Raw genomic sequence first — 97542 nt, 5'->3', positions numbered from 1 at the left:
CATGCTGTTCCACTGCCTCCAGACCGGTCACACCTACAACGAAACGATCGCTTTCCCACAAGCCCCAGCGGAGGTCCAAGCAGCGGCGGCTTGACGCTTATCCGCGTGGGATGTCTTGTCACCGCGCAGGACCATCTGTCCCGGGTAGTTGTGGTGAGGCCGGTAGCCGAGAACGGCGTTCAGTTCGGAGTACGGGATGTCCGCCTCGATCAGGTCCAGCAGGGTGTAGACGGTGTGCCAGCTGGGACCGCCCGGCTCCGGAGGCCATAGAAGATCGGCCAGTTCGGCGTTGCGGAAGATCACCCCGACCTCGGCCACCGCCCGCACCCGGCCCTGCCCGGTGAAGAACACGACGTCGCCGGGCACGACGTCACGCATCTTCGTGTCATGCGTGGGCACCGCGCCCCATAAGCGGGCCATGCCGTCCGGGTGGACGGTCTGCAGCCGGGCGCGCTGCTCGGCACTCAGCACGTGGACGTACTTGTCGTCGGTGAAGGTCACGGGCTGGTCGACGGTGTCGGCCCAGTGGCGACGTGTCGCTGAACTCCCATAGGACGGGGATATAAGAACGCGCACGGAAGCGCTTCCTCCGGTTCAAGGTGTGGAGGGCGGGCACGAACCGCCCTGGAACAGGGGAAGCCTGGCACAGCCGTGCAGTCTGCCGCGTGCGGAGTTGCCACGGTCCTGCAACGCACTTCGCTCCCGTGACCGGTGCGGTCACGGGAGCGAAGTGCGGAAGCGTCAGCCGGCGCCGCGCGTCAGCGGATTTCGGTGATTTCCGGGCCGCGTTCGAGGCGTTCGACGCCGCCGCCGAAGCGGGAGGTTTCCGCGGGCTCCTGCTGGACGCCGTCGGGGACCATCTGGGCGTCGTCGGGGAGCTTGAGGACGATCGGGTCGCGGGGGGCCATGGGGGCCTCGCCGCGGACGACCACGGTGTCCTTGAAGATGTGCTCCAGGATGCCGGCCGCCTCGGGCTGGACCGCGCCCTGGCCGGAGATGACGCCGCGCAGGAACCAGCGCGGGCCGTCGACGCCGACGAAGCGCACGACCTGGACGCCGTTGGTGCCGTCCGGGAGCTGTACGGGGACCTGCGCGCGCAGTTCCCAGCCCAGCGGGCCCTCGACCTCGTCGACGACGCCGCCCTGCTGGGTGATCCCGGCGCCGATCTCCTCGCGGACCTCGCCCCAGATGCCCTCCTTCTTGGGCGCGGCGAACGCCTGGAGCTGCACGGCGCTGTCCTGGAGGACCACGGTCGCCGCGACGATCGCGTCGCCCGCGACCTCCACCCGCAGCTCCATGCCCTCGACGCCGGGCACGAACATGCCGCCCAGGTCCACCCGGCCCTCGGCGGCGTCCGTGACCTCGGAGAGGTCCCAGGGGCCGTCGGGACGGGGAGCCGGGGGCAGGTTCACCCGCCGCTCCTCCTCGCCGGACCCGGCACCCTCGTCCGCAAAGGTCTCGTCCGAGGCCGTCTCGTCGGCGGCTTCCGCTGCGGGGACCGACTCTGCGGGAGCCTCGTTCTTCTTGCGACGACCGAACACGTCACTGTCCTTCCCGGTCGGCACCGACCGATGCGTATCCATTCCCACCCGTGGAGCCGTCCACCGCCGCATGACCGCCGGTGGAACCGAATCCCCCCTCGGCCCGCGCCGAGCCGGGAAGTTCCGCCACCTCGTGGAAGCGCACCTTCTCGACCTGCTGGACGACCAGTTGGGCGATCCGGTCGAACCTCTCGAACCGCACGCTCTCGCGCGGGTCCAGATTGACCACGATCACCTTGATTTCCCCACGGTACCCGGCATCCACCGTCCCGGGGGCATTCACCAGCGCCACTCCGCACCGGGCGGCCAGGCCCGAGCGGGGGTGCACGAACGCCGCGTACCCGTCGGGCAGGGCGACGGACACTCCGGTGGGGAGCACCGTCCGCTCCCCCGGCGCGAGTTCCGCCGCCTCGGTGGTCACCAGGTCGGCACCCGCGTCACCGGGATGCCCGTAAGCGGGAATCGGCACCTCCGGGTCCAGACGCCGGATCAGCACATCCACCGGATTGCGTACCTGACTCACGGGTTCACCTCAAAAGCACGAGCTCGTCTGACCTGGTCCGGATCGGCCATCGCGGCCTGGATCTCGGCCGGCCTTCCGTTGTCGATGAAGTGGTCGACCTTGACCTCGACGAAGACGGCGTCGGCGCGCACCGCGATCGGGCCTTCGGGGCCGCCGATGCGGCCCACCGCCGTCGAGTAGATCTTCCGGCCGTGGACGGCGGTTATCTCCGCGTCCAGGTGCAGCACCGTGCCGACCGGCACGGGCCGCAGGAAGTCGGTCTCCAGGCGGCCGGTCACGGCGATCACCCGGAGCAGCCAGTTCAGCGAGCCCAACGTCTCGTCCAGGGCGGTGGCCAGCACCCCGCCGTGCGCGAGGCCGGGCGCGCCCTGGTGGGCCTCCTTGACCGTGAACTCGGCGGTCACCCGTACGCCGTCCTCGGCACGGGCCTGGAGCTGCAGGCCGTGGGCCTGTGCCGCGCCGCAGCCGAAGCAGTGGTCGTAGTGCGCGCCGAGGAGTTCTCGGGGCGCGGGGGCGTCGGGGTGCCGCACCGGGGCGACGGCGTCGGCCGGTGGCGTCAGCCGCGTCGGGGCCTTGTCGGTTCCACTCACGAGTGCAGACCCTACCCGCGCGCGTAACCGGCCCGCGCCGCCGTGCCAAGCTGGAGCCATGCAGTCGTACGAAGAACGCCTCACCGCGCCCCGCTCCTGGTGGGTGATCGCCGGCCTGATCGGCGTGGCCTGCGCCCTGATGCTGCTGCCGCTGGGCACGCTGCCGATGCTCGGCGGGCTGATCGGCGGCGCGGCGCTGTCCGCGGTGGCGGTCAGCTCGTACGGCTCGGTACGGATCCGCGTCGTGGGCGACTCGCTGATCGCGGGCGACGCCCGGATCCCGGTGGCGGCGCTGGGCGAGGCCCGGGCGCTGGACCCGGAGGAGGCGCTGGCGTGGCGTACGCACAAGGCGGACACGCGCGCCTTCATGCTGCTGCGCAGCTACATCCGCACCGCTGTGCGGGTGGAGATCACGGACCCGGCGGACCCGACTCCGTACGCATACCTCTCGACCCGTGAGCCGGAGCGCCTGGTGGCCGCGCTGGCGGCCGTACGGGCCTGAACCGACCCCGTGGGGGCTGCGGGGCCGGGCAGGGCGCCGTCGGGCGGCTCAGGGGCCTTCCCGGGGGCGCGGTGCCGCGTCCCGATGAAGGCCGGAGTGCCTCGGTGGGGCTTCAGTGGTTTCGCAGCCGGTTGCGGCAGTCCTCCGCGGCGACCGAACGACGCTCCGGCGGGTCTCAGCGGCCCTTCACGATGGCCGTACGACACTCCCGGCGGGGCCTCAGCGATCGTCCTCCGGCGGCAGGGCCGGCGTCGTGGTGTCCGGCATCGTCTCGGCGTGCGGCAGGGCGTCCCACGGCACCTGTCTGGCGCGCAGGTCCTTGCGGATCTTGTCCGCGAGCTTCTTGGTGTCCCGCCGGTTCATCACCGCGCCGACCGCGGCGCCGACCATGAACGGTGTCAGGTTCGGCAGGTTGCGCAGCGTGCGCTTCATGATCTGCTGGCGCAGTTCGCGCTTCATCTGGCCGCCCAGCGCCGCGTTGACCGTGGTGGGCTTGGTGACGTCGATACCGCGTTCCTCGGTCCAGGACGTCAGATAGGCGGTGGCGCGCTGTCTGAGGGTGCCCGGGGGACGCAGGCCGTAGACCTCGTGGAGCTCGGCGATGAGTTTGATCTCCACGGAGGCCACGCCGACGATCTCGGCGGCCAGCTCGGCCGGCATGGCGGGCGGTACCGGCAGCATCGCCGCCGCGCCCACCCCCGCGCCGACGGTGGCGGTGCCCCGTGTGGCACCGGAGACCAGCTTGTCGGCCAGTTCCTCGGGGGTCAGGCCGGGGAACTGCCGGCGCAACGTCGCCAGATCACGGACCGGGATCCGCGGGGCGTTGTCGATGATGCGCTCGGCGACCGTCGTCAGGCCCTTGCGTGCGCCGTCGCGGCCTTTCCTGGTGCCGCGGCCCACGGCCGCCGCGAGCGAGGCCGCACGGCCTCGCTCCTCCACTGCACCGGTCCTCCGCTCCGCGGGCAGGGCGGTCGGGTCGGCGGGCACGGGCGCGTTTTCGTCGCGTGATCGTGCGCCGGCCGCCGGGCCTTTCTCGCCCTTGCGTCCCTTACGGAACGGGTTCACGCCTGCCACGGCGTCGACCGATCCTCAGGCCGCGCAGTCGCGGCAGATCGGCTGGCCGTTCTTGTCCTCGGCGGCCAGCTGGCTGCGGTGGTGGACCAGGAAGCAGCTCATGCACGTGAACTCGTCCTGCTGCTTGGGCAGCACCCGGACGGCGAGTTCTTCGTTGGAAAGGTCGGCGCCGGGCAGTTCCAGGCCCTCGGCCTGCTCGAACTCGTCGACGTCGACGGCCGAGGCGGACTTGTCGTTCCGCCGCGACTTCAGTTCTTCGATGCTGTCCTCGTTGAGGTCGTCATCTGTCTTGCGTGGGGTGTCGTAATCCGTAGCCATGTCGCTCTCCCCCTCTGGGTGTCTGCGGTGTCTCCAGCGCACGTAACGCGTGAGAGGCCGGACTTGTGCCCGACCTGAGGCGGAGATTTTGCCTCACATCAAGGTCTGTTACTCAATCGACACCCAACCGCACCCCTGAAGAGGTGATCGGTTTGGATGGCGATCAGGACCGTACACGGTCCGAATGTCGCACCTCGCGCACGCCATCACGTGTACTTCCCGTGATCAAGGCCCCTGGAAACCCGGATTTTCCCGGCCTTCCGCCGACCGTTCCGATCACGGAGAGTGGGTGGCTCGAATCTCGCGCCTGTGAGGGATCACACACGGACGGACCGTCGGGCGGAGCGTAGGAATTCAGCGCAAAGCGAACTCGGCGAAGGATCCATGGCCGCCCGCCGTCACGTCAAGCCGGGGTGGCCGGCGTGCGGAGGGCGACCAAGAGTGCCAAGAGGTGGGGTCCCGGGTCAAAAAGGACAGCCTGGCGGGTGGGGAGCCGTGGCACGGGTCCCGGCCCCGCACGCGGCTCCCCGCCCGCCTGCGGCCCTCACAGCGGCAGGACGACCCGCATCTCCAGTCCGCCGCCCTCGCGGGGCGTCGCCGTGATGCTGCCGTCGTGCGCGCGCACCACGGACCGCACGATGGACAGGCCGAGGCCGACGCCCTTGTCGCTGCCGGTGCGTTCCGTCCGCAGGCGCCGGAACGGCTCGAAGAGGTTCTCCACCTCGTAGGCCGGGACGGCCGGGCCGGTGTTGGAGACCACCAGCACCGCACAGCCCGGCTGCGGCTCGGTGATCACCTCGACCCATCCGTCCCGGGGGACGTTGTAGCGCACCGCGTTCTGCACGAGGTTGAGCGCGATGCGCTCCAGCAGGACGCCGTTGCCCTGGACGAACGCCTGCCGGCGCACGCCGCGGATCTCCACACCCTTGGCCTGCGCCTCGGCACGGGCCTGGTCGACGGCCTGCGAGGCCACCTCGGCCAGATCCACCGGCTTCTTGTCCACGATCTTGTTCTCGCTGCGGGCCAGCAGCAGCAGACCCTCGACGAGCTGCTCACTGCGCTCGTTGGTCGCCAGCAGCGTCTTGCCCAGCTGCGCCAGCTCCGGCGAGGCGTCCGGGTCGGCGAGCTGGACCTCCAGCAGCGTCCGGTTGATCGCCAGCGGCGTGCGCAGCTCGTGCGAGGCGTTGGCGACGAAACGGCGCTGCGACTCGAAGGCCCGGTCCAGCCGGTCCAGCATCTCGTCGAAGGTGTCCGCCAGCTCCTTGAGCTCGTCGTCCGGACCGCCCAGCTCGATCCGGCGGTGCAGGTCCGAGCCCGCCACCCGCTGCGCGGTACGGGTGATCCGGCCCAGCGGCGACAGGACCCGGCCCGCCATCGCGTACCCGAAGGCGAACGCGACGACGGTCAGGCCCAGCAGCGCCAGCAGCGAACGGTTGAGCAGGGTGTTCAGTGCCTGCGCCCGCTGGTGCTGGAGGCAGCTCTGGATCGCCTGGGTGAAGATCTCCCCGGAGGACTGGCTGGGCAGGTCGCAGACGTTGCTGGTGGCGGCGAAGTTGCCCCGGAGGATCTTGACGGGCAGCTCGCTGCCTTCCTGGAGCGCGTTGGCGGCCAGCATGTAGATGATCGTGAGCAGCACGATGCCGGCCATCAGGAACATGCCGCCGTACAGCAGCGTGAGCCGTATCCGGATGGTGGGGCGCAGCCAGGGGAAGGGCCGGGCGTTGACCGGTTTGGGATCCCAGGTGGGCATGGGCGGGGTGACGGGCGGCGGGGTGGGCGCCTTGGACGAAGCGGGCATCGGCGTCAGATCCGGTAGCCGGAACCCGGCACCGTGACGATCACCGCGGGCTCGCCCAGCTTGCGGCGCAGGGTCATGACCGTGACCCGCACGACGTTGGTGAAGGGGTCGGTGTTCTCGTCCCACGCCTTCTCCAGCAACTGCTCGGCCGAGACGACCGTGCCCTCGCTGCGCATCAGGACCTCCAGCACCGCGAACTCCTTCGGCGCGAGCTGGACCTCCTTGCCGTCGCGGAAGACCTCGCGGCGGTTCGGGTCCAGCTTGATGCCGGCCCGCTCCAGGACGGGCGGCAGGGCGACCGTCGTACGGCGTCCCAGAGCCCGTACCCGGGCGGTCAGCTCGGTGAAGGCGAAGGGTTTGGGCAGGTAGTCGTCGGCGCCGATCTCCAGGCCCTCGACACGGTCGCTGACGTCGCCGGAGGCGGTCAGCATCAGGACACGGGTGGGCATCCCCAGCTCGACGATCTTGCGGCAGACGTCGTCGCCGTGCACCAGCGGGAGGTCCCGGTCCAGCACGACCACGTCGTAGTCGTTGATCTCGATGCGTTCCAGGGCGGCCGCGCCGTCGTACACCACGTCGACGGCCATGGCCTCCCGGCGCAGCCCGGTGGCCACCGCATCGGCGAGCAGCTGCTCGTCCTCGACGACGAGAACACGCACGTCGCAAATCCTTCCTCACGGCCCTGGATGTTCCGGGGCACGGCAAACTCGGAGCCCCTCCATCCTGCCCCGAACGGCTGTAAACCGGCAGTAAGAGGGGTGGATGGCGGCCTGCGCCCCGTTCCGCGCGGTGCCGGGCGGGCGGGCCGGGGGCCTCGGACGGGTGGTCCGCAAGGGCCGGGTGGGTGGGCCACAGGGGCCGGGCCGGGCCGCGACGGGCCCCGGAACGGTGCCGTCCGGGCCGTTTTCGAATTCCCGTGCCGCTTGAGGTTTCCGTGAGGTTGCCCATGGGGAGGACGTCTGCACACCCGCGATCACGCCCTGTACGGCGCCATGCCGCTCTCTGATCCATTCGCAGGGGCCACGCCGTGATCGCCCCGCCCGTCGGCACACCCCCGTGCCACCGACCCACGACGAGGGGGCGCACCATGGACGCGTTCACCGCAGGAATTCTGCAGCGCATACGGAACACCGAAGCCGACCTGGACCGGGCCCGCGAGTCGGGCGACGACTTCCTCGTCGAGGTGGAACAGGCCGAGCTGGAGGATCTGCAGCGCCTTGCTTCCGAGCACGGCGTGCAGGTCACCGCAGCCAGCGCCTGACCTCTCCCGGCCGCGTACGACGGCAGCGCCCCGGACCCGCACAGGGTCCGGGGCGCTGTCGCGTTCCCGTCGGGCGGCGGGCGTCCGGCCGGGTGTCGGCACAGAGGCTCAGTCGTGCCAGGCGCCCAGCTCCTCCAGCAGGGGCTGGAGGGTCCCGAACACATCCGGCGAGGCGGCCACGACCAGGTCGTTCGAGGCAGGCTCGCCGGGGCGGCCGCCGGTCCGTGCGCCGGCCTCGCGGGCGATCAGGGCGCCGGCCGCCATGTCCCACGGGTTCAGTCCGCGCTCGTAGTAACCGTCGAGCCGGCCGCAGGCCACGTCGCACAGGTCGATCGCGGCCGAGCCGCCGCGCCGGATGTCGCGGACCTGCGGCAGCAGGGTGCGCAGCACCTCGGCCTGGGCGGCCCGGCGCTCGCCGATGTAGGCGAAGCCCGTACCGATCAGGGCCTGGGACAGCGGCGGTGCGGGACGGCAGCGCACCGGCTCCCCGTTGCGGAACGCGCCGCCGCCCAGGACGGCGTGGTACGTCTCGCCGCGCACCGGCGCCGCGACGACGCCGACGACGGCCTCGCCGTCCCGCTCGGCGGCGATGGACACGGCCCAGGAGGGCAGTCCGTACAGGTAGTTGACCGTGCCGTCGACCGGGTCGATGACCCAGCGCACCCCGCTGCTGCCCGCGACGCTGGCGCCCTCCTCGCCCAGGAAGCCGTCGTCGGGACGGTGCTCGGCGAGGAAGCCGGTGATCAGCTTCTCGCTGGCGATGTCCATCTCGGTGACGACGTCGATGGGGCTGGTCTTCGTGGCGGCGACGCCGAGGTCGGCGGGGCGGCCGTCGCGCAGCAGCTCACCGGCGCGCCGGGCGGCCTCCAGGGCGAGGCCGAGAAGTTCGTCCTGCAGCGGATCGGACACGGTGCTCCTTGCTCGTACGGGCGGCCGCTCGGGACCGCCCCGCGGGGCGGCGCGGCGCCGCCGTCTGTCGTCCCGGTACGGCTCCGGGTCTGCCGCTGGGCCCTCGGCTCCGGGACCTGCCGCTGGGCCCGCGGGCTCCGGGGGCTACCCCCGGGCCTCCGCCACCGGGCCCGTCCAGTCAGCGCCCGCGGCGGCCGGGCGCGGGGCGCGGGCCGGGCAGCAGCCGACCGGGCACAGGTCGTGGCTCGGCCCCAGCTCGCCGAGGGCGCAGCGGGCCGGTGCGCGGCCCTGCTCGGCGGCGGCGCGCTCCAGGAGCAGGTCGCGGACGGCCGCGGCGAAGCGCGGGTCGGCGCCGACGGTGGCGGAGCGGGCGACCGGCAGGCCCAGTTCGGCGGCCTTGGCGGTGGCTTCGGTGTCGAGGTCGTACTTGACCTCCATGTGGTCCGAGACGAAGCCGATCGGCGCCATGACGACCGCGGGAACGCCCGCGCCGTGCGCCTCTTCGAGGTGGTCGCAGATGTCCGGCTCCAGCCAGGGGATGTGCGGGGCACCGCTGCGGGACTGGTAGACCAGCCGCCACGGGTGGTCGACGCCGGTCTCCTCGCGGACCGCGTCGGCGATCACCCGGGCCACGTCCAGGTGCTGGGCGACGTACGCGCCGCCCTCGCCGTTGCCGGTGTGGTCCTCCGGGCGGCCGGAGGTGTCGGCCGCCGCGGTCGGGATGGAGTGGGTGGTGAACGCGATGTGGGCGCCGTCGCGTACGCCGGCGGGCAGCTCGGCGAGGGAGGCGAGCACGCCGTCGACCATCGGGCGGACGAAGCCGGGGTGGTTGAAGTAGTGCCGGAGCTTGTCCACCCGCGGTACCTCCAGGCCGTCGGCCCGGAGGGTGGCCAGCGCGTCGGCGAGGTTCTCGCGGTACTGCCGGCAGCCGGAGTACGAGGCGTAGGCGCTCGTGGCCAGGACGGCGATACGGCGGTGACCGTCGCGGACCATCTCGCGCAGGGTGTCGGTCAGGTAGGGGGCCCAGTTGCGATTGCCCCAGTAGACCGGCAGGTCCAGGCCGTGTTCGGCGAAGTCCTTGCGCAGCGCGTCCAGCAGCTCACGGTTATGCGCGTTGATCGGGCTGACGCCGCCGAACAGGAAGTAGTGCTGCCCGACCTCCTTCAGCCGCTCGCGGGGGATGCCGCGGCCACGGGTGACGTTCTCCAGGAAGGGGACGACGTCGTCCGGGCCTTCGGGGCCGCCGAAGGACAGCAGCAGCAGGGCGTCGTAGGGACCGGGGATCCCCCCGGCGGTCGGAAGGGGCGGATCGCACTGTTCGGGCATGTCTTCGATCCTGCCACCAGCCACTGACAGGCGGAAAACCGGAGGCGGCCACCAGGGCAGCGCGCGTAAGCTGTCTCGGCCTCAGACATGCCTTACCGACTCCCGGACCTCCCGGGCATCGGCTCTTGACCGGCGGAGCTCCCCCATGCCAAGCCCGTACCGCGCGCTCTTCGACACGCCCGGCACCAAGTCGTTCACGGCCGCCGGTTTCCTGGGCCGTATGACGCTGTCGATGACCAGCATCGGCATCGTCACCATGGTCTCCCTGCTGACCGGCAGGTACGGCCTGGCGGGCGCCCTGGCGGCAACCGTCGCGCTGGCCTCGGCGGTGCTCAGCCCGCAGGTCTCCCGGCTGGTGGACCGGCACGGCCAGCGCCAGGTGCTGCGTCCGGTGACCCTGATCTCGGCGGCGGCGATCGCGGGCCTGCTGGTGAGCGCGCAGCAAGACTGGCCGGACTGGACGCTGTTCGTCTTCACGGCCTGCGCGGGCTGCGTGCCGAGCGTCGGCTCGATGGTGCGGGCCCGCTGGGCGGCCGTCCACCACAGCTCGCCGCGCCTGCTGCACACCGCCTACTCCTGGGAGTCGATCGTCGACGAGGCGTGCTTCATCGTCGGACCGATCCTCTCCATCGGCCTGTGCACCTCGTGGTTCCCCGAGGCGGGCCCGCTGCTGGCGACGGTCTTCCTGGTGGCGGGGGTCTTCTGGCTGACGGCGCAGCGGGCGACCGAGCCGCCGCCGCATCCGCGCGAACACCTCGCCAAGGGCTCGGCGTTGCGCTCGCGCGGCCTTCAGGTGCTGGTGGTGACGTTCGTGGCGACCGGCGCGATCTTCGGTGCGACCGACGTGGTGACGCTGGCGTTCGCCGAGGAGCAGGGCCACCAGGGCGCCGCCAGCCTGGTGCTGGCGTCCTACGCGCTCGGGTCGTGCGCCGCCGGCGTGGTCTTCGGGATGATCCATTTCAAGGGTCCGGCCGCCCGCCGGTGGCTGGTGGGCGTGTGTGCGATGGCCGTGAGTATGATCCCGCTCCAACTGGTCGGGAACCTGCCGTTGCTGGCCGTGGCGCTCTTCTTCGCGGGCCTGTCCATCGCGCCGACGATGGTGACCACCATGGCCCTCGTCGAGCAGCACGTACCGCGCGCGAATCTGACCGAGGGCATGACCTGGACCAGCACCGGGCTCGCGGTCGGGGTGGCGTTCGGCTCGTCGGCCGCCGGATGGGTGGTGGACGCGGCCGGAGCCGGGCGCGGCTACCTGGTGCCGACCGTGGCGGGGGCGCTCGCGGCGGCGGTGGCGTTCCTCGGATACCGCCGGCTGCGGCCGGCGCCGCAGCGGGAGGGGACGGGCGCAGATGGCCGAGGCACAGCGGACGACCGGCAGGAACATGACAGCGGTACGGACGGGAGCGGCCCGCACGGTCCGGGCGATACGGGGGGCCAGGCCCCGGCCCGCCTGGCGTAACTGGGCGGGCACCGTCGCCGTGGAGCCGGCCCGGAGCGTCTCGCCGGCCTCCACCGGCGAACTGGCCGCGGCGGTCCGCGCGGCGGCCGCCGACGGGCTCACGGTCAAGGCGGCCGGCACCGGCCACTCCTTCACCGCGGTCGCCGCCACCGACGGGGTGCTCGTCCGTCCCGAGCGCCTGACCGGCATACGGGCGGTGGACCGCGCCGCCGGCACCGTGACCGTGGCGGCCGGCACCACGCTCCAGCAGCTCAACCGCGCCCTCGCCGCGCACGGCCTGTCGCTGGCCAACATGGGCGACATCATGGAGCAGACGGTCTCCGGCGCGGCGAGCACCGGCACCCACGGCACCGGCCGCGACTCGGCCTCCATAGCCGCCCAGATCACCGCGCTCGAACTGGTCACCGCCGACGGCTCGGTGCTCACGTGCTCCGCCACCGAGAACCCGGAGGTCTTCGCGGCGGCCCGGGTGGGCCTGGGCGCGCTGGGCGTGATCAGCGCCGTCACCTTCGCCGTGGAGCCGCAGTTCTGGCTGTCGGCCCGCGAGGAGCCGATGGCGTTCGACCGGGTGACGGCCGAGTTCGACCAGCTCGTCGCCGAGAACGAGCACTTCGAGTTCTACTGGTTCCCGCACACCGGCAACTGCAGCACCAAGCGCAACAACCGCAGCCAGGGCCCCGCCGCCCCGCTCGGCCGGGTCAGCGGCTGGGTCGACGACGAACTGCTCTCCAACGGGCTCTTCCGCGCCGCGTGCGCCGTCGGCCGGGCGGTGCCCGCCACCGTCCCGGGGATCTCCCGGCTCTCCAGCCGCGCGCTGTCGGCCCGTACGTACACCGACATCCCGTACAAGGTCTTCACCAGCCCGCGCCGGGTGCACTTCGTGGAGATGGAGTACGCGCTGCCGCGGGCGGCCGCCGTCGAGGCGCTGCGCGAGCTGCGGGCGCTGGTGGAGCGCTCGGACTTCCGGGTGAGCTTCCCGGTGGAGGTGCGGACCGCGCCGGCCGACGACATCCCGCTGTCCACCGCCTCCGGGCGGGACACCGCCTACCTCGCCGTACACATGTACCGGGGGACGCCGTACCGGGCGTACTTCACGGCGGCCGAACGGATCATGACGGCGCACGGCGGCCGGCCGCACTGGGGGAAGCTGCACAGCCGCGACGCCGCGTACCTCTCCGGCGTCTACCCGCAATTCGGCGCGTTCACCGCCCTGCGCGACCGGCTGGACCCGCAGCGCCTGTTCACCAACGCCTACCTGCGGCGCGTGCTGGGCGAGTGAGGCCGGGCAGGGCCGGCCGGACCGCCCGGACGGCTGAAACGCTCATTCGGCCCAACGTCCCGCAGGGATGAACGCCCCGAAGGGCCCGCGGGCCCGGCAGCGGAACGGCCCGGACCCGGCGCACTGCCGGGTCCGGGCCGGTTCGGTCACCGCCCGCGCGGGACGGCCCCGTCCGTTCTCCCGCCGAAAGGCATTCGGTCCTCGCGACGGACGGAAATTCCGCTCCGGTTAAGGGGATTCGGTCCCCGGGCGGGACGGCATTACGTCCCGCCCGGGCGCGGATTTCCGTCCCGCGTTCACGAGGATTTCGGGTCGGGAGCCTGCTGTCCGCCGGGCTCCTGCTTGTTCCGGTCGCCGGAATCGCCCGGGGAGTCGTCACCGCCCTTGCCGGTGTCGCCCCCGGTGCTGCCGCCGGACTTCGACGGCTGCGGGCTCGGCGGCGGCGTCGGCTTGCCGCTCCGGCTCGCGTCCGGGCTCGGCGTCGGCGTGGACGGCTTGCCCGTGCTGCCGGTGTCGCCGTCGCCGGTGCCGGTGGAGCCGCTGGGACCGGGCGACGGCGTGCCGCCCGTCGAGCCGTCACCGTGGGAGGTGCCGGGTGACGGTCGGTCCGTGGCGGGCGGGGCCTTCGGCTCGGACTTGTGCCCGTTGCCCCCGAAGACGTTGCCCACCGAGGTGCCCGGGCCGCCCGCCGCGTCCTTCCCGGTGAGCAGCTCGACGCAGGTGACGGCCCCCATCGACAGTACGAAGACCGCCAGCGCGGCCAGCGCCGGCCGCTTCCAGCCGCGCAGGCGGGTGCCGTACGTGGCGGTGCTGACCTCGTCGGCCCGCTGCGGCACCGCGGTGGCGCCGGCCGGCGGGTGACCGGGCCTGGCCTGCCCCAGCGCCATGGTCCGGTCGTCGAGGCGCGGCACCAGCTGCGTCTTGTCGGCGGCTCCGGCGTCCGCCCCGGAGGCCCGCGCCGGATCGGCCTGCGGCAGCAGCCGCGTACGGTCGGTGTCCGGGTCCCCGGCCTGCGGCAGCAGTTGCGTACGGTCGGTGTCGCCGGCCCGGCCCTCGTCCTTGGCCGCGACGGACGTGATCTCGTCCTCCGCGCCCTGCCGGTCGAAGGTGGGCAGCACCATGCCGGTGCCCGGCCCGGCGCCCGGTGTTCTGCGGGAGACCGAGGACCGGCGCGGCTTCGGCCGGGTGCCGACCGTGGCGACTTCCTTGAGCTGCTCGCCGGTCCGCCGGAAGAGGTGCTGGAAGACCGAGCCACCGGTCGTGGCCACGACACTCACCACACCCGCGCCGATGATGGTCCCGTACACGCCGAGCTTCCCGGCGAGAAAGGCGGCGACGGCGGCCGCCAGGGCACTGCCCGCGACCTGAGGAACGCTCAGGTCGAGCCGTTTCTCCTTGTTTTTCGTGTCGGTATCGCTTTTGTTGTCCATCTCCAGCCTTTGATCGCCCCTTCGATCCATCTTGCACGGACAAGTGACCTATGGGCGAAGCCGGTAGTTCCGATTCTGCGGATTCTGTGAACCTCGCCACCCGTCACACCGTGTAGAGAGATCGACAAGGCGACCAACTCCCTTGGCGTACGAGAACTTGGGCGGCGCGGCGGTCCACCTCCGTGGCCCGAATGGAGTACTGTGGCGAGCCCTGGCCCCGGAATCCCGTCCGGCTGCCCGGATACACGGGAGGGGGCCGGAAGGTGGCACTCACCCCCGGGTGCCGCCACCGGACACGGGTGACTGGGAGCAGGAACAGGACATGGTCACTGAGCGTTGCGAACTGGTAACCGTGTCATAACGGCGTTTCTGGGCCAAGCCTCGACACGCCGGGTAACTCGGCAATGTTGTGGCAGGCTGCACCCGGGCAGGCCACACTCGACTAGCGGAAGCAGCGACGCACGTGACGTCGGCAGGCACCACCCGGGAGGTCCCCATGCCCGAACTGCGTGTCGTGGCCGTCTCCAACGACGGCACACGGCTGGTGCTCAAAGCTGCGGACAGCACCGAGTACACGCTTCCGATCGACGAGCGGCTGCGCGCCGCGGTCCGCAACGACCGCGCGCGGCTCGGCCAGATCGAGATCGAGGTCGAGAGCCACCTGCGCCCGCGGGACATCCAGGCGCGTATAAGAGCAGGTGCCTCCGCCGAAGAGGTCGCCCAGCTCGCCGGCATCCCGGTCGACCGGGTGCGCCGCTTCGAGGGCCCGGTGCTCGCCGAGCGCGCCTTCATGGCCGAGCGGGCCCGCAAGACGCCCGTACGCCGCCCCGGGGAGAACACCGGCCCGCAGCTCGGCGAGGCCGTCGCGGAGCGGCTGCTGCTGCGCGGCGCCGACAAGGACTCCGTGCAGTGGGACTCCTGGCGGCGCGACGACGGCACCTGGGAAGTCCTGCTGGTCTACCGCGTCGCGGCCGAGCCGCACTCGGCGAGCTGGACCTACGACCCGCCGCGGCGGCTGGTCCAGGCCGTCGACGACGAGGCGCGGGCGCTGATCGGCGAGACCGACAACACCCCGGAGCCCAGCTTCCCGTTCGTACCGCGGATCGCGCGGCTGCCGCGCGACCGGCCGCTGGACCGCGCCCTGGACCGCCAGACGTCCCAGGACCGGGACCGGGACCGTGCGGGCGGCGAGGACGACGAGCCGGCGCGGGCCGAGAGCGCTTCCGGCGAGCGGGAGCGCGACTCCCTCACCAGCCTCCTGGAAGCGGTGCCGAGCTTCCGTGGCGACATGGTCGTCCCCGAGCCGGTGAAGACACCCGTTCAGGAGGAGTCCGCCGAGGACGAGGAGCTGGAGGAACCGGCCGCTCCGGCGGCGAGCGCGGGCGCGGGCTCGGCCTACGCCGACGTGCTCATGCCACGGGCGGTGGCCGGTCACCGGGACCGCCTCACGGGCACGACCGACCGCCAGGCCGAGGCCGACGGCGTACGGCCCGGGCGGCGCGCCGCCGTACCGAGCTGGGACGAGATCGTCTTCGGGACGCGGCGCAAGAAACCGGAGTAGCGGGAGACGTACGGTCGGCGGCCCGGCGACGAGGACGCCGTCGTCGGCCACCCCGTACGCCCGCCCGTCACCCCGTACGCTCGGCCGCGCCCGTTACCCCCTCGGCCGCCGGCCCGTACACCCGCCCGTCGTCACGAACGGGCGTACGGAACGTTTTCGGCCAGGCGGTGTCAGTCCGCCCCGGGTGTCAGCCCGCCTCCGCGCCGGTGGCCACCGGCCGCGCCGGGTCGCCCGACCACTCGCTCCAGGAGCCCACGTACAGCGCCGCCGGCACCCCCGCGATCGCGAGGGCCAGCACCTCCTGAGCCGCGGAGACACCCGAACCGCAGTAGACACCGACCTCGGCGTCGGCGGTGGCCCCGAGGGCCGTGAAGCGCGCGGCCAGCTCGGCGGGCGGCAGGAACGTGCCGTCGGCGGCGAGGTTCTCCGTCGTCGGCGCGGACAGCGCGCCCGGGATGTGCCCGGCGACCCGGTCGATGGGCTCCACCTCGCCGCGGTAGCGCTCCCCGGCCCGCGCGTCCAGCAGGACGCCCCGCCGGGCCAGCGCCGCGGCCTCGTCCGCCGTCAGCAGCGGCAGCGCGCCGGGCGTCGCGGTGAAGTCGCCGGGCGCCGGGGACGGCACCTCGGTGCTCAGGGCGCCCCCGGACGCGGTCCAGGCGGCCAGGCCGCCGTCCAGGACCCGCACCGAGGGGTGGCCGGTGTAGCGCAGCAGCCACCAGGTACGGGCCGCTGACCAGCCTTGCCCGCCGTCGTACACCACGACCGGCCGGTCCGCCGAGACCCCGGCCCGGCGCATCGTCCCGGCGAAGGCGTCGAGGTCCGGGAGGGGATGGCGGCCGGCCGGTCCCGCGGGACCGGCGAGTTCGCCGTCCATGTCCACGTAGACGGCGCCGGGCACGTGCCCCGCCTCGTACTCGGGGCGGCCGGGCGGGCCGCCGAGCCGGTAGCGGACATCGAGGAGGACCGGCGGGGTCCCCGAGGCCAGAGCGTCCGCCAGTCCGGCGGCGGTGATGAGGGCATTCATGGGGCTCATCCTCGCGCAGGAGGGGCCCGGCGCTGAAGGTGCCGGGCTCCTGCGGATCTTCCCCGGGGTCTACGGAGGTTCTCCGGGGGTTTACGGGGCCTCTCCGGGGCTTACGGGGGCTTCTCCGGCGGCTCACCTCGTGCGTCCCCGAACGGCAACGTCGCCGAAACGGGTGCGAAACATCAAATCGGGCATTCTCCCATGGGAACGCGCCGAAGACGGCGCGGCCGGGGCGCGCAGCGGATGAGGGGGTGCGAGCATCTGCACGGGACGGCGCACTCGCGCCCGGTCCCCGCACGGCCACCACCCCGATGGTCCGAGGAGAGAGTGACGATGACGACCGAGGCAACGACTCGGCGGACGCCCGGCGCGCCTTGCTGGGTGAGTCTCATGGTGCACGACCTGGCCACGACGGAGCAGTTCTACAGTGCGCTGTTCGGCTGGGAGTTCAAACCGGGACCGCAGCACTTCGGTCCGTACGTCCGGGCGTATCTCCACGGGCGGGAGGTGGCCGGTATCGGGGAACTGGCGCCCGACCGCCAGCTGCGGGTCGCCTGGACGACCTATCTGGCGAGTGACGACGCGGACGCGGCGGCCGAGCAGATCCGCGGCTGCGGCGGCACGGTCGCCGTCGGGCCGCTGGACGCGGACGACGAGGCGGGCCGGATGGCGATCGCCTCGGACCCGCAGGGTTCGGTCTTCGGGCTGTGGCAGGGCAAGGAGATGGTGGGCGCGGCGCTGGTCGGCGTGCCCGGGGCGCCGGTGTGGAACGAGCTGGTGACCCGGGAGACGGGGGTGACCGCCTTCTACGAAGCGGTGTTCGGGTACGAGACCCGGCCGGAGGAAGCGGTTCCCGACTACCTGACGCTGCATCTGAAGGGGCGGCCGGTGGCGGGCGTGCACGGCGTCGGCGACGCGCTGCCGCGGGAGTTGGGGCCGCACTGGGTGACGTACTTCGCCGTCTCGGACACCGATGCGGCGGTCCGGCGGGTGGCGGAACTGGGCGGCCAGGAGGTGCGGGCGGCCCAGGACACCGCGTACGGGCGCGTGGCGACGGTCGCCGATCCCGAGGGGGCCGTGTTCGCGGTGCTCCAGCAGCCGGGCTGAGCGGGCGGCCGGAGGGCGCGCGACCGGGCGCGCGGTGCTGAGCGCGGCGCCGTACCGGCGCCGCGCGCCCTTCGCTTCCGTGGCCGGGGCTACTCGACGCTGTACACCGGCAGGACGTCCGGAGACAGCGCCGCCGCGTGGGCGGAGGCCGAGGTCTGGCGGCGCCGGTGATGGCGGCGGCACAGCACCTCGTAGCCGACCTCGGCCGGGGCGCTGTGGACGTCGCCGATGACGACCTGCGCACCCTCGACGACCATCTGGCCGTCGAGGGTGCGGGCGTTGTGCGTGGCGCGGGCGCCGCACCAGCACAGGGCCTCGACCTGGAGGACCTCTACGCGGTCGGCCAGTTCGACCAGGCGCTGCGAGCCGGGGAAGAGCTTGCTGCGGAAGTCGGTGCTGATGCCGAAGGCGAAGACGTCCAGTTCCAGGTCGTCGACGACGCGCGCGAGCTGGTCGATCTGGTCCGGGGCGAGGAACTGCGCCTCGTCGGCGATGACGTAGTCCACCCGGCCGCCGGAGCTCAGGGCGGCGACGATGTGGGCGTAGAAGTCCATCTCGTCCGTCGCCTCGACGGCCTCGGTGACCAGCCCGAGGCGGGAGGAGAGCTTGCCGCGGCCCGCCCGGTCGTCGCGTGTGTAGATCATTCCTTGCAGGCCGCGGGCCGAGCGGTTGTGCTCGATCTGCAGAGCGAGGGTGCTCTTTCCGCAGTCCATCGTTCCGGAGAAGAACACCAGCTCGGGCATGGGAGAACGCGGGCCTTTCGGGCTCGTGGCGAGTGGGGACGGTCGGGAGCGCACGTGGGGGCGGGCTCACCGGGCGGCGGGGCGGGCAGGACAGGGCGTGCGGGGAAGGGCGTGCGGGGCCGTGCTCAGGCGCACGACCCGGGTACGGGGCTCAGGTGCGGACTTCGAGGAGCGGTACGAGCTGTTCGGCCGGCGTCATCGAGCCGTGCATCCCGACCATCGCGGACTCGCGCGGCTCCGTCTCGCTCGCCACGATCACCATGTCGGCGTGCGCGGCGACGACGACGTCACCAATGCGGGCCCGGACCCGGTCGTCGACCCGGGGGCCGAACCACCCGGCGGCGACGGCCTCGTCACGGCCCGCCACCCACATATGTTCCCCGACCACCTCGCGCCATACCGCGAGCACGTCACCGGCCGCGCCGGGGTGCGCGTACAGATGCCGCGCACGCCCCTCGCCACCCAGCAGCCGCACGCCGGCGCGCAGTTCCCAGTCCTCGTCGAAATCGATGCGGTGGTCCGGGCCGAACGGAATGTCGATCATGCCGTGGTCGGCGGTGACGTACAGGGCGCTGCGCGGCGGCAGTTGCTCGGCGAGGCGCTGGGCGAGGCGGTCGACGTACATCAGCTGGCCGCGCCAGGCGTCGGAGTCGACGCCGTAGCGGTGCCCGGCGCCGTCCACCTCGGCGTAGTACGTGTAAACCAGCGAGCGGTCACCGGCGGCGAGCTGCTCGGCCGCCAGGTCCATGCGCTCCTCGCCGGAGAGCCGGCCGTGGAACGTGCCGCCGCTGAGCGCGATCTCGGTGAGCGGGGTGCGTTCGAAGGTCGGCGCGGAGACCTGGCAGGTGTGGATGCCGGCGGCGTGCGCCTGCCGGAAGACGGTCGGGTACGGCTGCCAGGCGTACGGGTCGGTCCACGGGTACCAGCGGAGCTGGTTCATCAGCTCGCCGGTGTCCGGGTTGAGGCAGGTGTAGCCGGCCAGGCCGTGCTCGCCCGGCGGCAGCCCGGTGCCGACGGAGGCCAGCGAGGCGGCGGTGGTGGCCGGGAAGCCGGCGGTGATCGGACGGCCGGTGCGGTTGAACGAGCTGTCCAGCAGGGACGTCAGGAACGGCGCCTCGTCCGGGTGGGCGCGCAGCAGCTCCCAGCCGAGGCCGTCGACGAGGAAGACACAGACGCGGTCGGCGGGATCCAGCCGCATGCCCGGCGCGCCCGCCTGCCCCGTACCGGGCAGGGTCAGGCCCTGGCCCGCGGTGACGGTGGGCAGCAGGTCGGCGAGCGAGCCGGTGCCGTAGCGGGGCACCGGCGCGCCGGCCAGGTCGAGGGGTTCCGGTTCCGGCCAGGCGGGGGCGGCGTACGCCATCAGCGGGTGGTGGCCGCGGTGGCTTCGGACAGGGCCTGCGCGAAGGCGAGGGTCTGCCGCACGGTGTCCGGGCCGTCGCCGGCCTCGCTGACCCGCAGCGACAGGTCGTCGGCCGTCGACGAGCCCGTGTAGCCGTGATCGGCTTCGCAGTTGGGGTCGCCGCAGGTGGCAGGCTCCAGGTCCAGGCGGGCGACCGCACCCCAGCCGATGGTCAGGACGACCTCGCGGGGCAGCCGGCCCGGAGTGTACGACTCGGGGTTGGCGACCACCCGGCTGAGGACGACGGAGGAGATCCGGCCCAGCTTCACGGACTCGGTCGAGGTCGTCGCGTACGGCGACGGGGAGGTGTCGTCGGCGGACTGCTCGTCGGTGTGGCTGACGATGAAGCGGGTGCCCGTCAGAACCAGGACCGTCACATGGCGGCGGACCTCGTTGGCGTCGAAGGTCGTCTCCTGGTGGACCAAGTACGACACCACCGGCTCGCCGCCGACCGCGGCCTGCACCGCCTCGGCCACCAGGGCCGGGTAATAGCCGCTGCGCTCGATCGCCGCGCGCAGCCCTTGGGTCGTCGTACCGGTCTTAGCCATGCGGCCATCTTACGGGGCGTACCGGCCGGGGCGGGTCCGAGAGGCCGCGTCCGGGCCCGGGACCCCCGGCAGGGGTTTCCGTACCGGCGCTCAGTAGGCGGGCATCCGGCGCGGGCCCAGGTCGGTGGTGGCCGGCGGGCGGGCCAGGCGGACCGTGGCGTCCAGCACGGCCAGGCCGTGCGCGGCGACGACGACCGGCTCCAGGTCGACGCCGACGACCTCGGGGTGGTCGTCGACCAGCCGGGAGACCCGCAGCAGCAGGTCCTCCAGGGCGGCGGTGTCCACGGGCTGGCTGCCGCGCCAGCCGAACAGCAGCGGAGCCGTGCGGATGGACCGTATCTGTTCGGCGACGTCGCGGTCGGTCGCGGGGATGAGGCGGTGCGCCGTGTCGCCGAGCAGTTGGGAAGGGGCGCCGGCCAGGCCGAAGGACAGGACGGCGCCGGCGGCCGGGTCGATGGCGGCGCGGACGACCGTGTCGACGCCGCGCGGCACCATCGGCTGGACGACCGGGCGCAGCTCCTCGGGCTTGCCGAGGAAGTCGGTCAGCTCGGCGTAGGCGCGGCGCAGCTCCGCCTCGCCGGTCAGGTCGAGGCGGACGCCGCCGAGGTCGGGGCGGTGCCGCAGGTGCGGTGCGGTGGTCTTCAGGGCGACCGGGTAGCCCAGGCGGGCGGCGGCCCGTACGGCGGTGTCCGGGTCGGGGGCCGGATGGGCCGGGCGCACGGGGATGCCGTACCGGGCCAGCAGGGCGTGGGCGTCCTCGGCCGGCAGGGGGACGGAGCGGGTGATGTCGGCGTGCCGGGACAGTTCGTCGAGCAGCCGGTCGATGTCGGCGCCGGCGGCGGCCTCCTCGATGTCCTCGTACTCGGGCACCCGGCCCGGGTCGGCGGCGTCCCGGCGCCATTTCGCGTAGCGCACCGCCTGGGCGAGCGACCGGACGGCGCGCTCGGCGGCGGGGAAGGCGGGGATGAGGGGAGCAGTCGGAGGGCTGGGGGACGCGCTGCCGTCCGGGGTGCCGGAGGGGGCCGTCGCGGGGGCCTGTGGGGCTTCGGTGGCGTCCTCGGGGGGCGCGGGGGCGTGCGGGCGGGTCGAGGCGCCGCCGGGAGACGGCGAGGCGTCGTGGGAGGGCTGCGGGACGTTCCGGGACGGCGTCAGGGCATCGCCGGACGGCGGCGGGGCCGCCAGCGCGTCGGCGAGGGCGTCCATGGCCAGGTGTACGACGGTGACCGGCTTGGCGGGCGCGGCGGACGAGGCCGCTTCGCGCAGCGCCGCGGCGAGGTCCGCGCCCTCGCCCGGGGAGGCCACGCCCTCCTCCCCCACCCAGGGAATGGCCGTGACGACGACGGCGTCGCAGAGCCCGTTGGCCAGGGCGGCGGACAGCGCCGTACGGAAGTCCTCGGGGGTGGCCGCGGCGGCGAGGACGTGCGGACGCAGCGGGCGCAGTCCTTCGGTGAGGCAGGCGTCGTACGTCAGCAGGGCCAGGGACTCGCTGTTGCCCAGAATGGCGACGCGCGGGCCGTCCGGCAGCGGCTGGGAGGCGAGCAGCAGCCCGGCGTCGATCAGCTCGGTGACCGTGTCGACCCGGATCACGCCGGCCTGGCGCATCAGGGCGGAGACCGTGCTGTCGGGGATGCGGACCGTGGGGACGGTGTGGCCGAGCGGCGCGGTGCCGGTGTGGCGGGCGCCCTTGGCGACGACGACGGGCTTGACGGCGGCCGTACGGCGGGCGAGCCGCATGAATTTGCGCGGGTCGCCGATGGACTCCAGGTAGAGGATCGCGACGTCGGTGGCGGGGTCGTCGTACCAGTACTGGAGCAGGTCGTTGCCGGAGAGGTCGGCGCGGTTGCCGGCCGACAGGAAGGTGGAGATACCGGCGATCGAGCCGTCGCCGGGGCCGCGCCGGTGCAGGCCGCTGAGCAGGGCGATGCCGATCGCACCGGACTGTGTGAACAGGCCGATGCGCCCGGCGCCGGGCATCTGGGGGGCGAGCGAGGCGTTCAGCCGGACGTCCGGCGCGGTGTTGACCAGGCCGAAGGCGTTCGGCCCGATCAGCCGCATGCCGTACGAGCGGGCCTGGCGCAGCAGGGCGCGCTGCCGCTCGCGCCCCTCGGGGCCGGACTCGGCGTACCCGGAGGAGAGGATCACCAGGCCGCGTACGCCGTGCTCGCCGCAGTCGCGGACCACGTCGGGGACCTGGGCGGCGGGGACGGCGAGCACCGCGAGATCCACGGGCTCGGGGATCTCGGGCACCGAGCGGTGACCCGGCACCCCTTCGGGGTCGAGGAGGGCGCCGCCCTCGGGGAAGGCGTGGTTGACCGCGTACACCCGGCCCGGATAGCCGGAGTCGAGGAGATTGCGCAGGACGGAGCGGCCGACGCCGCCGGGGGCGCGGCCGGTGCCGATGACGGCGACCGAGCCGGGCGCCAGCAGGCGCTGCACGGAACGGGCCTCGGCGCGCTGCTCGCGGCCGCGCATGACGGCCATGGACTGCTCGGTGGGCTCCAGGTCGAACTCCAGGCGCACCACGCCGTCTTCGAAGGTGCGCTGCTGGGTGTACCCGGCGTCCGTGAAGACCTTGATCATTTTGGTGTTGGCGGGCAGCACCTCGGCCGCGAACCGACGGATGCCGCGCTCCCGGGCGACCGCGGCGATGTGCTCCAGGAGGGCGGAGGCCACCCCGCGGCCCTGGTGGGCGTCCTGCACCAGGAAGGCGACCTCGGCCTGGTCGGCGCCCGGTTCCTTGGCGGGGCGGCCACGGTCGTCGATGCGGTCGTAGCGGACCGTGGCGATGAACTCGCCGCCCACGGTGGCGGCCAGGCCCACCCGGTCGACGTAGTCGTGATGGGTGAAGCGGTGCACGTCGCGGTCGGACAGGCGCGGGTAGGGCGCGAAGAAGCGGTAGTACTTCGACTCGTCCGAGACCTGTTCGTAGAACGAGACCAGGCGCTGCGCGTCGTCGGGGGCGATGGGACGGATGCGCGCGGTGCCGCCGTCGCGCAGCACGACATCGGCTTCCCAGTGGGCCGGGTAGACGCTGTCCGACGGGCTCTGCATGGGGGACAGCGTACGACCCGCCACCGACAACCGGCTCGGTGTGCGGGCCCGTGCGGGCCGGGGCAGGCTGGGCCGGGGCGGTCGGTCCCGGACGGAGGGGGCCGGGCGGGTCCGGGCGGTGGGCCCGGTCGGCGGGTCCGGACGGTGGGCGGGTCCGGACGGTGGGCAGGTCCGGACGGTGGGCAGGTCCAGACGGTGGGCCCGGAGGTCCCGGACGGCGTGGTCCCGGATGGCGGACGGTACGGGCGTACGCCGACGACCCGCCGGTAGCGTGCCTCCGGCCTGCGAAAAGCGCCGCCTACGGCGCCGCCGCGGGCTGCCGGAGCACTCCCGGCGACATGAGACACTGGTCTAGACAACCGTTACGACTTGAAGGGCAACACCATGGCTGAGCGCCGCGTCAATGTCGGTTGGGCCGAGGGTCTGCACGCCCGCCCCGCCTCGATCTTCGTCCGTGCGGCCACCGCCGCCGGGGTTCCCGTGACGATCGCGAAGGCCGACGGCAACCCGGTCAACGCGGCCTCCATGCTGGCCGTGCTGGGCCTGGGCGCCCAGGGTGGCGAGGAGATCGTGCTGGCCTCCGACGCCGAGGGCGCCGACGCCGCGCTCGACCGCCTCGCGAAGCTGGTCGCCGAGGGCCTTGAGGAGCTCCCGGAGACCGTCTGAACCGCTTCGCGGGTCACTGTGTTCGCGGCTCCGCCGCGGTAGCCGGGTCACCGGCGCCGGGGCGGGGCCGTTTTTCGTGCGGTGCCGTACGCCGCGACCGGCAGGCGGCGACCGGGAAAATTCGCGCGCCATCGCTCCAGGGCATGCCATCACTAAGGGATACGCCGAGCAATCCCCCTCCGCGTCGCCATCCCGATCCCTCTGGGGTTCTTCCGCTCCCCCTGCGCACCCCTCGCGGCAATCAACCCGCACCTGACGGGATTCCCGCTTTCCCGCGCTTTTCGCAGCCCGCAGCGCCGCATCGAAACCCGCGCCATTCCTCCGGCGAAATCCCCTACCGCTTGTATACGGCCCGCACGTTAATTCCGTTCGCGCGCCGTGTTTACGGGCTGTTTCGAACTCCTCACCGTCGGCCCGGGGACCACCGGACGCAGCCGGTACGCCGGGCGCGAGCGCTCGATGTGCGCCGCCATCAGGGCGCGGGCCCGCTCGGCGTCCCCGCGGCTCACCGCGTCCAGCACCGCCCCGTGCTCCTCCCAGGAGCGCTCGTCGCGGGCCGGGAGGTCGACCACGTACATCCAGTCGATCTTGCGTCGTACCTGGGTGAGCAGCGCCGCCAGGCCCGTGCTGCCGGATGCCTGGGCGAGCGTCTCGTGGAACCAGCCGTCGAGTTGGCGCAGCTCGGCGCGGTGACCGTGCCGGGTCCGCTCACGGCCCAGCCGCACGACGCCGCGCAGCACCTTGAGATGGGCCGCGGTGCGGCGGGTGGCGGCGCGGGCGGCGCCGAGCGGCTCCAGCAGCGCCCGGATGTCCAGGGCGTCGGCCGCTTCCCGTTCGGTCGGCTCGGCCACGCAGGCACCCGCGTGGTGCCGGATGACGACGAAGCCCTCCGACTGCAACGTACGCAACGCCTCTCGCACGGGAACGCGGGAGACCCCGTAACGACCGGCCAGCATTTCCTCGATCAGGCGGCTGCCCGGCGGGAGAACGCCGGATACGATGTCGCCGCGGATCGCCGTGCACACCACGTGCGCGGAAAGGGGACCTCGCATCGCCTGCGCCTCCACCGTAATCCGCTGGGAACTTCCGGAATTGCCGCCGGGCGGCGACTTTCGAGTGACTCTATGCGACAGGAACCGGATATCCGACGGCCATGGCACATTCATGGATATTTTTTGGCCAGGTGCCGCGCAGGCGGAAACGCAGATGCCCCGGCCACGAGGGCCGGGGCATCGTACGGGGGACGGGTGCGACGGGAGTGACGAGCGGGACGGATGTCCGTCAGACGTTCACGCCGTGCGAGCGCAGGTAGGCGACCGGGTCCATGTCCGAGCCGTACTCCGCCGAGGTGCGGGCCTCGAAGTGCAGGTGCGCGCCGGTGGTGTTGCCGGTGTTGCCCGACAGGGCGATCTGCTGGCCCGGGGTGACGGTCTGGCCGACCGAGACGTTGATCGACGACAGATGGCCGTACTGGGTGTAGGTGCCGTCGTTCATCTTGATGACGACGTTGTTCCCGTACGCGCCGCCCCAGCCGGCCTCGACAACGGTGCCCGAGCCGACGGCGTGGACGGTGGTGCCGGAGGAGGCGTGGAAGTCGATGCCGGTGTGGCTGCCGGAGGACCACAGGCCGCTGGACGCCTTGTAGCTGGTGGAGACGTAGGAACCGTCGACGGGCGCGACGTACATGAGCAGGCGCTTGCGCTCGGCCTCGCGGGCGGCGCGCTCCTTGGCCTCGCGCTCCTTCTTGGCCTCGGCCTCGGCCTGGCGCTTGGCCTCCTCGGCCTGCTTGCGCGCCTCGGCCTCGGCCTTGGCCTGCGCGGCGGCGGCCTCGGCGGCCTCCTGCTGCGCGTCGGCCTGCGCCTCGATCTGCTCGGCGAGCTCGTCACCGAGGACGACGGCGTGGTGGAGGCCGGTGTCGTGGTTGCTCGCGTCGTCCGGGTTGCCGGCCGCCAGGGCCGGGGAGGCGACGGAGGCGATGACGCCGGACGCGGCGAGCGTGGCTATGCCGGCGAGGTTACGGGTCGTCCGCGCGCTGCGGCTCGGACCACGGTGCTTCCCGGTGGCACGGGTGAACGCCATGGGCTGGCTGTGTCCTTTCCTTCCCTCTCGCCTACCGGGTTAGCTGACGGGTTCGGAGCAGGAAGGTCTCCTACGGGCACCTCCGGGAAGGCGTCCGATTCACCCCAGGGGACATGGGTCCCCGGCTCCCCTGGCTCGCGCCGTACGGGGACTCGGCGATGACTGTCCGTGCCGCGGTTGCGGCGGCGATCCTGCGGACAGCCGGATCGACGCTAAACGCGGCAACTTTCAATCGGCAAACAGAACCCCGATTTTGTGCCGTACGCCACACGGGCACCCTGCAACTACCCCCAACAATTGGGACATAAAGAAGATCCAGTGGCGCCTGCGCACCACTGGATCCCCTATGTGACCGTTCGTCACACGCCCGGGTCACGGGCCGCCAGCCACCGCCGGCCCTCACCGGCAGCCGTCGGCCACCACCGGACGGAGGCTGTCCGCCCCGCGCCGAAGACGTGCCGGTGTGACGCGTCGGCGTGACGTGCCGAAGTGACGTGCGGCGTGACGTGCCGGTGACGCTCCTCAGCCCTTGACGACCGTCACCTCTCCGATGCCGAGCGCCTTGACGGGCTCCTCGATCTCGGCGGCGTCACCCACCAGGACCGTCACCAGCCGGTCGACCGGGAAGGCGTTGACGGCCGCGGCGGTCGCCTCGACCGTGCCGGTCCGCGCCAGCCGCTCGTACAGCCGGGCCTGGTAGTCGTCCGGAAGCTGCTGCTCGACCTGGTCCGCGAGGGTGCCTGCGACGGCCGCCGCGGTCTCGTACTTCAGCGGCGCGACCCCGACGAGGTTCTGTACGGCCACGTCGCGCTCGGCGTCCGTCAGGCCCTCCGCCGCGAGGGTGCGCAGCACCTTCCAGAGGTCGTCCAGCGCCGGACCGGTGGAGGCGGTGTCCACCGAGCCGCTGATGGCGAGCATCGCGGCGCCGTCGCCGTCGGCCGAGGAGCGCAGCACCTGCCCGAAGGAACGCACCCCGTAGGTGTAGCCCTTCTCCTCGCGCAGCACCCGGTCCAGGCGGGAGGTGAGGGTGCCGCCCAGGCAGTACGTGCCGAGCACCTGCGCGGGCCAGACGCGGTCGTGCCGGTCGGCGCCGATCCGGCCGATCAGCAGCTGGGTCTGGACGGCGCCGGGGCGGTCGACGATCACGACACGGCCGGTGTCGTCGGCGGTGATCGGGCTGGCCTTCACCGGTTCGGCGGGCGACCCCGTCCAGGCGCCGAGGGTCTCCGTGAGGGCCGCGTCCAGGTCGACGCCGGTGAAGTCGCCGACGACGACGGCGGTGGCCGTGGCGGGGCGTACATGTGCCTCGTAGAAGGCGCGCACGGCCGCCGCGTCGATCCGGGTGACGGTCTCCTCGGTGCCCTGGCGCGGCCGCGACATCCGGGAGTCGGCCGGGAACAGCTCCTTGGACAGGGCCATCGCGGCGCGCCGGGCCGGGTTGGCCAGCTCGTGCGGGATCTCGTCGAGGCGGTTGTGCACCAGGCGCTCGACCTCGCCGTCCGGGAAGGCGGGGGCGCGCAGGGCGTCGGCGAGCAGGCCGAGGGCCTTGTCCAGCCGGGAGGCCGGGACCTCCAGGGACACCCGGACGCCGGGGTGGTCGGCGTGCGCGTCCAGAGTGGCGCCGCAGCGCTCCAGCTCGGCGGCGAACTCCTCGGCGTCGTGTTTGTCGGTGCCCTCGGACAGGGCGCGCGCCATGATCGTGGCGACGCCGTCCAGGCCCGCCGGCTCGGCCTCCAGGGGCGCGACGATGTCGACCTCGACGGCGACGACCTGCTGGCCGGGGCGGTGGCTGCGCAGGACCGTGAGGCCGTTGGGGAGCTGTCCGCGCTCGGGGGCCGGGAAGGCCCACGGCTTGGGGTCGCCGCCGGCCGGCTGCGGGTGGAAGGTCATCGTGCTGCTGACGGCGTCACTCACTGGGCCGCCTCCTCGTCGTTGTCCTCGGCGGCGGTCGGCTCGGTCGGCTCGTACACGAGCACCGCGCGGTTGTCGGGGCGCAGCCGGGCCTTGGCGACCTCCTGCACCTCCTGCGGGGTGATCTCCAGGACGCGCCGCACGGCGGTCAGGGCGAGCTGCGGGTCGCCGAACAGGACCGCGAACCGGCACAGTTCGTCGGCGCGCCCGGCGGCCGTGGCGAGGCGGTCCAGCCACTCACGCTCCAGCTGGGCCTGCGCGCGCTCCATCTCCTCGGGGCTCGGCCCCTCGTCCGCGAAGCGGGCCAGCTCCTCGTCCACGGCCCTCTCGATCTCCGGCACCTCGACGCCGCCGGAGGTCTTCACGTCCAGCCAGCCCAGCGAGGGGGCGCCGGCCAGCCGGAGCAGGCCGAAGCCCGCCGCCACGGCCGTACGGTCACGGCGCACCAGGCGGTTGTACAGCCGCGAGGACTCGCCGCCGCCGAGCACCGTCAGCGCCAGGTCGGCCGCGTCGGCCTCACGGGTGCCGTCGTGCGGCAGGCGGTAGGCGGCCATCAGGGCACGGGAGGGCACGTCCTCCTCGACGACCTCGCGCAGCTCCTTGCCGATGACCTCCGGGAGGGAGCCGTCACGCGGCGGCTGCTTGCCCTCGTGGCCGGGGATGGAGCCGAAGTACTTCTCCACCCAGGCGAGGGTCTGCTCGGGGTCGATGTCGCCGACGATCGACAGCACCGCGTTGTTGGGCGCGTAGTACGTACGGAAGAAGGCCCGCGCGTCCTCCAGGGAGGCGGCGTCCAGGTCGGCCATCGAACCGATGGGCGTGTGGTGGTACGGGTGTCCCTCCGGATAGGCCATGGCCGTCAGCTTCTCGAAGGCCGTGCCGTAGGGGACGTTGTCGTAGCGCTGCCGGCGCTCGTTCTTGACGACGTCGCGCTGGTTCTCCAGGGACTCCTCGTCGAGCGCCGTCAGCAGGGAGCCCATGCGGTCGGCCTCCAGCCACAGCGCGAGCTCCAGCTGGTGGGCGGGCATGGTCTCGAAGTAGTTGGTGCGCTCGAAGCTGGTGGTGCCGTTGAGGGAGCCGCCGGCGCCCTGGACCAGTTCGAAGTGACCGTTGCCCGAGACCTGGGCGGAGCCCTGGAACATGAGGTGCTCGAAGAGGTGGGCCAGGCCCGTACGCCCCTTGACCTCGTGGCGCGAGCCGACGTCGTACCAGAGGCAGACCGCGGCGACCGGGGTCAGGTGGTCTTCGGAGAGCACCACACGCAGGCCGTTGGCCAGCCGGTGCTCGGTCGCTGTCAGGCCGCCGGAGCCGGCTTGTTCTGTGGCCGTGTGACCCATGGGCATGTACGTCCCTTCGATCCGCTTGCGAGAAAGTTCTGTCACTGTATGCAAGCGTGCCGAGCTATGGCGAAGTTCCCGGCCGGGCTGCCTCGTACGAGCGGACTTCGCGGTGACCTCGTCCGGGGCCCTGGGGAGGGTCGCGGTCGGCGTTGTCAGTGGGGCGGGCCACAATGGTCCGCGAAAGACCCGAACGTTGATCCCGCATCGGCAAGCAGCAGGACGCAAGCGAAGGAGCCGCAGCCGCGATGGCCCGCCGTAGCACGAAGACCCCGCCGCCGGACGACTTCGAGGAGAGGATCCTCGACATCGACGTCGTCGACGAGATGCAGGGCTCCTTCCTTGAGTACGCGTACTCGGTCATCTACTCCCGCGCCCTCCCGGACGCCCGCGACGGCCTCAAGCCCGTACACCGCCGCATTCTCTACCAGATGAACGAGATGGGGCTGCGCCCCGAGCGCAGCTACGTCAAGTGCGCCCGCGTCGTCGGCGAGGTGATGGGTAAGCTCCACCCGCACGGCGACGCCTCCATCTACGACGCCCTGGTGCGGATGGCGCAGCCCTTCTCCATGCGGCTGCCGCTGGTGGACGGCCACGGCAACTTCGGCTCGCTCGGCAACGACGACCCGCCCGCCGCCATGCGGTACACCGAGTGCAAGATGGCCTCGGCGACCTCCCTGATGACGGAGTCCATCGACGAGGACACGGTCGACTTCGCACCGAACTACGACGGCCAGGAGCAGGAGCCGGTCGCCCTGCCGGCCGCCTACCCGAACCTCCTCGTCAACGGCGCGTCCGGCATCGCGGTCGGCATGGCGACGAACATGCCGCCGCACAACCTCGGCGAGGTCATCGCCGCCGCCCGCCACCTCATCAAGCACCCGAACGCCGACCTCGACACGCTGATGAAGTACGTGCCGGGCCCCGACCTGCCGACCGGCGGCCGGATCGTGGGCCTGGGCGGCATCCGCGACGCGTACGAGTCGGGACGCGGCACCTTCAAGATCCGCGCCACGGTAGCGGTGGAGAACGTCACCGCCCGCCGCAAGGGTCTGGTCGTCACCGAACTGCCGTTCGCGGTCGGCCCCGAGAAGGTCATCTCCAAGATCAAGGACCTGGTGGGCGCGAAGAAGCTCCAGGGCATCGCGGACGTCAAGGACCTCACCGACCGCGAGCACGGCCTGCGCCTGGTCATCGAGATCAAGAACGGCTTCAACCCGGAGGCCGTCCTGGAGCAGCTCTACAAGCTCACGGCCATGGAGGAGTCCTTCGGCATCAACAACGTCGCGCTGGTGGACGGCCAGCCGCTGACGCTGGGCCTCAAGGAGCTGCTGGAGGTCTACGTCGACCACCGCTTCGACGTGGTGCGCCGGCGCAGCGAATTCCGCCGCACCAAGAAGCGCGACCGCCTCCATCTGGTCGAGGGCCTGCTCACGGCCCTGATCGACATCGACGAGGTGATCCGCCTCATCCGCTCCAGCGAGAACAGCGCACAGGCCAAGGAGCGGCTGATGGACCGCTTCGCGCTGAGCGACATCCAGACGCAGTACATCCTCGACACCCCGCTGCGCCGCCTGACCAAGTTCGACCGGATCGAGCTGGAGTCGGAGCGCGACAAGCTCAAGGCGGAGATCGAGGAGCTGACCAAGATCCTCGAATCGGACGCCGAGCTGCGCAAGCTGGTCTCCGGCGAGCTGGCCGCGGTGGCCAAGAAGTACGGCACGGAGCGGCGCACCGTCCTGCTGGAGTCGGCGGGCGCCCCGGTGGCCGCGATGCCGCTGGAGGTCGCCGACGACCCGTGCCGGGTACTGCTGTCCTCCACGGGCCTGCTGGCCCGTACGGCCAACGGCGAGGTCAATTTCGACGCGGAGGCCAAGCGCGTCAAGCACGACGTCATCGTCTCCGCGGTGCCGGCCACCACGCGCGGCGAGGTGGGCGCGGTGACGTCCACCGGCCGGCTGCTGCGGCTCCAGGTGGTCGACCTGCCGCAGCTCCCCGACACGATCGCGGCACCGACCCTGTCCGGAGGCGCGCCGGTCGCGGAATTCCTCAGCCTCCAGGACGGTGAGGAACTGATCTGCCTGATGACGCTGGACGAGTCCTCGCCGGGCCTGGCCCTCGGCACCCAGCAGGGCATCGTCAAGCGCGTGGTGCCGGACTATCCGTCCCACAAGGAGGAGTTGGAGGTCATCACCCTCAAGGAGGGCGACCGCGTCGTGGGCGCCGCCGAGCTGCGCACGGGCGAGGAGGACCTGGTCTTCATCACCGACGAGGCACAGCTGCTGCGCTATCCGGCGGGGCAGGTACGGCCGCAGGGGCGGCCCGCGGGCGGCATGGCAGGCGTCAAGCTGGGCCCGGACGCGAAGGTCATCTTCTTCTCGGCCGTCGACCCGGCCGCCGACGCCATGGTCTTCACCGTCTCCGGCTCGCACGGCACGCTCGACGACTCGGTGTCCACGGCCAAGCTCACCCCCTTCGACCAGTACCCGCGCAAGGGCCGGGCGACCGGCGGTGTGCGCTGCCAGCGGTTCCTGAAGGGCGAGGACTGCCTCTCCCTGGCCTGGGCCGGCGCCGCGCCGGTGCGGGCGGCCAACGCCAAGGGCGTCCCGGTCGACCTGCCGGAGCCGGACCCGCGCCGGGACGGCTCGGGCGTACCGCTGACGAAGCCGGTCAGCGCGCTGGCCGGACCGGTGTAGCGACGGGCGCGGTTCCGCGTCGAGAACGGTGACGACGGATGACGACGCCCCCGGGGCGGCTGCGGCCGGGCCGGGGGCGTTGCTGTATCCGTCGGGCCCTCGTGTCCGTCGGGGCCGTCGGGGCCGTTTACGGGGCTCGGTGTCCGGAAGGGGCCCGGGCGGCCGGCTACCGGTCGCCGGGCTCCCCCGGCTGACCCGGCTCCTGCTGCTCCGGGTCCAGCCGCTCCGACTCCTGTCGCTGCCACTCCTGCGGACCGGCGAAGTCGTCGGGCTGACCGGGCTCACCGTTGGACGGTACGTACCGGAGCACGCCCCACATGCTGTTCACATCGGCGCGTCCCGGACCCGTCTCCCGGCAGTCGGTCAGCTCCTTGCGCACCGCCGCCGTGTCGATCCCGCTGCCGATCAGGACGAGCTGGGTGCGACGCTCCTCGTCCGGCTGCCACGGCGACGGATAGAAGCGCAGAAAGTCACCGACCGCGTGCACGGCGAACTTCTGGCGGTTCTCCGGTACGTCGAAGTGGACGAACCCCTTGATCCGGTAGAGACCTGCGGGCCTGCTGTCCAGGAAGGCCATGAGCCGGCGCGGGTTCATCGGCTGGTCCGACTCGAACGCGACACTCTCGTACGCGGCGTGCAGGTGCTGCCGGTGCCCGTGGCCGCGGCACTCCGGCCCGTGCTCACCGCACGCATCCTCCTCGAAGGCCCCTTCCCCGCCCGCTTCGGCCTCCGCCTCCGCCTCCGCTTCCTCTCGGAACAGGTCCTCGAAGGAAAGCTGACGGACCGCCTCGTCGTCCGCGTCCCGCGGCTTGCGGTCGAAGAACAGCTCCGGGTCGATCCGTCCGTACGTGGCGGGCACGACCGGTGTCCCCGGACTCAGCTCGGCGAGGGTCGCCAGCAGCGAGCGTTGCTCCGCCTCTCCGATCCGGTCGGCCTTGTTCAGGACCACCAGGTCGGCGATGGCCACATGCCGGTCGATCTCCGGGTGCCGGGCCCGGGTGGCGTCGAACTCCGCCGCGTCGACGACCTCGGCCAGCCCGCCGTAGACGATCCGGTCGTTCTCGCTGGCCAGGACCATGCGGATGAGTTCCTGCGGCTCGGCCAGACCGCTCGCCTCGATGACGATGACGTCGATACGGGCCGACGGCCGGGCCAGGCGTTCCAGGTACTCGTCCAGCTCACTGGTGTCGACGGCGCAGCACAGACAGCCGTTGCCCAGCGAAACCATCGAGTCGACCTGCCCGGCCACCGTCATGGCGTCGATCTCGATGCTGCCGAAGTCGTTGACGACCGCTCCGACGCGGCTGCCGCCGCTGCGGCCCAGCAGATGGTTGAGCAGGGTGGTCTTGCCGGAACCGAGGAATCCGGCGAGCACGATGACCGGGATCTGTCGCGGGGCCTGCGGGGCCAAGGGGGCGCCTCCATCGTCGTACATCGGTGCGGCGGCGCGCCGTCGGTCCGGCACGCCGTCAGTTCAGCGCGGCGGGCACCGGCTGCGGCGGGGGCGGACCGACATAGCGGGCCGCCGGGCGGATGATCTTCGAGTCGTCCGCCTGCTCCAGGATATTGGCGCTCCACCCGACCACCCGGGCCGCACAGAAGGTGGGAGTGAACATCTCACGCGGCAGACCGCACAGCTCCATCACCACACCCGCGTAGAACTCGACGTTGGTGTGCAGATCCCGGCCGGGCTTGAGCTCGGCGAGCAGCGCCTCGACCCGCTCCTCCACCTGCACCGCGAAGTCCACGAGCGGCCCGCCGAACCCCCGGGCGACCTCGCGCAGCATCCGCGAACGCGGGTCCTCGGTGCGGTAGACCGGGTGCCCGAATCCCATGATCCGCTCCCCCGAGCGGACCCGTTCGCGGATCCAGGCGTCGATACGGTCAGGACTGCCGATGGCATCGAGAGAGTCCAGCGCCCGGCTGGGTGCGCCGCCGTGCAGCGGCCCGGAGAGCGCGCCGACCGCGCCCGCCAGGCAGGCCGCGAGATCCGCACCCGTGGAGGCGATGACCCGGGCGGTGAACGTCGACGCGTTGAACCCGTGGTCGACGGTGGAGATCAGATACCGCTCGATGGCACCGGTACGCGCGGGGTCGGGCTCCTCGCCGGTGAGCATGTACAGGTAGTTGGCGGCGTACGGGAGGTCGTCCCGCGGCTCGACCGGTTCCAGGCCGCGGCCGATACGGTGCAGCGCGGTGAGCACGGTGGGCACCGCGGCGCATGCGGCGAGCGCGTCAGCACCACGCTGCCGGGCGTCGATGTCGTAGAGAGGCTGGAAGTCCGCTGCCGCACCGAGCAGGGAGAGCGCGGTACGCAGTCCGGCAAGCGGGCCGCTGCGGGCGCTGGCACGGGCGATGCCGGGCAGTGCGTCCCGTACGGCGTCGGGCAGGTGACGCAGCGCCACGGTCTCCGCCTCGAAGGCGGCGCGCTGCTCCGCGTCCGGCAGGTACCCGCGGAGCATCAGGTGCCAGACGTCCTCGAAGGTGCGGCTCTGCGCGAGCTCCACGGCGGAGTACTGGCGGTAGTGGTAAAAGCCTTCCCCGCCCCGTACGTCCCCCAGCTCGGTCTCGGTGACGATCACTCCCGCAAGCCCGCGGGGCGCGTCGAACGTCGCATCGGCCTCGGCAATCGGCATGACGGTCCTCCCTGTCTCTCCTGGGCGTTCCCCATTGACTTGACTGTCCATTCTGGACTGGATGGCTGTCAATATTGATTGAATCAACACAGGCCCATGATCAATCGCTATGGTGGAGGACATGGCGGACCAGGGAACGGATGAGGGGCGGGACGTTGTGGGTGACGGGGGTGGCGGCCGGACCAATGAGGGCGATCTCGATGTCGGCGGTAGTGGCAAGACCGGCGGGGTCGATCTCGGTGCCTGCGGTGGCGGGATCGACGGAGACGATCTCGGCGGGGTCCATGGCGGCGGGGGCGACGGGGGCGAACTCGGTGTCGGCGGTGGTGGCAAGGTCGGCGGGGGCGATGCCGACGACGGCGGGCGCGAACTGGGTGCAGGCGATGGCGGCCGCCAGACCAGCGGGGGCAGTGCCGACGGCGACGGCGACCTCGACGGCGACGGCGACGGCGACGGGCGCGAACTCGGTGCACGTGATGGCGGGGTCGGCGGGGTCGGCGGTGACAACGGAGGCTTCGGCGACGACACCGGCACCGGGCGTGGCAACGGCGACAGCGTCGCTGGCGCCGACAGCGACGCTGTCGGCGCCAGCGGACCCGATGGACCTGATGGAGCCGATGGAGCCGATGGAGCCAGTAAAGGTATCTGCGCAGCCGGCGGTGGTTTCGGCAGCGGAGGGGACGTAGACGGTCCCGATGGCGGTGTCGGCAGCACCGGAGATATCGATGGCGAGCGGCGGCTGACCACCAGGGAAGCGGCCGACCGGCTCGGCGTGAAGCCGGAGACGATCTACGCCTACGTCAGCCGCGGCCAGCTGACCAGCCGACGCGCACCCGGCGGCCGGGGGAGCACCTTCGACATCGGGGAAGTGGACGCCCTCGCCCGCCGCGGCGGGCGCCGCGAGCCGTCCGCCGGCAGCGGCGACTTGGCACTCCGTACCGGCATCACCCTCATCGACGCGGACCGCTGCTACTTCCGCGGCGTGGACACGACGGAACTGGCCGACCGCTACGGCTACGAAGAGGTCGCCGAGTGGCTCTGGACCGGCGTACTGCGCCCCGGTGTTCACTTCACCGCCCCGGAGGAAGCCCTCTCGGCCGCCCGGCGGGCCGTCGACGCACTGCCCGCCCACAGCAGCTCGATGGACCGGCTGCGCGTCGCAGTGGTGGCGGCTGCCTCCGCCGACCCGCTGCGATTCGACCTGTCCAAGGACGCCGTCCTGGGCACGGCGCGCGCCCTCATTCCCGTACTCGTCGACGCACTGCCCCGCCTGCAAAGTGGAACGGACCGCACCTCCTCCCCGATCGTCCGCCGCCTGTGGTCACGCCTCACCGCACAGCGGCCCGACGAGGCGTCACTGCGCGTCCTGGCAGCGGCACTCGTCCTCCTCATCGACCACGACCTCGCCGCCTCCACGTTGGCCGCGCGCGTGGCCGCCTCCGCGCGGGCCCACCCGTACACCGTCGTCTCGGCCGGCTTCGGCGCCCTGGACGGCCCGCTGCACGGCGCCGCGAGCAGCCTCACCCACCGCATGCTCCAAGAGGTGCTGGAACGGGGCAGCGCGGCGGCCGTGGTGGCGGACCACCTGCGCGCCGGACGCCGGGTACCTGGCCTCGGCCACCGCATCTACCAGGGCGAAGACCCGCGCGCACGTACCCTGTTCCGCCTCCTGGAGGACGTACCCCAGGCCGCCCCGGCGCTGCGGGCCGCACGCGAGGTGGCCGCCACGACCGCCCGCCACACCGCCCTGCACGCCAACGTCGACCTCGCCCTGGGCGTACTGACCGTCACGGCCAACATGACCCCCGAAGCCGGCGAAACCGTCTTCGCGGTGGCCCGGACCGCCGGCTGGATCGCCCACGCCCTGGAGGAGTACGAGGAACCCCCCATGCGCCTGCGCCCCAGCGGTCACTACGCCGGCCCACGCCCACCCCAGCCCCTACCGTGATCCAAACCGCCCCCCCCCGGGCAGCACAGCACCCCAACCCCCCAAGCCCACCCCAAGATATGCCGCCCCCGCCCCCTAGCCCTAGGCCACCACCCCACCCCTCACGGGGGGCCTCCCCTCCCCTCCCCCCTCCCGCCCGCCCCTCACCACCCCCACCACACACCAAGCGCCACCCCACTCACGTGATGCAGCACTCGCACCCCCACCACACCCCCTTCCACGCACCCCACACCACGTACCTCACGCCACGCGCCCCACACCACGCCTCGCACCTCACATCGCTCGTACTCCGCACCACTCGCACCCTGCACCGCTCGCAATGCCACTTCTCACACACACGTCGCCCATGTCACGCACCACACGATTCGCACCGCTTACGTCACGCTTCACACGCCCCACGCACTGCCCGCGCGACCCACTACTCAGCCCTACGCACCGCCTCGTTCGCTTTACGCACTACTCGCACCACCCGCCTCTCGCACCGCTTACGCAACCCAACACGCAGCACCCGCTCCACGCACCACGCCACTCACCTCACGCGCTGCTCTCATCGCGCCACCCCAACCTCACCGTTCACACCACGTCGCACCGCTTTCACCGAACCGCTCGCGTCACCTCGCTCATGTCACGCCGCCCACTCCCTCACAGTCGAACCTCCATCCCCCAACTCTCTGAACTGCCGATCCCCGCACCCACCAGTCCCCCTGTTCTCCTGTCCTCCGAGCCCAAGTATCAAGTTCCAAGCCCCAATCGCCCGGGCCCTGAACATCGACGGCGGCCCAACGCGAACGACCGCACGGTCGTCCCCACAGGCGCCCCCTCGGCGAAGTCGCCCACATCCTCTTCCCCAACGCGGCCCGTCCCCCTCCACATTCGCCTCTGAATCCATGCGTTGTCGGTCCCCGATGCCTGCGGTTTCGGTTCGGGATTCCGGTCGCGCCGCGGCAGGTTAGGGTTACCTATGTGAGCACGTGCGCAACCGCTTCCCGCGATGCCGCCGAGCCTGTCGCGGGCACCTCCGCCACCGCCCGGACCTGGCTGCTCGTCGAGCAGACCGGCCCCTGGGGCACCGAGGCACTGTCCGAGAGCCACCTCGATCCCCGCATCGGCCGAGCCTTGGAAGCGGCGGCGGACACCACGGGCGTACGCGTGGCCCTCGTCCGCCGACCGGGCCGGCACGCGGACTGTCACGGAACTCCCGCCCGCAGGGCTTTCCTCGCCCACACCGCACCCAGCCGCCCCTGGATCCGGACCACCTCCGTCACCGACCCGGAAACCCTGCTGCACCTCGACTTCGCCCGGTTGGGTGCGGGTGAGCACGGTGGGCTCTGGGAGCCGTATGACGGTGAACCGCTGGTCTTCGTCTGCACCAACGGCAAGCGTGACCGCTGTTGCGCCCTCCTCGGGCGTCCGCTGGCCTCCGAACTCGCCGACAGCGGCGCCGAGGCGTGGGAAGTCACCCACATCGGCGGTCACCGCTTCTCCCCCACCCTCTTCATCCTCCCCTACGGCTACGCCTACGGGCGGGCTTCCGCTCCGCTGGTCAAGGAGGCCGTGGCGTCGGCCCGGGACGGTCGGATCCTGCTGGACCACTGCCGTGGCCGCTCGGCTTGGGAGCGCCCGGCACAGGCCGCCGACCTCGCCGTGCGCGAGCTGATACGCGAGGACCGGGCGGACGCGATCGACATCGTGCGCAGTGAGTCTGCGCCGCCTCCTGTCGGCGGCGGGAATGGCACGAACGAGACGACGGAAAGCCGTAGCGACAGGGACCTCACCGCCACGGCCCCGGCATCGCCGACGACCGCCCGCCACGACTCCCCTGCCCCCACCTGGGTCGTCACCGTCGCGCACCGCGACGGCCGGTCCTGGCTGGTCACCGTCCAGCAGCGCGCCGACGGCACCCTCGCACCGGTCAGCTGCGGCTCTCCGCTCGGCAGGCCCGCCCGCATGGCCGTACTCTCCGTACGCCCTCTCAGCTGATCCAGCCGCTGGACCGCGTCCCCCGCGCCCTTCGCCCCCTTGGCACCCTCCGCATCCCCCACTTCCTCCGCACCTATCGCATCTTCCGCGGCGCCTGCCGACAGCACCTGCCATCTTCGCCTTCAAGACACTCATGACGCCCCCTGAATCCTGTGAGTTCTTCGAACCTCTTGAATCTGTTGAACCTCTTCCGGCCGCCCCTGCCCCTCCGCCACTGGAGGGTGACAGTAACTCTCTGTGACTCCTTGAGATAACCACGCGCGGGAATCTCGCGAAAGCCCTGTGGATAACCCCCCTCGCCGCTTGTTCACTTGTCCACAGGCCCCGCAGCCGCCCAGCCCCAACCTGACTACCGATCCGCTCCCCACCCCACTTACTGTTCGTTCGTATGAGCGAACAGGCCGAGGGCAGCGCGCAGCCGCATACGGACCGGCCCGCCGGCAGCGGGCTGCGTGTCGTGCCGTCGATGCTGCGTACCGTGCGGTCGGCGCTGCGTCTGCGCGTCGGCTGGCCACGCCGCGTCTTCGCGCAGGTGCTGCTGATGCAGTTGGCCATCGCCGCCGGTGTCACGGCGCTCGCCACCGGTCTCTTCCTCGCTCCGCTCGGCGCGCAGCTCGACGACCAGGCGATGCGCCGGGCCTTGGCCATTGCCCAGACCACCGCCGCCGAATCGCGTCTCGACGACGCGCTGGAAAGCTCCCGTCCCGGCCGCCGCGGCCCCGTCCAGAACGAGGCGGAGCGCATCCGCCGTGCCACCGGGGCGGAGTACGTCGTGGTCATGGATACGCACGGGGTGCGCTGGTCGCACACCGATCCGGACGAGATCGGGCGGCATGTCTCCACCGACCCCAGTGGCGTTCTGGCGGGCCGCGAGGTCATGCAGATCGACGAGGGCACCCTGGGCCGCTCCGCGCGCGGGAAGGTGCCGCTGCGGGACGAGGAGGGAAAGATCGTCGGCGCCGTCTCGGTCGGCATCGCGTACGAGAGCGTGCAGCAGCGGCTGCTGAGTACCGTGCCGCAACTGCTCGCCTATGCGGGCGGGGCACTCGCCGTCGGCGCGCTGGCCGCCTACCTGGTCGCCCGACGCCTCCAGCGCCGTACCCATGACCTGGCCTTCTCCGACATCTCCGCCCTGCTCACGGAGCGCGAGGCGATGCTGCACGGCATCCGGGAGGGCTTCGTCGCGCTGGACGCGCACGGTCGCATCCGGCTGCTGAACGACGAGGCGCAGCGCCTGCTGGACCTGCGTTCCGAGGACACCGGTCGGCCCTTGGCGGAGGCGCTGCCACCCGGCCGTACCGCGGAAGTGCTCTCCGGCCGGGTGAGCGGCGCCGACCTGCTGACCGTCAGCGGACAGCGTGTCCTGGTGGCCAACCGGATGCCGACCGACGACGGAGGGGCCGTGGTGACCTTGCGCGACCGCACCGAGCTGGAGCGGCTGGGCCGTGAACTGGACGGCACCCGTGGGCTGATCGACGCGCTGCGCGCCCAGGACCACGAGCACGCCAACCGCCTCCACACACTGCTGGGCCTCCTCGAACTGGGGCTGCACGAGGAGGCCGTGGAGTTCGTGACCCAGGCGGTGGGCGTGCACCGGGCGACGGCCGAGCAGGTCACCGAGCGGGTGCACGATCCGTTGCTGGCGTCCCTTCTGGTCGGCAAGGCGACGGTCGCCACCGAACGCGGCGTCTCATTGAGCATCGCGCCCGGCAGCCACCTGCCGGACCGCGTGGTGGACCCGCACAGCCTGGTCACTGTCCTGGGCAACCTGATCGACAACGCCCTGGACGCCACGGCCGGAGCTCCCGGGGCATGCGTCGAGGTCGAAGTGCGCGCCGAGGGCCGTACCGCGGTCGTCCGGGTCCGTGACAACGGTCCCGGAGTGCCGGAGGCTCGGCGCACGGAAATCTTCACCGAGGGCTGGACGACCAAGGAACCTCCTGCACACGGACAGCGCGGTATCGGCCTCCCGCTCGTACGCCGCCTGGCCGAACGGTACGGGGGGACCGCCAGGGTGGCCGAGAGTCCCGGCGGGGGCGCGGAGTTCACCGTCACGCTCCCCGACGCGCTGTCCGACGCGCTCTCGGAGGAGGCGCCGGACGGTGGCGCCGAGGTGGAAGCGGACGAGAGGGATACGCGAGCCCCGGATGGCCGCACACCCGAGGGCAGCGGCGCCGATGGCGGCTCAAGAGGCGCGCGGTGATCGACGTACTGGTCGTGGACGACGACATACGGGTCGCCCAGATCAACGCCGCGTATGTCGCGAAGGTTCCGGGTTTCCGCGTCAGCCGCCTCGCCCACTCCGCCACCGAAGCCCTGGACGCCCTGGAGACCGCCTCCGTCGATCTCGTCCTGCTGGACCACTACCTGCCCGACGGGACCGGCCTCCAGCTCGTCGCGCGGCTGCGGCAGCGCGGTCTGCAGACCGACGTGATCATGGTGACCGCGGCGCGTGACATCGCTACCGTCCAGGCGGCCATGCGTCACGGGGCGCTGCAGTACCTGGTCAAGCCGTTCACGTTCGCCGGGCTCCGGTCCAAGCTGGAGGGTTACGCGGCCCTGCACCGCACCTTCGAGGGCGGTGGCCAGGCCGAACAGTCCGAAGTCGACCGGCTCTTCGGGGCGCTGGGTTCTGTGAACGCCGGCCCCGCGGAGCTGCCCAAGGGGCATTCGACGGCCACCGCCGACCGGGTCCGGTCCGTCCTGCGCACGGCGGACGCGCCGCTGTCCGCCCAGGAAGTGGCCCGGCAGGCGGGCCTGAGCCGGCAGACCGCGCAGCGGTACCTCAAGCTTCTCGAACGGGCCGGACGGGTCCGCCTCAGTCTCCGGTACGGGGAGACCGGCCGCCCCGAACACCGTTACGTCTGGGTCTGACGGCCAGGCACCGTTCTCCAGAAGCTCGCTTCATCCCATCAGGTGATGGACGAGCCGGGCGGTTGTGCGAGACCGTGCCGGTAGGCGTAGTGGATCGCCTGGGCCCGGTCCCGCAGCCCGGCCTTGGCGAAGAGGTTGTTGATGTGGGTCTTCACGGTCGCATTCGAGACGTGCAGCGACCGGGCGATCTCCGGGTTGGAGAGTCCCTCGGCGACCAGCCTCAGCACCTCCGTCTCACGCGCGGTCAGTCCGTCCGGCGGCTCGGCCGACGCTGCCGGGACGGCCGTCCGTACGGGCTCCGCGAACCGCTCCAGCAGCCGCCGCTGCACCTTCGGCGACAACCCGGCCGCACCCGACAGCACATCCTCGACGGCCCGGACGATCTCGTCACCGTCCGCGTCCTTCGTCAGGTAGCCCCGGGCGCCGGCCTCCAGCGCGGGGAAGAGGTGGTCGTCGTCCGCGTAGGTCGTCAGGACGACGACTTCGGTGCCCGGGTGCTCCGTCCGGATCCTCCGGGTGGCCTCGACACCGTCGCAGCGGGGCATCCGAAGGTCCATCAGCACGACGTCCGGGGCCAGTTCGGCGGTGAGCCGTACCGCCTCCTCACCGTCCCCGGCCGAGCCCACGACCTCAATGCCCGGCAGCAGCCCCAGCAGCATCACGATGCCCTCACGCACCACCGTCTGGTCGTCGGCGACCACGACCCGCGCCGTCATACCGGCACCCTCAACCGCACCACGTAACCCTCCTCGGCGGGACCGGAGTCCAGCGTTCCACCGAGGAGTTCGGCGCGCTCCCGCATCCCCAGCAGACCGTACCCGGAACCGGACGAACCGAGATCGTCGAGGGTCCCCGGTCCGCCACCGCGGAGTTCCCTGCGCGCGGCGGAATTCCGCACCTCCAGTTCCACTTCGGCCTCCGCATAGGTGAGCCGTACGGTCACCCGCGCGCCCGGAGCGTGCTTCCGTACGTTCGTGAGCGCCTCCTGCGCCACCCTGCGCAGCGCGAGGCCGGCTTCGGGCGACAGCTCTCGCCGCTCCCCCGTCACCTCCAGGCGGGCGTTCTCAGCGGCGGTCAGGTGGCGCAGGAAGTCCTCCACCCCGGCGCCATCTCACCGCGCAGCGCCGACAGGGCCTGACGCGTGCCGTCCAGGCCCTCCCTGGCCATGCCGCGCGCCGCCACGACCCGCTCCAGGATCTGCTGCCGGTCCGCCTCCAGGTCACCGCTGCGCTGGATCAGCAGCCGCGCCGCCTCCAAGTGCACAAGTTGCGCGCTCAGACTGTGCGCGAGTACGTCGTGGACTTCACGGGCGATGCGTCCGCGCTCGGCCAGCGCGGCCGTCTCCGCCTCGGCCTTACGGGCGGCTCGCTCCTGGGTCAGCAGCCGCTGCGCGTTGCCCCGCGCCTCGGAGTCCAGCCGTACGACGTACCCGGCCAGTCCGAGCCCGATGACGGTCGCCGTGATCGACAGCCAGCCGTCCGGGCTGCGCGAGGCGTACGCCGCCAGGGAGGCGACCATGCACGGCACCGCCACCGCCAGCGGCAGCCGCCCCATCGAGACGATGGCGCTCGCGCCCCACACCACGGTGGCCGGCACCCTCGCGCCTTCCATGTGGAACCAGAACGCGCCGGTCTCCAGAAGCGCCAGCAGCCCGAGCGCCGGCCACAGCCGGTGCTCCAGCGTCGTACGGAAGAACCCCCACAGGAGCAGGAGGCAGACCGCGACCGCGGCCAGCCCCAGCACCGCTCCCGTGTCGCGGAACGCCTGGTCCGCCAGGGCGCTCCACAGCAGACCGGCCATGATCACGGTGCGGATGGCCCTGCCGATCCACACCCGGGTCCGGCTCGAAGCCTGGCGGGAGAGCGCTTCCCGCGAGGGCCAGCCCGTCCAGAAACTCAGCGGCACAAACGATCCTTCCGGCACGGTGCTCCCGGGGCTGGGCCGCCGGCACGTACGGCCGGGACGCGGGACCGCGGTCTCAGCCACCGGCAGCAACACGGTACGTCGGCCGGAGCTGCTGGGCACGCCACATCAGGGTGCCTGTACGGGCGAGCAGCGTGGCGGCCACGGACAGCATCGTGGCCTGAGTGCCCAGGTGGACCCCCACCAGCACCGCGACCCCGTACAGGCCGAACCGCAGCCCCGCCCCGAGGGCCCAGGCCACGGCGGTGACCACGCGGCCGGCGGACCAGACCTGCCCGTCCGCGTCCGTCCAGATCCCCGTGGTCCAGGCCCAGGCGGCGCCGGTGAGCAGGCCGAGGACCACGCCGACGGCCAGGAGGGCGGCCGATCCGGTGGGGTGCGCGCTGTCGATCAGGCCCGGTTCGCGGACCGCCAGGAAGCCGAGGACGGCGGGCAGCAGCCACCAGCTCCTGCCCTCCGACGTCAGCCGCTGCGGCTTGAACTGCCGCACGACCACCAGCGTGATGACCGCGACGATGACGAGAACGTTGAGCAAGTCGCTCATGACCTGGGCCTCCGGGGTACGGGAACAACAACCGCCCCGACGCTACGGAGCGGACCCCGCCGACCGGATCGGCGTGCGGGTGGGCTCCGGGTGGAAAACGCGGCGGGCGCCTCTCCACCCGTGGGTGGAGAGGCGCCCGTACCGGCGCATGCAGGGGCTTCACGCGCCCCCACGGCGGCTCGTCACGTGTCGATGCGCGAGAGGTCCAGCGTGGCGGCGGAGCTGGTGATGAATTCCCGGCGCGGGGCGACCTCGTTGCCCATGAGCAGGTCGAAGGCCTTCTCGGCGGCCTCCAGGTCGCTGATGTTGATCCGGCGCAGGGTGCGGTGGCGGGGGTCCATGGTGGTCTCCGCGAGCTGGTCGGCGTCCATCTCGCCCAGACCCTTGTAGCGCTGGATGCTGTCCTTGTAACGGACGTTCTTGCGCTGCAGTTCCAGCAAGGTCTGGCGCAGCTCGTTGTCCGAATACGTGTAGATGTACTTGTCCTGGCCCTTCTTGGGCTGGGTCAGCTCGACCCGGTGCAGCGGCGGCACGGCCGAGAAGACCCGCCCCTGCTCGACCATCGGACGCATGTAGCGCTGGAAGAGCGTCAGCAGCAGGCACCGGATGTGCGCGCCGTCGACATCGGCGTCCGCGAGGAAGATGACCTTGCCGTAACGGGCCGCGTCGATGTCGAAGGTACGGCCGGAACCCGCTCCTATGACCTGGATGATCGCGCCGCACTCGGCGTTCTTGAGCATGTCCGAGACCGACGACTTCTGGACATTGAGAATCTTGCCGCGGATCGGCAGCAGCGCCTGGAACTCGGAGTTGCGCGCCAGCTTGGCGGTGCCCAGTGCCGAGTCGCCCTCGACGATGAACAGCTCGCTGCGCTCGACGTCGTCACTGCGGCAGTCGGCCAGCTTCGCGGGCAGCGACGAGGACTCCAGAGCCGTCTTGCGGCGCTGTGCCTCCTTGTGCTGGCGGGCCGCGATGCGGGTACGGGCCGCCGCGACGATCTTGTCGAGGACGGCTCGGGCCTGCTGCTTGGCGTCCCGCTTCGTGGAGGTCAGGAACGCCTTGAGCTCCTTGGCGACGACCTGCGCGACGATCCGGGAGGCGGCCGAGGTGCCCAGCACCTCCTTGGTCTGGCCCTCGAACTGGGGCTCCGCGAGCCGTACGGTGACGACCGCGGTGAGCCCCTCCATGGCGTCGTCCTTGACGACGTCGTCCTCGGCGACGCGCAGGAGCTTGGCCGACCGCAGCACCTCGTTGACGGTCTTGGCCACGGACCGTTCAAAACCGGACACGTGCGTGCCGCCCTTGGGGGTGGCGATGATGTTGACGAAGGACCGGACGGTGGCGTCGTAGCCGGTGCCCCAGCGCAGCGCCACATCGACGCCCAGCTCCCGGGTCACCTCGGTGGGGGTCATGTGGCCGCGGTCGTCCAGGACCGGCACGGTCTCCTTGAACGTTCCCTGCCCGGACAGCCGCAACACGTCACAGACGGCCTTGTCCTGCGCCAGGTACTCGCAGAACTCGCTGATACCGCCGTCGTACCGGAAGGTTTCCTCCGTCGGGCCCTCGCTCTCGACGCCGCGCTCGTCCCGTACGACGAGGGTCAGGCCGGGCACCAGGAAGGCCGTCTGGCGCGCTCGCGCGTGCAGCGTCTCCAGGGAGAGCTTGGCGTCCTTGAGGAAGATCTGCCGGTCGGCCCAGTAGCGCACTCGCGTACCGGTCCGGGTCTTGGGGATGCGCTTGCCCTTGAGCAGGCCGTTGGCCGGATCGAAGGGGGCGTCGGGGCCGGACTCGGTGAAGATGCCGGGCACGCCGCGGCGGAAGCTGATCGAGTGGGTCTTGCTGTTGCGGTCCACCTCGACGTCCAGCCGGGCGGAGAGCGCGTTGACGACCGAGGCGCCGACGCCGTGCAGACCGCCGGAGGCCGCGTACGAGCCGCCGCCGAACTTGCCGCCGGCGTGCAGCTTGGTCATCACGACCTCGACGCCGCTCAGGCCGGTCTTGGGCTCCACGTCGACCGGGATGCCGCGGCCGTTGTCCCGGACCTCCACCGAGCCGTCGCCGTGGAGGACGACGTCGATACGATCGCAGTAGCCGCCCAGTGCCTCGTCGACGGAGTTGTCGATGATCTCCCAGAGGCAGTGCATCAGGCCGCGGCTGTCCGTCGAGCCGATGTACATGCCCGGACGCTTGCGGACGGCCTCCAGTCCCTCCAGGACGAGCAGATGCCGCGCGGTGTAGTTGGACCCGTCCCGGTCAGCCCCGGTCAGCACGGCGGTGGACGGCACGGACATCTCGGCGGTCACGCGGTTCGCTCCTCGCTGAATTACTGGCGGTCCGCATTCCGCGGACCCGGTCGTGGCGGTGTCGCCGGTGAGAGCGTACCGAGGCCCGGTAGAGCCGATGTGACGCCACCCGTGACGGTGTCCATGGTAGTAGACTTTCGTTCAGGTGTTCGATCCCTCGTTGGAGTGAGAGCGCGGTGCCGCGCACATCACGTTCCCTTCGAGGCATGAACCATTTAGGCTCCGGGCACGTCCTCTTGAACAACCGGCAAGCCAGCCGGGAGGACAAAAGCCCAGCAACCAACGTGAATCAGACCACCACGCAATACGGCTCATTCGCCGCCACCCGGCAACACCCGGCCCCCTTGGAAAAAAAATTTTCAGGGAATAGGCACGAGCGGGAACGTTTTCGGCCTGGTTGGATGTTGACCCTGGTACGACAGCTCGTCGAGCTAGAGAAGAGGCGACGTGACTACTGTTCTGACCCCCGCGAGCCCGCTGACGGCCGCTGACCGCTGCGACCGCTGCGGCGCCCAGGCATACCTGCGCGTCGTCCTGATGTCCGGCGGCGAACTGCTCTTCTGCGCCCACCATGGCCGCAAGTTCGAGCCAGAACTCAAGAAGATCGCCGCGGAAATACAGGACGAGACGGAGCGGCTGACCGCCCCTCCCGCGTCTGCTTCCGATGAGGAACGCTGACACATCGCATCCGACGACGAGCGAGCAGCGGCCTAGGGCCGTGCGGCGGGCGGCCCCCCGGCACCACCGGGGGGCCGCCCGCACTCGTCAGCTCCCGCACCGGGACCGCCGTCGGCGCGCAGTGCCGACGCGACCACGACGGCTGCGCCGTCAAGCGCCCCTCGCGGCGCCCTGAGGCCCTGCCGCCACACGCGTGGCACCGTGGCCGGGATGCCCGCTCCACGGCCCTCAGCCGGCCCCGTGGGCGGTTACGTGCTTGATCATCGCTGAGATGCGGGTATAGACGCCCGGCTTGCCCACCTTCCCGCAGCCCGTCCCCCAGGACACCAGCCCCACCAGACGCCCCCGCGCCACCAGCGGCCCCCCGCTGTCGCCCTGGCAGGCGTCCCGGCCGCCGCTCGGCACCCCCGCGCACAGCATGGAACCGGACAGATACCTACCGTCCGCATTGCCCGGATACGCTCTGCTACAGGCCGCGTTCGAAAACATTTGGACCTGCGCCGAGCGGAGCGTGGACGCGTACGAGCCGTTGCCGGTGGTGTCGCCCCAGCCGTACACGTTCGCCTTCGTGCCCGCCTTGTACGCGGGGTCACCGGCCTTGGCCATCGGGAGCGCCCGCCCCTTCGGCATCTGCTTTCCGAGCGTGAGGACGGCGATGTCACCGGCGTTGCTGTAGCTGTCGTACGTCGGGTTCACCCAGACCCGCCGCGGCACCAGCTCCTCCCCGCCCCTGCCCCGCATGTCCTCGCGCCCCACGATGATCCGCAGGTCCCTGACCTGCTGCCACTCCACGCCCAGTACCGCGCGGCTCAGGCAGTGCGCCGCCGTGACCACCGTCGCGCGGCCGACCAGCACACCGCCGCAGAACTGCCCCGACCGGTCGGCGCCGAACCGGGAGCGGGAAGCGATGGCGACCATCCACGGGTTGTCGGAGACCTTCACCTGCCGACCGCCCACGACCGCCGCGTCCGCCTGCGCGGTGACCGGTACGGCGAGAACCAGGACGAGGGCCCCGAGGGCGGCCCGGACATAGCCACGCATACACGCTCTCCTGACTGTGCGGAAGTGTTCGCACACCCAGGGTGAGTCAGTTGGGCGCATCACGCACCCGGACACACCGCGGGCCCGGCCCCCACCGAGGGGGACCGGGCCCGCAATGCACTCGTACGGCCGTCCGGAGTGACCGCTTCCGGATCAGTCCAGGTAGTCGCGGAGCACCTGCGAGCGCGACGGGTGACGCAGCTTCGACATCGTCTTGGACTCGATCTGGCGGATCCGCTCACGCGTGACGCCGTAGACCTTGCCGATCTCGTCCAGCGTCTTGGGCTGGCCGTCGGTGAGACCGAAGCGCATGGAGACCACGCCCGCCTCACGCTCGCTGAGCGTGTCCAGGACCGAGTGCAGCTGCTCCTGCAGCAGCGTGAAGCTAACCGCGTCGGCCGGCACGACCGCCTCGGAGTCCTCGATCAGGTCACCGAACTCGCTGTCGCCGTCCTCGCCCAGCGGGGTGTGCAGCGAGATCGGCTCACGGCCGTACTTCTGGACCTCGATGACCTTCTCGGGGGTCATGTCCAGTTCCTTGGCCAGCTCCTCCGGGGTGGGCTCGCGGCCCAGGTCCTGGAGCATCTGGCGCTGCACACGGGCCAGCTTGTTGATGACCTCGACCATGTGGACGGGGATACGGATCGTCCGGGCCTGGTCGGCCATGGCGCGGGTGATCGCCTGGCGGATCCACCACGTCGCGTACGTGGAGAACTTGTAACCCTTCGTGTAGTCGAACTTCTCGACCGCACGGATCAGACCGAGGTTGCCCTCCTGGATCAGGTCCAGGAAGAGCATGCCGCGGCCGGTGTAGCGCTTGGCCAGCGAGACCACCAGACGGAGGTTGGCCTCCAGCAGGTGGTTCTTGGCGCGGCGGCCGTCCTCGGCGATGATCTCCAGCTCGCGCTTGAGCTTCGGCGCCAGCTTGTCGGAGTTGGCCAGCTTGTCCTCGGCGAACAGGCCCGCCTCGATGCGCTTGGCGAGTTCGACCTCCTGCTCGGCGTTGAGCAGCGGGACCTTGCCGATCTGCTTGAGGTAGTCCTTGACCGGGTCGGCGGTGGCGCCGGCCGCGGCGACCTGCTGCGCGGGGGCGTCGTCCTCGTCGTCGTCGGACAGCACGAACCCGGCGTTCTCGGCACCCTCGGGCACCTCGGCCGCGGCCTCGCCCTTGCCGGCCGGCGCCGCCTCCTCGATCGGCTCGTCGTCGAGGAGCTCGTCGACGTCCTTCTTGGCGGCGGTCTTCTTCGCCACGGTCTTCTTGGCGGCGGTCTTCTTCGCGACCGTCTTCTTCGCGGCGGCCTTCTTGGCCACCGCCTTCTTCTCGGGCCCGCCCTCGGCCTCGCCGTACGACACGTCACCCATCGGGGTGGCCGCGGTGGTGGCCTTCTTAGCCGTGGCCGTCTTGGCCGCGACGGTCTTGGTGGCGGTGCGCTTCGCCGGACTCTTCGCTGCGACGCTCTTGCGGGTGCGCTTGGGCGCCTCTGCGGCACTGACCATCAGCGTCACACCCTCCTCGTCGAGGATCTGGTTGAGGCTGCGCAGAACGTTCTTCCACTGGGTTGGCGGAATCTGGTCAGCCTCGAAGGCCCGACGCACGTCATCGCCGGCGATCTGCCCATCAGCCTTTCCCCGCTCGATGAGCGCCATCACTGACTCGGACTCGGCGATCTCCGGCGGGAGCGTACGGGATGTGCTGGCCGACACGAACAACCTCTCGGAACGATGGAAACGGCTTCCGACCCCGTCCACGGTGGATCGGAGCCGACGACCGTCGGCGGGGATGGGCCGACGGCGCAGGGGAAGCCGGGGAGTTGAACAGCGCCGAAAACGCCGCTCGCATTCCCTCCTCGGCTATCACCTCTTAAGTCATCGCGCCTCCCCGGCGAGCGTTACGCCCAATCTGCGTGGCCCGAGTCACACCGCATAACGAGACATTCCCCCCTCTACGGTGCGCAATCCTCCCAAGCAAACGCCGGGCCCGGATGATGCTCCCGGGCCCGGCGGCCTGACGTACAGCGGCCCGCGCCGGCCGCTCGCTGGCGACGGCGCACTGTCGTGGGTCCCACGCCCACGTCCGTGCGCTCCGCCGGCGTCCGCACGCCCTGTGCGCCCCCATGCACTCCGTGCGCCTGGCGTCCGCCCCTCGCGCCCCGGGTGGCCCGCACGTTCCCCGGCGGGCCGTCCCGTGCTCCGGCGGTCCGTCCCGTACGGACGCGCCTCCCGCTCGCGTACGGGTACGCGCCTCTCGGCCGGGCTACCCGGTCGGTACGGGCCTCCCCGGGTGAGCGGGGATCTTCGGCGGCGCCGGCCCCTCAGTGCTCGCGGGGCGGCGGGACGGTGTGATCCCCGGCACCGCCGGCGCCCTGGCCGCCGGTCTCGCCGTGGGTGGTCAGCAGGGCGCGCATCGCGGACTCGGCGCCCGCCGCGTCACCGGCGCCGATCGCGTCGACGATCCGCATGTGCTGGCCCACGGTCTTCTCCGCGGGCCGCTCACAGCCACCGGACGGGCCGCCCGAGACGTGCAGGGCGGAGGAGACGATGCCGGAGAGGTGCTCCAGCATCCGGTTCCCGGCGAGCTGGAGCAGCAGGGTGTGGAACTCGGCGTCGGCGCGGCCGAAGGTCAGCGCGTCACCCTGGGCAGCGGCGTGGCCCATGATCTCGCCCATGTCGGCGAGGCGCTGCTGGATATCGTCGCGACCGTGGCCGGCGGCGAGCCGGGCGGCGAGGGGTTCGATGGTCCAGCGCAGCTCGGACAGTTCACGACGCTGGTCGTCGCGCTGCGGGCCGTACGCCCGCCACTCGATGATGTCCGGGTCGAGCAGGTTCCAGTCGCTGACCGGACGCACCCGGGTGCCCACGTTCGGGCGGGCGCTGACCAGGCCCTTGGCCTCCAGGACGCGCAGCGACTCACGGACCACGGTGCGGGAGACCTCGAAGCGCTGGCCGATCTCCTCGGGGACGAGCGGGCGGTCCGCCCCGAGATCGCCGGAGACGATCATCTGGCCGAGCTGCTGGACGAGTTGGCCGTGCAGCCCGCGCCCGCGGTTGCCCGCCGCGCGGCGGCCGGCCCGGGCCATGTCCGCCTCGGGCCCGTCCCAGACGGGCGGCACGCGGTCGGCCCGCTCGGCGCCCGGAGCGTGGGCGACACCGCCGGCGCCGGGTGCTCCCGCGGCGGCGTAGGAGTAGCGGTCAAGCTCGCCCGGGCCGGTGAGGCCGGCGTCGGCGGGGCGAGCCGCGGTCATCATGGTGTGCGCAAGGGTACTCACGCATCATTTGTCGGCGACGCCCCCGGACCCCTTGAGGTCTTTGGTGAAAAGCACACGAAAGGGTGATCGCCCATCATTCCCCAATTGACGCTTTATCGGAAAGAAAGGTGCTCCCCACGGGACGGCCCGGCCACTGTCGCGCCAACACCGCACGAAAGCGGCCCGTGAAGGTCAGCGGGCCCTCCTCCGCAGCGCAGTCAGGGCGTAAGCGAGGGCCAGCGCGGCGAGCGACAACGACAGCGCTCCGCCCACTGGTTGGGCCGCCAGTCGCAGCGCCACCTCGACAGCCTGGTCGAACCCGGACGGCCACTGCACCAGCGCCGCCGAGCGCAGCCGAGCGGGGACTCCCACCAGGGACCGGGCCGCCGGAGCGGCCAACGCACGCTGTACGAGCGGCAGCACGAGCACCGGTACGGCCAGGACCACGGCCAGCCCCGTCGCAGTGGACCGGAAGACACCGGCCGCCAGCACACCCGCCCAGGCGCAACCGACCAGGAGGGCCGTCCAACTGGCGGCCAGCACCTTCGCATCGTTCCCGGGCGGCAGGCCCGCGGAACCGAACAGGCCGTACACCGCCAGGCCGTCGAGCAGCAGCGTACCCATCGCGAGCAACGCCGCCGCGCCACCGCTGACCAGCAGCTTGGCCGCGAGCAGGCCGAGGCGGCGGGGCACCGTGCCCTGTTCGGGAGCGAGCGCCGGATAGCGGAACTCCTGGCCGAAGGAGAGCGCCCCGATCAGCCCGGCCGCGAGCGCCACCGGAGGGAACGGAAGTTGACGCGGCCAACCGGTGAGCACATGCACCCGGGAAGCGTCCCCGGCACGGGCCAGCACCAACGCGAAGATCAAAGCCACCGCCAGCGCCAACACGATCACCAGGGGACCGGCGGGGTCGGTCGCGGCGCGGCGGAGTTCGTACCGCAACGGCCATTCCGGGCCACGGCCCGACAGCCGCAGGCTGACGAGCTTCCGGGCCGCGCCTTCCGGCGAAGCCGGGGCGGGGCCGGGAGAGCCTGGGGCAAGGGAGGCGCGGAGGGGTTTGAAGGTGGAGGTGGAGGAGGTGCGAGATGGTGGTGAGGCGGGGAGGGGCGAGACGTTCGGGTGGGGCAGGGCGGGTGACGGAAGTACGTACGTGGAGGGCGTCGCGTCGTCCGAGCCGGATGGCGGGGCGGGGGCGGAGGTCGAGACAGAGGCGGGGGCAGGGGCAGGGGCGGCAGCGACGGTGCATGCGGCTGGCGCCGCGTGCGTCCCGGGGTGCCCGGGGGCTGTGGGGCCGGCGGGAGCCCTGAGAGTCGCGGTAGCCTCCGCAGGTCCAGCGGCACCATGCGCCTCAGCGACATCGGGGGCTGCTCCTCCCGGGGCCGCAGCGGCAGGAGCAGCCGGAGACTGTGCGGCAGGGCGCTGCGCGGCCGGGTTCTGCGCAGCCGCATTCTCTGCGGCGGGACTCGTGGCCGCCGGTACGGCGCGGTTCCGGGCGCGGCCGTCGGCGCGATGGAGCGGGGTGACGGGTCCGGTGTCTCCCACCTCGTCGGCGAGCCGGTGCACGAGAATGCCGTGCCGGAACGCCGTGTCGCCCACAGCGGCGCAGCTACTGCCGTAGACGGCGATACGGCTCCCGCTCTCCCGTACGACTTCGACCGCGCGGCCCGCCTGCGGCTCCGCCCCCGGGCGCGCACGCTGCGCCTCGTCGACGAGCAGTGACGCGAGCCGGTCGGCGTGCGGAGAACGGACCACGACACGCGGACGCAGCCGGGTCCGGGCGAAGTCGGTAACCGTCTGGTCCGCGACCAGCCTGCCCTCCTCGACGGTGACCACCCGGTGGCCGAGCCGGGCGGCCGCCCGTGCGTCGCTGGAGGTGACCAGTACGGCACCGCCCTGTGCCGCATAGCCCTGCAGCAAGCCGTGCAGCCACGCCGCCTCGCGCGGGGACACGTCTCGGGAGGGCTCGTCGAGGAGGAGGGTGTGCGGGTCGCCGAGGAGCGCGGCGGCCAGGCCGAGCCTGCGGTCCATGCCCCGCGAGAAGGCGCCGAGTTTTTCGTCGGCCAGGCCGCTGAGGCCGACGACGTCCAGGACGTCGTCGGCCCGGGATGCCGGAACTCCCGCGGCGGCGCTGAGCATCCGCAGGTGCCCTCGTGCCGTACGGCCGGGATGACCGGGGACGTCCCCGAGGACCACGCCGATCTCGCGGGCCGGGTTCGGCACGCGGTGCAGCGGACGGCCGCGGAAGAGTGCGACGCCACGGCCGCTCTCCAACTGGAGCATGAGGCGCAGCGCGGTGGTCTTGCCGGCTCCCTCGTCGCCGAGCAGGACGGTGATCCGGCCGGCGGGGGCCTCGAAGCTGAGGTCGTCGACGGCGGGGCGCCGCCCCTGGCGGGAGCCGCCGGTCAGCCCGATGGCCTGGATCATCGTGCCCCCCACGGGGTGCGGGACCTCACGGGAGCGGCGGGGAGGAGGTGGGGACTCACCCGGCCACGGTAACCCCGCCTGTCCGTTTTGTCGGTAATGCGCCCCAATTGGTGCCCACGCGTGTCACGTTCTGCCGCCAACGGCGCCGCGTGGCAGGGCCACCCGTCCTTCCCGCCACCGAACGGCCGTCACCCGCCCCGTCGCTCAGACCTCCGGACGCAGCATCGGCGGGTTGAGCAGGGTCGCACCGCCGGCTCGGAACAGCTGTGCCGGGCGGCCTCCCTGACGGGTCGTCGTCCCTCCGGTCGGTACGAGGAAGCCTGGTGTGCCGGTGACCTTGCGGTGGAAGTTCCGGGGGTCCAGGGCCACGCCCCACACCGCCTCGTACACCCTGCGCAGCTCCCCGACGGTGAACTCCTGCGGGCAGAACGCGGTGGCGAGCGAGGAGTACTCGATCTTCGAGCGGGCCCGCTCCACCCCGTCCGCAAGGATCCGGGCATGATCGAAAGCGAGAGGTGCGGACTGCTCGCCCTCGCGGCCCAGGCCGCCGTCCTGGTCGAGGAGTGTGTCGACCGGGGCCCAGCGCGCACTGTGGGCGTCGCCGCCCGCCGTCGGCGCGGGCAGGTCCGGCGCGAGCACCAGGTGGGCGACGCTGACCACCCGCATACGGGGATCACGCTTGGGATCGCCGTACGTGGCGAGCTGTTCCAGGTGCGCGCCGTAGGGCGGCGGCGGGCCCGCCGGGCAGTGGGCGTGCAGCCCGGTCTCCTCGGCCAGCTCCCGGGCAGCGGCGCCCTCCAGGTCCTCGTCGCTCCGCACGAACCCGCCCGGCAGGGCCCAGCGCCCCTGGAACGGCGGCTCACCACGCCGCACGGCCAGCGCGCACAGCGCGTGCCTGCGCACGGTGAGCACGACCAGGTCGACGGTAACGGCGAACGGGGGGAAGGCCGACGGGTCGTAGGGAGACATGGCGCGATCATAGTCGTCCGCCTGACGATAATCAGGCCCTGACGCATCTCACGCCCCCAGTTGCAAGCCATTCGCGGCCTCCTCGACCAGACCGAGGCCGAGTCTGCTGATCCGTACGGCGAACGGCTGCCCGGCGATGCTGAGCCCGGTGAACTGCATGGCGCCGAGCGGCGCGCTGCCGACCGGGCGGACCGCCACGGTCCCCGCCGGGACGTCTGGGCGCACCCCGGCCAGAGCGGTCAGGGCGTGCACCGCGCCCGCGGCGGCCACGGCGGCCGGCCGGCAGGCAGCGGGGTGCGGCACCGGGGCGCCGTCACGGGTGCGCTGCTCACCCGCGTACATCTCCGGCAGCCGGTAGCCGAAGCTCTGTGCCGCGTCGAGGAGCCCGCGGACCAGGGAGGCGGCCTCCTTCTCATGGCCGGCGGCAGCAAGGCCGGCGACGGCCACCGCCGTCTCGTGGACCCGTACGGCACCGCTGCGGTGACCGAAGGGGTTGTAACCGCTCTCCTTGGCTCCGAGCCCCCGCAGTCCCCAGCCCGAGTCCATGGCCGGGCTTCCCAGGAGGCGGGCGAGGCGCTCCGTGCGTACCGCGTCGAGCAGGCCGACGGCTGTGCGTCCGCCGCCGAGCAGGCCGGTGTCCAGGAGGTGGACGGCCGCGGAACCGAGGTGCGGCAGCAGCCGGCCGCCCGGCGTGCGCAGTACGGCCGGGCTGCCACCGCTGCGGCTCTCCACCCAGAACTCCTCACGGAACCGGGTCCGCAGTCCCGCCGCCCACTCCCGCAGCGCGGGCGCTCCCGGTCTGCCGCAGGCGTCGAGGAGGTCGGCGCCGAGCAGCGCGGCGCGGTGCGCGTGTGCCTGGGTCGCGCAGCGGTACGGTCCCCCGGGGGCCGGATCGGGGACGTAGCCGCTGCCTCCGCTCAGGGCTCCGTCACCGGGCACGCTTTCGTCGCTCACCGCCGTACGCAGCCATCTCAGGCAGCCCTCCGCTGCCGGGAGCAGCTGCTCTGTCTCGCGGTCGGGCAGGCCCCAGCGGCGGGCTTCGGCGAGAACCGCGGGGAACAGCAGCGTCGCCTCGACGCCCGTACAGCTGGGTGGGGCGTACGGGCCCGCGTCCCGCAGCGCGCCAGGAATTCGGCCGGAATCCGCCCCCGCTCCGGTCAGTTGGACATGCGCGAGGGTGCGCAGGGTGTTGGCCGCGAGGCGGGTGCCCAGGGGCAGCAACATGCGCGCCGCCCAGAGGGCCTCGGCCGGCGAAAGGCCGCAACGCCAGGGAACCCCACCCGCGATGTACGTGTCCGTGGGTGCACCAGGGCCTCGCATCAGCAGACCGTGGAGATCGTCGAGTCCGGCCGCCAGCAGTGCGTCGGCCCGGGGGTCGTCGCACTGGAGCCGTGCCGCCGACCACGGGCGGGGCGGTTGCTCGCCGCCGCGCGAGGCCGGGAGCGGCGGCCCCGGCCGGCCGGCGAAGGCTCCCGACGTCGCGTGCTCCAGCCGGACCCGCACCTCGATGGTGTGCTGGCCGCCGGGCGGCAGGTCCAGCTCCCAGCACAACAGTCCGGCCGAGGCCATGACGTCGGTGGGGGCCGGGGTCGCGGCGATCACGGCGTGGGCCCCCGCGGCGGACCAGCGCAGCCCCGACCCGTGCACGCTGGCGGGCAGTTCGGGTCCGGCGACACCGACGGCGATCGCGCCGAGATCGGCGAGGTCGGTGCCCAGCCGCAGTTCCACCGGCAACCGCACCCGGCGCGGTGCGCTGCTGTGGAACGTGATGCGTTCGACCCCGTCGGCGGACCGCAGCCGTTCCACGCGCATCTCGGGGTCCGGGCCGCGGTCGACGGCCGTACGGACCGTCCCGACGAACCGTGCGCGGTCGGAGGCGATCAGCCGGCCCTGCACGATCACGGGCTCGGCGCCGCCCGCGCTCAGCTGGCAACGGGACAGGACGCGCCGCCCGGCACGGTAGAAGCCGTCCGTCCCCCGGCCGGTGAGCTGGCCCTGTTCGGAGGAGATGGCCAGCGCCGGCAGAGCCACGCAGATCAAGGTCCGGTGGACAGGCTGTGGTTCCGGCGGCCGGGGCACCCCGGAACGGTGATCTCCGGGTGCCCGGCGGGCCGGCTGAGTGGTGGGGACCATGCCTGACACTCTCTGCGCTCCCTGCTGGGGTCTGGGCTCCAAACGGACTGCGCCACAGAGGTGAACGCCAGGGCCGGCGCCCAGGTCACGCCGGCGCTCCCGCACCGGCGGGCTCACGGTCGGCTCCGGTCGGCGTTGCGGGCGGAGCGCCGCCCGCCCCGGCCGGTGCTCGTCCGCGCGGCGGGGCGGGTGCTCCCGCGCGGGCCGCCAGGGCGGTCGGAGCCACCGCAACGTCCGCTGCCACCGGGGCGCCCCGCCCTGCCGGGGCCGCCCGACTCGGCGGGCCGCTCCGCTCCGTCACCGCGGCCGCTCCCGTCCGGCCGGGTCGTCCCCGGAGAGGCGCCGGGCGCAGCCGCCGGGCCGTCCACGAGCACCGGTACGGAGTCATGCCCGGACGCCAGTGCGACTCCGCTCGCCGGTGCGCCATCGGCTCGTTCGTCCCGCTCTTCCCGCTCTTCCCGCTCTTCCCGCAGGCAGCGGCGCAGTGTTTCCGGGTCCAGCCCTTGGTTGATGCCGCGGTGCAGCAGTTGGGCGAAGAGGTACTCGGGATCCAGGGTCAGCGCGCGGCCGAGCGCGACGCGGGCGGACGGCTGGTCACCCGTCGCCCAGGCGACCCAGCCTGCCAGGGAGAGCGGTGCCACGGCGTATTCGGCGTAGCCGCCGACGCAGCGGCGGGAGAGCGCCTGCCACAGGCGCAGCGAGGGTTCGGCGTCGGGCCCCTCCGTCCACTCCGCTGCGCGGTCCCGGGCGACGCGGTCCTGGAGTCCGAGGATGAGACGGGCGGCCTCGGCGTCCGTCAGGAGTGCGTCGTCGCAGGCGTCCCTGGCCCGGCGGCTGCCCGTGGGCGGGTCCTCACGGAACCGGCGGAGCAGGTCGCTCGCCCGGGCCAGGGTCTCCGCCCGTACGGGTGCCGCCGCGTCCTCTTGGATCATGCGCGGGACGAGCGCCTGGGCCTCGGCGTCCAACGCGCTCGTCTGCCCCGCCGCGCGCGGCCCGGTCCAGGCGGTCAGCCGGGCCTCCATCTCGCGCAGCGACCCGCGTACTTGGATGCCCGCGTAGGCAGCGGCGGCGGCCATCACCGACGTACCCGCGGGGGTCAGCGGCGTGCCTGCGGCGGGACAGCAGCGGAAGTCGGGGCAGCAGTAGGACCAGAAGCGGCCGTCGGAGATGCACAGCGCGTCGAGCACCGGGACGTCCAGCGTCCCGCAGGCGACGCGCAGCATCTGCGCGAGCGGGCTGAGGCGCTCCTTCACGTCCCAGCCGCTCTCTCCCTGCGCCGGTTCCTGACAGAGGTAGACGATGATCCCTTCGGGGCGGGAGCGACGCTCCTCGCCGAGCGTCACGAGCGAGCCCGCGAGCTGCTCGGACACGTACCCCCACTGGGTCCGGTCGGTCGGGATGCCGAGGCGGGCCCGGCTGCCGAACCGCCCCCGCTCACCGTGCAGGCCGACGAGGACGATGCTGTCGTCCGGGAAGAAGCCGAGGAGGTACGGCAGCGCGTCGGCCAGCTCGGCCGGGCCGCGCAGGGTGACCCTGGCCTCTTCGGTCTCGTCGCCGTCCTCGGTGTCCTTGGCCGCGGCGGCGGTCGTGGCAGCGGTCAGGGCCGGGTGGGAAGGCGAGGCCGGCCGGTAAGGGACGGCCGAGGCGGACGGGCGGGTCGGTACGGACGGGCGGGGCTGGTCGGAGCGGCCGAGTCGATCGGACTTCGCGGGCTGACCGGACTGACCGGGACGCTCGGGCTGGCCGGACCGCTTGTACCGACCGAGCTGCTCGGACTGCTCGGACCGCTCGGGCTGGCTGGATGATTCGCTGTGCTGGTTCATGGCTCGAAGGTCCCGCGATCCGCCGCACCGCCGCGACCCCTGTGGATAACTCGCGGGTGACGGAAGTTGTCCACAGCATCGGGCGGCGGTTCGCGCGTTGTCAGTGGCATCGGGTTGCATGGAGCCATGAGCAACGAAGACCTGCGCGCCTCGGCCGATGCCGTCCTCTCCCGCCTCGTCGGGGATCCCGGCGGTACGGCCAGGCTGCGCGAGGACCAGTGGCGGGCGATCGAGGCGCTGGTCGCCGAGCACCGCCGCGCGCTCGTGGTGCAGCGGACGGGCTGGGGCAAGTCGGCGGTCTACTTCGTCGCGACCGCGCTGCTGCGCGAGCGGGGCAGCGGCCCTACGGTGATCGTCTCGCCGCTGCTCGCGCTGATGCGCAACCAGGTCGAGGCGGCGGCCCGGGCCGGGATCCGCGCGCGCACGATCAACTCGTCCAACACCGAGGACTGGGACACGATCCAGGCCGAGGTGGCGGCGGGCGAGGTCGACGTTCTGCTCGTGTCGCCCGAGCGCCTCAACAACCCCGACTTCCGCGACCAGGTGCTCCCCAAGCTGGCCGCCGCCACCGGCCTGCTGGTGGTCGACGAGGCGCACTGCATCTCCGACTGGGGCCACGACTTCCGGCCCGACTACCGGCGGCTGCGTACGATGCTCGCCGACCTCCCGCCCGGTGTGCCCGTGCTCGCCACCACGGCGACGGCCAACGCACGGGTCACCGCCGACGTGGCCGAGCAACTGGGCACCGGCGAGGGGGCGGCCGAGGCGCTCGTCCTGCGGGGCCCGCTGGACCGGGAGAGCCTGAGTCTGGGAGTGCTCCCGCTGCCGGACGCCGCGCACCGGCTGGCCTGGCTCGCCGATCATCTGCACGAGCTGCCGGGCTCGGGGATCATCTACACCCTCACGGTCGCCGCGGCCGAGGAGGTCACCGCCTTCCTGCGGCAGCGCGGCCACACGGTCGCCCCGTACACGGGCAAGACGGAGAACGCGGACCGCCAGCAGGCCGAGGACGACCTGCTCGGCAACCGTGTCAAGGCCCTGGTCGCCACCTCCGCGCTGGGCATGGGCTTCGACAAGCCCGACCTCGGGTTCGTGGTGCACCTCGGTTCGCCGTCCTCCCCCATCGCCTACTACCAGCAGGTCGGGCGTGCCGGGCGCGGTGTCGAGCACGCCGAGGTGCTGCTGCTGCCCGGCCGCGAGGACGAGGCGATCTGGAAGTACTTCGCTTCGCTGGCGTTTCCTCCCGAGGAGCAGGTGCGCCGGACGCTGGACGTCCTGGCGGGATCGGACCGTCCGCTGTCGCTGCCGGCCCTGGAACCGCTGGTGGAGCTGCGCCGCTCACGTCTGGAGACCATGCTGAAGGTGCTCGACGTGGACGGCGCGGTCCACCGGGTCAAGGGCGGCTGGACCGCGACCGGCCGCCCGTGGACGTACGACGCCGAACGCTACGCCTGGGTGGCGCGGCAGCGTGAGGCCGAGCAGCAGGCCATGCGGGACTACGCCACGACCACGGGCTGCCGGATGGAGTTCCTGCGGCGGCAGCTGGACGACGAGGCCGCGGTGCCGTGCGGCCGCTGCGACAACTGCGCGGGAGCCCGCTTCACCGCCGAGGTGTCCGCCGCCTCGCTGGACGCGGCACGTGGCGAGCTGGGGCGGCCGGGGGTCGAGGTCGAGCCGCGGCGGATGTGGCCGACCGGGCTGCCCGCCGTCGGTGTCGACCTCAAGGGACGCATTCCGGCAGGTGAGCAGAGTGCCACCGGGCGTGCGCTGGGCCGGCTCTCCGACATCGGGTGGGGCAACCGGCTGCGGCCGATGCTCGCGGCGCAGGCCCCCGACGGACCGATTCCGGACGATGTGGCGTCCGCGGTGGTGACGGTGCTCGCCGACTGGGCGAAGGGCCCCGGAGGCTGGGCCTCGGGGGCCCCGGACGCCCCGGCGCGTCCGGTGGGGGTCGTGACGCTCGACTCCCGTACCAGGCCGCAGCTGGTGCGTTCCCTCGGGGAGCGCATCGCCGCCGTCGGGCGGATGCCGTTCCTGGGGACGGTGGTGTACGGAGAGGACGGACCGGACACCCGGATTCCGCGCAGCAACAGCGCGCAGCGACTGCGGGCGCTGCACGGATCGTTGAGTGTCCCGCCCGAGTTGGCGCAGGCCCTGGCGTCGGCGGGCGGCCCGGTGCTGCTGGTGGACGACTACGCGGACACCGGCTGGACCTTGGCCGTGGGCGCTCGCCTGTTGCGCCAGGCGGGAGCCGCCGGAGTGTTTCCGCTGGTCCTTGCCGTGCAAGGGTGAGGTGAAGGGGGGCGTCGGGCGTCAGAGGCCCGTGCGGCGGGCATGAATGGAGCAGACGCGGCGCCCGATTCCGGCCCTGCGCGCGACGAGTTCATTGCCGCATGTCTGTACGAACGTAAGAATTGGACCCGCTTCCCCGTACCCGCCGTCCGCGGCCCGGTACGGCGGTCCGCAGCCGTGCCCGCACGGCTCGCCGCCGCCCGGTGTGCGGACGCGTAGACGAAGGGAGGACCGTGACCTTCGGCTTCGCCCAGCCCCCGGATGTTTCCCTGCCCACGTCCGCCGATTCCGCCGCCCGGCTGAGCCGCATGCTGGAGCCGTCCGAGTGGGCGTCGGCCGGAATTCCCTTACTGCGCAACCCGCGTGAGGTCGTCACCGGCTTGCACGACCGGCATCTGCCGGGCCTTTCGACGGCCGTCGTGGCGGTGCTCGGGCCTGAGGAACGTGTCGTCGCCAGCGCGTCGTTCGTCCAGCACGCCGCGGCCCCGGACGGCTGGGAGTTCCGCAACGCGCTGCTGGCCCAGCTGCGCCAGGTCGTCCCGCACGACCTGCGGTTACGGGCGCCGGTCCGTACGGCCGTCCTGCTCTACTGCCGGGAGGGCGACCCGCGTTGGACGGAGGCGGACGGTGCCTGGATGTGGGGACTGCGCGACGCGTGCACGTTGCACGGACTTCGCTGCGGCGCGTACATCACGCTGACCCGCGGCGGCTGGCAAGTACTGGGCGAGGGGCGCGGCGGCCGGCGACCGCGCTCCGTCACACGCCCCGCCCACCTGCGCGGTGCGGGGCAGCCGCAGCATCCGGATGTACCGGAATCGCACGGTCCGGCCGAGCGGCGCACGATGCCGGAACAGGACCCGCAGGAAGGTTCGGAGCAGGCCGGAAGCGCCGTGCTGCCGGAAGCGTCCGGGCGCACCGGCGGAACACGGCGGTCCGGACCACCGTCGCCGCCCGGTTCACCGGAACGAATCGCTCCGGTGGAGCGGTCCCGTTCCGCGGAACGGACGCGCACGCCAGGGCCGCAGCCGCACGCCGGAGAACCGCGGCCCCCTGCGGAACCGCCGCACAACGACGGACGGCGCACGCCACGACGCGGCACGGCCGGCGCACTGGAGGCGAGACGGCGCGCCGCGGCCCGCTGACGGCCCGCACCCGGCACGAGACGCCCGGACGGCCCGTGGCCGCCGGGCTTCCCCCTGACAGCGCCGGTCAGGCGTGCACGCCCAGGAGGGCGTTGATCCGCTCCGGGTCGCCGCAGACGACCAGGAGCGCTCCGGCCCGGGTCATCGCGGCGGGCAGAGCCCGGGCGACGGTCTGCTCGGCGCCACCGTTGACCGCGACGACCACGACGGGCCGTCCGGTCGCACGCTCGGCGGTGGCGTCCGCGTAGAACACGTCGTCCGCGGCATCCTGCTGCGCCCAGTAGGCCGCTTCGCCGAAGGACAGTTCGTGCGCGGCCCACGGGTGCGGCTCACCGGTGGTGAGCACCAGGATGTCGCTCGGCGCACGTCCGGAGTCCAGCAGCAGATCGACGGCCTCTTCGGCGGCGTCGAGCGCGCCGTTCTCCGGGGCCGGGATGAGCTGGATCTGCGCTCCGGAAGCGGCGCCGGCGGCACCGGCGGTCGCAGTGGGTTGCTTGGGGCCCGGGCGCTGCGCCGGAGGAGCGCCGGCCGGCCCGCGGGACGGCGTGGCGGGTCCGGGCTTGCCGGGGCGGGCGCTGGCCGCGGGGGCGCCGCGCGGAGGCGCGGGGCGGGGACCGGGGCCAGGAACAGGACGGGGGGTCGACGCGGTGCGGCCGGCGGCCGGAGTTGCGCGGGGACCCGGGACACTCTCGTGAATCTGAGGCTCCTCGGGGATGAGAGGCATAAAAGGATGTCTATCAAACGTAGGTGCGGAACATGTCATCGGGTACCGAATTCATGCCCGCACCGCTCAGAAGTCGAAGCCGAGTTGGCCACCGGCCTCCAGAGCGGCTGCTTCGGGGGTGCTGCGCACCTTCTTCAGGTGGCGCCAGCGGGGCAGGGCGTCCATGTAGGACCACGACACCCGGTGGTGGGCCGTGGGGCCGTACTCCTCCAACGCCGCACGGTGCGCCGGCGACGGGTAGCCGGCGTTGTCCGCGAAGGCGAAGTCGGCGTGTACGCCCACCAGTTCACCCATCATCGTGTCGCGACGGACCTTGGCGAGCACGGAGGCCGCAGCCACCGCGATGCAGGACTGGTCACCCTTGATGACCGTCCGGACCTGCCAGGGGCCGCCGAGGTAGTCGTGCTTGCCGTCGAGGATGACCGCGTCCGGACGGACCGGCAGCGCTTCGAGGGCGCGGACGGCCGCGAGCCGCAGTGCCGCGGTCATGCCCAGGTCGTCGATCTCCTCCGGGGAGGCGTGGCCCAGGGCGTGCGCCGTGACCCAGCCGTCGAGCACTTCCGCGAGTTCGTTGCGTCGCTTGGGTGTCAGCAGCTTGGAATCGGTGAGTCCGTCCGGCGGGCGGCGCAGTCCGGTGACGGCTGCGCAGACGCTGACCGGGCCGGCCCAGGCGCCGCGCCCGACTTCGTCCACCCCAGCGATGATCTTGGCGCCCGTGGTGGCGCGAAGCGATCGCTCGACGGTGTGGGTTGGGGGCTCGTACGGCATGGCGCCAGCAAGCGTACGCCTAATCGTGGCGGCCGTGCGCACCGGGTGCCACCTGACCGCCCCGCTTCCGCTGCCGATCATCGGTGACAACCCCGGGAGACGGTGACGCGGGGGCTGACCAGCGACTTTTCGATCAGGCCCGGCCGGGAGGCAGCACCTCGGTACATGGGCGGCCCGCCCGGCGGGAAAGTTGATCAACTACGCGTCTGACGGGCATCCTTGCTCTCCGGCCGCGGCTTCGCCCCCGGCCTCCCGGGCCACGGGCCCAGTCGGAGAGCCACGGCCCGGCCGGCATCCCGGCCTCCCTCGCCACGGTTCTTCCGGAGAGCCACGGCCCGGCCGACGCCCGGGCCTCCCCCGTCACGGCTCCGCCGGAGAGCCGCAGATCAGCCGGAAAGCGTCGGCATCCAGCTCGGCAGCGGTTCCGTGCGGTCCGTCCAGTCCTGGGGCGGTGCGGCGCCACCCGCCGCGACGATCCCGCCCACGATGGCGCAGGTCGTGTCCACGTCTCCCCCCGCCTGTGCGGTGGCCCACAGCGCCTGTTCGAAGTCGCCGAGGTGGCGCGCGGCGGCCCACAGCGTGAACGGAACGGTGTCGTGGGCGCTGGTCCGGCGCCCACAGCCCAGCACCGCGGCGACCGTGCCGGCGTTGCCGTAGTCGAGCATGTCCCGGGCCCGCCGCAGACCGGCCTGTACGGCGCTGCGCGGGATCAGCGCCAGGACGCCGTCCAGCAGTGCCTCGGGGGCGGGTGTACGGCCGGGGGCCGCGGCCAGCGCGGCCGCGGCGGCCACCGCCATCGCGCCGACCACCGCTTCCCGGTGCTGGTGGGTGGTGTACGCGGAGATCTCGGCCTGGTGCGTCGCCTGCTCGGGGTCGTCCGCGTACCAGGCACCGAGCGGGGCGATGCGCATGGCCGCGCCGTTGCCCCAGGAGCCCTGGCCGTTGAAGAGCGCCGAGGCCAGCTCGCGCCAGTCGCCGCCCTCCCGGATCAGCCGGAGCATGCGGTTCACGGCCGGGCCGTAACCGCGGTCGAAGTCGTGGTGGTCGGCGAAGGACCGGGCGAGGGCGTCCTGGTCGATACGACCGTGGTCCGCGAGCACGGCGACGACCGAACAGGCCATCTCCGTGTCGTCGGTCCACTGCCACGGGGACGGCGGCAGCTCACGGCGTTTGAGGTTGGGGTAGTTGGCGGGAACGAAGAACTGGGAGCCGAGGGCATCGCCCAGGGAAAGTCCGCGCAGGCTGCTGAGGGCCCGCTCGAAGCGGTCTGCGTCACGGTGGTCGGCGCTCATCGGTGTGCACTCTAACCGGTGATGCCGTACGACTCCGGTTCACACCAGCGCTCGAACGGTCGGTCCAGCGTGTACCGGCCGTTCGGGCCCAGGAGCAGTGAGCGCCACTCCGCGTTCCCCGGATTGGACAGGGATTCGAACTCCGCCACGGTCCAGTGGAACCACCGCATGCAGAAGAGCCGCATGGTCAGCCCGTGCGTGACGATCAGGACGTTGGGCGGATGGTCCGGTTGCTCGAAGCTGCGCCACAGACTCTCCAGGAACGCGCCCACGCGGTCGTACACATCGGCGCCGGACTCCCCCTGCGCGAAGCGGTAGAAGAAGTGGCCGTAGGCGTCGCGGTAGACCTTCTGCAGGCGTACGTCCTCGCGGTCCTGCCAGTTCCCCCAGTCCTGCTCGCGCAGCCGCGGCTCCTCGCGGACCCGGACCCGGTCCATGTCGAGGCCGAGCGCCTGGAAGGTCTGGTGCGTGCGGCGGTACGGCGACACGTACGCGGAGACCCCCTCGTCGCCGAACATCGCACGCAGCGGGCCGCCGGCCTCCTCGGCCTGCCGCAGCCCGTCCTTCGTCAGGCTCAGCGCGTGGTCGGGCTCCCGTTCGTAGACCGTGTCGTCGGTGTTCCCCTCCGATTCTCCGTGGCGGATGAGGACGATGCGTCGGGGCCGTGCCATGCCGCCACCCTAAAACGGTTGCTCTGTACATGCCTCATGCCCCGGTACCCCGCTGTCGCCGGGGCCAGCCGCACCGTCGCCATCCGTTCACCCGCCCTCCCCTTCGGTCACCGGTCGCCGCACACCACCCGCCCGGCCCGTATCTCGCACCGGCGGCCGCCGAATCGGCGGCCGAGCAGCCGGTCGTGCGAGACGACGACCAAGGCACCCGGCCAGACGGCGAGCGCCGCGTCCAGCTCCTCCACCAGACCGAGCGCGAGATGGTTGGTCGGCTCGTCCAGAAGCAGGAGGTCTGCGGGGCGAGCCAGCAGACGCGCCAAGGCCAGCCGGCGCCGCTGCCCCGCCGAGAGAGCCCCCACCGGCACCTGCAGATCGCCCTTCCGGAACAGGCCGAACGACAGAAGAAGTTCGGCGAGCTCTTCCGGGTCACCGGAAAGGCCGTGGCCGAAGGCGGACAGCAGCCGCTCCCGCGGCCGGGCCACCGGTATTTCCTGTGCCAGGTAGCCGATACGCCCCCGCCGCGCGACGGTGCCCGCATCGGGCTGCTGCACCCCCGCCAACACCCGCAGCAGCGTGCTCTTCCCCGCCCCGTTGGCCCCGCGGATCAGCAGCCGCTCCCCAGCCGCGACGGTCAGCGTGTCCACCGTCAGCCTGTCCCCCACCCGTACGCCGTCCAGCTCGACCAGCGCGCCCTCGGTGTCTCCGGTCGCCGGTGCCGCACGGAAGCGGAGGGGCTCCGGCGGCTTGGGGACCGGAGCCGCGTGCAGCCGGCGGAGCCGTTCCTGAGCGTTACGCACCCGTCCGGCCACCGATGCCTGGACCCGTCCGCCGGCCCGGTCGTACGCCATCTTGTTGTTGTCCTTGATCGCCCGCCCCTGGGCGACGTCGTGCGCGGCGCCCGCCGCGAACTCCGCCAGCCGCGCGGTCTCGGCGCGCCACTGCTCGTACTCCTGCTCCCAGCGGCGGCGGGCCGCGGCCTTGGCGGCGGTGAAGGTGCCGTATCCGCCGCCGTACCGGACGACGGTGCGGCGGTCCGCGTCCACCTCGACGATCGTGTCCGCCACGCGCTGCAGGAAGAGACGGTCGTGCGAGACGGCGAGGACCGTGCCGCGGTGGGCCGTCAGCGCGCCCTCCAGCCAGTCCAGCGCCTCCGCGTCGAGGTGGTTGGTCGGCTCGTCGAGCAGCATCACCTCGGGTGACGCGGCGATCAGGCAGGCGATGCCCAGCCTGGCCTGTTCGCCGCCGGAGAGACTGCCGAACGGCCGGTCCCGCTCCACGTGCCCGACGCCGAGGCCGTGGAGCGCCTTGTCGACCCGCGCGTCGGCCTCGTAACCACCGCGCAGTTCGAAGATGCCCAGCAGTCGGCCGTATTCCTCCAGGTCTTCCGGTCTCCCGGCGCCCAGGCGCGCCTCCAGCGCCCGCAGCCGACTTTCCATGTCGCGGAACTCCGCCAGGGCCGCGTCCACCGCCTGACCGACCGTGCAGTGCGCCGGCAGGTCGGGGACCTGACCGAGACAGCCCGTACCGCCGTCGGCGGTCAGTACGACCCGGCCTTCGTCCGGCCGCTCCAGGCCGGCCACGATCCGCAGCAAGGTCGACTTGCCCGCACCGTTCTCCCCCACGATGCCGACCCGGTCTCCGGGGCGCACCGAGAGGGAGACGCCGTCCAGCAGAAGCCGGTCGCCGTAGGACTTGCTCACCTCGTGAAGCGAGATCTGTGTGGTCATGCGGGCCCCCCGACTCGTCGGTGCGCACTGCACCACGAACTCAAACGCTACGCTTGTAGCATTACGTCGATGATGGCACAGTCGCCGCGCTAACACAACAGGAGTTGCAGTTGCCCGAAGCCCCGGAGTCTCCCGCCCCCGGCCCCGGCACCCGCCGCCCGGGCGGGCGCACCGCCCGCACCCGCGCCGCCGTCCGCGACGCCGTACTGGCCGGCCTGGTCGAACACGGCTACCCCGGCCTGACCGTCGAGTACGTCGCGGAGCATTCGGGCGTGCACAAGACGACGCTCTACCGCCGCTGGGGCAGTCTCGAAGGGCTGCTGGCCGACGCCCTCGACCTGGCCGGCGAAGACAACTGGACGCCGCCCGACACCGGGTCGCTGGAAGGTGATCTGCGGGCGCTCGCCCGCGAAGTGGTGGCGTCGTTCACCGATCCGCTCACGTCGGTCTCCGGCTCCGCGATCATCGCAGCCGCCTTCCAGTCGCGGCAGGCCGCCGACGCACTGAGCGCCTACTACGAGGAACGCTTCAAGCGCTGCGAGCCCTTGGTGCAGCGCGCGGTCGAACGCGGCGAACTCCCGGCCGCCCGGGAGGGCGGTATCGACGCCGGAGCGCTATCGCGCGCCGCATGCGCACCGCTCTTCTTCCGCCTCTTCATCACCCGCGAACCGGTCGACGAGCGCACCGCCGACCAGGCTGCCGCGGCGGCGGTGGCAGCCGCGCACGCCGGAGTTTTCACCCTGGCGAGGGACGAGGAGCGCATCGCCTCAGCCAGCGGGGCGAAGGAGACCGGCACGCACACACAGCCGTGAGCCGAGCGTCCGCCCAGCCGTGAAACGACTGCCCGCATCCACACGGGTAAGAATGCTCACGTCGCCGTGTGAGGGGACGTCCGCACCGTCGTGAGCGTGAATGCGGACACCATCGGGGGCAGCGCCCCTCACACCGTCCACGCAGGTTCGAGGTCGGCGACATCGCCGGTCACGGCACGTACGTCGGCCTCCGTCTGCGCGCGGAGGCCGAGCCGCTCCACCCGTTCCGGCCGGTACTTCCCCCGCTCGGCCGCCGACTCCCACATCGACAGGATCAGGAACTCCTCCCCGGGCGCGCGCCCCAGCAACCCGCGCAGCATCCCCGGGGAGCCGGCCATGGCCGGATTCCATACCTTCTCCTGCATCAGCATGAAGTGGTCGACCCGGTCGGCGCGCACCTGACAGTGCGCCATCCGCAGCACGTCGGCGTCGGCGAACACCGGCCGGAAGCCCACCTTCACGTCGAGTTCGTACTCGAACAGGCGCACCCGGGAGTCCTTGAACGTGCCCACCTGGGCCGCCGCCAGCCGGTCGTGCGAGCGCGCCATGAAGGAGTCGTAGAACGCCCTGCTCTCCCAGAAGGCGACCAGATGCGCGACCGACGGCCGCGTCCGGCTCCACCCGCCGCCCTGCCCACGGAAGCCCGGCTCGCCGAGCAGCCCCGCCCATTTGCGCTGCCCTCTCTCGAACCCCCGGCGGTCCACGACCGTGCATCTAATCCACTTGACCAGCACCGCGCCATCGTACGGCCCGGCGGGGCCCGACATCACCGCGCGTCACGCTCCCGCCACACCGAACTCCCCTACGGGCGCGGGCCGATGGGAGTGATCACTCCGAGCCTCCGCTCCACGGCCTCGGCGGCTTCCAGACACAGGTCCTCCCGGTAGGCACGGCCGACGAGCTGCACGCCGTACGGGAGCCCCGCCTCCACCCCGGTCGGCACGGCCACCGCCGGTACGCCCACGAAGCTCGTGGCCGTACACAGGCGCATCGCCCGCTGGACGCGCGCATGCCCCTCCTGGTCGCGCATCTCCAGCCCCGGCTCGAAGGGCGGCTCGGTGAAAACGGGCGCCAGCAACAGCGGGTAGGTGTCCAGGAATTCGGCCCACGCCCTCTGGATGCCGAGCCGCGCGCCGGTCAGGCGGAGGTATTCCGGCACGTCCATCGGGAGGGCGTCCCGTGCTGCCTCCATCGACATCTCGATGTAGCGATGTCCTTCCTTGCCCAGGAGGTTCCGCACCATGGGCCAGGTAGGGGCGAATTCGGCCAATGTCATACGGCCGTACACCTCAAGCGCTTCATCCAGACGCGGTACGTCCGGGACCTCGCACACCTCGTACCCGGCGTCGCGCAGCGCGTCCGCCGCGTCCTCGACGGCCTTGCGGACCGAGGGGTGCACCCCCGCGCCGCCCGGGTCGGTGACCATCGCGACCTTCGTCGGGCGCGGGAGCTCCGCACCGTACAGGGGCACCGGCACCGCCCTCGGGTCCCGTGGATCGGTACCCGCGAGCGCTTCGTAGGCCAGGCGCAGATCGCCGACCGTACGGGCCAGCGGCCCGTCGACCACCAGCACCTGTGTGGCGAACGCGGGATCCTCCGCGCCGATGCGGTGGTCGGCGGGAAAGCGCCCGTATGTGGGCTTCAGGCCCGCCACACCGCAGAAGGACGCCGGCAGTCGCACCGATCCGCCGGAGTCGTTGCCCAGCCCGATAGCGGCCATGCCGCTGGCCACGGCGGCGGCGTCGCCTCCACTGGTCCCGCCCGGCGTGACACCGGGCGCCCAGGGGTTGGCGGTGTCCCCGTACAGCTCGCTGCGCGTGTGGACGCCCGCCAGGATGAGTGTGGGCATGTTGCTGTGCCCGATCGGTACGGCGCCCGCGGCGCGCAGCCGCGCCACCGGGGGCGCATCGGAGTGCGCGACATTGTGGCGGAAGCGTTCCGCGCCGTACGTGGTCGGCACCCCTTCGATCGCGGTGGTCTCCTTGACCGTGAAGGGCACCCCGGCGAGCGGCCCCGGGTCCTCCCCCGCGGCGCGCCGCCGGTCCACCGCGGCCGCGTCCGCACGCGCCCGGTCGGCGAGGAGCTGTGTGACGGCGTTGACGGCCGGGTTGACCTCTGCGATCCGTTCCAGATGGTGTTCGACCACCTCGACAGCGGTGACCTCGCCGCTTCGTACGGCGGCCGCCTGGGCCCCGGCCGGCAGCTCCCACAGAGCCTGCTGCGCTCCCACTTCGCGCTCCCTCGTCCTTGGACGTCCACGACGGGCAGGCCGCCGCACACGCGTTCCGATGCAAGTGCATCACATCGTACCCTTGACATCGATACACACGCATCGGATTACGGGAGCGCCCCATGCCCAAGCAGGTGGACCACGAGAGCCGCCGCCGGCAGATCGCCGAGGCCGTCTGCCGCCTCGCCGACGAGCACGGCCTGGAGGGCGTCACCCTCAGGGACGTGGCGGCGCGCGCCGACGTGTCCATGGGCGCGGTCCAGCGCTGTTTCCGCACCAAGGAGGAGATGCTGGTCTTTGCGCTCGGCCACATCGGGGCACGGATCTCCGCCCGGGTGGCGGCGCGGCTCGCCGAGTCCCCCGCACAGTCGGCCCGTACGGCACTCGGGCACGCGACCACCGAGATCTCCCTGCTGCGCCCCGAGCACCGGGCCGAGGCGCGCGTCTGGCTCGCCTTCGTCGCCCAGGCCGCGGTCAGCCCCGCGCTGGCCGGGATCCTGCGCGACAACTACACCGGCCTGCACAGCCTTTTCACGCGCCTCATCTCCGAAGCCACCGCGACACCCGACGCGGAACGCGAGGCGCGCACACTGCTCGCCCTGACCGACGGCCTGACCACTCACGTCCTGATCGGCCACCTCGCACCGGAGGCAGCGCTCGACGCGCTGGACAGCCACCTGGCGCGCCTCTGGGGAGACGTGGCTGTCTGAGCGATTCCCGCCCGCGCCCAACGGACCGCGCCTCGCGACCTTCGACCTTCGACCTTCGACCTGGCGTCAACTCGCCGCCCTCGACGCCAACATCGCGGCGCCGCCGCACAATGGCCCTGACCAGGGCCCCAGCCTTCGCCCGCTCCAACACGCATACCCCGTACGAGTCACTGGTGGAACTTCAGTCCTACTCGATACGTCGGAGTAGCAGTACGCGTACCAGTCCTGCCGACCGGACGGCGTCGCCCCGACCGCCGGGGCAGGGCTTGCGGAGCGTGACACCATTGGTGGAACGCCTTGCACAGCCCGGGAGTTGCAACACCGGAAGGGATCTCTGTGAGCAGCCTCAACAAAGGGATCGGCAAAGTCGAAGTGACCCTCAAGTGGGACCCCAGCCCCGCGGGCACTCCGGCCCACGACCTGGACCTCATCGCCGCGACCTACACCAAGGACGACCCGCGCGGGGCACCCGACTACCTCGTGCACTTCGACAGCCGCTCACCCGACGGCACCATCGTCCTCAGCCGTGACAGCCGGACCGGCCTGGGCTTCGGCACCGACGAGGCCATGGTGCTGGAACTGAACCGACTGGCGAACACCTATGCACGCGTGGTCGTCGGCGTGGCCATTCAGCAGCGCGGCGGACACAAGACGTTCGGGGATATAGCCAATACCGCCTTCCGCATCAACGAGGGATACGACGAACTGGCGGCGGGCGACTTCTCGGTGACCGCCGGAGCCACCGCGGCGGTGATAGCGGAATTCGCACGGGACGAGTCGGGCGAGTGGCGGTTCCTTTCGTCCGTGCGGGGCTTCGACACCGACCCGGAAACGTTCGTCACCGTCATGGGCGGCTGACGGACGGCACACGCCGAGGTGTCGGTGAAAACGTCGTCGGGCGTCGGAAAGGCGTCGGCATTTCGCTGAATCCTGCGGGCGGACCCACATGGTCCGGATACAAAGACGCAGGGTGGGGAGCCGGAATTCCGGCTCCCCACCCTGGTCAATCAGTCACCCGCGGGTGCCGATGTCAGCTGCACCCGCTGGTCGAGCCGCAGCCCTCGCACAGGTAGCAGCTGCCGGCGCGCTGCATCTTGGTGCCGCAGGAGAAGCACAGCGGAGCGTCGGCGTTGATGCCGAGCTGCATCTCCACCAGTTCCGCGTTGGTGTGCGCCTGCTTGGGGGCCGGGGCCGCGGTCTCCTCGACGATCTCTGCCGTCGAGGACCCCGTGGCCGACTCCAGGTGGCGCGGCGCGGACTGGGCCAGGCTCTCGACGTCGAGCTCCTCCTCGTCGACCGGCTCGTACGAACCGGTCTCCAGGTGGCGCTGACGCTCCTCGACGGAGTGGATGCCGAGCGCGGAGCGGGTCTCGAAGGGCAGGAAGTCCAGCGCCAGGCGGCGGAAGATGTAGTCGACGATCGACTGCGCCATCCGCACGTCCGGGTCGTCCGTCATACCGGCCGGCTCGAAGCGCATGTTGGTGAACTTCGAGACGTACGTCTCCAGCGGCACGCCGTACTGGAGGCCCACCGAGACGGCGATGGAGAAGGCGTCCATCATGCCCGCGAGGGTCGAGCCCTGCTTGGACATCTTCAGGAAGACCTCGCCCAGACCGTCGTCCGGGTAGGAGTTGGCGGTCATGTAGCCCTCGGCGCCGCCGACGGTGAAGGAGGTGGTGATGCCGGGACGGCCCTTGGGCAGACGCTTGCGGACCGGACGGTACTCGACGACCTTCTCGGCCGGCTTCTCCTCGGTCTTCTTCTCCTCCTCCTTCTTCTTGGCGGAGAGCGGCTGGCCGACCTTGCAGTTGTCGCGGTAGATCGCCAGGGCCTTCAGGCCGAGCTTCCAGCCCTCGAAGTAGACCTCCTCGACCTCTTCGACGGTGGCCGACTCGGGGAGGTTGACGGTCTTGGAGATCGCGCCGGACAGGAACGGCTGGGCCGCCGCCATCATGCGTACGTGGCCCATGGCCGAGATGGAGCGCTCGCCCATGGCGCAGTCGAAGACCTCGTAGTGGGCGGGGTCCAGGCCGGGGGCGTCGATCACATTGCCGTTGTCGGCGATGTGGGCGACGATCGCCTCGACCTGCTCCGGCTGGTAGCCGAGCCGCTTGAGCGCCTTGGGGACCGTGTTGTTCACGATCTGCATGGAGCCGCCGCCGACCAGCTTCTTGAACTTGACCAGGGCCAGGTCCGGCTCGACGCCCGTGGTGTCGCAGTCCATCATCAGGCCGATGGTGCCGGTCGGCGCGAGCACCGACGCCTGCGCGTTGCGGAAGCCGTTCTTCTCGCCGAGGCGGATGACGTCCTGCCACGCCTCGGTGGCCGCGGCCCAGACCGGGGTGTCCAGGTCGTCCATGCGCTTGGCGGTGCCGTTGGCGTCCGAGTGCTGCTTCATGACGCGCTTGTGGGCGTCGGCGTTGCGGGCGTAGCCGTCGTACGGGCCGACGACCGCGGCCAGCTCGGCGGAGCGCTTGTAGGAGGTGCCGGTCATCAGGGAGGTGATGGCACCGGCCAGGGCGCGGCCGCCGTCCGAGTCGTACGCGTGGCCGGTGGCCATCAGCAGGGCGCCGAGGTTGGCGTAGCCGATGCCCAGCTGGCGGAAGGCGCGGGTGGTCTCACCGATCTTCTCGGTGGGGAAGTCCGCGAAGCAGATGGAGATGTCCATCGCGGTGATGACCAGCTCGACGACCTTCGCGAAGCGCTCGGCGTCGAACGACTGGTTGCCCTTGTCGTCGTCGCGCAGGAACTTCATCAGGTTCAGCGAGGCCAGGTTGCACGAGGAGTTGTCCAGGTGCATGTACTCGCTGCACGGGTTCGAGGCGGTGATCCGGCCCGACTCCGGCGAGGTGTGCCAGTGGTTGATCGTGTCGTCGTACTGGATGCCGGGGTCGGCGCACGCCCAGGCGGCCTCCGCCATCTTGCGGAACAGACCCTTGGCGTCGATCTCCTCGATGACCTCGCCGTTCATCCGGCCGCGCAGGCCGAACTTCGAGCCGGTCTCCACGGCCTTCATGAACTCGTCGTTCACGCGGACCGAGTTGTTGGCGTTCTGGTACTGGACGGACGTGATGTCGTCGCCGCCCAGGTCCATGTCGAAGCCCGCGTCCCGCAGGGCGCGGACCTTCTCCTCCTCCTTCACCTTGGTGTCGATGAAGGCCTCGACGTCCGGGTGGTCCACGTCCAGGACGACCATCTTGGCCGCGCGGCGGGTGGCGCCGCCCGACTTGATCGTTCCGGCGGACGCGTCGGCGCCGCGCATGAAGGAGACCGGGCCCGAGGCGTTGCCGCCGGAGGACAGGAGCTCCTTGGAGGAGCGGATGCGGGAAAGGTTCAGGCCGGCACCGGAGCCGCCCTTGAAGATCATCCCCTCTTCCTTGTACCAGTCCAGGATCGAGTCCATGGAGTCGTCGACGGAGAGGATGAAGCACGCGCTGACCTGCTGCGGCTGCTTCGTGCCGACGTTGAACCACACCGGGGAGTTGAAGCTGAAGACCTGGTGGAGCAGGGCGTACGCCAGCTCGTGCTCGAAGATCTCGGCGTCCGCCGGGGAGGCGAAGTAGCCGTTGGCCTCGCCGGCCTTGGTGTACGTCTTCACGACCCGGTCGATGAGCTGCTTGAGGCTCGACTCCCGGGTGTCGGAGCCCACCGCGCCGCGGAAGTACTTGCTCGTGACGATGTTGACCGCGTTCACCGACCAGAACTCGGGGAACTCGACGCCACGCTGCTCGAAGTTGATCGAGCCGTCGCGCCAGTTGGTCATGACGACGTCACGGCGCTCCCACGCCACCTCGTCGTACGGATGCACGCCGGGAGTGGTGTGGATGCGCTCGATACGCAGACCCTTGCTCGCCTTGCTGCCCTTGGCGCGGGAGCCTCGTGCCGGGCCGCTCGTCGTCTCTGTCATTCCGCCTCCCTGTACGGGCAAACGCCCATATGTGCGCACTTGTTCCGTGGCACGGTGTGTGTCTGTCTGGCACCAGGGCGCCTGCATTTGCCCTGGTCAGGTCTGTGGTGTGCCGATCTCAGTCGGCGGCGGTGGCAGGCACCGGGACCGCCGGCTGTCCGGCGCTCCCTTCGCACCCGCACTCCCGCGCGGGCGCCGCCCGCTCGCTCTGCTCCCGCAGCTCGGCGATGGCCGCCTCGAAGTCTTCCAACGAGTCGAAGGCGCGGTACACGCTGGCGAAGCGCAGGTACGCGACGAGGTCGAGTTCCTGCAGCGGGCCCAGTATGGCCAGCCCGACGTCGTGGGTGGACAGCTCGGCGCTGCCGGTGGCGCGCACGGCCTCCTCGACCCGCTGCCCCAGCTTGGCGAGGGCGTCCTCGGTGACCGGCCGGCCCTGGCACGCCTTGCGCACGCCGGCGATCACCTTGTTACGGCTGAAGGCCTCGGTGACCCCGCTCCGCTTGATCACCATCAGTGACGCCGTCTCGATGGTGGTGAAACGGCGGGAGCAGTCCGGGCACTGACGGCGCCGGCGGATCGAGGTGCCGTCATCGGTGGTGCGGCTGTCGACCACCCGGCTGTCGGGGTGCCTGCAGAAGGGGCAATGCATGAATTCACCCTCCTCACCCTCGAAAAATTACGGTCGTACGCCCATGGTCCCGGCGTACGGCTGATGACCTCCGGGCCGCCCTCACGGGCCCCTCGGAGCGACCCCAAGCATAGGCGATCCCCGGAGCCCCGAGAGACATCAGCACCACAACTTCTGGGCGGCTGTAGTCATCAAAGCACTACATGTGGTGTCGGGAGGTCATCCGCGCCCCCAGCGTGTCGTGGCGGGGCGGGCCGTCGGGGGCCGCTCGGAGGGCCGCCGACGAGGGTACGGGACAGGCCCCGGGCGCGGCTCCGGCGGGGCGGGGATGACAGAATCGGTACGTCGCGGCACCCGGATCGGACCCGGCGGGACGGCGCGTACTCCCGACCGTCAGCTCGGGGCGAAGAGTACCGCAATGACCCGAATTGCCTTTCGGCTATACACCTAAGCCCGTGATCAGGTCAGCTAATCCGGAAATTTTCACTCGAACGTGTGTTTGGCGCAACCTTTCGAAAGCAACTACCGTTGGCTAACTAGGGAGCACATTCCGAGAGGGGCCGACGTGACCACCACCGCAGACAGCGCCACCATCACCGCCCAGAGCCACTCCCAGAGCCGATTCGATCCGACCCGGAAACCGCCGATGGACGACGCCATGAACCCCGAGGGGCAGAAGCCAGCCCGCTCACTGCCCGGCCGTCCTCCAGGCATCCGCGCCGACAGTTCGGGACTCACCGACCGACAGCGCAGGGTCATCGAGGTCATCCGGGATTCCGTCCAGCGCCGCGGCTACCCGCCGTCCATGCGCGAGATCGGCCAGGCGGTCGGGCTGTCCAGCACCTCGTCCGTCGCCCACCAGCTCATGGCTCTGGAGCGCAAGGGATTCCTGCGCCGCGACCCGCACCGCCCCCGGGCGTACGAGGTCCGCGGCTCCGACCAGCCGAGCAGCGCGCCCACCGACACGGCCGGCAAGCCCGCCGCGTCCTACGTCCCGCTCGTCGGCCGGATCGCCGCGGGCGGTCCCATCCTCGCCGAGGAGTCGGTCGAGGACGTCTTCCCGCTGCCCCGGCAGCTCGTCGGCGACGGCGAACTGTTCGTCCTGAAGGTCGTCGGTGACTCGATGATCGAGGCCGCGATCTGCGACGGCGACTGGGTCACCGTGCGTCGCCAGCCCGTGGCGGAGAACGGCGACATCGTCGCCGCCATGCTGGACGGCGAGGCCACGGTCAAACGCTTCAAGCGCGAGGACGGCCACGTCTGGCTGCTCCCGCACAACGCCGCCTATCAGCCCATCCCCGGTGACGAGGCCACCATCCTCGGCAAGGTGGTAGCGGTGCTGCGGCGGGTCTGACCCCTCCCCTCGACCGAGCCCCGGGACCACTGCGCCGGTCCCGGGGCTTGGTTTTGCGCCTAGACCGGCGCCGCTTTCGCGGAGGGGTTGGGCTTCGTGGGGGTTGCTCAATTGATGGTGGGGTCACGGAGGGGGCGGGGGTGGGCTGGGGCGGGAGCGGAAGGTGCGTGGGGTGTGGGCGGCTGCTCGTTCCGTCGAGATGTGTTCGGCGCGACCGGAATGGGCTTCGCTGGGGCGGTGAATGCCCGCTGCCCGTCCGTACGAGCTGCGTGGCGGACGACCGAACGCGGAATGGCCGACGTGCACCCGGCGCAGGTCCCGTGAGGAGCGGCGCCGGGGGCGGGAGGCGGCTGCTGGAGGCGCCTGTGATGCCGCTACGCCCCCGAGTGGGGCGGCCGGAGCATGGGGCTCCGGTTGCCGGCCGCAGGGCCGTTCACGCCTCCTCTGCGGCTTTGGCTGCCGCGTCGATGGCGGCCAGGGAGCGGCGGACCTGGTTGCGGTCGGTGGTGTACCAGAACTCGGGCATGGACCGGCGCAGGAACGAACCGTAACGGGCACGCTCGACGCGGGGGTCCAGTACGGCGACGACGCCGCGGTCGCCCGTGGCGCGTACGAGACGGCCTGCTCCCTGGGCCATGAGCAGGGCGGCGTGGGTCGCCGCGACCGCCATGAAGCCGTTGCCTCCGGCCTCCTCCACGGCCTTCTGCCGGGCGCTCATCAGGGGATCGTCGGGGCGCGGGAACGGCACCCGGTCCATGACCACGAGCTGGCAGTTCGGACCCGGCACGTCGACGCCCTGCCACAGTGAGAGAGTGCCGAACAAACACGTACGGGCGTCCGCGGCGAAGGTGCGGATCAGTTCGCCGAGGGTCTCCTCGCCCTGGAGGAGGATCGGCATGTCCAGCCGCCCGCGGAGGTTCTCGGCGGCGGCCTGGGCGGCGCGCATGGAGGAGAAGAGGCCGAGCGTACGGCCGCCGGCGGCCTCGATCAGTTCGGCCAGCTCGTCGAGCATGTCCGTACGGCTGCCCTCACGGCCCGGCTGGGCCAGGTGCTTGGCGACGTACAGAATGCCCTGCTTGCCGTAGTCGAACGGGGAGCCGACGTCCAGGCCCTTCCACTGCGGGACGTCCTCGCCCTCCGTGCCCTCCGGGGCCAGCCCCAGGGAGGCGCCGACGCCGTTGAAGTCCCCGCCCAGCTTGAGGGTGGCTGACGTGAGCACGACGGAACGGTCGGCGAAGAGCTTCTCGCGCAGCAGGCCGGAGACCGACAGGGGCGCGACGCGCAGCGAGGCGCCGAAGCGGTCGTGGCGCTCGTACCAGACGACGTCGTACTCGGAGCCGTTGGCGATGCGCTCGGCGACCGCGTGGACGTTCTCGACGGAGGCCAGGGCCTGCTTGCGCACGGCGTCCTCGTCCTGGACGGACTTGTCGCGGGTCGAGCCGAGGGCCGAGATCACCGTACGGGCCGCGTCCCGCAGCGCCATCAGGCAGTACCCGAGATCCTCGGGGATCTCCTCCAGGCGGCCGGGCAGCGCCAGCTCCATCAGGCGCTCGAACGTCTCCGAGGCGGTCTGGAGCTGGTCGGCGGCCTTCTCGTTGACCAGCTTCGCGGCCCGCTTGACGGCCCGGTTGACCTGGCCGGGGGTGAGCTCCCCGGTGGCCACGCCGGTGACCCGGGAGACCAGCTCGTGGGCCTCGTCGACGATCAGTACGTCGTGCTGGGGCAGCACCGGGGCGCCCTCGATGGCGTCGATGGCCAGCAGGGCGTGGTTGGTGACGATCACGTCGGCGAGCTTGGCGCGCTCACGGGCCGCCTCGGCGAAGCACTCCGCGCCGTACGCGCACTTCGAGGCGCCCAGGCACTCCCGGGAGGAGACCGAGACCTGCCCCCAGGCGCGGTCGGAGACACCGGGGGTGAGGTCGTCGCGGTCGCCGGTCTCGGTCTCGTCCGCCCAGTCGCGCAGCCGCAGCAGGTCCTTCCCCAGCTTGCTGGTGGGCGTCGCGTGCTCGAAGGGGTCGAAAAGGCCCTCTTCCTCCTCCTGCGGGACGCCCTCGTGCAGACGGTGCAGGCAGACATAGTTGGAGCGGCCCTTGAGCATGGCGAACTGCGGACGGCGGCGCAGCTGCGGATGCAGGGCCTCGACCGTGCGCGGCAGGTCGCGCTCGACCAGCTGGCGCTGGAGCGCGAGGGTGGCTGTGGCCACCACCACACGATCGCCGTGGGCCAGCGCCGGCACCAGGTAGCCGAGCGACTTCCCGGTGCCGGTGCCGGCCTGTACGAGCAGGTGGGAGCTGTCTTCGACCGCTTCGGCGACGGCTTCGGCCATGGCGACCTGGCCGGGGCGCTCGGTGCCGCCGACAGCGGTGACGGCGGCGTGCAGCAGATCGGGGAGGGAGGGCTTCGTCATAGCGTTGCCACCCTACGCGGGCCCACTGACAATCTGCTCGGTCACGGGTGGTGGAGGGGGTTCGGCACGGTGCCGTGGACGGCGGCGTGCGGGCGCTGGGCACGGTCGCGGTATCCGTCGAGGTGGAGCCGGTTGCGGTTCAGGCAGAGCCGGGCGATGCGGGGGGTGAGCAGGTCGAAGGTTTCGTGGCGCTTCTTCAGGTGTGGGAAGCGCCCCTGGTGGCGCAGGATCTCCGCCCGTACGAGCGACCAGAACTCAGCCTCCGGGACCGCGAGTTGCTGCTCGCACAGCGGGGCGAGGTAGCGGAAGACCCCGACGAAGAGTCCGGAATGGAGGAACTGGGTGAGGAACTCCGGCGGTTCGGTGAGCAGCACCGCGCGGACGTCGGCGGGCATGGTGGCGTGCTCCGGCAGCGGCTCGGCGCTGGTGTTGACGTCGTCGACGAAGTCCTTGACCGCGAGGCGGGTGGGGACGTCCCGCTGGTCGAAGACGACGATGGCGTTCTCGCCGTGCGGGGAGAAGACCGTGCCGTACTGGTAGAGGAAGTGCAGCAGGGGCGGTAGGAGGGCGGCGAAGAGACGGCGCAGCCAGACGCGGGGTGCCAGGCCGGAACGGTGCACCAGCTCTGCCGTTAAAGCCCGCCCGTGCGGGTCGGTCTGCAGGAGCGCGGCCAGGGTGCGGGCCCGCTCCCCCGGGTCCAGACAACGGCTGATCGGCTCCCGCCAGATACAGCCCAGCAGTTCCTTGTACTGGTACGGGACGCCGGGCAGCCGGTCGTACAGGGGGTGTTCGACGGTGACGGACGCGGTCTCGCCGAGCAGGATCACCCGGGTCTCGTCGCGCAGGTACGGGTCGGCGTCGCGCAGGCCCTGGACCCAGGCGGTGACGGCGGGGGCGGCGATGGTGCGTTCGGTCGGCAGGCCGCGCCAGACCAGGGTGTTGAGGACGGAGAGCGGGAGCTTGACCGTACGGGCTCCGGGGCGGCTGGTGTTGAGGAAGGTGCGGATGGACTGCTGGGGCAGTCGCAGGTCGTTGTCAGTGGTGAGTGGGACGATGGATTTGTCGGCGAGTTGGGGGGCGAAGAGGGGCGCGACGGTCTCGTCCCACTGCCAGGGGTGGACGGGGAGGTAGAGATAGTCGGCGGGGTCGAGGCCCTGCGAGGAGAGGGTGCGGGCGAAGGTGGCACGGGTTGCGGGGGTGAGTTCATCGGCGTAGAGACGATCGGGCGTGGCCAGGGCCGGGACGCCCCGGTAGACGGCCAGCCGGCGGTGCGCGGCGATCCAGGGCAGCCGCTGCGGGGTGCGGGCCTCGGGTGACCAGACGGCGGCGTCGGTCGCCGAGAAGCCCAGCCGCCCCTTGTTGGCGACGAGCCAGGGGTGGCCGGTCTGGTGCCCTTCCAGGGCGGCGTAGTCGAGGTCGGCGAGCTCCGCCGCGCTGAGGGCCGTGGCGTCCAGGCGGGTGTCGGCGGCGAGCGTGGCCGTCAGCTCGCGGATGAGGTGGCCGGTCGTGTCACCGGACAGGCCCAGGACGTTGTCGTGGGCGTGGAAGAGGAAGTGAAGGGGGTCGCCTGTGGGGGTGATGGAGTCGGGGTCGACACGCCAGTGTCCGTACGCGCCGCGCCGGGCCCGGAAGCGGTAGGTGACGTCGTCGCTCAGCCGCAGACGGTAGAGGCGGGAGGGGGAACCGTCGGCGCTACAGGGGCCGGTGCGGGTGCCGGTGCGGGGTGGGTCCGGTGGGGCGCCGTCCGGGCTGCCGCCTGGAGGGAGGTCCGGGGTGCGGTCCGGGGTGCCTGGGTTGCGGTCCGGGGTGCCTGGGTTGCGGTCCGGAGGGTCCGGAGTGAGATCCAGGGTTTCCGGAGTGAGGTCCGGGAGGCTGTCGGCGGTGCCGTCAGGGGCACCGCCGGGGGTGCTGCCGGGATCGCCGTGTCCGTCGCGCGGTCCGGGGACGGGGGTGGCACTCAGGTCGGGTTCCGGGGTGATGACCTCCTCGTACGCGAACTCCGCCAGGATCTTGGCGAGCAGCCGGCGAGCGGCTCCCTGCCACACACGGTGGCTGTCCGTCCCCCCGCCGGGCAGCTCGTCCCGGGGGACTTCGGACGCTTCGGGAGCTCCGGGGGCGGGGAAGGCGTGGCCGGGGACGGTGAGGGCGACAGCCGTGGGGTGGACGGCGTCCGGAGTGCCGGAGGCTTGGGCGGGCTCGGAGGCGGGACCGGGGGCGGGGGCGGAATCGCCTACGCCGGGGCGGCTGAGGTGGCTGTCGCCGGGAGCGGTGACCTCGGGGCTGTCGGCGCCACGGTCGAGGGGGTCCGGGCTGTCGCTGCCGGAGTCACCGGCACCGGAGGCGGGGCTATGGAGAGGTTCGGAAGAAGGACGCAAGGCGGGACTCCTGGGGACGAGACCTGAGCGACACGGACAGTGCGCGGAGAAATGGGGTCAGGTGTGGAGACGCGGGCAGTGCGAAGGGTGCGGGTGGAGGGAGTCGAGGGGTTGGAGGGACTGAAGGGGGACGAGTGGACGTGCGGGCTGTGGGTGGGGCGGCCGAGTGGGCTGCCGCCGGAGAGAGAGGCTGGGAGACGGCATGGGGTCGGCCGACCGTAGGGGATCAACGAGCGGCCGGAAGTCGAAGCACGGCGCCAGGACGGGGAGACGTACAGGGACAGCGAACGGCCGGAGGTCGCAAGACGGCGCCAAGACGGCGAACCGTACAGGGACAGCGAACGGCCGGAGGTCGGACGACGGCGCCAGGACGGTAGGCCGTACGGGACGGGCGGACGGCCGGAAGTCGGGAGACGGCGCCAGGTCGGCAGGCCGTACAAGGAGAGCAGGCGGCCGGAGGTCGAGAGGCCGTGTGAAGGCAGGGGGGAACTGCCGGCGTGGGGGCGTCGGCGGCCGGTGCGAGGGTCGGGGACGGTCACAGGAGGTGGCGGTGGGCACGGTCGCGGACCATGAGGGCCGCGCGTTTGTCGGGCAGGTCGAGCTCGTCGCCGTAGCGGAATCCGGCGCCGAGGAAGGCGGCGACGGAGGGGACGTTGCGCAGGTCGGGCTCGGCGATGACCCGGCCGCATCGCGGACGGTGGTCCAGTACGAGGTCGGCGGCGGCCCGCAGCAGTGTGGTCCCGATGCCGCGGCCCCGGTCGGCGACGCCCCCGATCAGCAGGTGCAGTCCCGTGTCGTGCGGACGGGCCGGGTAGTAGCGGGCGATCGGGTCCAGGTCGGCGCGGTAGACCTCCCAGTAGCTCATGGGGACACCGCTCAGTACGCCGAGGCAGGGCACGCTGCGTCCGTCACCGTCGAGTTGGGCGCGCAGGTGGGCGGCGGTGGTCGCCTGGGGCCCGGCCAGTTCCCAGAACGCCGCGACGGCCGGGTCGTTCATCCAGGCGGAGATCAGCGGCAGGTCGCGTTCGAGGCGTACCGGCACGAGTTGGAACGGCCCGGCGGCGGTCGCCGTGGGCCCCCACTCGGCGAGGCGGTCGAGCAGGACTCCGCCGCCCGGGCTGTCGGCCGGGTCGGTGGCGGCGGAGAGCGGTGCTGCGCTGAACAGCGCCGTGATGTCGGGCGGCAGGTGCAGGTCGAGGGTGTCGTCGAGCGCGTCGTCCGGAGGGGCTTCGAGGGGGTGGTCGAAGGCTGCTTCGGATCCTGGGTCGATGCCGGATTCGGTGGGGGGCACGATGGCGCTCTCTCCTTTCCGGGCCTCCTCACGAGGTCACGGGGTGGGCGGGCAGGGAATCGGGGGACCAGCGGGACAGCGGGGACATGGAGCAGGGGCAAGGGCCGGGGCCGGGGAAAAGCTGGGACTGGACGGGCGCCAGGGGTAGAGGGGGGGCAGGAGTGCTGGGGTTCAGGAGTGAAGGGGGTTGGGAATGGTGACGTAGACGGACTGGGTGTCGACGGGGCCGACGAGTTCGTCGAGGCCGCGCAGCCGGGTCAGCAGGTTGGCCTTGCAACGTAGGGTGCGGGCTTCGAGGAGTCGGCCGGGCAGCGGCGAACGGTGTTCCGCCGGTCCGGTGGCGGCGTCGGTGAGGAACCGCCGGAAGGCCGCGAGGAGCACCTTCTCGGCGGCCAAGCGCTGGGAACCGAAAGCGCCGATGAGGCCGAGGACGTTGTTGATGCCGAGGTAGTAGGCGAAGCGTTCGTCGGTGACCTCGTCGGTGACGAAGGTGTCGCTGGTGGAGCCGATGCCGGGGAGTCGCCGTTCCAGCTCCGTACGGCGCGACGCGCGGAAGTAGTAGCCCTGGTTGTCCCGGTAGCGGCCGCCGGCGGGCCAGCCGTCCCGGTCCAGCAGGACCAAGGTGTTCTGCTGGTGCGCTTCGAGCGCGACGCCCGCCGTGCCGTCGAGCCAGAGGACGGGCCGCACCACCGCTTCGAGGTAGCGCAGGAACCACTCAGTGGCGACGGCGCCCGCGGGCCGCCCGGTGCGGGCGGTGAGCCTGCCGATGACGTCGGCCAGGCGGGACCGCAGGCCGGTGTGACCGGGCCAGGGACGGGGCGAGGTGAGGGCGGCGATGCACACGGCGTCATCGGTGGCGTCGAAGGGGTTGTGCCGGACGACCACGTCCAGGCCGTGCACCGGCTCGCCGTCGGTTCCGGTGACGCCGAACCAGGCCGGGTCGCGGACGATGTCGAAGCCCGGCGAGCCGGGGAAGGCCGCCCGCCACTGCGCGGCCAGGCCGGTGCGGAGCAGCCGGTGCACCTCGACGCCGCGTTCCAGTTCCTTGCGGAGGTTGTCGCGGCGGGAGTTGGTGATGCGTACGCCCAGGGAGAGCTTGAGCATGGCGTCGCAGCCGGGCCGGAAGACGGTGCGTACGGAGGAGGTGGGGTGCCAGTCCGGGCCGCCGGGGCCCAAGTCGTGGAGGTGGCCCGTCTCGTACAGTGCGGCGATGTCCGGACGGTGGCCGAGCTGGTGGGCCTGCCACGGGTGCATCGGCAGCGGCAGGGTGCCGGCGGGCGCCTGGGGTGCTCCTTCGGCGAGGCGGGCGGCCAGTTGCTCGGCGGGGACGGTCCGGCCGCGCTCGGTCCAGGCCGAGGCGGCGGCGAACACGTCCTGGTGGACGGCCGCCCAGTGGAGGCGGAACGCGCCGCGCAGTTCCGGGGAGTAGACGCGCGTCTCGGCGTCGGTCAGGCCCTCCCGGCTCTTGGGGGTCGGATGCATGGGGTGGCCGAAGAGCAGCGCCTGTTCGGCGGCGAGAAAGCGGGAGGTGCCGAGGTCGTCGGCCGGGGCGGCGCGTCGGTCGGCGAGGAACACCGCGGTGTGCCGTACGGAGTCGGCGACACGGCCGACGAGGTCGGCGCTCTCGCTGTCCGGCGCTCCGGAGGGGTGATCGGGGGCGGTCCTCCGGGGCGGAGCGGGCAGCGGGGTGGGCAGCGAGGCGGCATCGGTACCGTCCGTGCTGGTCGGGGTGGTGCCGATGGTGCCCGTACCGGGCCGGACGCTGCTGACGTCGTCGGTACGGCCGCGAGCGCTGCCGGTGTTGCCCGTGCTGCCAGGGCTGTCGCCCGCGCCGCCGACGCGTACGGCCTCCCGGCGCAACAGGGCGGCGAGGGTCACGGCGTCCAGTGCCGCGGCGTCGGCGGGGGTGCCTTCCAGTACGGGTGCGCCGAGGCGGTGCCAGCCGGTCTCCGACCAGTACAGGACGGGTACGTGCAGGGCCGTCGCGCTGGCGTCGAGAGGGATGCGCAGCCGGTCGCCGGGCGGGCGGGGCGTACCGCTCTCGCGGATCCAGCAGCGGAGCAGGCTCTCGGCCCCGGCGGCGTCGGCGGCGACGGCCGGGTCCTGATGCTCCAGCCGGTCCTGCGCGGGGGCCCGCGCCGATTCCGGGTCCTCGACCTCCTCGACCTCCTCGACGTCCTCGGCCAGGTCCGGTACCGCGGCCTGCGCGCCTTCCTGGTGGTCGGGGCTCTCACGGTCGCCCTCGGCCGGCGGTTCGGCGTCGGTCTCGTCGTCCTCGTACACCGTGACGACCCGGGTGGCTCCGAGGCCGTGGCAGTCGTCGAGGCCGTGCCGCTCGTGGTGTCCGAGCCGTACGGCACAGCCGGTGTGGCCGCCGTGTTCACCGTTCTCGCCGCTGTCGTGGGCGCCGGCGCGCCGGTTCTGCCGCGGCACGGCGGGTTCCCGCAGCCGGGCCAGGGGTTCACGGGGCAGACGTCGCTCGTCGGCCGGAGTCCCGTCGGGGCCGGGGCGTTCGTTCATCGGGGTGTGCCTCGCAGGGTCGGCGCGGTCTGGACGGGGATGGGGCGGTGGGAGGACGTCGGGCAGGGGGCGGGCGTGGGCCCGGGAGCGGCCGGGCGCTCACGAGAAGCGGTGCGCCCGTAGGGGCCGTCGCGCAGAGGTGGGGCACGGTGGAGGCGTACGGGCCGGAGCGCAGGTGCACGGCGGGGCGCAGGTGCGCGGAGGGGCGCCGAGCACCGGGCTCTCGTGCGTCCGGAGCGGTGTGGGCCCCCGCTCACGGGGCCATCCCGGAGGACGACTCCTGTCGCGGTGCCACGCGATCCTCCCCGTCCGGTCCATCCGGCGCGGAACTCACTTCCACCCCGGTGGCCCCGACAGCCCCGTACACCCCAGCGTCCCCAGGCGCCCTGACAGAACCAGACGCCCCGGCGCTCCCGGACACCCCCACCCCACCCACCGCACACGCCCCCGCAGACACCCCACCCGCCCCGGAACGCGACCCAGCCGCCAGCGCGTCGGCGAGGCGGTCGAGGACCGCGTCCGCCTGTTCGTCGGTGATGGTGAGCGGGGGCAGGAGCCGGACCACCGAGCCGTGGCGGCCGCCCAGTTCGACGATCAGGCCCCGGTCGAGGCACTCCCGCTGGACGGCCGCAGCCAGTGCGGGAGCGGCCGGGCGGGCTCCGGACGGGTCCGGGACGGCGTCCGGGTCGACCAGTTCCAGGCCGAGCATCAGGCCACGGCCCCGTACGTCACCGACGCAGCCGTGTTCGGCGGCCAGCGCGTCCAGCCGGGACGTCATACGGGCGCCCAGTTCACCCGCGCGCCGCGCCAGGTCGTTCTCCCTGACATACGCGAGGGTGGCCGCGCCGGCCGCCATCGCGAGCTGATTGCCGCGGAAGGTGCCCGCGTGCGCGCCGGGCCGCCAGGCGTCCAGTTCCTCGCGGTAGACGATGACCGCGAGCGGCAGGCTGCCGCCGATCGCCTTGGAGAGGACGAGGACGTCGGGCACCACGCCGCTGTGTCCGACGGCCCAGAACGCGCCGGTGCGGCCGACGCCGGTCTGCACCTCGTCCACGATGAGGGGGATGCCGCGCGTGGCGGTGATCTCGCGCATCCGGCGCATCCAACTGTCGGGGGCGGGGATCACCCCGCCCTCGCCCTGGACCGGTTCGAGGATCATTCCGGCCGGTCTGGCGACGCCGCTCTTGTCGTCGTCGAGCACGTTCGCGGTCCAGCGCGCCGCCAGTTCGGCGCCCTGTTCGCCACCGGTGCCGAAGGGGCAGCGGTAGGCGTACGGATACGGGAGGCGGGTCACGGAGGTGTCGTGCGCGCCTCCCGACGCCGCGAGCGCCCCCGCCGTCATGCCGTGGTACGCGCCGGTGAAGGCCGCGAGTCCGTTCCGGCCGGTCGCGGTCCGCACCAGTTTGAAGGCGGCCTCGACGGCGTCCGTGCCGGCCGGTCCGCAGAACTGGATGCGGCCGTGGTCGGCCAGTTCGGGCGGCAGGGTGGCGAAGAGTTCGGTGACGAAGGCGTCCTTGACCGGGGTGGCCAGGTCGAGGACGTGCAACGGGGCGCCGGAGTCCAGGACGGAACGGATCGCCTCCAGGACGACGGGGTGGTTGTGGCCGAGCGCCAGGGTGCCCGCTCCGGAGAGGCAGTCCAGGTAGCGGCGGCCGTCGGCGCCTTCGATGGTGAGCCCGCGGGCACGCACCGGGACGATGGGGAGCGAGCGCGCGTAGGTACGGGCGGCGGACTCGCGGAGCGACTGCCGCCGCAGGATGCCCTCGTGGGCGGGAGGGGGTGCCATCGGCAGAGGCTGGGTCAAGGCCACGGCGGTTCGGTCCTCCTGCTGCTGGACTCTTCTGTTGAACTGCGGATGCGATGCACCGGCGGATGCGGCGCGGGGCGCTTCGGGTGCCCTGCGGGCGGCCCCGCCGCGCGCCGGCCGCGCCCCGTCGGGCCGCTTCCGTCGCGCACCGGGCCCGGTCCGCTGTCAGCGGGCGCCGGGCCTGGCCGGTGGACGGGCCTCATTCCCTGCCGCCGGACACGACTCAGCCGTCCCCCGTACGTATCAACGACGGTGTACGCGGGAGAACACGGCCTGCCGCAAGATCCTTGCCGTACCCGGACGCCGCGGGGCGACGGGGCGACGGGGCGACGGGGCGACGCGATAACGGGGCAGCCGGGCAACGCGGCGACCGGGCGACACGGCGAGGGGCACCCACCGCCGCACCACCCGCGCACCCCGCCCCGTTCAGCGCCCCGCGCGCACTCCCGCACCACCCCGGCGCCGTCCCGGCCCAACGCACCGCACCACCTCGGCCCGACGCCCCGCACCGTCCCTGCCCGACACCCCGCGCCATCCCGGCCCGACGTCCCCCGCCACCCCGCACCCCCAGCCACGACGCCCCGCCCCACCCTCCGCGGAAAGATCCGCACCGGACCGGAACCGGGGACCCGCCCACCGCCGTCCCCAACGGCACCGGCATAGTGGGGACCTGCGCCCAGCTTTCCGGTGCATGACAAAACAGCAGATGCGGGCACGTCCGGGGCAAGACCGGCACGATCACCCACGGCGCGGTACGGCCGCCCGGGGCCGGACGGGGGCCTGTGGCAAGCCTGAACAGACCAGGGGGAGTTCACCCATGCGATCCATACGTCGGCCGGTCCTGGCCGCGGCCGCCCTCACCGCCGTGGTGGCGCTGACCGCCACCGGCTGCGGGCCCGAGGGCAACCAGGCGGACGGCAAGCCCGGCCAGTCCGCGGAACAGGGCAGCGCGGGCGGGGGTGGCTTCACGATCCCCAAGGACATCCAGGACAAGCTCAAGGAACACGGCGTCGACCTGGACAAGTGGAAGAACGGCGAGTGGAAGAACTGGGACAAGGACAAGTGGCTCCGCGAGGCCAGTGAGTTCATCAACCCGATCATCAAGGGGCTGTGGGACCCGGACCGGGCGAGCAAGGCCAAGCCGCCGAAGGAGCCCACGCCCAAGGACATCTCGGGTGACCAGGGGCGTACCGACCCGGACCCGCGTCCGGTCCAGGCCAAGGCCGTCAAGCCGCCGTTCGGCCAGAACGCGCCCGGCCTCGGCAAGATCTTCTTCGACACGCCCGAGGGCCACGCGGTCTGCTCCGGCGCGGTGGTCAAGGACCCGGCGCACCCGGGCAAGTCGAACCTGGTGTGGACCGCGGGCCACTGCGTGCACGCCGGCAAGACCGGTGGCTGGTACCGCAACATGATCTTCGCCCCGTCGTTCAACGACACCGGCAAGAGCGCGGCCCAACTGGAGAACGCCTCGCGTGAGCAGATGTTCCCCAAGGGCGTGTGGTGGGCCGACGGCGCGTCGACCTCCAGCCAGTGGATCGGCCAGGGCGGCGCGCAGGGCAACAGCGTGCCGATGGCGCCGTACGACTTCGCCATCATGCACGTCACGCCGGAGAAGGGCGCGGGCAGCAAGTCCCTCGAAGAGGTCGCCGGTGGCGCCTACTCGGTCGACTTCAACGCTTCGGCGATCCCGGACATCAACAGCATCACCGCCCAGGGGTACCCGGCCGAGGCGCCGTTCGACGGTGCGACGCTGCAGCAGTGCACCGACAAGCCGGGCCGGCTCTCGATGGACGCCAAGAAGCCGACCATGTACCGCATCGGCTGCCTGATGACCGCCGGCTCCTCCGGCGGCCCCTGGTTCGCCAAGGGCTCGGACGGCAAGCCGGCGCTGGTGTCCAACACCTCGATCGGCCCGCGTCCGGCCGGCTGGCTGGCGGGCCCGCACCTCGGCCCGGAGGCCAAGAGCCTCTACAACGCGATGAGCAAGAAGTTCGCGTCGAAGTAGAAGTAGACGCGGGCGACCCGAGCGGCGGGCACCCGGTACGCGCCGGGTGAGCGAGCGCGACGGCCGCGTACCCGTGCGACCAGGTACGCCCGGTTACGGCCGGGTACGACCGGTACCGGATACGCGGCCGTCGCGAGACCTCCGCGAACCGCCCGACGACTTCGTCTGCGGGCACCCTTGCGGGGAGCCCGCGGCGCGGACACGGCGAAGGCCCGCCCCCGATCCATTCAGGGGGCGGGCCTTCGCCGTACTACCTGCGTGCAGCGTAAGCAGTTGCCTGCGGTGCGACGCGCACGGCGCCTACGGCTGCCGGATCACGCGGCGGGGGCGTACGGCCGGAACTCGGCGGCCAGCTCCTCGTGCACCCGCGCCTTGAGGACGGTGCCCTCCGCGACGTGCTCCTCGGAGATCACCTCGCCTTCGGCGTGTGCCCGCGAGACCAGCGCGCCCTGGGTGTACGGCACCAGCGCCTCGATCTCGACCTGCGGGCGCGGCAGCTCCTCGTCGATCAGGGCGAGCAGCTCGTCGATGCCCTGGCCCGTACGGGCCGAGACCAGCAGCGCGTGCTTCTCGTTGCGCAGCAGCCGCTGGAGGACCAGCGGGTCGGCGGCGTCCGCCTTGTTGACGACGACGATCTCCGGTACGTGGGTGGCGCCCACATCACGGATCACCTCGCGCACGGCGGCCAGCTGCTCCTCCGGCACCGGGTGCGAACCGTCGACCACGTGCAGGATGAGGTCGGAGTCGCCGACCTCCTCCATCGTGGAACGGAACGCCTCGACGAGGTGGTGCGGCAGGTGGCGGACGAAGCCGACGGTGTCGGCGAGGGTGTAGAGCCGCCCGCTGGGCGTCTCGGCCCGGCGCACGGTCGGGTCCAGGGTGGCGAACAGCGCGTTCTCCACCAGGACGCCGGCCCCGGTCAGGCGGTTGAGCAGGGAGGACTTGCCCGCGTTGGTGTAGCCGGCGATGGCCACCGAGGGGACCTTGTGGCGACGGCGTTCCTGCCGCTTGATGTCGCGGCCGGTCTTCATCTCCGCGATCTCCCGGCGCATTTTCGCCATCTTCTCGCGGATCCGCCGACGGTCCGTCTCGATCTTGGTCTCACCGGGACCACGTGTGGCCATACCGCCGCCCGCGGAGCCGGAGCCACCGCCACCCATCTGCCGGGACAGCGACTGGCCCCAGCCGCGCAGCCTGGGCAGCATGTACTGCATCTGCGCCAGCGAGACCTGCGCCTTGCCCTCTCGGGACTTGGCGTGCTGGGCGAAGATGTCGAGGATCAGGGCCGTACGGTCGACGACCTTGACCTTGACGACGTCCTCCAGGTGGATCAGCTGGCCGGGGCTCAGCTCACCGTCGCAGACCACCGTGTCGGCGCCGGACTCCAGGACGATGTCGCGCAGCTCCAGGGCCTTGCCGGAGCCGATGTAGGTGGCCGGATCGGGCTTGTCGCGGCGCTGGACCACGCCGTCGAGCACCAGCGCGCCGGCGGTCTCCGCCAGCGCGGCCAGCTCGGCGAGGGAGTTCTCCGCGTCCTGCGCCGTGCCCGTGGTCCAGACACCGACCAGTACCACGCGCTCCAGGCGCAGCTGGCGGTACTCGACCTCGGTGACGTCTTCGAGCTCGGTGGACAGCCCGGCCACGCGGCGCAGGGCGGCCCGCTCCGTGCGGTCGTACTGCGCGCCGTCACGGTCCCCGTCGATCTCGTAACTCCAGGCGACGTCCTCTTCCATCAGGGCGTCGGCCCGGCGGCTCTCGGGGAGGCGCTGTCGGTCCTGTGGAAGGGAAGAAGAGGAGGTCATTTGATCCTTTGCGTCGTTGGGACGTCCCGTACGGGGCCGCGTGGCCCCGGGACTCTCGATCGTGACAACGTCCGGCCCGCCCGGGAGATTCCCGGTGCCGGCCCCGTCATCGGCCAGACGATGGTCGCACGACCGCTGGTCGCCGTCACACGGGTTTTCCGGGCGAGGGGGACGGGAGGAGCGTGGGGGCGGCGGGCCGGGTCTTCCCGGACCGGGCGGCGGGCTCACCCGCGCGGCTTCGCGCCGCCCGGGCTGCCCGCAGGCTTCCCGGCAGGCTTCGCACCAGGCCCGTTCGCAGGCTTCGCCGCCGGCTTCCCGGCCGCCTGCCCCGAAGGCTTCGCGCCCGGCTTGCCCGAAGGCTTCGCGCCCGGCTTCCGTGCCGGGGGCTGCGGGGTCCGGTGGTGGCTCTTCCAGTCCGGGTGGCCCGGCATCGGCGGTGTCTTCGCGTCGTACAGCCAGCTGCGGAAGAAGCCGCCGAGGTCCTGGCCCGAGATGCGGGAGGCCAGCGCGACGAAGTCGGCGGTGCCCGCGACGCCGTCGCGGTACCGGGTCACCCAGGTGCGCTCCAGCCGGTCGAAGGCGGCGTGTCCGATCTTGGCGCGCAGCGCGTACAGCACGAGGGCGCTGCCGTCGTACATGACCGGGCGGAAGATGCCGGTCTTGTTGCCGGGCGTGGGGGCCTTCGGTGCCCCGGGCGGGCCGCCTTCGGCGCGCATCCGGTCCGAGACGCTGTAGGCGCGCCGGGTCCGCTCGTCCATGGACATCTTGGAGTGCTCGTGCGCGTAGAGCTCCTCGTACCAGGTGGCGTGCGACTCGTTGAGCCAGGCGTCCGACCAGGTGCGCGGGGTGACGCTGTTGCCGAACCACTGGTGCGACAGCTCGTGGATCATGATCGCTTCGACGTACCAGCGGGGGTACTGCCGCGTGGTGAACAGCCGCTCCTCGAAGAGGGACAGCGTCTGGGTCTCCAGCTCGAAGCCGGTCTCGGCCTGGGCGAGCAGCATGCCGTACGTCTCGAAGGGGTAGCGGCCGACCTTGCGCTCCATCCAGGCGAGCTGGCCGGGCGTCTTGGCCAGCCAGGGTTCCAGACGCTTGCGGTCGGCGGCCGGTACGACGTCGCGGAGCGGCAGGCCGCGCGGCCCGGTGCGCCGGACGACGGCGGAGCGCCCGATGGACACCTGCGCCACTTCGGTGGCCATGGGGTGGGCGGTGCGGTAGACCCAGGTGGTCATGGCGGGGGCCGCCCGCTCCTGCCGTACGTCCGGTCCCGTACGGATCGCGCTCCTCGCCGGCCTCGGCGGGGCGCCCGGGTGGCGTGCCACGCGCGTTCCGTTGGCGACGACCGTCAGTCCTTCGGGCGCGGTGACGCGGAAGGTGTAGAGGGCCTTGTCCGAGGGGTGGTCGTTGCCCGGGAAGACGCGGTGTGCGGCGTCGACCTGGTTGGCCATCACCAGCCCGTCCTTCGTGCGCAGCCAGCCGATCTCCTTGTCCTTGCCGCCCTTGGGGGGACGCGGGTCGCTGGTGTGCCGGACGACGATCCGCACCGGGGTACCGGCCCGCACGGTCCGGTGCGGCGTGACGATCAGGTCCTCGCCGCGGCTGACGTGGGCCGCGGGCCGGCCGTCGACCTCGACGGACCGGACGGTGCCGTGGGCGAAGTCGAGGTTGATGCGCCGCAGGCGGGTGGTGGCGCGGGCGGTGATCTTCGTGACGGCGTCCAGCGGCCGGTCGTTGCGGCCGGAGTACGTCAGGGCGATGTCGTACGCGCGGACGTCGTACCCCGGGTTGCCGAGGTGCGGGTAGAGCCGGTCGCCGACGCCGAGCGGCGTGGCGTCCGGCAGAGCGGCGGCGACCAGCGCAGCGGCGGCGAGCAGACCGAGGACGCTCCGGCGGCGGGCGGCGGCCCCGGAGCGGCGGCGCGGACGCGGGCCGGGCGTGGCGCCTTCGGGGTCCCGGCCGGGGGCGGAGCCGGGGCCGGTGGCGGGGTGGGACGAGGAAAGCGGCATGACAAACCGCTATCAGCGCGGTGCGCCCGCCCGTGGCCGACGCGACAGTACGGCACCCGAACGGGGGGATCCGTGCGCCCGTCGAGGCTGGAGGGGCGCGTGCGGATGCCGGGCCGCGCCAAGACCGAACCGCACCACGATCGAACCGCAGGAAACCGGACCGCACGAGAACCGGACCGCACGGGTACCGGGTCACAGGAGCCACGGACCACCTGGGTCTCCCGGCCGCCTCGGATACCGGGCCATGTGGCGCCCCGGCCCCCGCGCGCCCGGGGCCGCTCCGGCGTGCGCCGCCACGCCCCCGCGCGCCATGCCCCCGCGCGCCCTGACCGCGCGCCTCACCTCAAGAACGCGCCGCCACCGTCGACTGCGCCCGTCCCGCCCGCAGCACGTCGAAGACGCCCGGCACCTGCCGCATCGCCCGCATCAAGGACGGCAGTTTGGCCGCGTCCGGGAGGTGGAGGGTGTAGGTGTGCCGTACGCGCTGCTCACGGGGCGGTTCGACGGCGGCGGCGACCACGGCGGCGCCTTCGGCGGCGATGGCCTCCGTGAGGTCGGCGAGCAGGTGCGGCCTGGTGAACGCCTCCGCGAGGAGGGTGACCCGGCAGCCCTGTACGCGGTTTCCCGCGCCGCGCCAGCGTGCGCCGACCGGCTGCCGGCCGGACGCGGCCATCCGGGCCACCACGGGACACAGCGCCCTGTGCACGGTGACGATGCCGCCCCGGACGGCGAAGCCGGTGACGTGGTCCGGCGGTACGGGGGTGCAGCAGCCCGCCAGGCGTACGGTCGCGCCGGGCAGATCGGTGGACAGCCCGGCGGTGTCACCGCCGTGACGCCCGGACGCCGCGGCGGCCCCGGGGCCCCGCGTCTCGCCGGTTCCGCTCGGTGCGCCCGCCCCCACCGGGCCCTCCCCCGCCTCCGCGCCGGGATGAGCGGCCAGCCAGCGCGAGATGGCGAGCCGGGCCGCCGGGGTACGGGTGTGGTCGAGCCAGTCCGGGGAGGGTCCGGCGGCGGAGTCGGGGGCCATGAGCAGGTGCAGGCTGTCGCCGTCGCACAGGACCGTGGACAGTGTCGCCAGGCGGCCGTTGACGCGCGCGCCGATGCAGTGGTGTGCCCCCTCGCCGTACAGCGCGTACGCGGCGTCCACGCAGCTCGCACCGGCGGGCAGGCCGACGGTGCCGGTGCCCGCCGCGCCCGTGCCCGCGCGGTCCGTCACGACCGTGCCGCTCCCGTCGTCGAAGCCGCCCTCCGCGCAGAAGACCGTGATTTCCCGGTCCTGCGCGAGATCGTCGCGCAGCGAGGTCCAGAACGTGTCCGGGTCGGGGGTGGCGCGCTGCCACTCCAGGAGGCGGCACAGCCATCCGGGCTGGGTCGGGTCGACGCGCTCGCCGTCCTCGGCCGACGGCCCTCCCGCCGCGCCGCCCGCCGCCCCGGACGGGTCGGAGCCGTCCGCGGGGGCGTACGGGTTGCCCAGCGCGATCACCCCGGCTTCCGCCACCCGGTGCATCCGGTGGGTCCGGATGAGCGTTTCGGCAATGGCGCCGTCCTCGTCCGAGACGGCGGTGTGCAGCGACTGGTAGAGGTTGAACTTCGGTACGGCGATGAAGTCCTTGAACTCCGAGACCACCGGGGTGAAGCAGGTGTGCAGCTCACCGAGGACCGCGTAGCAGTCGGCGTCCTCGGCGACGAGCACGAGCAGCCGGCCGAGGTCCGCGCCGGTGACCGCGCCGCGTGCCAGGCGCACCCGGTGCACGGAGACGAAGTGCCGTGGCCGGATGAGGACTTCGGCGTCGATGTCGGCCTCGTCCAGGACGGTGCGCACCCGCTCCGCGATGGTGTCGAGCGGGCCCGGGCGGCCGGCGTGGCCGAGGACGAGAGCCCGGGTGGTGGCGTACTCCTCCGGGTGCAGGATCGCGAAGACCAGGTCCTCCAGCTCACTCTTGAGCGCCTGCACGCCCAGCCGTTCGGCGAGCGGAATCAGCACGTCCCGCGTCACCTTGGCGATCCTGGTCTGCTTCTCGGGGCGCATCACGCCGAGGGTGCGCATGTTGTGCAGCCGGTCGGCCAGCTTGATGGACATCACGCGGACGTCGTTGCCGGTGGCGACCAGCATCTTGCGGAAGGTCTCGGGCTCGGCGGCGGCACCGTAGTCGACCTTCTCCAGCTTGGTCACGCCGTCGACCAGGTAGCAGACCTCCTTGCCGAACTCCCGGCTCACCTGATCGAGCGTCACTTCCGTGTCCTCGACGGTGTCGTGGAGGAGGGAGGCGGTCAAGGTCGTGGTCTCGGCGCCCAGTTCGGCCAGGATCAGGGTCACCGCGAGCGGGTGGGTGATGTACGGCTCACCGCTCTTGCGCGTCTGCCCGCGGTGCGAGGACTCCGCGAGCGCGTAGGCCCGGCTCAGGGTGTCCAGGTCGGCGTCCGGGTGGTGGGCCCGGTGGACCTTCGCGACGTGCTCCAGGGCGTCCGGCAGGCCGTCGCGGGGGGCCGGCCCGAGCAGCGCGGCCCGGCCGATGCGCCGCAGACCGCGCAGTTCCAGGCGGGGGCGGCCGCGTCTGCGATGGGAGGCTTCCCCCAGGTCGGACGGACCGGCCTGGGCAGCGGACGGACCGGCCTGGGCAGGCGCGACGGGGTTACCAGGGTTCGTGGCCTCTGCGCTCATGGGCACCTCCGGCGGCGTCGACCGGCGGTTGGGCGTCCGCAGTCAGTCGCCCGGGCCGGTGCTTGATGCTACCGAGCCCATCACGCAGCGCTGTCCCGCTCTCGCCCAGCGTGAACCGGATCACCCATTCGAGGTAAGCACCCTGGGTCGTGCCCCGGGCGGGCGCCCGGCCGGGGTCACGCCCCGGGCCCACGGCTCAGCCCAGGGCCGTGACCAGCCAGGCGGGGTCCAGTGCTCCCTCGCCGACGATGACCGCGGGGCCGGTCATCTCGACCGTGCCGTCCGGCAGCTCGGTGATCGTCAGGCTGCCGCCCAGCACGTCGACCGTGTAGGTGACGGGGCTGCCGGTGACCGCGGGGTCGACGCCGTCCCGGCGGGCGGTGGCGACGGCGACGGCGCAGGCGCCCGTGCCGCAGGAGCGGGTCTCGCTGGCGCCGCGCTCGTGGACGCGCATCGCCACATGACGCGGGCCGCGGTCGGCGACGAACTCGATGTTCACACCGTCCGGGTAGACGGCGGCTGGGCTGAACGGCGGGATCTCGCGCAGATCACCGGCGTGGCCGAGGTCCTCGACGAAGGCGACGGCGTGCGGGTTGCCCATGCTGACGTTGCGGGCGGGCCAGCTGCGGTCGCCCACGGTGACCGTCACGCCGTCCGGGAGCAGCTCGGCACGGCCCATGGAGACCGTGACCTCGCCGGTCGCGGTCAGGCGTGCCGTACGCACACCGGCGCGGGTGGCGATGGCCAGCTCGCCCTCGCCGGCCAGACCGGCGTGCTGGAGGTAGCGGGCGAAGACGCGGACGCCGTTGCCGCACATCTCGGCGACGGAGCCGTCGCCGTTGCGGTAGTCCATGAACCACTCGGCCTCGCCGGCCATGGCGCGGGCCGCGGGATCGGCGGCGGAGCGCACCACGCGCAGCAGGCCGTCGCCGCCGATACCGGCCCGGCGGTCACAGATCCGGGCGACGGCGCCGGCGGACAGCTCCAGGACGCCGTCCGGGTCGGGGACGATCACGAAGTCGTTCTCCGTGCCGTGCCCCTTGAGGAAGGCGATGCCCCGGCCGGGGCCGCCCGCGGCGGTCGTGGCGGCGCTCACTGCGGCCTCCGTGGCCTCTGCGGTCCCCTGTGCGTTGGTCATGCCTGCATCGTACGGCGCGGCAGTGACAGTCGGTGGCCCCGCCCCGGCCGACGGATGTTCCGGCTCCGGCCCCGGCGGATGTCCCGACGCCGCCCCAGGCGTGTCCTGTGCTCGGTGCCGCCTCCGGCCCCGGCGTGCTGCGATCAGTGCAACCGGGCGACGCGCCACACGGCGAGCAGGGCCAGGACGGCCACGACCGCGACGTACGCCAGGACGACGCGCCAGTCCGGGCGGCGACCGGAGCCGCGGGCGGGCAGACCCGGCCAGGTGTGGCCGACCCGGCGGGCGGCCATCATGCCCCAGCCCGCGGCGCAGCCGAAGAGCAGCAGACCGAGCATGGAGATCACCGCGCCGCCGTCGCCGCCGAACTCGAAGGCCAGCGGGAAGGCGAACATCAGCGAGCCGAGGATGGCCAGGCCCACGATCGGCGCGAGCTGCCAGATGCGCAGCCGGCGCGGCGGGCGCAGTTCCCGGAAGGACTCACCGCCTCCGGCCGCCTCCCCGGGGCCGTCCCCGGTGTCCAGAGGCGCCGGGCGAACCGGTTCTCCCAGGGCGTCCGGGCCGTCGGGACCGACCGCCGCCGCGTGGTCCAGGGCAGGCCCGTCCGGGCCGGCGGCCC

70 protein-coding genes, 2 pseudogenes and 1 riboswitch (1 of these 73 cut by a window edge) are annotated in these 97542 nt (G+C 72.3%); of the genes and pseudogenes, 20 read left to right on the top strand and 52 right to left on the bottom strand.

What is annotated here, in order from left to right:
- Positions 1-33: 33 nt before the first annotated feature.
- The 4 genes from ACZ4QV_RS33345 to ACZ4QV_RS33330 all read right to left on the bottom strand — a co-directional run bounded on the left by ACZ4QV_RS33345 (position 34) and on the right by ACZ4QV_RS33330 (position 2654).
- Complete coding sequence (locus ACZ4QV_RS33345; RefSeq protein ID WP_361640523.1) at positions 34-501, bottom strand: hypothetical protein; 468 nt, start codon at positions 499-501, stop codon at positions 34-36.
- 257 nt (positions 502-758) lie between these two features.
- A complete protein-coding gene (locus ACZ4QV_RS33340; protein WP_361155798.1) occupies positions 759-1541 on the bottom strand; it encodes a DUF3710 domain-containing protein in 783 nt (260 codons plus the stop codon).
- 1 nt (position 1542) lies between these two features.
- Complete coding sequence (dut, locus tag ACZ4QV_RS33335; RefSeq protein ID WP_031012935.1) at positions 1543-2064, bottom strand: dUTP diphosphatase; 522 nt, start codon at positions 2062-2064, stop codon at positions 1543-1545.
- Entirely contained in the window at positions 2061-2654 is a 594-nt protein-coding gene (locus ACZ4QV_RS33330; protein WP_361640525.1) for a PaaI family thioesterase, read from the bottom strand. Before ACZ4QV_RS33330 ends, dut begins: the two co-directional genes overlap by 4 nt.
- 58 nt (positions 2655-2712) lie before the next feature.
- Here ACZ4QV_RS33330 and ACZ4QV_RS33325 point away from each other — a divergent pair, with 58 nt between their 5' ends.
- Positions 2713-3156 (top strand): DUF3093 domain-containing protein, encoded by a 444-nt coding sequence (locus tag ACZ4QV_RS33325; protein ID WP_361155794.1) that lies wholly within the window; start codon positions 2713-2715, stop codon positions 3154-3156.
- A gap of 219 nt (positions 3157-3375) precedes the next feature.
- On the opposite strand, the gene ACZ4QV_RS33320 is transcribed toward ACZ4QV_RS33325, so the two are convergent.
- The 4 genes from ACZ4QV_RS33320 to ACZ4QV_RS33305 form a co-directional block, all read right to left on the bottom strand.
- Positions 3376-4230 (bottom strand): hypothetical protein, encoded by an 855-nt coding sequence (locus tag ACZ4QV_RS33320; protein WP_467763799.1) that lies wholly within the window; start codon positions 4228-4230, stop codon positions 3376-3378.
- Between the two features lie 15 nt (positions 4231-4245).
- On the bottom strand, positions 4246-4548 hold the full coding sequence (locus tag ACZ4QV_RS33315; protein ID WP_003982531.1) for a DUF4193 domain-containing protein: 303 nt from the start codon (positions 4546-4548) through the stop codon (positions 4246-4248).
- Between the two features lie 544 nt (positions 4549-5092).
- Entirely contained in the window at positions 5093-6346 is a 1254-nt protein-coding gene (locus tag ACZ4QV_RS33310; protein ID WP_467763798.1) for a sensor histidine kinase, read from the bottom strand.
- 5 nt (positions 6347-6351) lie between these two features.
- Positions 6352-7005, bottom strand: a complete 654-nt coding sequence (locus ACZ4QV_RS33305) for a response regulator transcription factor (protein ID WP_030021221.1) — start codon at positions 7003-7005, stop codon at positions 6352-6354.
- 428 nt (positions 7006-7433) lie between these two features.
- Here ACZ4QV_RS33305 and ACZ4QV_RS33300 point away from each other — a divergent pair, with 428 nt between their 5' ends.
- The gene (locus ACZ4QV_RS33300; protein ID WP_167515092.1) at positions 7434-7607 is read left to right on the top strand and encodes a hypothetical protein; all 174 of its coding nucleotides are present in this window, start codon (positions 7434-7436) and stop codon (positions 7605-7607) included.
- Positions 7608-7715: 108 nt separating this feature from the next.
- Here the strand turns inward: ACZ4QV_RS33300 and ACZ4QV_RS33295 are convergent, their stop codons facing one another.
- Both ACZ4QV_RS33295 and ACZ4QV_RS33290 read right to left on the bottom strand, forming a co-directional pair.
- Positions 7716-8516, bottom strand: a complete 801-nt coding sequence (locus ACZ4QV_RS33295) for an inositol monophosphatase family protein (protein ID WP_361155789.1) — start codon at positions 8514-8516, stop codon at positions 7716-7718.
- A gap of 144 nt (positions 8517-8660) precedes the next feature.
- On the bottom strand, positions 8661-9842 hold the full coding sequence (locus ACZ4QV_RS33290; protein WP_361640498.1) for a ferrochelatase: 1182 nt from the start codon (positions 9840-9842) through the stop codon (positions 8661-8663).
- A gap of 145 nt (positions 9843-9987) precedes the next feature.
- Here ACZ4QV_RS33290 and ACZ4QV_RS33285 point away from each other — a divergent pair, with 145 nt between their 5' ends.
- Entirely contained in the window at positions 9988-11301 is a 1314-nt protein-coding gene (locus ACZ4QV_RS33285; protein WP_361640500.1) for an MFS transporter, read from the top strand.
- Entirely contained in the window at positions 11225-12580 is a 1356-nt protein-coding gene (locus ACZ4QV_RS33280; protein WP_361640502.1) for a D-arabinono-1,4-lactone oxidase, read from the top strand. The genes ACZ4QV_RS33285 and ACZ4QV_RS33280 overlap by 77 nt, the downstream gene beginning before the upstream one ends.
- Positions 12581-12876: 296 nt before the next feature.
- Here the strand turns inward: ACZ4QV_RS33280 and ACZ4QV_RS33275 are convergent, their stop codons facing one another.
- On the bottom strand, positions 12877-14010 hold the full coding sequence (locus ACZ4QV_RS33275; protein ID WP_361639760.1) for a hypothetical protein: 1134 nt from the start codon (positions 14008-14010) through the stop codon (positions 12877-12879).
- Positions 14011-14506: 496 nt separating this feature from the next.
- Here ACZ4QV_RS33275 and sepH point away from each other — a divergent pair, with 496 nt between their 5' ends.
- A complete protein-coding gene (gene sepH / locus ACZ4QV_RS33270; protein WP_467763797.1) occupies positions 14507-15571 on the top strand; it encodes a septation protein SepH in 1065 nt (354 codons plus the stop codon).
- A gap of 187 nt (positions 15572-15758) precedes the next feature.
- Here the strand turns inward: sepH and ACZ4QV_RS33265 are convergent, their stop codons facing one another.
- A complete protein-coding gene (locus tag ACZ4QV_RS33265; RefSeq protein ID WP_361155780.1) occupies positions 15759-16595 on the bottom strand; it encodes a sulfurtransferase in 837 nt (278 codons plus the stop codon).
- A 333-nt stretch (positions 16596-16928) separates the two neighbouring features.
- Here ACZ4QV_RS33265 and ACZ4QV_RS33260 point away from each other — a divergent pair, with 333 nt between their 5' ends.
- The gene (locus ACZ4QV_RS33260; RefSeq protein WP_361155778.1) at positions 16929-17702 is read left to right on the top strand and encodes a VOC family protein; all 774 of its coding nucleotides are present in this window, start codon (positions 16929-16931) and stop codon (positions 17700-17702) included.
- A gap of 89 nt (positions 17703-17791) precedes the next feature.
- On the opposite strand, the gene ACZ4QV_RS33255 is transcribed toward ACZ4QV_RS33260, so the two are convergent.
- The 4 genes from ACZ4QV_RS33255 to ACZ4QV_RS33240 form a co-directional block, all read right to left on the bottom strand.
- Positions 17792-18445: a thymidine kinase gene (locus ACZ4QV_RS33255; RefSeq protein ID WP_361155776.1), complete on the bottom strand. Its 654-nt coding sequence runs from the start codon at positions 18443-18445 to the stop codon at positions 17792-17794.
- Positions 18446-18596: 151 nt separating this feature from the next.
- A complete protein-coding gene (locus ACZ4QV_RS33250) occupies positions 18597-19805 on the bottom strand; it encodes an alkaline phosphatase family protein (RefSeq protein WP_361155774.1) in 1209 nt (402 codons plus the stop codon).
- Positions 19805-20392, bottom strand: coding sequence for a DUF5998 family protein (locus ACZ4QV_RS33245; RefSeq protein WP_003981824.1), 588 nt, complete (start codon positions 20390-20392; stop codon positions 19805-19807). Before ACZ4QV_RS33245 ends, ACZ4QV_RS33250 begins: the two co-directional genes overlap by 1 nt.
- Positions 20393-20482: 90 nt before the next feature.
- Positions 20483-23443, bottom strand: coding sequence for a bifunctional acetate--CoA ligase family protein/GNAT family N-acetyltransferase (locus ACZ4QV_RS33240; protein ID WP_361639758.1), 2961 nt, complete (start codon positions 23441-23443; stop codon positions 20483-20485).
- A gap of 384 nt (positions 23444-23827) precedes the next feature.
- Here ACZ4QV_RS33240 and ACZ4QV_RS33235 point away from each other — a divergent pair, with 384 nt between their 5' ends.
- Positions 23828-24109: an HPr family phosphocarrier protein gene (locus tag ACZ4QV_RS33235; protein WP_030021209.1), complete on the top strand. Its 282-nt coding sequence runs from the start codon at positions 23828-23830 to the stop codon at positions 24107-24109.
- Positions 24110-24468: 359 nt separating this feature from the next.
- Here ACZ4QV_RS33235 and ACZ4QV_RS33230 read toward each other — a convergent pair whose 3' ends face one another.
- The 4 genes from ACZ4QV_RS33230 to ACZ4QV_RS33215 all read right to left on the bottom strand — a co-directional run bounded on the left by ACZ4QV_RS33230 (position 24469) and on the right by ACZ4QV_RS33215 (position 29436).
- On the bottom strand, positions 24469-25161 hold the full coding sequence (locus ACZ4QV_RS33230; RefSeq protein WP_361155771.1) for a GntR family transcriptional regulator: 693 nt from the start codon (positions 25159-25161) through the stop codon (positions 24469-24471).
- Positions 25162-25390: 229 nt separating this feature from the next.
- Positions 25391-26188, bottom strand: a complete 798-nt coding sequence (locus tag ACZ4QV_RS33225; protein ID WP_361590040.1) for a M23 family metallopeptidase — start codon at positions 26186-26188, stop codon at positions 25391-25393.
- 13 nt (positions 26189-26201) lie between these two features.
- Positions 26202-26356: riboswitch (cyclic di-AMP (ydaO/yuaA leader) on the bottom strand.
- 354 nt (positions 26357-26710) lie between these two features.
- The gene (locus ACZ4QV_RS33220; protein WP_361590074.1) at positions 26711-28078 is read right to left on the bottom strand and encodes a M16 family metallopeptidase; all 1368 of its coding nucleotides are present in this window, start codon (positions 28076-28078) and stop codon (positions 26711-26713) included.
- A gap of 20 nt (positions 28079-28098) precedes the next feature.
- Complete coding sequence (locus ACZ4QV_RS33215; RefSeq protein ID WP_361155901.1) at positions 28099-29436, bottom strand: M16 family metallopeptidase; 1338 nt, start codon at positions 29434-29436, stop codon at positions 28099-28101.
- Positions 29437-29684: 248 nt separating this feature from the next.
- Here ACZ4QV_RS33215 and ACZ4QV_RS33210 point away from each other — a divergent pair, with 248 nt between their 5' ends.
- Positions 29685-32132, top strand: a complete 2448-nt coding sequence (locus ACZ4QV_RS33210) for a DNA gyrase/topoisomerase IV subunit A (protein WP_361155767.1) — start codon at positions 29685-29687, stop codon at positions 32130-32132.
- A gap of 166 nt (positions 32133-32298) precedes the next feature.
- On the opposite strand, the gene ACZ4QV_RS33205 is transcribed toward ACZ4QV_RS33210, so the two are convergent.
- Both ACZ4QV_RS33205 and ACZ4QV_RS33200 read right to left on the bottom strand, forming a co-directional pair.
- Entirely contained in the window at positions 32299-33543 is a 1245-nt protein-coding gene (locus ACZ4QV_RS33205) for a CobW family GTP-binding protein (RefSeq protein WP_467763796.1), read from the bottom strand.
- Between the two features lie 58 nt (positions 33544-33601).
- On the bottom strand, positions 33602-34768 hold the full coding sequence (locus tag ACZ4QV_RS33200; RefSeq protein ID WP_361639755.1) for a citrate synthase/methylcitrate synthase: 1167 nt from the start codon (positions 34766-34768) through the stop codon (positions 33602-33604).
- 721 nt (positions 34769-35489) lie between these two features.
- Between ACZ4QV_RS33200 and ACZ4QV_RS33195 the strand changes: the two genes are divergently transcribed.
- The 4 genes from ACZ4QV_RS33195 to ACZ4QV_RS33180 all read left to right on the top strand — a co-directional run bounded on the left by ACZ4QV_RS33195 (position 35490) and on the right by ACZ4QV_RS33180 (position 41570).
- Positions 35490-36716 (top strand): citrate synthase, encoded by a 1227-nt coding sequence (locus ACZ4QV_RS33195; protein ID WP_361619406.1) that lies wholly within the window; start codon positions 35490-35492, stop codon positions 36714-36716.
- Between the two features lie 963 nt (positions 36717-37679).
- The gene (locus ACZ4QV_RS33190) at positions 37680-38696 is read left to right on the top strand and encodes a sucrase ferredoxin (RefSeq protein ID WP_361639753.1); all 1017 of its coding nucleotides are present in this window, start codon (positions 37680-37682) and stop codon (positions 38694-38696) included.
- Positions 38697-39162: 466 nt separating this feature from the next.
- Complete coding sequence (locus tag ACZ4QV_RS33185) at positions 39163-40899, top strand: ATP-binding protein (protein WP_467763803.1); 1737 nt, start codon at positions 39163-39165, stop codon at positions 40897-40899.
- Positions 40896-41570 (top strand): DUF7342 family protein, encoded by a 675-nt coding sequence (locus tag ACZ4QV_RS33180; RefSeq protein ID WP_361639751.1) that lies wholly within the window; start codon positions 40896-40898, stop codon positions 41568-41570. Before ACZ4QV_RS33185 ends, ACZ4QV_RS33180 begins: the two co-directional genes overlap by 4 nt.
- Positions 41571-41608: 38 nt before the next feature.
- Here ACZ4QV_RS33180 and ACZ4QV_RS33175 read toward each other — a convergent pair whose 3' ends face one another.
- From ACZ4QV_RS33175 to ACZ4QV_RS33160, 4 genes and pseudogenes are all read right to left on the bottom strand, one after another.
- Positions 41609-42286 (bottom strand): response regulator transcription factor, encoded by a 678-nt coding sequence (locus ACZ4QV_RS33175; RefSeq protein WP_361590030.1) that lies wholly within the window; start codon positions 42284-42286, stop codon positions 41609-41611.
- A pseudogene (locus tag ACZ4QV_RS33170) lies at positions 42283-43475 on the bottom strand (sensor histidine kinase). The gene ACZ4QV_RS33175 and the pseudogene ACZ4QV_RS33170 overlap by 4 nt, the downstream one beginning before the upstream one ends.
- 73 nt (positions 43476-43548) lie before the next feature.
- Complete coding sequence (locus ACZ4QV_RS33165; protein ID WP_361639749.1) at positions 43549-44037, bottom strand: DUF1453 domain-containing protein; 489 nt, start codon at positions 44035-44037, stop codon at positions 43549-43551.
- 182 nt (positions 44038-44219) lie between these two features.
- A complete protein-coding gene (locus ACZ4QV_RS33160; RefSeq protein ID WP_361155756.1) occupies positions 44220-46340 on the bottom strand; it encodes a DNA gyrase/topoisomerase IV subunit B in 2121 nt (706 codons plus the stop codon).
- Positions 46341-46787: 447 nt separating this feature from the next.
- Between ACZ4QV_RS33160 and ACZ4QV_RS33155 the strand changes: the two genes are divergently transcribed.
- Entirely contained in the window at positions 46788-47018 is a 231-nt protein-coding gene (locus ACZ4QV_RS33155) for a DUF7455 domain-containing protein (RefSeq protein WP_033267354.1), read from the top strand.
- Positions 47019-47246: 228 nt separating this feature from the next.
- Here the strand turns inward: ACZ4QV_RS33155 and ACZ4QV_RS33150 are convergent, their stop codons facing one another.
- The 7 genes from ACZ4QV_RS33150 to ACZ4QV_RS33120 form a co-directional block, all read right to left on the bottom strand.
- Entirely contained in the window at positions 47247-48059 is an 813-nt protein-coding gene (locus tag ACZ4QV_RS33150) for a S1 family peptidase (protein ID WP_361155753.1), read from the bottom strand.
- A 153-nt stretch (positions 48060-48212) separates the two neighbouring features.
- Complete coding sequence (locus tag ACZ4QV_RS33145; protein ID WP_361638412.1) at positions 48213-49769, bottom strand: RNA polymerase sigma factor; 1557 nt, start codon at positions 49767-49769, stop codon at positions 48213-48215.
- 602 nt (positions 49770-50371) lie between these two features.
- Positions 50372-51304, bottom strand: a complete 933-nt coding sequence (locus ACZ4QV_RS33140) for a FadR/GntR family transcriptional regulator (protein ID WP_361155892.1) — start codon at positions 51302-51304, stop codon at positions 50372-50374.
- A gap of 192 nt (positions 51305-51496) precedes the next feature.
- On the bottom strand, positions 51497-53728 hold the full coding sequence (locus tag ACZ4QV_RS33135) for an ABC transporter ATP-binding protein (protein WP_361638410.1): 2232 nt from the start codon (positions 53726-53728) through the stop codon (positions 51497-51499).
- A 204-nt stretch (positions 53729-53932) separates the two neighbouring features.
- The gene (locus ACZ4QV_RS33130) at positions 53933-54697 is read right to left on the bottom strand and encodes an NUDIX hydrolase (RefSeq protein ID WP_361155750.1); all 765 of its coding nucleotides are present in this window, start codon (positions 54695-54697) and stop codon (positions 53933-53935) included.
- A 48-nt stretch (positions 54698-54745) separates the two neighbouring features.
- Complete coding sequence (locus tag ACZ4QV_RS33125; RefSeq protein ID WP_361155748.1) at positions 54746-56728, bottom strand: glycogen debranching N-terminal domain-containing protein; 1983 nt, start codon at positions 56726-56728, stop codon at positions 54746-54748.
- 215 nt (positions 56729-56943) lie between these two features.
- Positions 56944-58653, bottom strand: coding sequence for a DUF4192 domain-containing protein (locus ACZ4QV_RS33120; protein WP_467763795.1), 1710 nt, complete (start codon positions 58651-58653; stop codon positions 56944-56946).
- Between the two features lie 126 nt (positions 58654-58779).
- On the opposite strand from ACZ4QV_RS33120, the gene ACZ4QV_RS33115 reads away from it, so the two are divergent.
- Together ACZ4QV_RS33115 and ACZ4QV_RS33110 are read left to right on the top strand one after the other, a co-directional pair.
- Positions 58780-60945 (top strand): RecQ family ATP-dependent DNA helicase, encoded by a 2166-nt coding sequence (locus ACZ4QV_RS33115; RefSeq protein ID WP_361638406.1) that lies wholly within the window; start codon positions 58780-58782, stop codon positions 60943-60945.
- Between the two features lie 233 nt (positions 60946-61178).
- Positions 61179-61757, top strand: a pseudogene (locus ACZ4QV_RS33110) (hypothetical protein); the annotation flags it as partial.
- 397 nt (positions 61758-62154) lie between these two features.
- On the opposite strand, the gene ACZ4QV_RS33105 reads toward ACZ4QV_RS33110, so the two are convergent.
- The 5 genes from ACZ4QV_RS33105 to abc-f all read right to left on the bottom strand — a co-directional run bounded on the left by ACZ4QV_RS33105 (position 62155) and on the right by abc-f (position 67269).
- Positions 62155-62811 carry a hypothetical protein gene (locus tag ACZ4QV_RS33105; RefSeq protein WP_361590005.1) on the bottom strand — a complete coding sequence of 219 codons (657 nt, stop codon included), beginning with the start codon at positions 62809-62811 and terminating at the stop codon, positions 62155-62157.
- A gap of 66 nt (positions 62812-62877) precedes the next feature.
- Positions 62878-63579 carry a ribonuclease HII gene (locus tag ACZ4QV_RS33100; protein ID WP_361590002.1) on the bottom strand — a complete coding sequence of 234 codons (702 nt, stop codon included), beginning with the start codon at positions 63577-63579 and terminating at the stop codon, positions 62878-62880.
- Positions 63580-63965: 386 nt separating this feature from the next.
- Entirely contained in the window at positions 63966-64871 is a 906-nt protein-coding gene (locus ACZ4QV_RS33095) for an ADP-ribosylglycohydrolase family protein (protein WP_361155740.1), read from the bottom strand.
- A gap of 11 nt (positions 64872-64882) precedes the next feature.
- On the bottom strand, positions 64883-65542 hold the full coding sequence (locus ACZ4QV_RS33090) for a histidine phosphatase family protein (RefSeq protein ID WP_361155739.1): 660 nt from the start codon (positions 65540-65542) through the stop codon (positions 64883-64885).
- Between the two features lie 107 nt (positions 65543-65649).
- Positions 65650-67269, bottom strand: a complete 1620-nt coding sequence (gene abc-f, locus ACZ4QV_RS33085; protein WP_467763794.1) for a ribosomal protection-like ABC-F family protein — start codon at positions 67267-67269, stop codon at positions 65650-65652.
- Between the two features lie 110 nt (positions 67270-67379).
- Here abc-f and ACZ4QV_RS33080 point away from each other — a divergent pair, with 110 nt between their 5' ends.
- Entirely contained in the window at positions 67380-68081 is a 702-nt protein-coding gene (locus ACZ4QV_RS33080) for a TetR/AcrR family transcriptional regulator (protein ID WP_467763793.1), read from the top strand.
- Between the two features lie 128 nt (positions 68082-68209).
- On the opposite strand, the gene ACZ4QV_RS33075 is transcribed toward ACZ4QV_RS33080, so the two are convergent.
- Positions 68210-68815 (bottom strand): YdbC family protein, encoded by a 606-nt coding sequence (locus tag ACZ4QV_RS33075; protein WP_361155734.1) that lies wholly within the window; start codon positions 68813-68815, stop codon positions 68210-68212.
- Between the two features lie 68 nt (positions 68816-68883).
- Positions 68884-70311: an amidase gene (locus tag ACZ4QV_RS33070; protein WP_361638398.1), complete on the bottom strand. Its 1428-nt coding sequence runs from the start codon at positions 70309-70311 to the stop codon at positions 68884-68886.
- A gap of 122 nt (positions 70312-70433) precedes the next feature.
- Here ACZ4QV_RS33070 and ACZ4QV_RS33065 point away from each other — a divergent pair, with 122 nt between their 5' ends.
- Both ACZ4QV_RS33065 and ACZ4QV_RS33060 read left to right on the top strand, forming a co-directional pair.
- The gene (locus ACZ4QV_RS33065) at positions 70434-71021 is read left to right on the top strand and encodes a TetR/AcrR family transcriptional regulator (protein ID WP_361589993.1); all 588 of its coding nucleotides are present in this window, start codon (positions 70434-70436) and stop codon (positions 71019-71021) included.
- Between the two features lie 336 nt (positions 71022-71357).
- Positions 71358-71879 (top strand): TerD family protein, encoded by a 522-nt coding sequence (locus tag ACZ4QV_RS33060; RefSeq protein ID WP_361155727.1) that lies wholly within the window; start codon positions 71358-71360, stop codon positions 71877-71879.
- 172 nt (positions 71880-72051) lie between these two features.
- On the opposite strand, the gene ACZ4QV_RS33055 is transcribed toward ACZ4QV_RS33060, so the two are convergent.
- Positions 72052-74928 (bottom strand): vitamin B12-dependent ribonucleotide reductase, encoded by a 2877-nt coding sequence (locus ACZ4QV_RS33055; RefSeq protein ID WP_361638396.1) that lies wholly within the window; start codon positions 74926-74928, stop codon positions 72052-72054.
- Positions 74929-75046: 118 nt separating this feature from the next.
- Positions 75047-75577, bottom strand: a complete 531-nt coding sequence (nrdR, locus tag ACZ4QV_RS33050; RefSeq protein ID WP_361155723.1) for a transcriptional regulator NrdR — start codon at positions 75575-75577, stop codon at positions 75047-75049.
- Positions 75578-76121: 544 nt separating this feature from the next.
- Between nrdR and lexA the strand changes: the two genes are divergently transcribed.
- Entirely contained in the window at positions 76122-76910 is a 789-nt protein-coding gene (lexA, locus tag ACZ4QV_RS33045) for a transcriptional repressor LexA (protein WP_030020363.1), read from the top strand.
- A gap of 433 nt (positions 76911-77343) precedes the next feature.
- Here the strand turns inward: lexA and ACZ4QV_RS33040 are convergent, their stop codons facing one another.
- The 5 genes from ACZ4QV_RS33040 to ACZ4QV_RS33020 form a co-directional block, all read right to left on the bottom strand.
- Positions 77344-79317 carry an ATP-dependent DNA helicase gene (locus tag ACZ4QV_RS33040; protein ID WP_358974970.1) on the bottom strand — a complete coding sequence of 658 codons (1974 nt, stop codon included), beginning with the start codon at positions 79315-79317 and terminating at the stop codon, positions 77344-77346.
- Positions 79318-79358: 41 nt separating this feature from the next.
- Positions 79359-81338 carry an IucA/IucC family protein gene (locus ACZ4QV_RS33035; protein WP_467763802.1) on the bottom strand — a complete coding sequence of 660 codons (1980 nt, stop codon included), beginning with the start codon at positions 81336-81338 and terminating at the stop codon, positions 79359-79361.
- Between the two features lie 889 nt (positions 81339-82227).
- On the bottom strand, positions 82228-82983 hold the full coding sequence (locus ACZ4QV_RS33030; protein WP_361155720.1) for a GNAT family N-acetyltransferase: 756 nt from the start codon (positions 82981-82983) through the stop codon (positions 82228-82230).
- 171 nt (positions 82984-83154) lie between these two features.
- Positions 83155-85503, bottom strand: coding sequence for an IucA/IucC family protein (locus ACZ4QV_RS33025; protein WP_467763792.1), 2349 nt, complete (start codon positions 85501-85503; stop codon positions 83155-83157).
- Positions 85504-85756: 253 nt separating this feature from the next.
- A complete protein-coding gene (locus ACZ4QV_RS33020) occupies positions 85757-87313 on the bottom strand; it encodes a diaminobutyrate--2-oxoglutarate transaminase family protein (protein ID WP_361617425.1) in 1557 nt (518 codons plus the stop codon).
- An 814-nt stretch (positions 87314-88127) separates the two neighbouring features.
- Between ACZ4QV_RS33020 and ACZ4QV_RS33015 the strand changes: the two genes are divergently transcribed.
- On the top strand, positions 88128-89315 hold the full coding sequence (locus ACZ4QV_RS33015) for a trypsin-like serine peptidase (protein WP_361589975.1): 1188 nt from the start codon (positions 88128-88130) through the stop codon (positions 89313-89315).
- Positions 89316-89629: 314 nt separating this feature from the next.
- Here the strand turns inward: ACZ4QV_RS33015 and hflX are convergent, their stop codons facing one another.
- The 5 genes from hflX to ACZ4QV_RS32990 form a co-directional block, all read right to left on the bottom strand.
- Complete coding sequence (gene hflX / locus ACZ4QV_RS33010; RefSeq protein WP_361155713.1) at positions 89630-91117, bottom strand: GTPase HflX; 1488 nt, start codon at positions 91115-91117, stop codon at positions 89630-89632.
- A gap of 224 nt (positions 91118-91341) precedes the next feature.
- Positions 91342-93123 carry a M1 family metallopeptidase gene (locus ACZ4QV_RS33005; RefSeq protein WP_361589972.1) on the bottom strand — a complete coding sequence of 594 codons (1782 nt, stop codon included), beginning with the start codon at positions 93121-93123 and terminating at the stop codon, positions 91342-91344.
- A gap of 343 nt (positions 93124-93466) precedes the next feature.
- Positions 93467-95785 (bottom strand): RelA/SpoT family protein, encoded by a 2319-nt coding sequence (locus ACZ4QV_RS33000; RefSeq protein WP_467763791.1) that lies wholly within the window; start codon positions 95783-95785, stop codon positions 93467-93469.
- A gap of 196 nt (positions 95786-95981) precedes the next feature.
- On the bottom strand, positions 95982-96923 hold the full coding sequence (gene dapF, locus ACZ4QV_RS32995; protein ID WP_361155708.1) for a diaminopimelate epimerase: 942 nt from the start codon (positions 96921-96923) through the stop codon (positions 95982-95984).
- A gap of 143 nt (positions 96924-97066) precedes the next feature.
- Positions 97067-97542: the 3' portion of a hypothetical protein gene (locus ACZ4QV_RS32990; protein ID WP_467763790.1), read on the bottom strand. The gene runs 94 nt beyond the window's last position; 476 of the gene's 570 nt are visible here — the last part of the coding sequence; the start codon falls outside the window, past its right edge — the gene reads right to left on this strand; its stop codon occupies positions 97067-97069.

This window comes from Streptomyces sp. NPDC026394 (genome assembly GCF_055567735.1).
This window is presented reverse-complemented; position numbering and strand designations above follow the sequence as displayed.

Excerpts from the sequence above, each read along its gene's own strand:
- ACZ4QV_RS33325 (WP_361155794.1), top strand. The coding sequence starts at position 2,713 with ATGCAGTCGTACGAAGAACGCCTCACCGCGCCCCGCTCCTGGTGGGTG.
- ACZ4QV_RS33315 (WP_003982531.1), bottom strand. The coding sequence starts at position 4,548 with ATGGCTACGGATTACGACACCCCACGCAAGACAGATGACGACCTCAAC.
- ACZ4QV_RS33310 (WP_467763798.1), bottom strand. The coding sequence starts at position 6,346 with ATGCCCGCTTCGTCCAAGGCGCCCACCCCGCCGCCCGTCACCCCGCCC.
- ACZ4QV_RS33300 (WP_167515092.1), top strand. The coding sequence starts at position 7,434 with ATGGACGCGTTCACCGCAGGAATTCTGCAGCGCATACGGAACACCGAA.
- ACZ4QV_RS33290 (WP_361640498.1), bottom strand. The coding sequence starts at position 9,842 with ATGCCCGAACAGTGCGATCCGCCCCTTCCGACCGCCGGGGGGATCCCC.
- ACZ4QV_RS33285 (WP_361640500.1), top strand. The coding sequence starts at position 9,988 with ATGCCAAGCCCGTACCGCGCGCTCTTCGACACGCCCGGCACCAAGTCG.
- ACZ4QV_RS33280 (WP_361640502.1), top strand. The coding sequence starts at position 11,225 with ATGACAGCGGTACGGACGGGAGCGGCCCGCACGGTCCGGGCGATACGG.
- ACZ4QV_RS33275 (WP_361639760.1), bottom strand. The coding sequence starts at position 14,010 with ATGGACAACAAAAGCGATACCGACACGAAAAACAAGGAGAAACGGCTC.
- sepH (WP_467763797.1), top strand. The coding sequence starts at position 14,507 with ATGCCCGAACTGCGTGTCGTGGCCGTCTCCAACGACGGCACACGGCTG.
- ACZ4QV_RS33265 (WP_361155780.1), bottom strand. The coding sequence starts at position 16,595 with ATGAATGCCCTCATCACCGCCGCCGGACTGGCGGACGCTCTGGCCTCG.
- ACZ4QV_RS33260 (WP_361155778.1), top strand. The coding sequence starts at position 16,929 with ATGACGACCGAGGCAACGACTCGGCGGACGCCCGGCGCGCCTTGCTGG.
- ACZ4QV_RS33255 (WP_361155776.1), bottom strand. The coding sequence starts at position 18,445 with ATGCCCGAGCTGGTGTTCTTCTCCGGAACGATGGACTGCGGAAAGAGC.
- ACZ4QV_RS33250 (WP_361155774.1), bottom strand. The coding sequence starts at position 19,805 with ATGGCGTACGCCGCCCCCGCCTGGCCGGAACCGGAACCCCTCGACCTG.
- ACZ4QV_RS33245 (WP_003981824.1), bottom strand. The coding sequence starts at position 20,392 with ATGGCTAAGACCGGTACGACGACCCAAGGGCTGCGCGCGGCGATCGAG.
- ACZ4QV_RS33240 (WP_361639758.1), bottom strand. The coding sequence starts at position 23,443 with ATGCAGAGCCCGTCGGACAGCGTCTACCCGGCCCACTGGGAAGCCGAT.
- ACZ4QV_RS33235 (WP_030021209.1), top strand. The coding sequence starts at position 23,828 with ATGGCTGAGCGCCGCGTCAATGTCGGTTGGGCCGAGGGTCTGCACGCC.
- ACZ4QV_RS33230 (WP_361155771.1), bottom strand. The coding sequence starts at position 25,161 with ATGCGAGGTCCCCTTTCCGCGCACGTGGTGTGCACGGCGATCCGCGGC.
- ACZ4QV_RS33225 (WP_361590040.1), bottom strand. The coding sequence starts at position 26,188 with ATGGCGTTCACCCGTGCCACCGGGAAGCACCGTGGTCCGAGCCGCAGC.
- ACZ4QV_RS33220 (WP_361590074.1), bottom strand. The coding sequence starts at position 28,078 with ATGACCTTCCACCCGCAGCCGGCCGGCGGCGACCCCAAGCCGTGGGCC.
- ACZ4QV_RS33215 (WP_361155901.1), bottom strand. The coding sequence starts at position 29,436 with ATGGGTCACACGGCCACAGAACAAGCCGGCTCCGGCGGCCTGACAGCG.
- ACZ4QV_RS33210 (WP_361155767.1), top strand. The coding sequence starts at position 29,685 with ATGGCCCGCCGTAGCACGAAGACCCCGCCGCCGGACGACTTCGAGGAG.
- ACZ4QV_RS33200 (WP_361639755.1), bottom strand. The coding sequence starts at position 34,768 with ATGCCGATTGCCGAGGCCGATGCGACGTTCGACGCGCCCCGCGGGCTT.
- ACZ4QV_RS33185 (WP_467763803.1), top strand. The coding sequence starts at position 39,163 with ATGCTGCGTACCGTGCGGTCGGCGCTGCGTCTGCGCGTCGGCTGGCCA.
- ACZ4QV_RS33175 (WP_361590030.1), bottom strand. The coding sequence starts at position 42,286 with ATGACGGCGCGGGTCGTGGTCGCCGACGACCAGACGGTGGTGCGTGAG.
- ACZ4QV_RS33165 (WP_361639749.1), bottom strand. The coding sequence starts at position 44,037 with ATGAGCGACTTGCTCAACGTTCTCGTCATCGTCGCGGTCATCACGCTG.
- ACZ4QV_RS33150 (WP_361155753.1), bottom strand. The coding sequence starts at position 48,059 with ATGCGTGGCTATGTCCGGGCCGCCCTCGGGGCCCTCGTCCTGGTTCTC.
- ACZ4QV_RS33140 (WP_361155892.1), bottom strand. The coding sequence starts at position 51,304 with ATGATGACCGCGGCTCGCCCCGCCGACGCCGGCCTCACCGGCCCGGGC.
- ACZ4QV_RS33135 (WP_361638410.1), bottom strand. The coding sequence starts at position 53,728 with ATGATCCAGGCCATCGGGCTGACCGGCGGCTCCCGCCAGGGGCGGCGC.
- ACZ4QV_RS33130 (WP_361155750.1), bottom strand. The coding sequence starts at position 54,697 with ATGTCTCCCTACGACCCGTCGGCCTTCCCCCCGTTCGCCGTTACCGTC.
- ACZ4QV_RS33120 (WP_467763795.1), bottom strand. The coding sequence starts at position 58,653 with ATGAACCAGCACAGCGAATCATCCAGCCAGCCCGAGCGGTCCGAGCAG.
- ACZ4QV_RS33115 (WP_361638406.1), top strand. The coding sequence starts at position 58,780 with ATGAGCAACGAAGACCTGCGCGCCTCGGCCGATGCCGTCCTCTCCCGC.
- ACZ4QV_RS33105 (WP_361590005.1), bottom strand. The coding sequence starts at position 62,811 with ATGCCTCTCATCCCCGAGGAGCCTCAGATTCACGAGAGTGTCCCGGGT.
- ACZ4QV_RS33100 (WP_361590002.1), bottom strand. The coding sequence starts at position 63,579 with ATGCCGTACGAGCCCCCAACCCACACCGTCGAGCGATCGCTTCGCGCC.
- ACZ4QV_RS33095 (WP_361155740.1), bottom strand. The coding sequence starts at position 64,871 with ATGAGCGCCGACCACCGTGACGCAGACCGCTTCGAGCGGGCCCTCAGC.
- ACZ4QV_RS33090 (WP_361155739.1), bottom strand. The coding sequence starts at position 65,542 with ATGGCACGGCCCCGACGCATCGTCCTCATCCGCCACGGAGAATCGGAG.
- abc-f (WP_467763794.1), bottom strand. The coding sequence starts at position 67,269 with ATGACCACACAGATCTCGCTTCACGAGGTGAGCAAGTCCTACGGCGAC.
- ACZ4QV_RS33065 (WP_361589993.1), top strand. The coding sequence starts at position 70,434 with ATGCCCAAGCAGGTGGACCACGAGAGCCGCCGCCGGCAGATCGCCGAG.
- ACZ4QV_RS33055 (WP_361638396.1), bottom strand. The coding sequence starts at position 74,928 with ATGACAGAGACGACGAGCGGCCCGGCACGAGGCTCCCGCGCCAAGGGC.
- nrdR (WP_361155723.1), bottom strand. The coding sequence starts at position 75,577 with ATGCATTGCCCCTTCTGCAGGCACCCCGACAGCCGGGTGGTCGACAGC.
- ACZ4QV_RS33040 (WP_358974970.1), bottom strand. The coding sequence starts at position 79,317 with ATGACGAAGCCCTCCCTCCCCGATCTGCTGCACGCCGCCGTCACCGCT.
- ACZ4QV_RS33025 (WP_467763792.1), bottom strand. The coding sequence starts at position 85,503 with ATGAACGAACGCCCCGGCCCCGACGGGACTCCGGCCGACGAGCGACGT.
- ACZ4QV_RS33015 (WP_361589975.1), top strand. The coding sequence starts at position 88,128 with ATGCGATCCATACGTCGGCCGGTCCTGGCCGCGGCCGCCCTCACCGCC.
- hflX (WP_361155713.1), bottom strand. The coding sequence starts at position 91,117 with ATGACCTCCTCTTCTTCCCTTCCACAGGACCGACAGCGCCTCCCCGAG.
- ACZ4QV_RS33005 (WP_361589972.1), bottom strand. The coding sequence starts at position 93,123 with ATGCCGCTTTCCTCGTCCCACCCCGCCACCGGCCCCGGCTCCGCCCCC.
- ACZ4QV_RS33000 (WP_467763791.1), bottom strand. The coding sequence starts at position 95,785 with ATGAGCGCAGAGGCCACGAACCCTGGTAACCCCGTCGCGCCTGCCCAG.
- dapF (WP_361155708.1), bottom strand. The coding sequence starts at position 96,923 with ATGACCAACGCACAGGGGACCGCAGAGGCCACGGAGGCCGCAGTGAGC.